The sequence below is a fragment of the Methylotenera sp. genome, from assembly GCF_036401095.1.
Taxonomy (GTDB): domain Bacteria; phylum Pseudomonadota; class Gammaproteobacteria; order Burkholderiales; family Methylophilaceae; genus Methylotenera.
This window is the reverse complement of sequence record NZ_DASWWA010000003.1, coordinates 230686-346028: the sequence shown is the minus strand read 5'-3', so window position 1 is coordinate 346028 and position 115343 is coordinate 230686. Positions and strand designations below refer to the sequence as shown.

Below are 115343 nucleotides of genomic sequence, written 5' to 3'. Positions count from 1 at the left end.
GGTCACTTAAACAGCATGTGTCCGGGATGGCTGAAGAAATTTTATATGCCGCAGGCTACCCGATTGCAAGAATAGGTGTGATGTTAAGCATAGGCCAGTACAAGCTACTGGTTGCAGACGCCTGCTCAGGGCTTAACTCAATGTTTAGCCTAAGCGCACTAGGCTTAATCTATCTTTACCTGATGAGGTACCGTAGCTGGCTACACAACGGAATGCTATTGCTCGCGATTCTTCCCATTGCTTTTGCTGCTAATGTCATTCGTGTGATGGCACTGGTGCTTATTACTTATTACTTTGGTGATGAGGCTGGTCAAGGGTTTGCACATATGGCTGCTGGCATATTGCTGTTTGTAGCTGCACTCATGCTGTTGATGGCTTTTGATGTAATTTTAAGGCTGGTGTTCTTTCGTGAACGGAGCGCATCATGAATCGTCATCACTTTATTACGCCAGTTGTCATCTGCCTGCTCATGATTAGTGCGATGGCTTTAGGTTTTGTACTAAAACCACACCAGCGCATGGCAGATGAACTACCACCACTTAGCTTAACTATGGCAATTCCAGAGCGGTTTTCTGGCTGGAGCATAGACAAAAACATTGTACCGGTAAGCCAAAGTGCAGATGTACAAGCCAAGCTTGATGAGATTTATAGCCAAACATTGGCGCGTACTTATATCAACACCCAAGGTCAGCGCATCATGCTCTCAATTGCTTATGGAGCAGACCAAAGCGGTGACGGCAATCAAGTACATCGTCCTGAGTTTTGCTATACAGCACAAGGCTTTCAACTACTCAGCAATATTATCGGCAACCTCAAAACCCAATACGGCACCCTACCAGTAAGACGTTTGCTTGCAGTACAAGGCCCACGTAACGAACCCATCACCTACTGGGTTACCGTTGGCGACAAAGCCACCCTACCCGGCATTAGCCGCAAACTCAAGCAACTTGCCTATGGGCTAACCGGCACAGTACCAGATGGCATGCTAGTGCGGGTTTCATCAATAGATAGCGACAGTGCTAATGCCTACAAACTGCAAGAAAAATTCATTCAAGACTTATTACAAGCTATGCCGACTCAAGACCGCGCAAGAGTGGCTGGTCGATTTGGCGCTTAATTTTAATTTTTAACTCATCAAAGGTATTCATCATGTTCAAAGTAGCACTTATTACCGGCATTACCGGCCAAGATGGTTCTTACCTAGCCGAGTTGTTATTAGCTAAGGGCTACGAAGTGCATGGGATAAAACGCCGCGCATCCAGCTTTAATACAGAGCGTATCGACCATATCTACCAAGATCCGCATCATGATGACCAGCATTTCTTTCTGCATTACGGTGACATGTCAGACTCTACAGTTCTAATGCGGATTATCCAGCAGGTGCAACCTGATGAAATATACAACTTAGCGGCACAGTCTCATGTGGCAGTCTCGTTTGAAGAGCCTGAGTACACAGCAAATACGGATGCAGTGGGCGCGCTGCGCATACTGGAAGCAATGCGTATTTTAGGCCTACAAAATAAAACCAGATTCTACCAAGCCTCTACTTCTGAACTATATGGCTTGGTGCAAGAAGTACCACAGAAAGAAACCACACCGTTTTACCCACGCAGCCCTTACGCAGTGGCAAAAATGTACGCCTATTGGATCACCATCAACTACCGTGAGGCTTATGGCATGTATGCCTGCAACGGTATTTTGTTTAATCACGAGTCACCTAGACGCGGCGAAACTTTTGTAACGAGAAAAATCACCAGGGCTCTAGCGCGTATCAAGCTTGGCTTACAAGAATGTCTGTATTTAGGAAACATGAATGCTCTGCGCGACTGGGGGCACGCTAAAGATTACGTCGAGATGCAATGGCTGATGTTGCAGCAGGAAACGCCTGAAGACTATGTCATCGCTACCGGCAAACAGTATAGCGTGCGAGATTTCGTTTACATCGCCGCTGCTGAACTTGGCATTCACATTAGCTGGAGAGGACGAGGTGTTGATGAAAAAGGCTACGACGAACTGGGTAGGTGCATTGTAGCAGTTGACCCTCGTTACTTTAGGCCGACTGAAGTGGAAAGCCTGCTTGGCGACCCAAGTAAAGCAAAGGCTAAGCTTGGTTGGGTACCAAAAATTACTTTCTCTGAAATGGTCTCAGAAATGGTGCTAGAAGACCTGAAAGCTGCCGAACGTGACCATTTAGTCAATCAACATGGCTACAAAACTATGGCGTACAACGAATGAACACCATGAACATCTCATCGCAACCACAACCACTCCCACCAACTGCCAAAATTTATGTTTCCGGACACTCGGGCATGGTTGGCTCGGCTATTGTCAGGCGACTAATAAAAAGTGGGTACAAAAATATAATAACGCGTAGCCACGCTGAGCTTGACCTGCTGGATCAGCGTGCAGTGCTGGACTTCATGCAGCGCGAACAACCTGACTACATTTTCTGCGCAGCGGCAAAAGTCGGCGGCATTGTTGCAAACAATCGCTACCGAGCTGATTTTATTTACCAGAACCTCATGATTCAGGCCAATATTATCCATAGCGCTTACCTTAGCGATGTGCACCGCTTACTTTTCCTCGGGTCGTCTTGTGTGTACCCACGTGACTGCCCACAGCCGATACGTGAGGAGTATCTGCTCACAAGCCAGCTGGAAGCCACCAACGAACCTTATGCCGTTGCCAAAATTACCGGTATAAAAATGTGTGAGGCATACAACGCACAGTATGGCACGCAATACGTTAGCGTAATGCCAACCAACCTTTACGGCCCTTATGACAATTATGATCTAGATAACAGCCATGTGCTGCCTGCGCTATTACGCAAAACGCACGAGGCAATGATACGGGGCGACAAAACTATCACCGTGTGGGGCTCAGGCAAGCCAATGCGTGAGTTTCTGCATGTGTCGGATATGGCCGATGCCTGTGTGTTTTTGATGGAAAAAAATATTAGCAATGGTATCTACAACATAGGGTCAGGCAAAGACATCAGCATCAAACACCTGACAGATGTCATCATGAAAACTGTGGGTTATCGCGGCAACGTTGTGTTTGATAGCAGCAAACCAGACGGAACACCACGAAAATGGCTAGACGTGAGTCGCATGGCAGATTTAGGTTGGCTGTCTAAAGTCAGCTTAGAAGTTGGTGTCAAAGCAACCTATCACGACTATGTGAAATATGTGATTGAACATAGAAACTTCCATCGTGAAGTATCCACTCAAGAAGATAAGGACTAACTGATGCCTTCTTTCAATCATTTGCATGGGTTATTGATATGAAGCGCTTATTTAACCTTATTAAGCGACACCAACATGTCAACTGGACACTGGCTGACCAAGCGATTGTTAGCGGCAGTAATTTCATTACAGGCATTCTGCTAGCGCGCTTTCTTGGACCAGAGTCGTTTGGGATGTTCGTGCTACTGCAATCTATCGTGTTCTATTTCAACTCATTCCAAAGTGCTCTGATTTTTCAGCCCATGATGAGTGCTGCGCCACAAATGGCAGAAGTGCAACGTGCTAATTATCTGCATGGTGTTTTTGCCTTGCAACTCATGCTATGCGTTGTATTAGTTGCACTTGTTGCCACCATCTCCATTGTGGTGCATGCATTAGACCTTCACATTCAACTGGGCATTAATAGCAACATTATTACAGCTGCAATTGCCGCGCTATTGGCTTTTCAATTACAAGATTGGCAACGACGTTATTACTTTGTGCAAGAAAAGCCTAGCTCTGCTCTCTTGATTGATGTAATTAGTTATGGCGCTCAGGTAACCCTACTGGCAGTCTGTTATTTTAATAACTCACTCAATGTTGCCACTGCTTTCTGGATTATTGCCGGCGCATCATTTACCGCATTCACAGTAGGATTTGCACGCGATAGCCTGTTACCCATTTTTTTACATGCGCAGACCGTATTAAAACAAGGATGGCGCACTGGGCGCGACTATCTGGTGGCATGGCAACTGCAATGGCTAGGCACGCAAGGGGTATTGATGTTTAGTGCAGGTGCAATTGGCGCTGAACCAGTAGGCGGCATACGCGCTGCACAAAACATTGTGGGCCCAATTAATATCATATTTCTCGCCATGGAAAATGTAGTTCCCGTCATGGCAGCAAAACGTTTTAGCCACAAAGGCGTCACCGGCCTACTAGAATACCTGGGTCGTGTCACAGCCTTTGGTTCTGCCTTACTGATCCCGGTATTAATCATATTGGCAGTATTTTCAAGTCAGATTATTAAATTTCTATATGGCGGTCCTTATGTTGCTTATGCCACTTTAGTCATGTGGCAGGTAGTCACTATTTTTATGCAGTTCTATTTACGACAGGCTTTTTTCTTTTTGCGTACTGTCGCAGCGACGGGCGCCATTATCCGCTCTGGTGCAGTTATGTCGATCACCTCGGTGTTAATCGCACTCTTTACGGTCGAGCAATACCAGGAGACTGCTGTGATGGCAGCACTATTATCCGGTACAGCGGCAGGACTGATATACGCACTGGCTGCTGCCTACAAAATCGTGCAGAAACTAGAACATAACATAAAGCCATTAGCTGACAGTGGAATGGATACAGGCAGCTTAATTGGCATGGAAACAAAATCATGACCAGAACAGCCGCACTATTTTTCTATTACGCCTTTGCCCGGCACTTCCCTACCCAGCCAGTACCAGGTTGGCGCTTTGGCTACTGGTTACGTCGCCACGTAGTAAAAAAAATATTCAAACGCTGCGGAGATGATGTATTGATTAAGCATGCCGCCTACTTTGGCTCTGGAAAAAACATTGAAATCGGTGATCGCTCTCAAATCGGCCATGGGGCAAGAATCGGCCATGGTGCAATCATCGGTAACGACGTCATCATGGGGCCATACATAGAAATCATGACCAACGCTCATGCATATGATGACCCATCTCGCCCAATCAATCAGCAGGGGAAACTGCCTTTAAAGCCTGTCACTATCGGTAATGACGTATGGCTGGGAACGCGTGTGATTGTGATGCCAGGCGTACATATCCATGATGGCGCCGTCATCGGTGCATGTGCTGTTGTGACGCATGATATTCCTGCTTATGCCATTGCAGTGGGCATCCCGGCCAAAGTGATCCGCTACCGGGGAGATAAATCGTGAGTGAGCGGACTGATCTTGTAAGGTGGATATTGTTTAGACGTAGGCAGTTAGCATCACGCCTGCCTGGATTTTGGGCTAGTGCAAGAAGTTACGCCACACCTGACTGTGTATTCTCAGCTAATAACCGCATTTACCGCCGCGCATTTTTGCGTAGCTGTAGCTTAGGCAACATGAGCTATATCGCTGAGGGCACGAGTGTAGGGTTCACTGAGATAGGTGCATTTTGTAGCATTGGCCCTAATGTGTCGCTAGGTGGCCTCGGCTGGCACCCGACTGACCGCTTAAGCACGCATCCGGCATTCTATTCATCGCGCTTACAAGCTGGCACTACGTTTGTTGAGTACAGCAATAGCTTAGATAACGAAACTGAACTGCCACACACAACAGTGGGTAACGATGTGTGGATAGGCGCCGGCAGCATCGTGCTGGATGGCCTGATTATTGGCGATGGCGCAATCATCGCTGCAGGTGCAGTTGTCACCAAAAACGTGCCGCCTTACGCCATTGTTGGTGGGGTACCTGCACAAATCATTCGTTACCGTTTTGATATCAACACCATCACTGCCTTATTGAAATGGCGCTGGTGGGAGCTTAGTAATGATGAAATACACCAGATGGCGCCTCAATTTATGGGGCAAACACAGTGGAATACTAAAACAATAGATGAGTTGTCCAGTAATACTGATGTGGCAGATAACCCTCCAGCCGCATTTGAGCCGACGAAGGAACTGGCATGAACGTTATCGACAACAGCCGCAACCCTTCTTCAACGGCATTACTGCTATTTTTTTGCCGCTACCATGTGCCGCTACTCAGCAAGCTTTATCGTTTGCTACACAACAGCGATATCTATTGCAACCTCAAAGGCCGTGATATTCACATGCCGCACCCTTACGGCATCATTATCCATTCACATACTGTCATCGGGCACCATGTCACCATCATGCAACAAGTGACTTTGGGTGGAAGCAAGCTCGGCATTAACGAAGCACCAGTGATAGAAGATTACGTTTATATCGGCGCTGGCGCAAAAGTACTGGGCAAAATCCGCATAGGGCACCATGCAATTGTAGGAGCTAATGCAGTGGTGACGCGTGACGTCCCTGCAGGTGCTACCGTTGTTGGCGCTAATCGCATTATCAAAACTGCAGCTAGGAGCGAGCGATGAGCGGCACTTACCACACTTTAGGTGCATCTACTTTAGCAGGTAGCGGAAATAGACCTGACCAGACCAACCACCTGGCAAAACGCCACAACGCAAAGTCTATCAGTCAATCCCCTAGCCTTTTGATGTCAGATTACTGGTTTTTGGCAGGTTTGATACTTGCGCTTTTCTATGTGGCAGATCCATTTTTCTGGCGGCTAGATAAGATTGGCCCCACCAAACATTTACCACTCATTATTTCCATCTTAGGTGTTCTGCTAGCTAACGTTGGCAGTCAGGTATTTGATTCAACCAAATCATCGTTAAAACACAACTGGCAGATATTACAAGCTGGACTCCCCTTAGTCCTGCTAGGACTATGGATTGTAGTAGGTAGCCTGTATACGCGGAAATTTAATGATATTAACAACACTTTTATCACCGTAGGTCTGTACATGCTATTTGCCTTTTTAGCGGCACGCATCGTACTTATTTCACCCGCGCGTGCAAGTATCGTACGTGCCTACCTTATATCTGCCGCAACCCTAGGCATATTCATGGTGATGCGCATGGCAACCAATTATGACGGCATGAGCGTCAATTATCATGAGTTGGAAGCGCTTATTATTCCTCTAGCAGTATATTTTGCATTACGCCCGTCTGGTTTAAATAGTCCATTGAACCTACAAAACAACGATAAACGCTACTCACAAGTGTTGTTTACTTTGTTCTTCTTAGGTGCTGGTTTGGTGTTCCGAAAAAACACGGGTTTTCTGGTGCTGCTGCTGACCTTGCTTTATATATGGATAGCCGAATGGCGATTCCGTTTTCGTGAAAATATCGCCTTCCGCTTCTGGACAATGTTCTGGGTATTAATTGTACTGGTAGGTGGTGTCGTTGCTGCAGGCTATTTTGCCCAGCAACAAGAGCTGTTGCCAAGTGGTAACCCTGAATATCGCATGCTGACCTACGATGTTGCTTGGCACAAGTTCATGAGCTCTCCCATTTGGGGAACAAGCTTTACTGGTCAGGCAACCGAGAAATTTACTGCTTACACCATCAGTTCAGCACATGGCAATCTTGCAACACACAGTGACATTTTAGACATTGCCGCCCAGGGTGGCATCATCGCCCTTTCTTTATGGTTATGGGGCTATCTACGTGTTGCCCGTCTCAGTTTACGTCATGCACTCAAAGGCGATAGGCCGCGAGAAGATATGCAGGCGGCGGCCCACACCTTAGCTTGTATGAGTATTGCCAGCATTATTGTCTACGCCTTTAACCCTATTTTACTACAGCCAGCAAAATCGCTACTCATGTGGGGGCAGTTTGGCATGTTATTGGGCATCTCACTGCACCTTGCCAATCAAAACGCTGAAGCCAAAACCAAAGCAGCTGGCAGTGATGCCGCAAATACTCATTTATCTACCGTAGAGCTTAGCCATGCATAAACAATCAAACAAATTACCTGACATAAGTATCGTCACCTGTTCGTACCAGCAAGGTCTATTTTTAGATGCCACCATGCGCTCTGTACTGGATCAACGCTATGTCAACGTTGAATACATTGTGATTGATGGTGGCTCTACTGACGGTAGCGCAGAGATTATTCGGCGCCATGCGGAGCAACTGTCTTACTGGGTTTCAGAGCCAGATAAAGGACAGACAGCAGCTCTAATTAAAGGATTTGAGCACAGTACAGCTGAAATTCAAGGCTGGCTGTGTTCAGACGACCTATTATTGCCAGGCGCATTAAAAACAGTATCGCTATTCTTTGCAAGCCACCCAGAGGTTGATGCAGTGTATGGTGACTCACTGTGGATAGACAGCGCCGGACGTTACCTAAGGCCAAAAAAGGAAATAGACTTTAACCGATTTACCTTTTTGTTTGATCATAACTATATTTCGCAGCCATCTATGTTCTGGCGCAAAAAACTGTATGACAAGGTCAATGGTTTAGACGCAAGTTTCAATCTGGCAATGGACGCTGACCTGTGGGAGCGGTTTTCAAGACACACCAAGATTGCGCATATACCTCAATACTTGTCCTGTATGCGCTATTACCCTGAGCAAAAAACGCGTGCATTAAGGCCTAAAGGTATTATAGAAGATAGAAAAATTCGCCAGCGCTCAGGTTATGCCCTTGCTAAATTGTATCCAATTCTGGCGCCGATTGCTAAGCTCCAACGCGTATTAATGAAAATGCTGGCTGGTGGCTATCATGCCAAACCCTCTGCCAAACAACTTTCTTCACTTAAAACATACTTTATCCTCGGAGAGGTATCATGAGCTTTTCCGAGTTATGGGTACACCTATCTAACCTGAGCGCAGAGGCTACGGATGGTAATCAATTACCTTTAAAAGTGCTTTACAGTCAACGCAATCAGCCTTTACTCGTACCATTAGATAAGCAACAGGCGCATTACGCGGTTAATTTTTTCATACAAAATCGGATACTTAAATACTGGGGTCATTTATTAATCCGTCTAGACCACCATTTGCCATGGTTGCAATTGTTACCTATAGCAGAGTTTGATCATTTTCCACTACATGCATTATTTGGAGAGATTGATTCTGATAGTGCTAAAAAACTCCAAGGTATTGCCATATTTTGCGGCTCGCCAGGTGCATTGCAAAAACTCACCATCTACTGCCCTAACCCCTTAGGTGGTTTAGGCATGGTCGCTAAAGTTGCAGTGTATGCAACAGCGAATAACGCCATCAAGAAAGAGTCACATTGGTTAGCAAAGCTCAGCCAATCAAGCGTCACTGCCAGATTTCTACCACAGTTACTGCAGCATAGTTGGCTCAAGTACGAGCGCTATTGTTTAACCATGATGTCCTTACCCCAAGGCATTTCACCAAAAAACTTTGGCATTGCACACCACGCTTTTTTAAGATCGCTCGCCCAACAAGATCCTGTATTCAGTGAATGGAAATACTCAGTTGCGCACATGCGCTTAAAACAGAGAATCGATGGTTTATCTGCAATGGTTGATGCTGAGATACGGCTATTTTGGCAAGAGGTAATCACAGAGATAGAACAAATAACAGCGTGGTCTGTATTGCCAAATTTGATGATACATGGTGATTTTGCACATTGGAATTTAAGGCAGATTAACACTGAACTTTTTGTTTTTGATTGGGAATACGCTGAAATACATGGCAACCCTTTACAAGATTTTCTGCATTTTCACTTAATCCCACAAGCGCTAACGCACCGGTCATTGAATAACAAAACAATGTCAGCGCTGCTGAAAAAAACGGCTATTTATGTCGACAAACAATTTGGGCGAGAACTCGGCATAGGCAAAGCATGTGGCGCGCTTACCCTGCATTACTTATTAGATACCATCACATTTTATGCTGAAGCCTCTGGTTACTTGGATGAAAAACACCCGGTATTACGTAGCTATATGCAAATGCTGCGGCAGCGTAATCAGTGGTTACCAAAAATAACCGCCCTACCTGCCACTAAAAGTCTTGAGCATCATAGTTACGACAATGAGTTGGAGAGCACTTAATGTCGCTAAAACAAAACTTAGCCCCAACTAGCAACCAAGCAATATTCGAGCACATGATTCGTGGATTCGAGGCTGTAGGCATGCCTTATTGCCTGCTGGCTGGTTACGATGGATTTCCGCAACATATTCCGTCAGATGTTGATTTTATGGTAGCCACAAAATCTAATGCACAATTACCTGCATTGATTGCAAGCATTGCAGAGGTTTCTGGCACCAAGCTAATACAGCATATTCAACATGAAACCACTGCCAGTTATTTTATATTAGCCAAATTGCAAGGCAGCCATATTACTTATTTACACCCAGACTCCAGTAGTGATTATAGGCGAAATGGTAAGCGCTGGCTGCTGGCGGAAAGCGTATTAGAGAATCGCAGGCGTCATCCACATGGATTTTGGATACCATCGGCGGCAGATGCATTTATCTACTATCTGATTAAAAAATTAGACAAGGGTCATCTTAGCGCATTGCAAGCCAGTGAACTGACGCATCGCTATCATGAGGATAGTGCATCATGCCGTGAAAGACTTTACAAGTTATTGCCTATCAATGAGGCAATCCTGTTAGAAGCAGCCTTAAATGAAAATAAAATATTTGCAGACCAGGCATGGAAAAGCGTAGAAATTAATTTAACTGGTATTAAGCAGGCTATGCACGCAAAAGCACAAACTATTGCTTGGCGCGCAAGCTGGTTAGATTGGTTGGCAGAGGCACAGCGTGTATGGTTGCGCCTACGAGCACCAACCGGTTTACGTATTGCCTTTCTTGGACCAGACGGCAGTGGCAAGAGTACCGTTATTTCAGCTGTGACAGAGCAGCTATCACAAAGCTTCCGTCAAGTTGAATACCGGCATTTACGGCCTGGCAGACTACCTAAAAAATCAAACGCTGAGCCTGTGACCAACCCGCATGCAAAGCCATTACGTAGCAAACTTGGTTCTCATCTCAAGCTGTTATATTTCTGGAGCCAGTACATGCTAGGTAACTTAACATGGCTATACCCACGTTACGTTCGCTCTACGCTGGTAATTTTTGATCGTTATTTTCATGATCTACTGGCAGACCCTGTGCGCTATCGCTACGGAGGTTCACTTAATCTCGCCAGACTACTCGGGCGCACCTTAACACAGCCAGATCTGGTGTTTATTTTAGATGCGCCAGCTGAGGTTTTACAAAGCCGTAAACAAGAGGTGTCGTTCGCAGAAAGTGCCCGTCAGCGCACAGCTTATCAATCCCTAGCGGCTGAATTTAATAATTCCCACATCATTAATACCAATCAGCCGGTAGAGCAAGTCATTCACGATGTGCTATCACAAGTGCTGGATTTTCTAGAAACACGCACGCATCGTCGTTTACACATAACACCAATCAATAAAGGACTCAAACTATGCAAGCCATAAAAATTCTCATGTCTGCTTATGCATGCGAACCAGGTAAAGGTTCAGAGCCCGGTGTCGGTTGGCGTTGGGCGATTGAGGCAGCTGCTCTTAACCATGAAGTTTGGGTCATCACACGTACTAACAATCAATCTGCAATTGTGACTGGCGTTGCCCAATACGGAAAACCTAAAAACCTGCATTTTGTCTATTACGACTTGCCGACTTGGGCAAGTTGGTGGAAACGCGGGCGTCAGGGTATTCATCTTTATTACGTATTGTGGCAGTTAGGTGCGTACCGATGTGCTCGTAAATTGCATGCAGCGCAGAAGTTTGATGCTGTGCATCACATCACATTCGGTGTCACGCGGCATCCTAGCTTTATGGGTAGATTGGGCATTCCCTTTATCGTTGGCCCACTTGGTGGTGGCGAGCGTGCCCCCCTCATCCTTAGAAAATATTACTCCTTAAGCAGCAAATTTAGCGATGCATTAAGAGACCTGATAAATGTGGTATCAAAATATGACCCATGGCTACGCCAGATGTACACACAAGCATCACACATCTACCTGAAAACACCGCAATCTTTAGATTGGCTGCCGCAAATATATCAACATAAGGCAAGCTGTATGTTGGAAATTGGCATTGATCAAAGAAACATCACCATTACAGAAAAATCAGCACTGACTAATCGCCAGCAATCTTTGCATGTGGTTTATGTTGGAAGGTTTATTGACATTAAGGGCATGGATTTAGGCTTACGTGCGATAGCTAAAATGCGTGCAAACGGAATACCGGTTCGCATCACCATGATAGGCCAAGGGCCAGCACAAAAAGATTGGCAACAATTAATTGCTCGTTTCAAGCTTGTCGATGCCATCACTTGGATACCTTGGATGAAACAACAGGACTTGCTTGCAGCCTACCAAACTTTCGACCTTCTTCTATTCCCAAGTATGCATGACTCCAGTGGAAACGTAGTGCTTGAGGCAATGGCAAGTGGCTTACCTGTCGTTTGCCTGGATCTAGGTGGGCCAGCGCAGATTGTCAATCAAAGCTGTGGGCGCGTTGTATTGGTAGCAGGGCTAGATGCAGATCAAGTGATTGACGGGCTAGCGATCGCATTAACGGAAATTGCAAAGAGCCCATCCATAGCCAATGCCCTACGCACTGGCGCTTTGAAGCGTGCCAGTGAATTTAGCTGGAAAAATGTGGTGGGACAAGTATGGGGGCAACATGGTAATGGCTATCAAATGGCCATCAAATCGTCTACTCAGGATAGCGATTATGTTTCAGCATAAACTTATCCTGCCAATGCTGCTTGCGCTGCAATTTTTATGCAACACACCACTGATGGCAGCAGAACGGATTGTGGCAATCAATGACCCTAATGCGCAGGATATTGGTGCAGGTACTGCGGCAGTGCCTTATAAGACTTTATCTTACGCCATGTCGCAATTAAGGCCGGGCGACCATCTGACAATAGCGGCTGGAACCTATCGCGATGCTTTGGTGTTTCCTGCTGCCATCTGGACACGTATTGACGCCAAGTTAATCAACAACGGTGAAGTTAACAAGCTTGATTTAATCAAAGCCAGTCAAACCATTATCGAAGGCAAAGGCGAAGTACTGATTAAAGGTTCAAACCTTATCACTGAATGGAGAAACTTAGGTAATGGCCGTTTTGTGAAGCCGTGGCCAGAAGAAACGCAACAGGTATTTATTGATGACAAGCCGCTATTGCAAGTTGGCGGAACAATATTTGACGGGTTCCCCAATAAAGCCAATCACCCACTAGCTACACTACATCAATCACAAAATGGTATCTGGCCCGGGCGACGTGAAGGCAGCGAGAACGCAATGCCGGAAAATAGTTTCTACTATCACCATGCAACTAAGACGCTCTATCTACAAACCAACTTAACCACACTTAACGGCCATAACGTAGAAGTCAGCGTACGCCCTGCTCTGCTCAGCGGACAAGGCGTGACGGATATCAGCGTTAAAAACCTAAATTTTCAGCACGCCAACACTTCAACCAAACTGCGTAGTGGCTTGATATCAATGACAGGGCTACGCCTGACACTTGATGACGTGCAGGTGAATCAAGGCGACAGTATCGGAATTGTCCTTATTGGCAATGACATTACCTTACGTAACTCCAGTGCTAATCGATGCGGCCAACTTGGGCTCATGGCACGAGGTGAGCGTATACAACTGATCAATAACGAAACTAACGATAACAATACGCGCGGCTTCAATAAATGGTGGGAAGCCGGTGGCGCAAAATTCGTGGGTAATGGCGGCCTGCAAAACTCGCTGCTAATTGAGCATAAAGCATTGCGTAACTTGGGCGACGGTATCTGGTTCGACTGGAAGAACCGCAACAATACGGTGCAAAACTCGTTGGCTGCCTATAACTCCGGTTTCGGTATTCATTATGAAGCAAGCGACCTAGGTCGCATCATCAATAACGTTGTCGTAGCTAACTTACAGCGTGGCATCTATCTTTCGCATTCATCCAGAACGCTGGTGGCATTTAATCTGGTAGCCAGCAACCAGATGCAAGGCATTGCAATCATAGAAGAAAACCGTCGCGACCCTAAAGGCGAGTTTGATTTCAGTGCCAAAGGTAACAAAGTGCTAGGCAATGTCGTTGCCTGGAATGCTGGCTCTATCGTGCTACCTACCAATAACGCTGACAACATCTCCGATAGCAACGTATTTATTGGCGATGACGCACAGACTCGCTCAGGCTTGGGCTGGATCAATATGTTTATGGCGACACTTGAAGATTGGTCTAAACGCACGCAACAGGATAAGCATTCGCAACGTCTAGACATGTCAATAGATAGCGCTTTTAAGCAATCCATCGTCAATCAAGCAAGTTTAAATCTTGAATGGTACCAAGTGTTGCGCCAAGACTTTAAGCCCATTGCCTTGAATCCGGAATGGCAGAAACTGACGACAGGCATCACCGATTTACGCGCTGGGCCTACGCTAACGCCACGTCTCGTTAAAGTCAGCAAACAACTATAAAAGGTCAAGCCCATGCGCGTACTTATTGCCCACAATTACTACCAACAGGCAGGCGGCGAAGATGCTGTGGTGGCCGAAGAGGCTTCATTATTAGAAAGTCACGATATTGCTGTTGAGATTTATGCAAAGCATAACGACAGCATCAAATTCATGCCACGAGCTCAGTTAGCATTAGAAACATTATGGTCTAAAAAAAGTGCAGATGAAGTTTCAGCTGTGATTAAGCGCTTTAAGCCTGATGTAATACACTCCCACAACACCTTTCCGCTGATTTCACCTTCTTTGTATTACGCTGCTGCGCGTCAAAACATTCCTGTGGTGCAAACCTTACACAATTTCCGTCTATTCTGCGCACAAGCCATGTTCATGCGTGATGGCAAGGTATGCGAAGACTGCCTGGGAAAGCTTGCCTGGCGCGGCGTGATACGTGGCTGCTATCGTGGCTCAAAGTTACAATCTGCCGCAGTGGTCAGCATGCAGGGTTTGCACCGCATGCTAGGCACTTATCAGCATAAAGTCACGCGTTACATTGCATTAAACCAGTTTTGCAGTGATAAGTTTATTGAAGCTGGCTTGCCAAAATCTCGCATGTCAATAAAACCTAACTTCATCGACTTACCGCTGTTAACGAACGACAGTACACAATTACGTCAAGGCGGCTTGTTCGTAGGTCGCCTATCTATAGAAAAAGGCCTTGTCACGCTTGCTGAGGCGGCATCCATTTACACACAAGCAAAGCTTGAAATCATTGGTGTAGGGCCCGAAGAGCGGATGCTGAAAACCCATGCCAATATAAGTCTGCAAGGTTGGAAAGCGCCTATAGACATCTATGCCAGCATGAGAAGCGCCTCTTATCTGGTGATGCCTAGTATCTGGTATGAGAACTTTCCGCGCACGCTGGTAGAGGCATTCGCCTGCGGATTACCCGTTATTGCCAGCCGTCTTGGTGCTATGGCAGAACTGATTGATGATGGGTTTACCGGGCTACTTTTTGAGCCTGGAAACGCCAAAGACCTTGCGGAAAAAATGCAATGGGCAGACAGCCACCCTGAGGAAATGCTAAAAATGGGTAGAGAAGCACGCTGGGAATACGAGACAAAATACACTTCAGCCATCAACTTTAAACAATTGATGGCAATTTATAAGGATGCGATTGATGCACATCGTTAAACGCTCAATCAAGGCTAGCCAAGTTACCAATCCACACTCTAACGAACAATCCTAGTTAAGCATAAATTTAAGGAAATCATCAATGAACTCCAGAACGTACCAGCCTATATCAGCGCAAACCAAGGGACATGGTAAGTTTATTCTAGGCTGCTTTATCAACGCAGGTTCTTGGTACAACACGATTAATCGTATCCACCGCTGGACTGCAACTCGTGAATCCCGTTACGTGTGCATTTGCAATGTACACTCACTGGTTACTGCACGCCAAGATGAAGCGTTTCGTAAAGCCTTAATGGATGCTGACATGGCAACCCCTGATGGTATGCCAATTGCGTGGATGTTGCGCCAAATGGGCTTTCCAAACCAACAGCGCATCAACGGCCCTGACCTGATGTGGAACTATTGCCAGCTCGCTGAGAGAATAAACGAACCTATATTTCTCTATGGCAGCACACAGAAAACACTAGACATCTTGCAACAAAAATTACTAGCTTTTTTTCCAAAACTGCTGATCGCTGGCACCTGCTCCCCACCCTTCCGCAAATTGACCAATCAAGAGGATACTGAAATCGTTAACCTCATTAACCAGTCAGGCGCGCGCGTAGTATTTGTAAGCCTGGGATGCCCTAAGCAAGAATTATGGATGGCAGAGCAACGTGGCAAAATCAATGCAGTCATGGTTGGTGTAGGTGCTGCCTTTGATTATCACGCAGGCAGCATAAAGCGTGCGCCGCTGTGGATGCAACATCACGGCTTGGAATGGCTACATCGCTTGTATTCTGAACCACGCCGGCTATGGAAGCGCTACATAGTAACTAATAGTATTTTTATACTAGCGGCTGGGTGGCAGCTCATTGTTTATAAATGGAAAATGTAAATTAAACCTTAGCCACTTATGTATGCTAGCGCACAGTTAAATAATTAGCTGCAAACGACAATCATCTTATCGCACTCACCACAGCATCAAGCTGTTGATGTACATTTAATAAGAGAATATAAGATGATATTAGTAACTGGCGGCACGGGTTATATAGGATCACATACGGTAGTGGAATTGATGGAAGCAGGACATGACGTTTTTATTGTCGACAATTACTGTAACAGCAAACCATCGGTACTTGATCGCATTGAACAAATCGTCGGTCGGCGCCCAGGTTTCCAAGAGCTGGACATACGCAATCAGGAGGCTCTACACGCTCTATTCCTGAAACATAACTTCCATACAGTCATCCATTTTGCTGGCCTTAAAGCGGTAGGCGAATCTGTCAGCAATCCACTCAAATACTACGATAACAACGTTGCCGGCAGCTTGGTGCTGTTTGACACCATGATTGAGTTTGGCGTTTACAACTTGGTGTTTTCATCTTCTGCTACTGTATATGGTGACCCGCATACGGTGCCGATACAGGAAGACTTCCCGTTGTCAGCGACCAATCCATATGGTCGCTCAAAACTCATGATTGAAGATATTCTTAGAGACGCAGAAAAGTCTGATCCGCGTTGGCATATTGCACTTTTACGTTACTTCAACCCAGTCGGCGCGCATGAATCCGGATTGATTGGTGAAGACCCTAACGGCATCCCTAACAATCTCATGCCCTACCTCACGCAGGTAGCGGCGCGCAGATTATCAGAGCTTTCTATTTATGGTGATGATTATTTGACGCCTGACGGTACCGGTGTGCGCGATTATATTCATGTAGTCGATCTTGCCTTGGGGCATGTAGCAGCAATGGACTATTTAGTGTCAAATGCTGGCGTATTGACTGTCAATCTAGGTACAGGTACTGGTTACAGTGTTCTGGAAATGGTGAATACTTTTGCCAAGGTGAGCGGTCAACCGGTACCTTATAAAGTGGTGGCGAGGCGTCCAGGAGACATTGCCCAATGCTATGCAGATACAAATCTGGCACGCGATTTAATAGGCTGGGAAGCTAAACGTAGCATTGCCGAGATGTGTGCAGACGCATGGTACTGGCAAGAAAAAACGAGCGAAGCGATATAACAAAGTATTACCGTGGTATATCACTTCTTATCGTCTAAAATCAGCAAAAATAGCTAATTAGCTAGCTATATTGGAGCTTGGCTGAGCTAACCGAAGCACTTGTTTTTTCTGAAACTACAAAGCGCAAGGTCTAGCAACACATACAAGCACATGCTTAGGGCACAAATAATGTGCATAATGCAGCTCTAAATGCACCTTCACTAGCCGCTTCCTGAATTACGCAACCTTCTTCGACAATTGACTGCTCACGCCACTTAGCATCGCCATTGCGGCAATACTGATGTCAGCAACGAGTATTGATTCCAGCCCCCCTACCTGATTTAGAATAGGCAACGATACTGTCAAACAAAAATCTTCAGTCGCTGTTGATAGATAAATGTTAGAGATATATGGCTTAAGTGCGTCATGCGCTTCGTGGTAATAAGCTTGCGGGCTACGATCAACCCCTGCCCCACCCGCTTTAATTTTGCCGTACATGTTTGGATTAATCCAATTTGGATATCTCTGAATCCCGTTAGCGTTAAGCTCAAACACCACCTCAAAGAACGGATAGTCAGTGAAACAGCTATCCATACAATGCGAATCTTCCGAACGACGATATTGAAGTAAAGATTCCAACGCCTCTAGTGCACGAGCCTGCCAATCGGAATGTACCTCATGTTCAGGCACTACAAGTCTAGGCGTTACATCCTCCACAACAATGATGCTACCTATGTTGGATTTACCTATCTTTTTCAGGTAAGCCGCACGCTCTGCAGCAGCTACACTATTTGATAGTGCGCCTTGGCTACCATTAACGACGGCGATTGAGATGCTTGCAACTGGATGCTCGCTACCATCCTCAGTAGTAAAAAATCCACGCTCCAGGTCAGATGTGTCATATAAATGGCTGGCCAGGTCTTGGAAGTGGTAGATCACATCCAGCAACTTGTCTTCAAGTTTTGTGTTGATATGATCGAGAATCAACACAAAGTCATCACCACCAATATGACCGACCAACGTCCCGGTAGCACCAAGGAACTCCTGCCGCACAATTTCTGACAATAGGCGAATCATGGCATCGCCACGTATGAACCCATACCTGTCGTTGTAGGCTTTAAAGTGATCAAGATCAATATAGACTAATACTGTGTTGGGATTATTGCGTATGCTGACATCCAGCGATTGCCGTAATGTTGGCCCAGTGGTTAGCTGACTAAGTGGGTGCAGACTGCCAGTGCTCATCTTACGACTGATCAACTGCGCCATAATTTCTAGCGGTCGTAGAATGCCAATGTAGATACCATCATCGCCCACCATAATCCAGGGCTCAGCATCTCCGCGCTCTAGGTAGAGTCCTCGCGCTAATAATGATGAAGGAGTACGACTGGTAATCATTTTTGGTAATGCATCGCAATAAGCACCCAATGAGCTACTACGCTGGGTGAATACTTTACCTCTCTTTAGCAAACCGATAGGCCTCAAGTTATCCAACACCACAGCAATTTCAGTATCAGGATTTTCGCGGAAAATTTCTCGCGCCTTTTCAATAGAAGTGTTGACCTCTATAGTTAACCCGCGCATCACAAACTCGCCAATCCTGAATTCATCTGGAATATGAGAACGATGTGCGTCATCCTGCTTAGGCAAGGCTGCCACTGACTGGGTAGGTTTACTTTCTGGTTTTGCAAAATAGTAACCCTGCGCATAAGCAAGCCCAAGGTCTAAGCAAAAGTTGATGTCTTCTACGCGCTCTAACCCCTCTGCCACAACGGTACAGCCTAGCCTTTGCGCCATTGAGATAATGGCCTCCAACAACACTGTACGCACACGGCTGCCTTGTGCTTCATGAACAATCGCCCTGTCAATTTTGATATAGTCTGCACGAACAGCGGCCAGTGTACGCAAACCATTAAAGCCTGAGCCCATGTCATCAAGTGCGATACGTAGGCCGTGAGCACGAATCTCATCACAACACTCGGATAAAAGCTCGGGGGATACTTTTTCACTTTCAACAATTTCAATCACAATTTCACGCTGCTCAATGCCATATTTGCTTAGCGCTTCCATCATTAATGTCAGCCAGCGCTTTTTCATAATGGTTTGTGGCAGTACATTAATGAAAATAGGTGTACCTGGTGCAATTAAATTTGCTTTACCAACCAATGCATTTTGCTGGCAGGCAATATCCAGCTCTTCGCTACATTTAAGCTGGCTCGCCAACTTAAATGACTCCTCACCATTCAACAGCTCCCCAGAGGGGTTCTTTATACGACATAGCGCCTCGTAGGCAAAAATTTTCCCGTTCTGGGTGAAATCAACAATAGGCTGAAAATATATTTGCACATGCAAGCTAATATCATCTAGTAACCATGAGTGCAGACGTCTAGTATAAAAAATATTGAATGGGACTATGCTTGACATCGTTTCTGCAGGATCTGTCGGATTAGCATCTTTTGCGATCATCACGTAGGAGTTTTCAAGCAACTCTTCTGGTAGCTTCTCTGCAAGCTGATTGAGTGTATACGTCAATGACCTCTCATCATCAAAGTCAAAAGTAAAAACAGATTTTTCTGGATTGTGTGTATGAGTTAAATCAAGATTGGCAAAATCAAAAGTCTGATCTGATGTATTCAAATATAATTTCATATGCTGTTTTTTCTTCTCTATTATTAAATAGCCCAAGAATACCCAAGCAATAAATATGCCGACATTAGCAACGTTCAGATCAAAAAATTAGTCAACAAAGCTAACGGTTTATTCAAATAATCTAAGAAAATCGGCAAGCGTTATTTTGAACGCTCACCGAATTAATGCATCAACGCACCATTAAATGATGTGGTTAAGACTTTCTGGACCAAACACTTCTCTATGGATCATATTGGGCGCAACGCCTAGCTCTAGCAAAGCGTCGCGCTGATCATCCATAAATGACTGCGGCCCACAGATGTAATAGATACCATCTTTGAACTCCGGTGAGATATGTCCTGATAAATCCATACGCCCTTCTAGTTCATCTGCATGTTGTTTTTTTGATTCATTCAAAAAGAAAACAGTCTTCAGCTCAGTTAACACATGCCTAGCATGCTGAATATCTTCTATGTGCGAGATATTGGCTCGGCTTCTGGCGGCATGTGCAAATAATACTTTTCTAGTAGGATTATTGATAGAAATCTCTTTCACCATTGAAATCATCGGGGTAATACCAACGCCGGCAGAAATTAAACCTATTGGCTGCTGGCCTAGTACATCAGGGGTAAAGTTGCCACATGGGTAACTGATGTCAACCACGCTACCAACACGCAAATGCTGGTGCAGCCAGTTAGAGACATTGCCACGTGGCTTATATTCATCCCCTTTTTCGCGTTTCACGGTAATTCTGTAAGTGTTATCTTGATTAGCATCAGATAAGCTATATTGCCTTATCTGCCTTAAATTAAGCTCTTCAATATGCACTGCCACGCTGATATATTGGCCCGGCTTAAACTTAGGTAAGCCTTGCCCGCCATCCCTTTGAAAGGTAAAAGTCACCACATCATCTGATTGATGCTGCTTTTCAACCACCTTCACTTTAAGCCATTCATCCGGCTGCTGATTATTCTGTTGGTATAACCTAGCCTCTGCATCAATCAGTGCATCTGCCAATAAACCATACGCCTCTTCCCAAGCAGCTAATAGCTCAGGGGTAGCTGCTTCACCAAGCACACCTTTAATGGCTCCAATCAAATTACTACCTACAATTGGATAATGCTCAGCTTTAATACCTACTGACACATGCTTATGCACGATACGCTCAATCACTGGCGCCAAGGCTGCGCTGTTATCAATATTGGCAGCATAGGCAAATACAGCCGCTGCTAACGATTGCTGCTGTGAGCCATTGGCTTGGTTACCCATGTTAAATAGATTTTTAAGCTCAGGATGTGACTCAAACATGTTTTTATAAAACAGTGTAGTAATGGCAAGCCCATGTTGCCTAAGTACCGGTACACTGGCATCGATATATGGTTTTGCTGCTCTTGATAACATGACATCTCCTTATTTAAGTTGCATTTTAAATGCTACATTTAAAATCTAAAAAAACACTCGTGAGAGTGCTTGATAAAAATTACCTTCAATTAAAACTAGTCAATCAACGTTGGCTTGTTGATATTGATTTGATTAAGTGACCTATTAGGCTACAAAACGCTGATGTAATTTAATCACCGCCTGCTGCGTTTTAGCGTCCACGATACCTTGCAAAGTGTATTTGTTCATCTCCTCATAAAAGCTATTTAGACCGTGGTCTAAAATTTCTTTTAAATTACACTGGCCGCTCAAAACACAGGGCGGCTCGCTGCAATTAATTAATGAGGTTTTATTTTCCAGCTCTCTTAATATATTACCCAGTCTTAGTTCAGATGCTTGCACGCCTAGCCTTAAGCCTCCACTGCGCCCGCGTGTGGCAGTAACCCACTTTAACTTGTTTAATCTTGTTACGACTTTAATCAGATGATTTCTTGGTACATTAAACTGTTGAGCAATCTCATTGATAGTAACAATAGAGCTACCCACCTCTTGCGTGAGATACATTAATACTCTTAAGCTAAGATCTGTGAATTTGGTAATTTGCATAGTTGAGATTCATTTTATATATGTTGCATATAATATGCAACATATAATTGATTGAAGATAAGCGTATAAAAAGTTTATAAAAACGCACAACAGGAGCAAACCTAATGATAATTAATTGCCACTTGCTGAAAATAATATCTTTTTACTAATTGATATGCATCAATTTATATTCAAAGTAAATTAACTAACATGGTATGACATGCAGAGTATATTCATTCATTTATTCCGCTCATATGTTTTTAATTGAATGCAGTAAATACTGGGAGAAAGAGAAAATCATGAAAAAGATACCACTTTTAGTACTGGGCGCTGCACTTTGTATAGCTAACCTAACTGAAGCAGCAACTGCCGCTAAATCCAACAGCGATAAAGTGATTGGTCAGGAAACTGCCGTGCTGACTGATGCACCCGTCGTACCTCCACGCATCACCAGAAAACATGCAACTAAAGTTATCGTTAATCTTGAAGTTAAAGAACTGGAGGGCCGCCTTGCAGATGGCGTATCCTATACGTTCTGGACTTTTGGCGGGAAAGTGCCCGGTAAGTTTATCCGCATTCGCGAGGGGGATGATGTTGAGTTCCACCTGAACAATCACCCAGATAATAAAATGCCGCACAACATTGACCTACACGCGGTAACCGGCCCTGGTGGCGGTGCGGCAGCGTCATTGACAGCGCCTGGACACAGCTCCGTGTTTTCTTTTAAGGCGCTGAACCCTGGTCTTTATGTGTACCACTGCGCTACTGCGCCTGTCGCTATGCACGTTGCGAACGGTATGTATGGTCTTATATTGGTAGAGTCTAAAGCAGGTATGACTAAAGTTGACCATGAGTTTTATGTGATGCAGGGTGATTTTTACACTCAAGGAAAAAATGGTGAACAAGGCTTGCAGGCGTTCAGCATGGCTAAAGCGATTGATGAAAAACCTGAATATGTGGTGTTTAACGGCGCAGCCGGCGCACTCACTGGCGACAATGCATTGAAAGCGAAAAAAGGCGACACCGTACGCCTATTTGTCGGTGTTGGCGGCCCTAACCTGACATCATCCTTTCACGTTATCGGTGAGATATTTGATAAAGTTAACCATGAAGGCAACACTGCCAGCCCTGCAAAAAACATACAGACTACGATGATTCCAGCAGGCGGTGCCGCTTACATGGAATTTAAGGTGAATGTTCCAGGCACTTACATCATGGTGGATCACTCACTCACCAGGGCATTTAACAAAGGTGCGCTAGGCATGCTGAAAGTATCTGGCGATGAAGACAAAACCATCTACTCAGGCAAAATGACTGACGAGGTTTACCTGCCTGAAGGCACCAGCATGAGAAATGCAGAAAGAACCCAAGCACAGGCGCCTACTGCTAAAACCAAGGCTGATCGCATCAAACTGGGTGAATCAATCTACAACAACAACTGCGCAGCTTGTCACCAAACAAGTGGTGTAGGCGTACCGCAGGCCTTCCCTCCTTTAGCAAAATCAGATTACTTGCTAAGTGGCAAGGCACCTACCATCAAGGCTGTCACTGGCGGCTTGCAGGGCAAACTGGTGGTTAACGGCAATGAGTACAATGGCGTTATGCCTGCATGGACGCTTAGCGATGAGGAAGTCGCTAATGTGCTGACTTACATTTACAGTAGCTGGGGCAATAACGGTGATGAAGTCACACCAGAAGAGGTAAAACAGCACCGTGTCGCACCTGTAAAACATGTCGAGTAACAAACTAAAACTTATCTCCCTGCTAGCACTCCCTGCCGCCCTTATTTACGGGGCGGCAGTATCAGCAGAAGAGATGGTGATGATTCCGCAAGGCAGCGTCACCCCTTTCTTTTTGAAGAAAGATTCGGTGGATAGCAATGCAGCAAGCAAAGTAAAAGTAGATGCATTCTGGATAGATGCCGCCCCTGTTACCAATCGCGAGTTTCAGGCATTTGTGAGCCAACATCCGGACTGGCATCCAACCAATATCAAAAAGATATTTTCTGACGCCCACTATCTGGACCACTGGAAAAACACTCAAGGTGCAGACGGTACGGCAAGCCTAGATACACCCAACCCAGATGCCCCAGTCGTGAACGTGTCATGGTTTGCGGCAGCGTCATATTGCGAGGCGCAAGATAAGCGCCTGCCATCGACCGATGAGTGGGAATACACCCTCAACGACAATGAGCGGGATAAAGAAAACCTGCAAAAACAGATTATTAGCTGGTACTCCGTTCCCAACAGAGCACCGTTGGCTGTTAAAGGCCAGCCAGCCAACGGGTTTGGCGTGTTTGATCTGGCAGGCTTAATCTGGGAGTGGACCGCAGACTTTAACAGTTATATGGCACCACCTGACTCTAGAAACTCTGGCGACAAGACACAGTTTTGCGGCAGTGGCAGCCTGAGTGCTAGCAATCTTGATGATTATGCTGCGTTTATGCGCTACTCGTACCGTGAAAGCCTGAAAGGCAGCTTTACAGGTAAAAACTTAGGATTCCGTTGTGCAAAGGATGCAAAATGAAAACAACACTAAAGCATAAACTCCTGCTGTCACTTATACTGGCTTGCAGCTACCCTGCATTCGCTGACAATCACGAGCACCACCACCACCCACAGCAAGCAGCCGTGGCGGCCCCTAGTACTGACTCAGTATTCAATATTACCGATAACTGGACAGCAGCCAATGGCAGCTCTTTTCAGCTGAGCGCCCTGGGAGGCAAACCAACCGTGATAGCCATGGTTTATACCTCATGCCAGTACGTGTGCCCACTCACCGTGCAGAATATCAAACGCATAGAACGCTCATTAAGCGTAGCACAGGCTGCCAACACTAACTTTGCTTTATTCTCGCTAGACCCAGAACGCGCCCCCCCAGCAAAACTCGCAGAGTTTGCCAAGCTACATAACATCACCAATCCATCCTGGACCTTAGCTCAAGGCAATGCTGGCCCCATACGCAAACTAGCGGTTACGCTTGGCGTTAAATACAAAAAAGTAGAATCTGGCGATTATGAGCATGACGCCACTATTTTTATTCTGGATAAGGACGGCGTGGTTAAATATCAGGCAGATGCCATGAGTAAAAATATGAATGGTGCATCCGATGCACTTAAAGCACTATTAAAGTAAACACTGATGACTCTGAATTCTAAGCAATTTAGCTTTAAGCAACTGAACTTTCAGCAATTGAACGTGGATGAGCAGCGCATCTACACCGCACTGCAATCGGTAATAGACCCAGAAATCGGCGAAAACCTGATTGACCTCGGCCTGATTTATGGCATTCAAATCCAGAACAATATTGCCAAAGTCACCTTCAGCATGACCTCTCAAGCATGCCCAATGTCAGAAATGGTGATTGAAAATATTCATGACGCCGTGAGCCAAGCGCTGACCAATAACAACGAACTGGAGCTAGACTTGGTCTGGGAGCCAGCTTGGGAACCTACAATGATGAGCGAACAGGCAAAACAGCGGCTGGGCTGGGGCTAAACGGCTTTACTACAACAGCTGCAACACGTCTGCTGATAATATCTCTTTATGAAAACCAACCTCGCCGTGCGTTATCGCATCCCCATGTTGATTGCAGGATTCATCAGCCTGCTATGCGGCATGTATCTCGGGCTTATCCGCTTAGGCTGGGGCCTACCGTTACCAGCCCACACATCATTAACACTGCATGCACCGCTTATGGTATGCGGTTTTTTAGGTACAGTTATCTGCCTGGAGCGTGCCGTAGCAATCGGTAAACGCTGGGCTTACCTTGCACCGTTAGCTGCCGCTGCCGGTGCAGTGCTGCTAATCACAGACGCAGGCTCTTCAATAGCGCTTATACTGATTTTTATCGCCAGTGCGCTGCTATGCACAGTCTCTATCAACATATTTCTTAAACAGCATGAGCTATTCACCTTTACATTGCTGCTCGCCGCCATATGCTGGTGTGCAGGCTGCTTGCTTTGGCTGACTGGGTTTAGCCTTGCCCGTATTATGCCGTGTTGGATGGGCTTTCTAATTATTACCATCGTCGGTGAGCGACTGGAGCTATCTCGATTTTTGCGCCCTACTCAAGGCAGCAAGTTACTGTTTGTATTTGCACTGCTACTATTTTTTGCAGGTGCGATAAGCGCTACACGCAGCGCATGGCCTAACTTTCAATTACTGTCAGCGGCGCTGATTGTGATAACACTGTGGCTGATGCGTCATGACATTGTACGACACACTATCCGGCAACAAGGACTGACACGCTATATTGCAATCGCCTTGTGCAGTGGCTATGGTTGGCTGTTAACTGCTGGCATTATCGGCCTTATCTTTCCTGAGCTGAGCCCGGGCACTAGCTACGATGCATTTAGCCATAGCATTTTTCTAGGTTTTGTATTTTCCATGATATTCGGCCATGCGCCGATTATCTTCCCTGCCATCACCAAACTAAAAATCCCTTACCACCCAAGCTTCTATCTACCACTGGCTATACTGCATATTTCATTGCTCACTAGATTAACTGGTGACTTTCTATTTATATCCAGCCTGCGTAAAGTTGGCGGGCTAATGCATATTTTAGCAATCACCCTGTTTATAGTCACTTTAGCCGCCGCGGCGCTATACAGTAGAGAGGGCAATAAAGCGGGCAATACACAGCGCAATAAAAAGTAGTCGTATCTGCAAAATCACTGCATAATCCAGACCCATCAGTTAAAAAGGTTCGCAGATGAATAAACTGTTCATTTCCCAAGCTTTGTCAGAGTTTTTTATGTTTAAAGAACTCAATGCTGAACAAATCACCCAAATTGCAGAGCATTCGCAGCTGATTGACTTCCCTAAAGGCACTTCCGTTTTTAACCGTGGGGAAGCCGCTGTCGGCTTGTATATCTTACTGAACGGCCAGTTAAAGCTAGGCGTCACCTCACCGCAAGGCAGTGAAAAAATCATCAGTATCGTGTCCCCGGGCGACAGCTTTGGTGAAGCTATTTTATTCTTAGAACGTCAGTTCCCGGTATATGCGCAAGCGATATTGGATTCACAAGTGCTGCTAGTCCCCAAAAGCCTGATATTTTCTATGCTGGATAACGACACCATGTTCGCTCGTAAAATGCTGGCGGGGCTATCCGTCAGGATGCACCAACTGGTGCAAGATATTGAAATGCTATCGTTGCAATCATGTACACAACGCTTTATCGGTTACTTACTGCAGATGAGTGCTGACGCCTCCGATGCCAGCAACATTACGCTACCGGCGAGCAAAACCACCATCGCATCACTGCTCAACCTGACCCCGGAAACCTTATCGCGCACCATGGCAAAGCTACAGCAGCTAGGTTTGATTGAGGTTAACGGTAAAGACGTGATGATTATTGATGTTAAAAAACTCCGCAGTTACGACTTAGGCAGTTAACGCGTCATTTGCGCATAAAGCTGCGGTAACTCTTTAGGCAGGTCTTCAGGGTTGCGTATGACCACATAGCCGCCAGCACCAAACAAATGCGGTAGATAATCACTGGCTTCGGTATCTATCGTGACACAAAACGGCCGCAGCCCTAGCCTTCTCGCCTCTATCAGCGCCATACGCGTATCTTCAATACCGTAACGACCTTCATATTGATCCAGATCATTAGGTTTGCCATCGGTCAGTATTAATAGCAAGCGCTGCCGTTTTTTCTGCTGTACTAATAAGCTGGATGCCTGCCGAATGGCCGCCCCCATGCGGGTGTAATAGCCAGGTTTGATTGCAGTAATGCGACCGCGCACATGGCCGCTATATTTCTCGTCAAAACCTTTGATGTAATGAAAGCGCACATTGCTACGCTTCAGGGAAGAAAACCCATATAGTGCAAAACTATCTCCGGTTGCAGTCAGTGCCTCTGAAAACAGTAGCAAACTATCGCGGATAACATCAATCACACGCGCATGGTTAGAAACATAAGCATCGGTAGACAGTGACAAATCAGCCAGTAGCAAGCACGCTAAGTCACGCTCTTGATTCACCTGCGCACGGTAAAGCCCATGCTCAGAGGTCGGAATTGTGCTGTTTCTTTCAGAAGCAAGTTGCACCCAGGCATCTAAATCAAGTTCCTCACCATCCTGCTGGCCTTTTAGCCAGTGTCTGGTTGGTGTTAGCGCTTGGAACTGGCGCCTTAGATGATTGGCTGTATTTTTTAAAGTATGCGGTAGCTCACACGGTTTAACATCAGTGGCAATTAGTTGCTGTAGGTTGCAGTAGTCAGGCTGCAACACTTGCTTTTTCCAGTTCCATTCTGGCAATAAAACACCCTCACCTAGCGGTGTATCATCCGCGGCACCGGCAGGCAAATCCAAATCAAACCGCACATTGGCCGCACTGGCTTTGCCATCACGGGCGATGGTGAGGTGATCCATATCCTCAGCCGCTAGTTGCGAGGTTTCCGTATCATCCTCTTCATCCTGCGGGCGGTTCACCTTAACGAACTCAGACCATGAAAACAGGCTCTCAGCGCGGAACATCATGAGAAAACCGTTTTTATCTTCTTTAACATCGGTACGTTGTGCCAGATGTTTACGCCGGTTTTTTTTCTGCGCAGTGCCACCTGTCTGCTCGGGGGAGCCGGCACCAGCAGCACCTGACTCACCATTAACTGGCGGATTAGGATGCGGCCACAATGGCACTGGTTGAAACGGACGTTTGGCTAGCTTAATGCTATCTACGCTACCTGGCTGCTGTAATGCCTGACGGATAGTATGCTCCTGCGCAGCTTCATCCTCGGGCATTTTGTGCGGTGGAATACGCATTGCAAGCAAGGCATCTACCAAACGATTGTAGCGAACCTGCAAGCCAGGAAAGCGCTGCAAGGTGGCTAGCGTTGCCTGCTGGTTTCTAACTACCCAAGACCAATGGCTATTGGTCTCTACTGCGGCCAGTGCCACCAACCAGAAATACAAGTCGCGATTGAGCGCATACTCAGCAAACAAGTCTATCTGTGATGGCAGTCTGAGCACTTCACCATCGCGCCAGCTTAGCTCTACTTTTTCACCGCTGCCTGCCATGCGCTGTAACAAACGTCTGCGTGCGCCATGACGCACAGCCGGCGCCGCTGAAATACCTAATCCTGGGTCACCGCCTAATGCCCTGAAAAATATCGCAGCTGATTTAGCAATATCATCCAGCTTTACGATAGCCGCAGCATGACGCTTCTCTGCCGCTCCGGTAATCAGGCGATCCCACAGCTCTCCTACATATTCCTCCATTAACGCCCAAAGGTGGCGCTGACCACCTCGCTCAAAGCGACTGCTGTTTCTGCGTCATCAGTTAAAGTTTCCACCAATGCCGCCTGACAAGCTCGCACCGGGTCATACCCATCTTTAATCAAGGTTGCCGCATACACCAGCAAACGCGTACTGGCCACTTCTTCTAAATCGTGATCACGCAAGGCACGGAATGCGCCGGCGATAGAAACCAGCCGTTTGGCAGTCATACTATCAATACCGGTTTCACCCAGCAGAATCGCCTCTTCCTGCGCTGCGCTTGGGAAATCAAACGTCAGCGAAACAAAACGCTGCCGGGTTGAAGGCTTCATGCCTTTTAAAAAGTTCTGATAACCCGGGTTATAAGAAACCACCAGCATGAACGCAGGTGGCGCTTGTAGCAGCTCACCAGTGCGGTCAATCGGCAGCATGCGCCTGTCATCAGCCAAAGGGTGCAATACCACAGTAGTATCTTTACGCGCCTCTACCACCTCATCCAGATAGCAAATGCCGCCTTCGCGCACTGCTCTAGTCAGTGGGCCATCATTCCAGATGGTTTCGCCGTCGCCAATCAGATGCCGCCCTACTAAATCCGCCGCTGTCAAATCATCATGGCAGGCCACAGTATGCAGCGGCAAACCAAGGCGTGCTGCCATATGTGCAACAAAGCGTGTTTTTCCGCAACCCGTTGGGCCTTTTATGAGTAACGGCAGGCGATTTTTCCACGCACGTTCAAACAGATCACACTCATCGCCGCTAGGTTCATAAAACGGGGTAGTATTTGTTTGTGTTTCCATAAAGTCTTTCAGTAATCAGTTTGCTTTAACGAACGCTATTGAATAAGCCCCGCGCTACAATAAATAAGCAATGGCAACCATGCCGCCCACTACCACAAAATAACCCATAATGATGCCGCGCCAAAGCCAGCTTACGTGGCGCAACCCCATAAAATAATTAGCAATCAGCTGGCCTTTGATAAAGGCAATTGCCAGCACACTCAGCATCACTGCGCGGCCTTGTGCCACTTCTTCGCCGATGACAAAAGTCAGTATGGTGAGCGCAACCAGCACTAGCCAGATGCGTGTAGGAAAATGGTTAATTAGCTTGTTCATGATTAGTGGATGATATAAACCAGCGGGAAAAGTACGATCCATAGCAAATCCACCATGTGCCAAAACGAGGCACCGGTCTCCACACCAAAATACTCAGCCGCAGTATAGTCACCATGTTTCAACTTAAATACGATACACCCTAGAATAATCATGCCCATCAGCACATGCATCAGGTGAAATGACGTTAGCGTCAGGTAATACATATAAAAATCATTGGTTTCTAGCGTAATACCTGCAGAGAATTTTTCGTTAAACTCCCATAGCTTGACTACAATAAACATAGCACCCAGTGCCATCGCTCCAAGTAGCCAGCCCGCAGATTGCCTAGCATCGTTCACTTTAATAGCAGCGACAGAACGTACAACAAAGTAACTGCTGGTAATCAGGATAATGGTATTCAAGGTACCCAAGCCACGGTTCAACGTAAGCTGGGACGCATTAAACACCTCCAACTGATGGGCGCGCGCAAATGCGTATACGATAAACATAACGCCAAACACTAGCATTTCTGCAAGTATAAATATCCAGATAGCAAAATCGCCGGGCAAATCTTCAGCCGGCAAACTTCCGTCCTCATTTATCAATGCTGTATTTGTATTCATGCGATGACCCAAACTGCCAGATTTACCAGCTTAACCAAAAGAAGGAGGCAAGCCTCCTTCTTTTGCCCTACACTGTTGTAACAATAATGCTGTTAAAAATTAGCGTATTAGCTCGCTTTAGTTTCACCTTTAATCAAGAAGCTAGTGATGTAAGCAATCAAGCCAATCAGGAACACTACACCCGCTACTTCACGCATCCAGTAGAAAATCGCCACTGAATCCTGCGTTGCCATAAAGCTCATTGGTGTTGTTGAGATACGTTGCAGCCATGTTTGTAATACACCTGCCGCAGTCAGGAACAAGGTGATAAACACCATCGCCACTGTCATTAGCCAGAAAGACCACATCTCTACCACCTGTGCCTTGTTACTGTTGGCAGCTCGGCCGCGCAGTATAGGCATTGCGTATGAAATAATGGTCAGCACAACCATTGCATAAGCCCCGTAAAATGCCATGTGGCCATGCGCTGCCGTGAGCTGCGTACCGTGGGTATAGTAGTTAACTGGCGCGAGTGTATGCATAAAGCCCCATACGCCTGCCCCCAAGAATGACATCACGCCGGTACCAAGTGCCCATAAAATTGCAGCCTGGTTAGGGTGCTCGCGGCGACGCTTATTCACCATATTGAAAGCAAAGATAGTCAACATAAAGAACGGTATCGGCTCCAATGCAGAGAACACACTACCCCACACTTGCCAGTAGGCAGGTGCACCTATCCAGTAGTAATGGTGACCAGTACCGATAATGCCGGTAATCAGTGTCATGGTGATAATCACATATAGCCATTTCTCAACCACTTCGCGGTCAACACCGGTTACTTTAATCAATACAAATGCCAGAATCGCACCAAGGATAAGCTCCCATACGCCCTCTACCCATAAATGCACTACCCACCACCAGTAATATTTATCTTTCACCAGATTGTGGGGGTTGTAGAACGAGAACAGGAAAAACACTGCCAAACCCACCAAACCCAATACCAGCACTAGGCTGATTGCAGTTTTACGGCCTTTTAGCATGGTCATGATGACGTTAAAGATAAATGACAGAACCACAATCACGATACCTACCTTGGTTGGCAGCGGCTGCTCCAAGAACTCACGCCCCATGGTTGCCAACAAATCATTACCAGTGAATTTTGCCAATGAGGCATAAGGCACTAGCAGGTAGCCAAGTATAGTTGCCGCACCTGCCGCTAAAAACACCCAAAACGTGATGATTGCCAGCTTGGGACTGAATAACTCAGTCTCGGACTCTTCCGGTATCAGGTAATAAGTTGCGCCCATAAAGCCAAACAGCAGCCATACGATAAGCAAGTTGGTATGCACCATACGTGCAACGTTGAAAGGAATCGCAGGAAACAGAAAATCTCCCACTACGTACTGCATGCCCATAATCAGGCCAAATATAATCTGGCCAAGAAATAGCGCAATTGCGGCGATAAAATAAGGCTTCGCCACTGCCTGAGATTGATATTGCATAATAACTCCTGGTAATGGTGACGGTTAACCTTCGATGTTTGGAGGCCAGTTATTGGTGTTGATTTCTGAGGTATATTTCAGAAAATCTACCAAGTCATCCAGCTCTTTATCCGTGAAATTAAACTGTGGCATTTGTCTTCTACCAGGAATGCCAGTAGGCTGACCTTTAATCCATGCTTTAATAAAATCAGGCCCGCGGCGTTTGTACACATTGCCCAGTTCCGGTGCAAAATAAGCACCCTCACCTAGCAAGGTATGGCAACCGATACAGTTATTGGTCTCCCACAACTTTTTACCATGAATAACCGACGCTGTTAGGTTCTGGCTGTTATCACGTTTGGGTAATTTCTGATTAGTATCAAACGTAAGTGCAAGAAAAAGCAGGAAAAAAAACAGCGCCCCCCCCATAAAAATATTACGCGCCATGGATTTAGTGAATCTTGTTGCCATTGCGTCCTCCCCCATTAATGTAAATGACGTTAAGAATGTACAGCATTGAAACTCATATATCCTTGACTTGGGTCAAGTTCAAATTTTGCTTAGGATAAACCTGCCTATGCAATATACACCAAAGATACTTATATAAGATATAACACACAGGTAATGACAATCATTAGTTCAATGCCAATAAAAAATGCATTACACCTGCAATCTGTTTCATGTAAACTTGACCTAGAATAATCAATTGGTAGTTAATCATTTAAATGCAAATTAACACTAAACCAACTAGCCAGACTCTGCACAAAACTATTTTGTGGCTATTTACCGGCACTATATTATTAGTTGGTTCTGTCATTACGTATCAGCTTTGGTCAAACGCGAGAAATGACAATTTACAAAAACTAAGCTCAGCCCTAGAAGACTCAGCAGACGTCACCGTTAGCAATCTTCAAGCCCGTTTTAATGCAATTTTAGTCATTATGCGCGGTGTTAAAGGTTTTATTGACGGCTCAGATATAGTGAAGCCTAATGAATTCCACACTTACATAAAATCACTTAATTTAGGGGATAGATTCGGTGTACGAGGCGTAGCGCTCGTAGAACTGGTCGATAACATCAATAAAGAAGCTCATATCACCCATGTCATAAATCGCGGGCTGACTAACTATCAAATCAAACCTGCGGGAGAGCGGCAGCGTTATGCGCCAATCACCTTGATTGAGCCTCTAGATCCACCCAATGCTAAAGTGTTAGGACTAGACGTACTAACCTTACCTACGGCCTTAAATGCGCTGGAGCAAGCAAGGGATGCAAACGATGCTCGCATCTCTCAACGCATGACGCTGGGTCAGGATGCAGGTCAAAACAACCAGCATTCATTTGTCATGTATTTGCCCATCTATAAGAAAAACGCCATCTTAAACAGCTTGGAAGCCAGGCGTAATGCCATCATAGGCTGGGTAGACGTTCCCTTCCGCATGAATGATTTAATGAGTGGGTTTAAAGGTGAAATTGATGAAGACGTCAGCATCAATATTTATCAGGGAAACGACACTAGTGAACAATCGTTTTTATACAAGTCCACACAGGATCAAAATGTGTCGCAACACTCTCACCAGAGAGTGCTGACTCAGGCCGTATCAAGGGTCCTAGATGTGGGCGGCACCAAATGGACACTTTTATTCCAGACGACACCAGCTTTTGAAGCGCGCATATTACCTTATGGCAAACCAACCCTGGTCGCACTATTAGGCTCTACACTCACTATTTTATCTGCCTTTTTAGCGTGGTTTTTATTAAGCAGCAGACAGCGCGCAGAAAATCGCTATCAAAAACTTTTCGATCAGGCCGGCGATGGCGTTTTGGTACTCAATCATCAGCACCAATTTATTTCGGTCAATTTAGCTGCAGTCAACATGTTAGGTTATCAACATAGCGCATTGCTCAACATGCGGCTGCCCGATGTATTAGTCAGCAACGTAATTGAGCATCCAGAGTTTACCTCCAACCTCATGTCAGACCAACCTACCAAGGGTGAATGGCAATATCGGCGCGGTGATGGCTCGCAATTTATCGCTGAAGTTAATTGCAGGAAATTAGACAAAAACTACTACTTTGCCATCATTAGAGATTTAACCGAACGCAAGCTAGCTGAAAACAGAATTTCACATCTGACTCAACTTTACCAAGCCCTCAGTGAGGTTAACCAGGCGATTGTACGCATGGGCGATGATCAAGAACTGTTCTCGATTGTTTGCCGTTGCTCAGTCAATTTTGGTGGCATGAAAATGGCTTGGGTCGGGCAGCTAGACCAAGAAAGTCAGCAGATTTTGCCGGTAGCAGTGCATGGCGAAGGCATCGAGTATACGGACGGCCTGATTATTTCAGCCAACGGCAACCTGCCTGAAGGTCAAGGCCCCACAGGTACTGCATTAAGAAATAATCAAATCATGATTATTAACGATTTCTTAACTAATCCCCAAACCAGCCTCTGGCATGAAAAAGCTAAACGCTACGGATTGGGCTCATCTGCTTGCTTCCCAATTCAGCGCGACCAAAAAGCGTTTGCTATACTTAATGTGTATCACGAAAGCGCCAATGCTTTTGACGATGAAGCCATCGCCCTGCTGCAAGAAATGGCAAGTGACATTAGTTTTGCTCTTGATAATTTTGACAGAGAGCAGAAAAAACAAAAACTAATGGCAGACCTTGATTACGCGCATAAGCATATTAATCAAATAGTAAATCTTAGCCCTGCCGTGATTTACACATTAAAACCAAATGTAGATAGTGTTTTCAGCGTTGATTTCATGAGTGAAAACATTTACAAGATTACCGGATACGCAAAAGATAAGTGGTTTAAAAATGACTTCTGGATGAAGCATGTACACACGGAAGACTTAACCTCGGTTTTAGAGTCTCAGAAAATCTTATTTGAAACTGGGGTACTCAACCATCAATATCGGTTCAAACATGCGAACGGTGGCTACATTTGGATAGAAGACCACTTGATGTTAGTACGTGATACTAACGGCAAGCCACTAGAAATTGTAGGTGCATGGCTTGATATCACTGAGCGTTTGTCTGCGGAAGAAAAATTACGCATCAATGCCAAGGTGTTTGAGTCCAGCCGTGACGGCATTGTAATTACAGACCAAGACAATAAAATTGTTTCCGTCAACAATGCATTTACTAAAATTACAGGTTACGAGCCTGAAGAAGCAATCGGCAACAACCCCCGCATGCTCGCTTCAGGCAACTTAGCGGAGTCTTTTTATCATGCAATGTGGGAAAGTGTTCACACAAAGGGTTATTGGCAAGGCGAAGTCATTAACCATCGTAAAAATGGCGACGTTTACACCCAATGGCTTTCTATCAGCACAATTAAAGATGCAGATGGCAAAGTCTCACAACATATTGGCATTATCACTGACATTTCAGACCGAAAAATGGCTGAAGAGCGTATACAGTTCTTAAGCAATTTTGATCTACTCACTAACCTGCCTAATAAGAGTTTACTAAACGATAGAGTAACCCTTGCCCTCGCTGCTGCCAAGCGCCAAAAATCGGCAGTGACGCTAATGTTTATGGATCTTGACCGCTTTAAGTTGATTAACGAATCACTCGGCCCGACTGTAGGTGACAAAGTCGTTAAAGAGCTTGCTCAGCGCTTGGTAAGCTATATGCGCCCTGAAGACACGGTATGCCGGCAAGGTGGCGATGAGTTTATCCTACTGCTACCAAACACCGATGCAGAAGGCGCTGCCCATGTCGCAAAAAAATTACTGGATATTGTTGCCCAGCCTTTTAATTTTAACAGCCAAAAAATCGTACTTACGGCTAGTATAGGTATTGCAGCTTACCCGCAAGATGGGGAAAATTTTGAACAGCTATCCCAGTCAGCTGATGCCGCACTGTATCGCGCAAAATACGAAGGCCGCAATAATTTCCAATTCTTTGCGCTCCAGATGCATGAGCAGGCGCACGATATTTTGCTGCTCGAAAGTGAATTACGTAACGCAATAGAACATAAAGAGTTTTTACTGTATTACCAACCGCAGTACGATAGCAAAACCTCGGAGATTGTTGGTTTAGAAGCACTCATCCGCTGGCAGCACCCAGAGCGGGGCATGGTCTCCCCTGCGCTGTTTATACCGATTGCAGAAGAAAGCGGTTTAATTACCGAAATTGGCGACTGGGTGCTACGTACTGCCGTGAAGCAGCTTGCCACTTGGCAAGAGGCTGGTTTGCAAGCTGTGCCAGTTGCGGTTAATCTATCGGTTGTCCAGTTCCAGCAAGACACGCTCTATGGCAGCGTGTGCCAGATTTTAAGGGATACCAAGGTTGACCCTAGCATGCTGGAGCTAGAACTGACTGAAGGTATCGCCATGGAGGATTCAGAACGCACATTAAATGTTCTAAACCAACTCAATACCCTAGGCGTCAGACTTTCTATCGATGATTTTGGTACCGGTTATTCTTCACTCAGCTACTTGAAAAAATTCAAAATTGATAAACTCAAGATTGATCAATCATTTGTACGCGGCATAGGTAGCCACCCTCAAGATGCAGCAATTATTACTGCAATTATCAGCATGGCAAAAAGCCTGAGCTTTAAAACCATTGCAGAAGGCGTAGAAACACTAGAACAACTTAACTTCTTAATCCAACATGGCTGCGATGAAATTCAAGGGTATTATTTCAGCAAGCCAATTCCTAGCGATGAAGTGACTAAACTATTAGCCCATAAATAACGAAACTCCCCTAGCTTAAAACATACTGCATACTCATGAACTTTGATCTGATTTTAACTTTTTTGGCACTAGGTGCCTTTGTTGGTTTAGCTGCTGGCCTATTGGGTATTGGCGGTGGCGGCGTGATGGTACCAATGCTGACTGCTATATTTTTAAGCCAAAACGTGCCTACCGATCAAGTCGTACACTTAGCCTTGGGCACATCAATGGCATGCATCATGGTGACCTCTTTATCAAGCCTGCGTGCTCATCATGCCAATGGTGCCGTGGTTTGGCCGCTGGTTAAGCTCATGGTATTAGGGGTAGTGTTAGGTACTTTCTCAGCCACTTTTATTGCATCAATGATTAGCTCAAAAGCATTAGCCATATTTTTCGCCTGCTTCATGGGCTACGTAGCCATTCAAATGTTCTCTAATTCAAAATCAGGCCAACACACCAGCACCAGTACACACCACGCAATCAACAGAGTTGAGCTTGTGCTGGCATCTATCGGTATTGGCTCTATCTCTGCGATTGTTTCTATCGGTGGTGGCTCAATTACCGTACCCTACCTTACTTGGCGCAAGGTTGATATCAAAAAAGCCATTGGCACATCAGCGGCCATTGGCTTCCCGTTATCCATTGCAGGCAGCGTTGGTTATCTCTTAAGCGGATGGTCTCATGCAGCACCAATTCCGTTTACTTACGGTTTTATTAATTTGCCTGCGGTTTTGGTTATTTCCATCACTAGTTTCTTTACTGCACCCATCGGCGCTAACCTGACGCAAAAATTGCCAGTTACTACGCTTAAAAAGATCTTTGCATTACTACTGGCAACATTAAGCCTGAAAATGCTTTGGAACTTGCAATTATTGCCGTGTTGCAATTTTTAACGCCAATCCTGCCGCCTGTTTTGGCATATAATCTATATCTCATATTATTGCTTTTGCTAACGTTTTCATGCGCAATCACTTTGACGTCATTATTATCGGTGCGGGCCCCAGTGGCCTATCTGCAGCGGCACGTGCGGCTGAGCAAAAGCTTTCCTATCTGCTATTAGAAGCAACCGAAGCAGCCGCTAATACCATACGTAATTACCAGCGCCGTAAATTAGTGATGGCGGAGCCACGCGGCTTGCCGTTACGTAGCCCACTACCATTTGCGGCGTCACTGCGTGAGTCTGTACTCAACTCATGGGAAAACGTGATTGCCGACTACCAAATCAATATTCGCTACAACTCAAAGGTTGTTGCAATTACACGTGATGTAGCTGGCAAAAAACCAGAGGCTTTAAAGGTTGAACTTGGTGACGGTAGCCTATTTACTGCCGACCATGTCATCTTAGCCATTGGCGTACAAGGCAACTTACGTAAACTGGAAATCCCCGGTGGCGACCTACCGCAGGTACAGTACCAGTTAGATGACCCAGAAGCCTACCAAAATGAAACAATCGTTGTTATTGGTGGTGGTGATACCGGTGTAGAAAATGCGCTAGCGTTGACCGGGCGCAATCAAGTGATTGTATTAAACCGTGCCGAAGACTTTAGTAATTGTAAGGAAAGCAACCTTACACAACTTACAGAAGCAAGACAAAGAGGCGCCCTAGACTGGTTATTAGAAACCCGGCCGCAATCAATTGAAGCTAATACTAAAGGCGAGTTCCCCGTTACATTGTTTGCGGAGACACCCAAGGGGATAGAACGCATCCCCTGCCATCGGATTATTGCACGTCTTGGTGCACTCCCATCCAGACCTTTGCTGGAGAGCTTTGGCGTCGCGTTCCCTACCGCAGACTTAGCCGCCCTGCCCGTATTGACACCACGTTACGAATCTAATGTGCCTGGCTTATACATCATAGGTGCGCTTGCCGGTTACCCATTAATTAAACAGGGCATTAACCAAGGCTACGAAGTCATTGAGCACATTATAGGCAACCCGGTTGAAGCAGCGGATACAGCGCTACTGCGTGAAAAGTTTGCCAGCTTTTGCTCTGACCGCGGTATTGAAGATGTGCTGGATAAAATTCAACGAAGCGTGCCTTTATTGCGCCTACTCAACTCTTTGCAATTAAGAGAGCTGATTCTGGAAAGCAATATTTTACTGCCGGCACCCGGCGATATTATCTTTGAGCGTAACGACTACAGCACCTCCTTCTTTTTTGTCATCGAAGGTGAACTTGAAATGTTCATCGATGAAGATGATATTGCAGATGACTCGTTCAAAAGCGGTGAGTTTTTTGGTGAAATGGGACTTTTATCTGGGCGGCGTAGAATTGCCACAGTGAGGGCAACAACCTCGTGCGCGCTGATTGAAACGCCGCGCCGTGTTATCTTGAAGCTTATCAACTCAGTGCAGGCAATGCGCAGAACGCTGGATGAAGTCGCAATCAAGCGTATCGTACATGCATGCATTGGCCTATCGTTAAGTGAAGATGATCTCAACGACTTAGCAACACATGCGGTGATTAAACAATACGCTGCAGGTGAAGAGTTGTTTCATGAAGGCGATGAAGCAGACGGACTGTACCTGATTCGACGTGGCTCCGTCACAGTTTCACGCATGATGACAGGCCGCGAGGTAGTTTTATTCTATGTAGCAGCTGGCAATTATGTGGGTGAAATGTCACTGATCTCCGGTGAACCCCGTTATGCTACAGTGCGAGCAGCTATTGCAACTGAGGCAATTTTGATTGATGTAGGACGCATGCAAGGCATCATCGCACGCAATCCTGAAGTGCGTTCATCATTAGATGCTCGTTACTTACAACATCTGCAAGAGCAGGAAAAAAGGCAGCAATTAGAAACTTCTTCAGATAGCAGCAGTGGTTTTTCAAATCAATCTGCGCAGTCCAGCCTCATCTCATTTTTGATCCAGCAAGGTGTGGGTGAAGCAACGGACGTTTTATTGATTGATGAATCACTCTGCGTGCGCTGCAACCATTGCGAGCAGGCATGTGCAGACACGCATGGCGGCGCAACACGGTTAGACCGCGACACAGGCCCTATTTACGCCAACATTCGCGTCCCTACCTCTTGCCGCCATTGTGAACACCCCCATTGCATGAAGGATTGCCCGCCAGACGCTATCCATCGTGCACCGCATGGCGAAGTTTATATCGATGATAGCTGCATTGGCTGCGGCAACTGCCAGCAAAACTGCCCATACGATGTGATTCAAATGGCAGTGATTCAAGACCAGCCAGAGCAGAGTTTATGGCAAATGCTATTAGGGATTCAACCTAAGCAGGTTGCCTCTACAAACAATACCAAAGTCGCAGTTAAGTGTGACATGTGTAAAGATATTGCCGATGGGCCGGTATGCGTGCGCGCCTGTCCGGTTGGCGCTGCCTTGCGGGTAAACCCAGAGCAGCTTTTAGGCTATGCAAGTAACAACGTCGCGGACGAACACCACATACTAGGGTTTGATGATGCATAGAGGGAACGCTTAATGCAACAAAGCAATATGTTTGACTATAAAAACTATCGCTACTTCAAAATAGCGGTCGTAGTTATCTTAATTGCATTAGCTGCTTTTTTGTTTTTTGAACCCGCGGTCGGTCATTACGGCGGTAGCTGGTTAGGTTATACATTAGGCACCATCTCTGCATGCATGGTGTTATGGATGACATGGTATGGCATCAGAAAACGACGCTACCGCGGTACTGGGGCCACTCAAGGCTGGCTATCCGCCCATATCTACCTAGGCACTGCACTCACCTTTATTGTCACCCTGCACAGCGGCTTTAATTTTGGGCTAGATGTTCACACCCTAGCTTATACCCTGCTGCTCATCGTAGTTGCCAGTGGTTTTTTTGGTAATTACACCTACATGATTTACCCACGCAAGATGACAGAAAACATGGGAGAGGACAGCTTAGATGGCCTGCTATTAAGAATTGCAGAGGCTGATAAGCTAGCACGTAAGATTGCACTGCTGATGCCGGATGAAATTAACAACACTGTACTGCGTGCATGCCGTGAAACCTCCATTGGCCTGAGCTTAATTGATCAACTGAGCGGCTTTCAGCCCAACTGCCCTTCTGCAAAAGCCGTGCAAGAGCTCACGGCATTAGGAAAGGATTTAGCAGTAGACCAACGTAAACTATACCGCGAACTATATTCAATTATGGTACGCCGTGAATCATTAGTAAGACGCGCACGCCAAGACCTTATGTACCGCGCCAGACTTGGTATATGGCTATACTTGCATGTGCCGTTTACCGTAGGTTTATTAGTCGCCATGCTCGCACATATTGTTGCAGTATTTGTTTACTGGTAATGGCAAACTTAACACTACCCATCTAAATGCATTTGAAATAACAAAAATAATGCCGGGCAAAGCAAAAACAGATGAATAGAACTCTTTATGATTAATTGTTTGTTAATAAAAATCACCACTAACTCGCGCGGGCTACCGGTACGCAATTATCGTACTATCCATGCAACAGAGTTAATGATTGGCCGTGGCGCAGAGTGCACAGTTCACCTTGCGGACCCGCGCATTGCCATGCATCACGCCGTGATTAAAGAGTTAGAAGATGGCCACATTTACATTGTCAGCCTGAATGGTGAAGTTGAGGTTGAGGGTGCGATGCTGCAAAACGTCAAGCTCACTCCCGGCAAAAAGATCATGATAGGCCCATATCAGCTCAATGTAGAACCTGCGCCTCCTGATGTTAATTTATCAATATCCCTCACGCTCACACAACCGCTGCCTGATGATTACCAAGACCTGAAAGCACGCACGCATGACCCTTTGCCTAATGCTTTTAAATTCAAATGGCGTTTATCCATGTGGCTGGCAGCACTGATTGCCTTAACATTTTTGCTATTACCTCTCGCGCAAAACTTAATACCACCGCTGCAAACGTCCATGTCCACACTCCCCTTCGGCTTTGACCGTATATGGAGCCCTGGCCGCATCTCAACTGCGCATCGTCACTTTGGCTCACAATGCTTTAACTGCCATCAGGCACCGCTCAAAAAAGTATCAGATCAAGCCTGTGTCCACTGCCATCAGGACACGGCACCTCACATTGCAGACCCTGAACTGCAAAAACGTTCACTCAAAGCCGCACACCGCTTTGTTGGCAGCATGCGCTGCGCAGAGTGTCACCAAGAGCACAAAGCACCGCATCCACTAGCGCGTCAAGATAACAATATGTGCATTAAATGTCATGGTGCAATCAGAACCATAGACCGAGAGACCAAACTCCCGAATATCCGTGACTTTGAGAAACAGCACCCTGATTTTAAGCTGAGCTTTAAAACCGGACCAAACGTCAAAGATGTAGTGCGCATACCGCAATCAGACAAGGCTAAACTCATAGAGAACTCAGGGTTAAAATTCCCGCATAATCAACATGTTGGAAAAGTACAAGGCCCTAATGGGATTTGGGATGTACGTGAGCTTGCCTGCACCAGCTGCCATCAGGCCGAAGGTAAAGAAATGCGCTTTAAAGCGCTCTCTTACAAAAACAACTGTAGCACCTGCCATACAGGTGAGCTGCAAATTGGCCCTAAAGACAACAAGCTGACCTTACCACATGGCGATGAGCAAAACATGTTCAACTCACTCAAGCTATACGCACCAAAAGAGTTTGACCGCTATTCAGATCAGCTCAAAAACAGTGGCTGCGCATATTGTCATGAAGTACAGAAAACCCAACAAGGCGATAAAATGCCTTGGAAAACTGCCCCCTTGCATCTGAACAATGACTGGCTCAGCAAGGCCCAGTTTAACCATGCGGCACATAGAACACAGCAATGCAACACCTGTCATAAGGTGGAAGACTCAATGACTAGCGCAGATGTTGCGATCCCCGACCGGCAGTCTTGTTTACTCTGCCATTCAGGCAACACACAAAAACATAAGCGGATTGCAAGTAGTTGCATGTCTTGCCATACCTTCCATAATGCACACCAAGGTTATGATCTCATTACCGGCGCTAAAGTTGATTCCAAAGATATAGATCACTTAAACGCATTACCTAACGGCAGCAAATAGCCGTAGGTATTAACACAAAATTTAAACTTATTATTCTTAAATAATTATGACTGTAGAAAAAGTAGATGTACTTCTGGTAGGTGGCGGCGTCATGAGTGCGACTTTAGCCACATTACTCAATGAGCTAGACCCATCAATGCACATGATGATGGTAGAACGCCTGCCTTCGATTGCAACTGAAAGTACAGATGCCTGGAACAACGCCGGTACGGGCCATGCTGGCTATTGCGAGTTAAACTACACGCCAATAGATGATGCTGGCAATATCAGCATTAATCGTGCACTGGCAATCAATGCCTCTTTTGAAGTCTCATTACAGTTATGGGCAAGCTTGGTAGAAAAAAATGCACTGCCAGAACCTGCCAAGTTTATTAATAAAACACCCCACCTTAGTTTTGTCTGGGGCGAAGAAAATGTAGCGTTTTTACGCAAACGCCACCGCCAGTTGCAGGAGCATCCGTTATTTAAGGACATGGAGTTCAGTGATAACGTAGCACAACTCACAGAGTGGATGCCACTGATGATGCAACAACGTACAGACGATGAAAAAGTCGCGGCAACCCGCGTCAGCTATGGTTCAGATGTTGATTTTGGCTCACTCACACGTGAGCTGGTTAAACACTTACAGCAAGCACCCAACTTCCAATTAAATGTCAGCACTGAAGTAACGGGCCTTAAACAGTTAGATAACGGCCGCTGGCTAGTCAACATCAAAGACCTCAGCACCAAGAAACACAAAAAAATTGAAGCAGGCTTTGTGTTTCTAGGTGCTGGTGGCGGTGCATTAAAGCTACTGCAAAAATCAGGCATCCCAGAAAGCCAAGGTTACGGCGGTTTTCCAGTAAGTGGCCAATGGCTAGTATGCAACAATCCTGAAATCATTAAGCAACATAACAGCAAGGTATACGGCAAAGCCGCAATTGGCGCGCCACCGATGTCAGTCCCACATTTAGACACACGCATTATCAACGGTAAACCAGCCTTACTATTTGGGCCATATGCAGGGTTTACCACCAAGTTTTTGAAAAAAGGCTCTTATCTAGATTTATTCAAGTCTGTTAAACCTAACAATTTAAAGTCTTTACTAGGTGCTGGCAGACACAATATGGATTTGACGCGTTATTTGATTGGTGAAGCGCTGCAAAAGCATTCATCACGCGTCACTACCCTGCGCGAGTTTTACCCGCTAGCCGCTGATGCAGATTGGCACTTAGAAAGCGCAGGCAAGCGTGTACAAATTATCAAGCAATGTGATGAAAAAGGCGGGAAACTAGAGTTCGGTACAGAAATCGTTGCCGCAAAAGATGGCAGCATTGCTGGGCTATTAGGTGCTTCACCAGGGGCTTCAGTCTCGGTTCAGGCAATGATTAATGTCATCGAACGCTGCTTTTCAGAAAAAATTAAAACCGAGCAATGGCACAGCAGAATTAAAGCATTAATCCCCAGCTATGGTGAGTCATTAATCGATGATAGTCAGTTGTTAGCACAAGTACGTAACCGTACCTTACAAGTGCTGGATTTACGCTAACCTAAGCGCAAATCGAAGGTTTTTACAAAATACTTAACAAAAAAAAGCAACAGGGCTGTGATTACCTAATCACAGCCCTGTTGCTTTATGTCATGCGCTATACAAGGTATAGCAATCTAGTGTTAGCCGGCTAAACTTCTTTGGCGCCTTACTTCATACAGGCAAATACCGCTCGCCACGCTCACGTTCAAGCTCTGCACAGAACCAAACATTGGAATCGTCATCAGCGCATCGCATGTTTCTGCAGTCAAACGACGCATGCCGTCACCCTCTGCACCTAAAACAACAGCAATTGGGCCATTCAACTTAGTGTTTAATAGAGTGCTAGGCGCATCCATTGTAGTACCAACCACAAACACACCAGCCTCTTTTAATTCACGAATCGTTCTAGCAAGATTGGTTACTGCAATAAAAGGCACCGTTTCAGCTGCGCCACAGGCCACTTTACGCACGGTAGCATTAAGCCCTGCCGCTCTATCTTTAGGCGCAATTACCGCATGTACACCCATGGCATCAGCCACACGTAAACAAGCACCTAAGTTATGCGGGTCTTCTACGCCATCTAAAATCAAAAAGAATGCAGGTTCAGATAAATCTGATTCTAAAATATCATGAATATCTTTGTATGGGATTGGTGTATCCACAACGCGAGCAATCACACCCTGATGGCGACCGTTCAGCCCTGCCATACCATCCAGACGGCTGCGCTCAACTTGCATTGTGCGCACGCCAGATGCTTCTGCCATGCTCAGCAAGTCTTTCATACGTGCATCAATACGGTCACGGTCAATTAAAATCTCTTGTACGCTAGCACTGTGCTGGCGCAATCGGCTTAATACTGCATGAAAGCCAAATAAAATACGGGCGTCACTCATTTTTTTACCTTACGTTTTGTAGCTGCTTTACTTGCCACTTTTTTGGGTTTACTGGTTTTAGTTTTATTTTTTGGTTTAGGTGTGGCTTTAGATGCACTCTCAGGTTTATCCGAAAAACCTACTTTAGGACCACGCTTAGGCTTTTTACCAAACGGATCGCCAAATTTCACATTATCAGCTTTTGGGCTTTGTGCACCTGCCCCTTCAAATTTAGGACTGGATTTTACAGCAGATTGCGTACGAGCACTTGATTTATTCACGCCAACGCTTACTTTTGAAGAAACATTAGATTCACCATCTAATTCGTTGTTTTTATTCACTAAAGTAAAATCTATCTTCGTAGTTTCTAAATCCACGCGCACAACTTTAATGGTTAACCGATCACCCAAACGATAACGCACACCAGTACGCTCGCCAGCCATCTCATGGCGCGCTTTGTCATAGATAAAATAATCATTACCTAACTCTGTTACGTGTAACAAACCTTCAACATATACGCCATCTAATGCCACAAATAAGCCAAAGCTAGTCACACCGGCAACAGTGCCTTCAAACACTTCACCAATCTTGTCTTGCATATAAAAGCATTTCAGCCAATTAGTCACATCACGTGTAGCGTCATCTGCACGGCGCTCAGTCATTGAGCACTGTTCACCCAAGCTATTCCAATCTCCAGCTTTGTAGCGCTCTCCATTCAGCACCGCTTTAATTGCACGATGAATCAATAAATCCGGATAACGACGAATCGGAGAGGTAAAGTGCGCATACGCCTCATAAGCCAAACCAAAGTGACCAACATTGTCTGGGCTGTACACCGCCTGCTGCATTGAGCGCAATAGTACTGTTTGCAACAGCTGAGCATCTGGGCGGTCTTTAATACGCGCTAACAGCTTGCCATAGTCTTTAGCATGCGGAGAATCACCACCACCCACGCCAAAACCAAACTCGCCCATAAATGTACGCAAAAGCTCTAGTTTTTCAGGGGTTGGGCCTTCGTGTATGCGGTACAACGCAGGATGTTCATGTTTCTTCAGGAACTCAGCAGCACACACATTTGCTGCAAGCATGCACTCCTCAATCAGCTTATGTGCTTCATTACGTGTACTAGGTTCAATACGTTCAATCTTGCCTTGATCATTAAAGATCATAATGGTCTCAGAAGACTCAAATTCAATCGCGCCACGTTTTTCGCGCTGCGCCTGTAATAACTGATACACACTATTCAAATGCTGTAAATGTGGCATTAACCAAGTGTATTCCTGCGCCAGCTCCCCTTCCGGGTTTTGCAGTATTTCAAACACTTTGTTGTAAGTCATGCGTGCTTTTGATCGCATCACAGATGGGTAAAACTTATACTGTTTTACAATACCTGCACCATCCAACTGCATATCGCAAATCATACATAGGCGTTCTACATCCGGATTAAGTGAGCACAAGCCATTCGACAAGGCTTCAGGCAGCATAGGAATTACACGACGTGGGAAGTAAACTGAATTGCCACGCTCCAGCGCACCTTTATCTAATGCATCATGCGGCTTTACATAGAAGCTAACATCCGCAATTGCCACTACTAAACGCCAGCCCTTACCATGAGGCTCGGCATAAACCGCATCATCGAAGTCACGTGCTGTTTCGCCATCAATCGTAATCAATGGCATTTCTCGGCAATCAATACGGCCTTTGTAATCTTCTGGCTGCACTAGCTTAGGGTAAGACTCGGCTAAGCTGATAGCCTCTGCGGTAAACTGATACGGCAGATTATGCTTACGTAATGCAATTTCAATCTCCATGCCACTATCAGCATAATTACCCAAAATTTCAACTACCTTACCCATAGGCTGCGCATGAGACGAAGGCTGCTCTGTGAGCTCTACCATCACTACTTGACCAGGCTTAGCCTGCATATCTAAATGATAGGGAATCAAGATATCCAAGTTAATGCGCTTATCTTCCGCAGCTACAATTGTCACACCAGCTGTGCGAATTACACGTCCGACTAAGCGTTGTGTTCTACGTTCCAGCACCTCTACAATTTTGCCTTCAGGACGACCCCTTCTATCCAAGCCACTCATGCGCACCATGGCACGGTCACCATGCATTACTTGCGACATCTCTTTAGGGCTTAAGAATAAATCTTCGCTCTTGGTTTTATCATCTGGAATCAAAAAACCAAAACCATCAGGGTGACCTTGAATAACACCGGCGATTAAATCCAACTTATCGGCAATACAAAGCGCACCTTTTCTATTTTTAATAATCTGACCTTCACGCTCCATCGCATTTAGTCGTCTATTAAAAACTTCGCGCTCAGCATCACTGATGTCCAGCAGCAAGTACAATTGCTCCACACTTAATGGCACACCTTGATCGCTCATTGTGCTAAGAATCAGTTCACGGCTAGGGAGCGGAGTTTCGTAGCGGCTGGCCTCACGCGCTGCATGAGGGTCATTACTTCTTTTACTTTTGTGAGTATTTTTATGGTTTGTCATTGACAAAGCTTACCTTTAATATAAAATTCAACGCCTTGATTTGCTAAGTATTTATGGTAGCAAATGCCCAGATGGCGGAATTGGTAGACGCGCTAGTTTCAGGTACTAGTATCGAAAGATGTGGAGATTCGAGTTCTCTTCTGGGCACCATCGTATTTATCCAACCACAAGCCGCTGTTGGGCTTGCAATCTAATCATTACAATCATGCCACATTGTAACGCTAACAATGATGATTGGGGCGTGAAATCAACAAAGAATCAAAAGATTCAATCAATCACGCCGGTCAAGTAGACTTTTAGTTGTAAGCCGAATGCGCACCCTGCTGCACTTGCAGTTGCTTCAGTTTAGTTGCAGGCACATTTGCCAACAACGCCACAGCCTGTGCCCTGCGCCCAATATTTAACTTCTGAAAAATTCTTTTCAGGTGGCTTTTTACTGTATTTTGGCTAATGCTCAGTATCATGCCAATTTCTTGGTTAGTTTTACCCGCTTTAATCCAAGTTATCACCTCAATCTCGCGTTCACTCAAACTCGATAAACTGACGCCATCAGTCGTTGCCAGCGCATCTAACTGCTCAAGTGGTTTAATTTTACGCAAAATATAATCAATATGCGGCATGATGAAATCCATCATCTGCACACTGATTTCTAGCTTATATTCTTTACTAAAGAATACGTATAAACATTCCTCACCGCTTCTTTGGTCTTTAACGGCATATACAAGTAGAGAGTTAATCTCATGCAATTGATCAGGGAATACTGTTTTAATTTTCTGGAAGATTGCGTTTTGACCCACTGCATCAATAACAAAACAATCACTGCCGGATGCAATCCAATATGTGTATACATCACCTAAAAATTCACCTACGCGATCTGATGCATCAATAATGCCCGATGTTCTAAGATCTTTTAGGTTAGAGGCCGCATCATAGTGTAACTGGCCATCTTGCTGCTGCCTGAGATCACCCCAAGCAGTAAGTAGCATGTCGTGTGGAATAAGCTCTGCAACACTATTTTGTAACCATACAAAATAATCTAAGTGAGTTTTAATCTGATGCGAACGCTGTATAACAGCCGTCGCTACGTTTACATATTGATTGATAGATTCTTTTTTCATGATTTGGCACCTATTCATGAGCATTTTGCTCATGTAAATAAGATTGCAAATTAGATGCCAAGAATCAAACCATTAAAAATCAATGAGTTATATAGATTATATCTTTAAAAGTAGTAAGTGTTGTTATGATGCCAACTGTAGTGTCAAAATCACAACACATTTAGCACAAAAAGGGTGAACGCGGGTGAATGATAGGGATGTCTAAAATATGACACTACATTTGCAATGCATAAATTGCCGGTAAGTTGCGCCACCAACCATAAACATCCATACCATAGCCAAAAACATACTCATTTGGCACCTCAAGACCTACAAAATCTGCCTTAATTGGTTTTTCATGATCAAGTTTTTTCTCAATCAACACAGCGGTAAGCACCTTGCTGGCTCCCAGCATCATGCATTTATCTTGAATGGCCTTTAGAGTGATACCCTCATCTAGAATATCGTCCAACAAAAGTACAGTGCGGCCAGACAAGTCCAACTTAGGTAGCGCTTTCCATTCCAGCATTTTTCCCACCGTTTTATTTTGATATCTGCTGGCATGCACATAATCAAGCTCTAATGGAAAGCTCAGCTGGGTAAGTAACTGCCCAGAAAACACAACCCCACCACCCATGACACAAATCACTACAGGGCTTGTGGATGCCAATGTGTTTGTAATGTCATTCGCCATCGTAACAATTGCAGCTTGCACAGCTTCTTTTGTATGAATGATATTTGATTTCTCTAAAAGCTTTTGGGGATGCATTGTTTCCAATTGTCGATTAACCCATAAAAAAATTACAAAAAGAAAAGGTTTAAAGCTGTAAATCTATTGAATGCAGCTCACATTAAGTCAATCATTTAAGGCACTTAAAGTGTAAATGGATATTCAAAACCATGCATAACGTTAATGCACAGTAACATGCCGTGCAGATACTGGCATGTGCGCATCAATACTGCTTAACACTTGCGGGCTGTACTCTTCTACCCAGCCAGATAGCTCAAGCTTCATTTGAGCCTCATGGGCACCGTGCAAACCTTCAATCCATACCAGTAAATTATTTACCCAGCTCAGGTTTGCAGTACGTGCTTGCGCAATTCTCAGCTTCTCATGTGGCGTTGGCATTGTCTGCTCGTCATCAGCTAGCAACTCCTCATACAGTTTCTCGCCTGGCCGCAAGCCAACATACTCGATTTTAATTTCATCTGCACTAAAGCCAGATAGCCTGATCATATCCAAAGCTAAATCCGCAATCTTTACCGGCTCCCCCATATCTAATACAAAAATCTCTCCACCTTTACCCATTAACCCAGCTTGCATCACTAGCTGCGCAGCCTCTGGTATCGACATAAAGTAACGGGTAATTTCAGGATGCGTAATCGTAATTGGGCCACCCTTAGCAATCTGCTCACGAAACTTGGGGATAACACTACCGCTACTACCTAATACATTACCAAACCGCACAATCACAAAACGAGTGCCAGTCTCACCCTGCAAGCCCTGACACACCATTTCAGCCAAACGCTTACTTGCGCCCATCACGTTGGTTGGGTTTACCGCTTTATCGGTAGAAATCAATACGAACTTAGCAACGTCATTGTCTTTACAAGCTTTGGCAATAGTATGCGTGCCAATTACATTGTTAGATAATGCCTCCCAAACGTTACCATTCTCCATCATCGGCACATGCTTGTAAGCTGCTGCATGGAACACAACCGATGGCTTATACTGCACTAATATATGGTTCATTTGAGCGCTATTTTTTATATCACTAGTCAGATAAATCAATTTAGTGGGTAAGTTTAATGCACTCAACTCCTGCTCGAGCTGATAGAGCGAGAACTCGGAAATATCTAAACAAACCAAAATATTAGGTTGATATTTTACAATCTGACGGCATAATTCAGAGCCAATAGAACCGCCTGCACCACTCACCATGACGACCTTCTGGTCAATCAGCATCTGCAAGCCTGAGCTATCAAGCTTCACAGCATCACGACCAAGCAAGTCCTCCACGTCCACCTTGCGGATTTGTGACACGCTGACCTTACCGCTCATCAAGTCATCAATCGCAGGTACGGTCATGACCTCTAGCTCAAGCGCATTTGCTAACTCAATGGCCTCTCTGCGCTTTTGGTGATGTACTGACGGCATTGCAACGATGACATACTTAACACTTAAGTACCTGCTTACCGATGCCAATTGCTCTATTGTGCCTCTAACTTTTACACCAAATATTTCACGCCCCTGCATGGTTAAATCATCATCCAGCAACGCTACCACTCTCCATTGCGTGCTACGAGCCAAGTCTTTAACCAATGCGATGGCAGCCTCACCTGCCCCCAACACAATCACTGGTTCCCCCTGCCTCAAGGTCGTGCCATATAGCACATGCTCTTTCCAAGCACGATAAGCAAAGCGGCTCCCACCCATCAGCAATATTAACAATAGCGGATCTAGCACCAACACCGAACGAGGAATCACAACATCAGTCTTGAGCATAAAAAAGAATGCAGCCAACAGCACAGCAGCAGAACTTACTGCCAAGAAAATACGCTTTAAGTCAGAAACACTGGCAAAACGCCAAACACCACGATACAAGCCAAAGCTAACAAATACGCTAACTTGCAACATCACCACCCAGCCTAGTGTGGCTAACATCTCAGATGCAAAATCAGGAGGAATTGAAAAATTAAAACGCAACAAATAAGCAACAGCCCACGCGAATGCAGCTGCAACAATATCGTGAAATATCGCTAAAATAGTACGCGGATTGGTCATTGTTCTTTTCATTTAGTAATTAATTTATCGCACATGTTAGTGTGCTCCGCCATTCTAATGCTGAATGCCATCTCTTCTTAAAACTTTTACAAAAGTTAAAACAATAATTTGCAGATCAAACCACAAAGATTGACGCTGCAAATAAGCGACATCCAAGCTTACTTTATCAGGAATTGGCAACTCATCCCGCCCGTTTATTTGGGCCCAGCCTGTTAAGCCAGGCACAAGTGAGTCCACCCCATACTGAGTACGTAAAGCAATTAAATCATCCTGATTAAATAATGCCGGGCGCGGCCCCACAAAACTCATATCCCCTTTAATAATGCTCAATAGCTGAGGCAATTCATCCAAACTAGATTTTCTTAAAAAAGAGCCAATAGGCGTCAAAAACTGCTGGGGATTGCTGAGCAAATGTGTAGCAACCGCTGGCGTATCTACTCGCATAGAGCGGAACTTAGGCATTTTAAAAATAACATTGTGACGCCCTACACGATCAGACCAATATAACGCAGGGCCTTTTGAGGTAACACGCACCATCAGCCAAACTATTGCAAACGGTAAAACAAGAGTTAATGCGGCGATCAACGCTAAACATAAATCAAATAAACGTTTCATTATTCATCAGTCACATCATTACAACACTATAAATTAGAGAGTTTAGATCAAGTGCACATTTATCATAAACACCTCACAACCCCATGCCTAAAGTTGCTACAGAGCAAAAGCCAGTTAACTATGCAAAGCAACGGCTACATCTTTAAGACCATCCTCAACACTAAACTGTGGCTCCCAATCTAGCAATTGACAGGTTTTAGTAATATCTACTTGTAAATTACCGCACAATCGTTGTGCCAAGCTTTCTTTACCTAGTATCTTTGCAGCAACTTCTAGAAAACGCTGAGGTACCGGCAGCAGCCTAGGACTTACGTCTAGGGATTGTGCACATACTTTTAATAGCTCTGTAGTGGAAAGGTCATGTCCATCAGAAACCAAAAAAACTTGATTTGCGGCTGATGGGTGGTCAATACACTTCAAAATTAAACTAATCAAGTTGCCAACATATACAAAGCTACGCTTGTTATTAATCGCACCCAAAGGCAATGGAAAACCACGTTTTACAGCCTTCATCATACTGGCAAAATTTGCTTTCACCCCACCACCATAAATCAACGGCGGCCTGATAATCACTACTTCCAATCCTGTTTCTTTAGCCAGCTTTAACAGCCCCTGCTCGGCCTCATATTTTGAAATACCGTAAGCATCCTGCGGACAGGGTATATCTGAGGCTGCAAAAGGTTTATCTACTTGCGTAAGCTCACCGTTAACCTTGATTGAACTCACAAAAATAAAACGCCTTACGCCTGCTTTCACTGCCTGACGCGCCAAGTTAAGCGTACCATCCACATTCACTTTACGAAACTCGGCCAATGGGTCTGATGCCTGATCATTCATCACATGTACACGGGCAGCCAAATGCACAATCACATCAATAGCATTAAGTGCTGTCGACCAGTCAGTAACGGCGGTTATTTCACCAATTGCAGCCATCTTAACATCTGCTTGATTATCATGTTGGCTTCGTAAGACGCCAACCACATCATACTGCTTCTTTAGCAAATCACTAACAAGCAACTTACCAACAAAACCATTTGCACCCGTTACAAGAATACTCATCGTTTTAAAGGCAATAATAAAAATAAAGCCAAGGCAACTCTATCACGCAAGCGCCTACGTAGCTTAGTTACATTTAGAATTAACCAAAGCCTGTCCACAAAGTTGTATCGCATCAATTTCTGCATAGGCAAGGAGTTGCTATATCCCAAAATACTAGCAATCAATAAAGCTTGTTCAACCAACCATCCATCACGTAACTTTTTCCAGCGTGCCAATTTTGCTTTTAATCCCACATTAGCGCCAACCACATTTTCAGCATGCTGACGGTATAACATATGTGGTGTAGGGTCTATAAACCATTTATATCCATTAGACCTAGCATAGGCGTAAATAAACCAGTCATGTAATGCTAACGATTTACATTGCACTTGGTTTGCAATTAGAAAATTTTGTATTTCTAATGCTAGTTTCTTTGTTAATACAAACGTACAGCCAGGACCTGCTGATTCAAACATATAATCATATTGTTGTTGATATTGAGCCTTATTAATTAACTTATCTCGTCCATTTGGCCAAAAAGCAACAACATTACTAGAGTAAGCATCGACATGCTGCTGATTAATTAACGTAATAGCATGATTTAACTTATCTTTAAACCAAATATCATCCTGATCACATAGCGCCACATAATCTACTTGCGAAAAATTAGCATCACGCACCAATCTAAAGAAATTAGCTGAAGCAGAACCAAATCGACCATTATTTGGCAACAAAACCACATTGAGATGACTTTTGTATGCATTTATGACATTGACGGTTCCATCAATTGATAAGTCATCAGATATATATATGTCAAAATCAACATCAACTTGGGCTAATATGGAGCTCAATTGGCGCTCTAACCAAGCCTCACCATTATAAGTGGCAAGTAATACGGCTACTCGCTTCATTTAGAATCAATTAATGTCGCAGGAATGTCACGACATGAAGAACTGACGACATCAAGCTTGCCACGAACATTCTTTAGGCCATGATAAAGACCTAAACTCATTTTTGATAAACGTTCCCATCTTGAAGGGGTAAATGTTAAAAAATACCCTGCAAACTGCACCAAACGCCAAATAAAATGTAATCTCCAGACAAATGGGATCGACACATCTCTTAACATCAAGAGAGTATTTCTAAACATGTAATAATCCCTTAAAGGAGAATGATACGAAACTTGTCGTTTGCCAAAAAACCATATTGCCTTAACTTCATCACCTAAAGAATGCTCCATGACTGCAGAAGGAACTCCAACCATGCGATAACCCATTTGCTTTGCTCTAAATGACCACTCTGTATCTACATGATCTATAAAATAATCATTGCGCATGCCACCCAATGCTTTTATTACTTCTACTGGTACCAATGTACCGGAAGATATTAAAAACATAACATCCACAACCTCAGTATCCAAGGAGGCGTTATCAGGAAACCAGCGATTAGGTACATGATTTTCTTCAATAACAAAGAAGGATTTTTTATTGCTTCGGCTATCTACATATGAAGGCCCCACCGCGGCTAAAAGAGGTGTATCCGTAGACTTTTCTTGATTTGCTTCCAATGCCGACTTCAGTTTACTTACCATGTTAGGCAAAGGAATGCTATCTTGATCCATAAGCAGCACGTGAGTAGCACCGAACCCCTCTGCCCATTGAATGCCAATATTTTGTGCGTATGCAATACCGTAGTTTTCGGCCAATTGAATATACTCAGCACTCCGTGAAATGACATTTTCCTCTAGGTTATTGCTAGAGCAGTTATCAACCACAACAATCTTATTTACTTGAGGAAGTAACGCATCAAGAAGTGCGTTAAGACAATCAACATCGGGCTCAAAAGTTATCACAACGCCTACAATATTCATTTAATTCCTGATCAACTTTACTAAATTTATTCTTGATATCAATCTAAATGCAAGTCTTAAACACCGCGTCTTTAAAACGCTTAGCATCATCAACTAAGCTCTATTTTTAAAAAAAACACTCGAATCTTCAACAAACCTTCTGACCATGTTCAACTCATCATTTTGTGTTTTTAACACAGAGTTCAAAACTTTACCTTTAGTGCTTCTTGCGAAATCAAGATTTTCAAGTCCGTAAGCTAGACCATACCTGTTTTCAGCATTGGGATGCCAGTCATTTTCTGAAACACTGCTCTCGGGAATAATGATGGAATCTGCGCCACAAAGTGCAGCGTATTGTGAGTAATTTGTGTAAATATCATATGAATAGAAAGATTTAACTCTCTTGAAAATTTGAGCAACCTCCACATGTGATTTACCGTCGATAAGAACTGAGTCGGACAAATCGTGCACAATTTTCCTGTGCTTTCCCTTCCTTAAACAGTACGCAGAGCCAGATCTGCTTTCATATGGTAATGCATCATGTAGATTATAAATCTCTAATGGCGAATGCGTTATATTAAGCCTGTTTTGAGAGACAACAGACCCTGGGTAATTAAAACCATCTGCAAAGTTATTATAATCGACATAAAATTCACCTGATCCAAAAAAAATATTACTGTTATGAAAGCCCGGTTTGTGTAAAAACCACCTAACTACATTTTTTGCTTTTAGCGGGTTTCCAAAAACTATTTCAGGATAAATCACTACATAATCATCACCCTTGATATCACTTAAAGCGCTATTAAATAAAGGGGTTTTAAAGTTTTTATTTGTTTTATAAACGACTAACTTAGATTTTATAAATGACTTTAATAAAGTGTAGATTACATCTAATACATTAAACTTATTCGCTTGTAAGTTTTCGAAGTAAGGATATAAATAACATTCATAACCTAGTTGATTTATAACTGAACAAAGCTTATGTAAAAGAATGGCTCCCCCAGAATTTTCATCATAAGATGGCGCAAAAACAATAAATTTCATTAAATTACTCTCTTTTAATACTTGTAAGAATAAATGCTTTTAAATCACTAAAAGCATTTAACTTCAGATAGTACGCAAAAACTAAATAGGATACAGCGCCTAAAGTCGCAAATAAAATGACTTCTATCAGATAGTGCCAATGCAACAAGCTTTGAAAAAAATAGATAACTAGAGCGATTAGAACAGCAAGTATAAAACTAGGAGCAAAATCTAGAAACTGCTCAACCAATGAATAGTTAATAAGCTGAATAGAATAGTAACTGTTACAGAAGTATGCAATGAAAGATGACAGCACTTGCCCGAGCAGAATCGCCTCTACCCCCAGATTTAGTGTAATGGCAAGAATTGATATGGAGATTGAAACTTTTATGACTTCTAGCTTCAAAAACAAATCTGACCTTCCTCTAACCTTTAAAATATTAAGATTTATTGCATGTAGTGGGTAAAAAACAAAACCTAAACACATAATCTGGAAATAACTGGAGGCAGCCCACCACTTTTCAGAAAAAATCAATTTAAACAATGGTTCTGCTAATGCAGCTGTAACAAGAACAGTAGGGAAAATAATAAAAACAGATACTCCTAAAATTCTTCTATATGCTAGCTTTAGCCGAGAAGTATCATCTTGGATAGAAGACAATACAGGATATGTAACATTTTGAATGGCATAAACAAGCTGCCCCATTAAAACATCAAGCATCCTCTCAGACAAATAATATAATCCTGCCGTTGTTGTACTATAAAGCTTTGCAATTACAGCTGAAAAAATATTTTTTGCTAATATTGATAACACGCCAGAAATAAATAATTTGTATCCAAAATTAAGTATCTCTAAAAAAAACAAATAATTAACAGAAAATTTTGGTCGCCAAGTAGACTTATTCCAAAAGAAAATAGTAATTAATACTGACGATGAAATCATTTGCCCAATTAAAGCCCAGACTCCCAACCCCAAATAACCCATTGCAATTGCTATTAATCCAGAAACCATGGAAGCAGGCAGCGTAATTTTGACTTGAGATTTGAAATCTAAATTTCGTGTCATGATTACAATTTGAATCACTTGGAAAGCATTAATCACAACAACCAAACCAGACACTTGAAGTAGCGCTGTTAACCTGGGCTCATGATAAAAATCAGCAATCCATGGCGCTGCAAAACATAAAGCTATATATGCAATAAAACCTAAACTTAGATTCAGAAAAAATGCAGAACTTAGATCTGAATCCGAAACGTCTGGAAGCCTTACAAGCGCCTCTTTAACCCCAGAGTCCATCATATTTGTGGCTAATGCTAAAAATAACGCCATCATTGCTAATAGCCCAAAGTCTTCGGGAGCTAAAAAGTAAGCAAGTAATAATGTGATTAGTAAAGAAATTGCACGCCGGCCAAGTTGCTCGGAAAAGTTCCAGATGACACCGGTTGTTGTTTTTTTAGATAAAGACACTTTTAGCCTGCATATTCTCAATCAAGTTAATCATGAGATGGGTTTTTATGAAAAATAAGGACTTTCAGGCATTTATGAAAATGTAGTCGCGTTTACATCTAAAATTTCTATTTAGAGTAATTTAGTAAAAACTTTACTATCAATCTCACAGCCAATTATTAAATATTAATCCAGCTTCCTATCTGAGCTGACTCACTAACTTTCTCTAGAAATCTGATACCTTCCGCCGCAACAACTGTACCGTGAACATATTTATTACTTCTCGTTTTATTCTTTTTGAAAGACCTCAAGTCATCAGCTATGTCTGCATATAAATTAGCAAATGCTTCAATAAATCCAGAAGGGTGCCCCGCTTTAAAACGGTTGTACCTTGGCTCTTGAGCCGTCTTTGCTTCGCTTGAACCCCTGTCCAACACGTAATAATGTCCATCATTATCAGCCCATCGAAGATCCTCAGGCTGCATTTGATACCACTCAGCACTGGCTATACTACCAAAGACACGTATGCGTAACCCGTTGCGCTGTCCTAATGCTGTTTTTCCCCACCAAGCCTGTACTCTCAACTCATCTTGATATTGTGCCAGGCAATAAACATTGTCTACCAGACCATTAAACTGACCATAACTAGATTGGTCACCAACTACTTTTTGTGGCTTATTACCACCAGTTAGAAAATCTACTAAATGATGGATGTGCACGCCCAAATCCAGTGAAACAGTTGGAACTAAAGCATCACTTCGACGCCAGTCTTGTGGATTTGCACCTAAACGCAAGAAACCTTCCTGAGGCATTTCAATATGAATTTGCTGGATTTTTCCAAAACGACCTTCTGAAATCATGGTTTGCAACTCACGAACCATAGGGTAGCCGGAATAATTATAAGTTACAGCTAAGTAACCATTATTTTTACTTACCGCGGCATCTATCAAAAGACATTCTTCACTTGATGTACCAAGTGCCTTTTCACAAATCACGGGGTAACCAGCCTCTAAAGCAGCAACTGCAATTTCAGCATGACTAGGCGTCGGTGTTAAAATAACTATCGCATCCAGATTTGACTTTTCAGCATCAAATAGCTGTTGCCAGTTATCATAGATACGATTGGCTGCAACCCCGTAGGTTTGGGCAGTTAGCTCGTTGTGTTTAGTATTACGACTGAAGCAGCCAGCCTCAACACGAAAGTGGCCATCTAACCGACTTGCATTAAAGTGTGTATACCCTACTGCGGAATTAAGTGCCCCACCAACAAATCCGACACGCAATGGCTCAATCGATTCAAATGTCATAACAAAGAGACCTCAATTACATTTACTCACTAAAAAGTGAGTGAATATGAAAACTATATGTATAGCTTCTTAAATAAAATACATTACTGATTCAGACCAACCTTGAGTGTAATGGCGGAAGTAAATTTTATAGTCTGGGTTCAGCGACAAGATATAACGTGGCACATCTCTAAAATCAGATGCGCCATGATAAACAGAAATTGCAAGCTTAGGCCTATCTTTCACAATATGTTGCTCACACCCAGCTAGCGCTTTCATTTCCCAACCTTCGAGATCCATCTTAATAAAAGAGACAGGCTCATTTACTGCATTATCAAGTGTAGTCACATCAATAGACTCACTGCCTGCCTGACTTACGGCAGAAGCAGACCCTGCATCTGGATTAAAATATAAGCGCCCAACACTATCAGATAATCCAACCTCTAAAAACTCTATATTCTGCAGTTTAGCCAATCTAACTTTCGCTGCCTGCATATTTCGAATTGAAGGCTCGAACAGAAATACTTTTTTATAGTCTGGATATCTACTACAGAATTCTTCAGTAGTGTCGCCATCAAACCCACCAGCATCAACAAACACCTCATTCTGATACATCATGAAGTCTTCAAGGTATTGATCTTTCAGCCGAACCTGATACTCATGCATGTAAATTGGATTAGGATTTAACCTATATCTAAGTACATCTATAAACACTTCTCTAGACTCTTCATCAGACATTAATTGATAAAGATTGAACCACTCATTTTTAAATTTTAGGTAGTCTTCACGTTGCTGTTCTACAAACCAAGGCAATGAAACTTTTGCATTTGGATCATTTAAAAGCTCACTTATTGCAATTACATTATTCAATCCAGCTTTTTTTAAGTTGTTTTGTACCGAAACAGGACTAATTGAAGTCGAACAATTTACAACTATTGACTCTGATGGGACATCTGAAGTTTTAATAATAGGTACCCCGTGCCAACTATTACTATGGGTATCGTAATCATCAATTAAACCATCAATGCTCATGAGCTTGATTAGCTCTTCTGACTGTTTATTCTTACCAATAACATAACGAGCAACTTTAGTATTGCTCATGAATGAATTTATAAGCGCCTGATTACTGCTTTCGAAGTTAATTGCAGAATCTACAGTTGAAAAAAATTCCTCTTTACTAAGTTTCAATTTATTCATAATTACTCATTAATGATGTATTTGATAAAGCGTGCGTTTTAGCGTGCTCGAATAACAGTCATCAAAATCCTCTTGTGACTGCTCTTGTAAAAATAAGATTCCAATTCTGCCAAATGGACTCGCTTTAACATAATCCCCAGCGAGGCTAATTGGAAATAATTTTTCAATATTTACGGCACGATTAAACTTAATCGACCCAAAAAAACCATCTACAGGCTGAGAGATTGTATGCCTCATTACCAATGACTTCTTATTTTGATAATTAGTTAATGGTGATATTTTATTGATAAATGGTGAAACATAAGACTCAACATAGTTAAACGATGTTGAAAACTCAATTAGTTGACTATACAAATCACCAGGGCAGCGTCGAGTAACTTCAATCAGCCAATATTTTTGGCCTTTTCTTATAAACTGAGTATGAATCAGACCATCAATAAGGCCAAGTTTGGCAGCCATCACCTCTATTGAATGACGAATATGAGTAAGCATTTCTTGTGGGAAGTTGTAATCAACCTTACTGGTGTCCACAACAAATGGGTTTGCCGTACCATGCTCCTCTACGATAAAGTCAACGGCTATTTTTCCATCCACAATGAAAGCCGAATGACTGTACAACTGTCCTTCAACGTACTCTTCAATAATATATTTCTCTAATTTGGAGAAGCTTTTTGCGTGATTAATATAATCATCCAGGTTAGCTTGCTCAGACGCATGAACCACTGTTACACCACGTCCACTAAAAGCATCAACAGGCTTTACAATCATTGGCCAATTATTACCTACACTTTCCCTAGTAAAGGTTTTAGGCACCGGCAATCCAGCTTCAATTGCGAACGCCCTAAACTCTTCTTTATTATTGATTGTTTGAGTGTTTTTTAATGTCTCTATTCCAAAAAAACCAATCTCTTCGCTCAGCTTAGCACTAATTAAATAAGAGAGGTCATTACATCCCGGCACTATAAAACTGATATCTAAATCAGATATTAATTCACGAACTAAGTGAATCTGTGAATAATCAACATTTATGTAGTTTTTAGCCTTTTTTGCTAAATAGTCATTTGGGTTTCCCCCAACCACATACACTTCATAGCCTTTATCAATCAAGTAGTCATATATAGGAGCCGACGACAAATTTGTATCAATTAACAGGACTCTACTCATCGTTAAACAACCAACCTTATAACATTGCAAATTTCATCTACGTCTGAAAAGTCGAGATCAGGATATATAGGCAAACAAAGTACTTTGGATGCTAAGTCATTAGCTAACGGTAAATTGTTTACATGTGCAGAGGCCATATCTTGATACATAGGAAAATTAGTAATTAACGGATAAAAATATCTGCGCGAATAAATTCCATGATCCTTAAGTATCTGATAAAGAGCATCTCTACTTTGTGGATAATCGGCTTGAATTAATATTGGAAAATATGAATAATTTAAAACAACATCCTTATCAGCATCCAAGAAATGGATACCCTTAACATTTGCCAATTGCTTCCGATACCTGCTATCAATTTCCTTGCGCTTCTCAATCATGGCATTTACATTCTTGAGCTGTAATAATCCAACCGCAGCATTATACTCACTCATTTTTCCGTTAATACCAGGTTCAGTCACTGTTACTTCATCAACAAACCCAAAATTCTTCAATTGATCAATTCGTAATTTAGTCTCTGCATCCGGACATACAATTGCACCACCCTCAAAAGTATTAAACACCTTTGTTGCATGAAAGCTTAGTACTGAAAGGTCACCATGCCTAAGAACACTACCACCGGCATCCTTCACACCAAAAGCATGAGCAGCATCATAAATAACTTTGAGCTGGTATTTATCAGCAATTTTGCGAATTGCCTCCACATCACAAGGATGCCCGTAGCAATGAACAGGCATAATGGCGGTAGTTTGAGAGGTTATAGCCTCTTCAATTTTAGAAGGGTCAAGATTTAACGTATCAGGATCAATATCAACGAATACAGGTTTTATACCGTTCCACAGTAAAGAATGTGAAGTTGCAACGAATGAATAAGGTGTAGTAATTACCTCACCTTTAATGTTCAAAGCTTGCAATGCAGTTACTAAAGCTATAGTACCGTTAGTGAATAGAGAAAGATGCTCAACACCTAAATACTCACAAAGCTCTTTCTCTAAACGTTGGTGAAGAGGGCCACCGTTAGTTAGTATTTTATTCGCCCATATTTCTTCCAAAAAAGGAATAAGGTCTTGCAACGGTGGCAAGTTAGGCTGAGTAACATAAATAGGTTTGCTTATTTTATCCATTATTATCAATCAGATTTTTTTGATTCGATTGTGCAACTTCGTTCACCAGTGCATCAATCTCTAACTTAAGAAGTTCATATTCATGCATTTTATTACGCAAAAACCTAACAGTTACTTTGGCTTTCTCTTCAACGCCTTTGGGGGTTAACAAGTACATATAAGCCAATTTATTTTTGCTGTTACGGAAGTTGCTTACTTTTAACACGCCAACAGCCATTAAGGCTTGAAGGCAGAAGTTTGCTTTACCCAAGCTAATCCCTAGCACTTCAGCTAGTTCACGTTGAGTTATTTCCGGCCTTAGCTCAACCAGTTTAAGTATTTTGTAGCGGTACTCATCTGTTAGCATAATGTTAAACAGCAACCCCACGTTCATCGATTGAACAATATATGGAGTATATATTATGCCCCAATAAAAACATACGTGTTTATAGCTTGTAGCCCATTGCTTTATAAATCATCACTCATTAAGAGCCTTTACGCTTTAACTTGTACATAAAATATTAAGAAAGATTAATACTTCTAATAAGCACTGCCTGTAAATTTCTTAATGTCCCTTAACTGCCTTTTGGTTGGACGCCCTGCACCCCTATCTCGCTGGGCGAAATCATGCTCTCCCGTGAGTTTTGCATTTTCGCGTTTGGCAATGCTTTCAGTAGTTTCGTTATATAGCAACGCTGCTTCTGGCGCTCCTCTGCGCACGTTAGATAGCGCCTGAACATTGACTTCAATTTCAAAGTCTCGATTACGAATGTGAATCACTTGGCCAATGTGCACTTCTTTTGCTGGTTTTACGCGATCCCCATCTACATGGACTTTGCCTGTGTCGATAGCCGCTGTGGCAAGGCTGCGTGTTTTAAAAAAACGCGCAGCCCATAGCCATTTATCTAGTCTGCATTTGTCTTCTGCTTCGTTTGCCATTTTCAATCAACTTAATGCATGCCTAAGCGGGCCGTTTAGGCGAGTTAGTTTCTAGGATTGTTTTAAAGTCTTTAAGCACGACTTCTGCCATGACATTCACAGATTGCAGTTGATGCCCTGTCAGGTAGAGAATACCGTCAGCGACATTATTCATGGTGGCAATATGAAACTGGCCTTGCTCAACGGCTTGAATCACTTCATCACTGAGTACGAGGTGGCGCATATTACGCTCTGGCATCAACACCCCTTGTTTGCCATCCAAGCCTATTTCTTTACAAACTCTATAGTAGCCTTCAATTTTTTCATTTAGGCCGCCAACAGGTAATACTTCTCCGTGTTGATTTAACGCGCCGGTCACCGCAATACCTTGCTTAATTGGCACTTGTGCAAGTGATGACAACAACGCAAACAACTCCGCACAGGAGGCTGAATCACCATCCACGCCGCTGTACTCTTGCTCAAACACCAGTGAGGCCGTGAGGTTGAGCGGGTTTAAATGTGCAAAATTAGTATGCAGCCAACTTTGTAAAATCATCACACCTTTATCGTGGGTAGGCCCGCTCATTTTTACTTCACGGTCTATGGTGAGCACCCCCCTGCTACCAGGGTAGCAATTTGCTGAGATACGCACTGGTGAGCCAAAGCTTGCCTCAGATAAATCGATATGTGTCAGGCCGTTAATTTGGCCGATACATTCACCATGCACACTGATGATAAGTTCTTTATCTACGATAGAGTCGCGCATGTGCGCTTCAATATAGCTGTGGCGCGCATATTTGCGGGCAATGGCTGATTTAACATCTTCAACCGTCACAAGTTCAGCACCGCGCAGGCTGGCTGCTGCGGCACTCTCTAAAAGCAACTTTTCCAGCACTGCAAACTTGGTGCTCAACCTCGTCTGATCCTCAATCAAGCGATGCATGGCCTGCAACAATGCCGCGACAGCATCCGCAGTCACATGACGGCAGTGATGTTGCTGGCATTTATGTGCAATAAAGGACGCATATGCAGCATAATTTTCAGGGCTAGCTTTAACCTGATCGGCAAACTCAATCTTAATGGGGAAGTAATCAAAGAAATCAGGCTTAACACCCAGCAACTCATAATAATCTTCACGTGTAGCAATCAACACGATTTTTACTGATACCGGTATTGCCGCCTGCGCATTAATCAAGCTACTGCCCTGATTGCTACTGCTGCTTAAATCTTCAATCTGCAAAGTGCCGTTACGGAGGAAGCGATGCAACTTTTCAAGGATATGTGTACCATTTTGCTCATCGGCAAGAATGTCGCGTAAATGTAGTAACAGCGTGCCGCCATCTGCGCGCATTAAATTACCTGCGCGTAAACGCATAAAGTCGGGAGTATTACTGGCTTCGCTGGCGCCTTCTATGCCGCCAAACAAAGATTGCAAGCTAGGGTCATTATCGTAAACCACTGGCGCATGCTGTGTGGCGTGGTGCTCGACTAGCACATTGGCACGGTAGCGGCCAAAAAAGCTCTCAGACATTAACGCCTCGAGGTTACTTTCACCCTCTGGGCTTGTAGTAGGTTGCCAGTTTTCCAGCGTTTCTAATATATCTTTCTGCAGAGTACTAAAATAATGCGCTGGAATTTTATCTTGCTCTATCAGCGTCAGGCTAGCTTTAACTGTGTTTAACTGCGCCTCAACAAATGTTTGTAATGGAGCGATAGAATTTTGCTGCACTTTAGCATCTAACAAACTGGAGATATCTTTGGCAAATACACGTACAAAACTATCTAGCGCTTGTTTAAGCTGCGTACCTGCACCAGCTGGTAATTTAATAAACAAAGGCTTGCCGCTGGTTTCAAACTGATACAAGGCGACTAAATCACTGGCTGCCGGCCACTTTTTTGCAGCCTCATGCATTACGCCTAACATTAACGTAGTACGGCCTGAGCCCGGCTCACCTAACGCGAGCAAATTAAAACCGGTCTGCTGAATGCTAAGTCCGAATTCGGCAGCTTTTTTCGCCTCGGCTTGTGCCACCCAGGCCTGATATTGTGCACTATCGTGTGCTTCAGCACTGAGTTCAGATGTATCGGCAAAGTTGAATTGCTCTAATGCTACATTAATCGTTAGCGCTTGAGGTGTTAGTATTTTTTGCATATTATTTTTCTATACTCCAGCGATCACGCGCCGTATCGTCTGCTGATTTAGCCTCTATCCAGTGCTCACCTGTTGAGTTTGCTTCTTTTTTCCAGAATGGCGCTTCTGTTTTAAGATAATCCATCATAAATTCACAGGCAGAGAATGCGTCACCACGATGCGCACTCGTCACGATGACCAGCACAATTTGATCGCTAGGCTGCAGCGTACCAACACGGTGCACGATTAGAGCGTCCATGATATTCCAGCGGCTTTTTGCTTGCTGAATAATAGCCGTAAGCGACTTTTCCGTCATACCGGGATAATGTTCAAGCGTAAGCTGTGAAACAGTATCACCATCGTTTAAGTCACGCACCAAACCAACAAAGCTCACCACTGCGCCAATATCTTTGCGTGCTTGGCGTAACTGATTGATCTCAGCGCCGATATCAAAATCCGCTGTTTGCACTCTTACTGTCATAGTTTTATCACATCAGTGTAAAGCAAGCGCATTAACCACCTGTCACTGGTGGGAAAAAGGCTACTTCATCGCCATCATTAATAACAGCTTTGTCATCCACAAGCTCATGATTAATAGCTGCGCGCACTTTCAGTTTACCCATGAGCATTTGCCCCCAAACATCACCACGTTTAGCGAGCACTGATTTCAACTTTAAAATTGTCAGCGCATCATCCGGTAGCTCTAAGTCTTCTGTTGAATATTTAAGCGTTTCTTTTAATCTTGCAAAATAAAATAATTTAATTTTCATTGGGTTACTTAGTTTAATTAATCCGTTTTATCATCTACAACATCGAGCAAATCTAGTGTGCTATTAGTTAATTCTACACGTTCAATTTGTGCAAATCTCTGTGAAATTTTCTGGCTAGAAATATGCACATCTTGTGCGTTCTCATGCGCTTGACGAATATTGTCTGCCAGCTTTTTCATGCGCAGGTCAAAACGTCCAAAATCTTTACTGAGTTTACCTAACTCTTCTTTAATAACGTGCACTTGTTTACGTGTTTCCACATCTTTTAAGACAGCTCTCGCGGTATTTAGTACGGCCATTAACGTTGTAGGTGAAACCACCCAAACACGTTTATTCATGGCATAGGTAATCACATCAGCATGGTATGCATGCAACTCAGCAAACACAGCCTCAGCCGGAATAAACATAACAGCGCCATCGGAAGTCACATTGGAAATAATGTACTTGGTCGCAATGTCATCCACATGTTTTTTAACATCTAATTTAAACTGTTTTTCTGCAATCAGTTTTTCTGCTTCACTGAGTTTGTTGTCCAGCATGCGGTGGTAATTTTCCAGCGGGAATTTACTATCAACTGCCACCACGCCTGTTGGCTCAGGTAAAAACAATGCGCAGTCGGCACGCGTGCCGTTTTCAAACGTATGCTGCATTGCAAAAGAGTTGACGGGCAATACATTGCGTACCAAGGCCTCCAATTGCACTTCGCCAAAAGCACCGCGTGAACGTTTATCACCGAGCAATTCCTGCAAGCTAACCACATTGGTGGTTAAGCCATCAATTTTCTTTTGCGCTTCATCAATGGTCGCTAAACGCGCCATCACATCCATAAAGGTTTGATTGGTCTTTTTAAAGCCTTCATCCAAGCGTTCAGAAACCTTGCCGCCGATAAGCTCTAACCGTCCATCCACTGACTTGGTTAGCGCTTCAATACTTGCGGTTAATTGCAAAGTGGCATTGCGCATGGTTGACTGAATCAACTCCTGCTCTGCTTTACCCTGCTCAGCTAATGTGGTGTGCAGTTTTTCCAGCACAGTTTCGCGGGTTTGGGAGAGGCTATTGTTTTGCGCTAATTGCAAAGCCTGCATTGCATCTCGCGTTGCTTGCAGCTCAGTTGCCACACTGGCGCGCAAGCGCTCGCTGGTTTCATTGGTAGCGCTGCTTAACCTGTCACCTAGTTTATTGAGGCCATCGTTAAAATCCAGCAACATGGCGCGATGCTTTTCTTCTAGCTGTTGCAGTATAAGCGCGTTGTGATCAACCTTGCTTCCTCGCCACATCTGCAATAGAAGTAACACAAGAACAGCAAAGACAGTAATTAATATAATGATTTGTAACATAGGCTAAATTATACCCGATGCTTGTTTAGCTTCTGTATAAATTCGCGGCTTTAACATAGATTACGACATAAACTTACTGCTTATGATTCTGCATACAAACAGCTATCTGCAAAAAATTTAAAAAGAGCGTTTTTAAAATGCGCAGGATTATGCCAAACTTAACTTTATTACCACTCTCGTTAGGCTTATCGTGCTTAAACTCAAATTACTGCTAAACCAGCAACTAGCCAATATTACGCGCAGGCTACATAACAATTTTTATTTGTATTTGAGTGCACTGCTCACAGTGCTAGTTTTATTAGATGCCAGCGTGTTTCATGTGGGTGAAAACATGCGCGACCGGGCGTTTGACATGATGGTAAAAAACCGCATCATGGTACCCAAACCAGACTCGGATATTGTCATTGTAGACATCAACGAGGCATCGTTAAGCGCAATGTCTGCAGAGTACGGCCGCTGGCCTTGGCCTAGGCAGGTACTTGGCGAGTTCTTAGAAAACATCGAAGCACAGCAACCTAAAGCCGTTGTGTTTGATATTCTGTTTAGCGACCCTGACATCTACAACCCAGACAGCGATGCCTATTTTAACGAGGTGATTGCCAGCACAAAAAACACCTTCTTCCCCATGCTGCGTTTGGCAGAGGCAAGTGATAATTTAAGCCAAGTCACTCCTAATATGATTCCTGGCATTAAACGTGCTGGGCCAGACCAAACAGGAACAACACAACCGATTGCCATCGTGCTGCCACACTTAGCAGCAGCGCTTAACTCTAGACATTTAGGGACACACAATATTTACCCAGACAAAGACGGCATCGTGCGCGAGTACAGGCTCTGGCATGATGAAAGTGGCTGGATCTTGCCATCTTTACCACTTGCGGTAGCCAACTTCACACAAGCCAATTCAGCCACCCTGCCGCAAAACATGCTGATTAACTGGCGTGGCAAACCATTTACTTACCAATTTGTCACGTTTAGTGATGTGTATGCCGACATGGCAAGCAAAGTGAAAAAGCGCCCGGCGAATGAGTTTAAAGACAAAATAGTGATTATCGGCTCTACCGCACCATCGCTATTTGACCTAAAAGCTACCGCGATGGCGAAAGCTCACCCCGGGGTGGAGATACTGGCAACCGCTATTGATAACGTTAAACATGATGACTACCTAAAAGTATGGCGCGGAAAAACACCATACATCCTGATGAGCCTAGCGCTCGTTTGGCTCACTGCATTAGCATTTTTCCACAACGTAGATCGCGATAAAGTCACCAGAATTTTTAGTAGCAGCCAAATCATACTGATTACGTTATCTTACTTGGCGATTAACTTCACAGATACTTATCTAGACTTAACTGGCCCTATTACATGGGCAATTTTGTATTTCAGTGTGGCTAAAATATATGCATTGGCTAACGACAGGGCAATGCAGCGCTTACTCGCCAACGATGTAGAATCAGGTAAAAAAGGCGCAGCAATTTTACTTATGCCGATTATGTTTGAAACACGAGAACCATTGAGCGATAGCTTGCTCAAAAAGTTACAGTACAAAATTGAGCAGCGCCTCCAGCACCGCGCCACTGTGGAAATTTTAAAAGGGACACAAAGTGGCATATGGGGGCTATTTAGCGACATGATTATTGTGAGCTGGGCTTATGCGCATGACAGCGAAGCCGAAGCAAGCCAAGCCATGCAGGATGCAACAAAACTTGGCACGCAATTGGCTCAACTATTACAAGGCACAGGTATTCCGGAAGACACGACTGCGCGTTATACCCTGCACAATGGAACATTAAACACAGAAAAACCAATGGCAAATCAATGGCGCGGCCTGTTTGCTCAAGCTATTATCAAGTTAGATATATTAGAAAGTGGAGCCCAATGAAACATTACTTAAAACATGCACTCATTCTGAGTAGTTTAGTGCCCCTGCTTTATGCAGGCATGTGCGTAGCTGCCGAAAAAGGCAGCGCTCTTAAGAACGACAGCTTGCGTAGCGAGCCGTTTGTAGATGCCAAAGTCACTGGCAGCTTTGCACGCGGTGAAAATTTGGAAATCATCAAAAAACAAGGCGCATGGCTACAAGTAAAGTCGGCAAAAGGTTCTGGCTGGGTACGTTTACTATCAGTCAAACGCGGCGCTGCAAGTGCAGGTAACCAAGCAGCTGGAGTACTTGCGGTGGCTAGCGGCAGAGCTGGAACTGGGCAAGTGGTATCCACCACAGGTGTTCGCGGCTTGAGTGAACAAGAATTAAAAGCAGCTAAATTTAATGAAGAAGAAGTTAAAACATTAGAAAGCTATACTTTAAGTGCAGATAAAGGCCGCGCTTTCGCCAAAGCAGGTAAATTGAATAGCATCGCATTTAAGAACTTAAAAGAAGCGAAAGGCGGTACTGAATGAACGCTAAACCAAGAGTGACCAGTATTATGTCCACCCATAAACGCAACCTAATCTCCACCCTACTTGCATCTCTGCTGGGGCTAGTTAGCCTGCAAAGTGCAGCCTTTGATTTCAAAGGCGCGCTAAAAGATGCTGTAGAGAAAGAAATCGGCCAAAAGACTGACAGCCAAACTAACCCAGCCGAGGCAGCGAGCAGCACAGATAGTGCAAAAGCTAACAGCACCACAGCCAGCCAAGAAGCAGCTTTTAACTGGAAAAACCCGAGCACCACAGAAGAAATCAGCCTTGGGCGGGAAATTGCAGGAAATCTATTAGGTGCAGCGCCGTTAGTCAAAGACGCGGCGCTACAAAAATACGTTAACTCAGTGGGTCGTTGGGTTGCCTCACAATCTGAGCGCCCAGAACTGCCTTGGCGTTTTGGCGTGATTGAGAGTGAAGACTTAAATGCGTTTGCCGCGCCTGGTGGTTACATCATGCTGACCAAAGGTTTATATCGCAAGCTTCAAAATGAAGCACAACTAGCCGGTGTTTTAGGGCACGAGATTGCTCATGTCGTTAAAAAACACCAGCTCAAAGTGCTGCAAAAACAACAACTGCTAAGCATGGGTGCGGGATTATTAAGTGACAAATACGCAAAAGACAACGCCCTTATTAGCAAAGCAATTGGCAGTGGCGCCGAAATCAGCGCACGTAGTCTAGATAAATCAGCAGAATATGAAGCCGATCGCTTAGGTTTAAGTTACGCAACACGTGCTGGTTACGAGCCCTATGGTTTAGCTGAAGTATTGCAGACACTTGGGCAATCCAGCAGCAATGATGCCAGTGTTGCTTTATTATTTAAAACCCACCCTCACCCAGATGAGAGACTCACTGCGCTAAGTGAATCTGTAGGCTCACAGTTAGATAAAATAACTGGCAAAACGCTGGAAAATAGATTTTATCTACTGAAGTAATGAGTGATGTATTGAGGTAAATGCTAGCCATGCATACAGTAAACAATTTTTCTTGTTGAATGGTTAGCGTGACAAAGTCACCAAAAAATTAAGTGAATTTTGGTGATGCATTAGCGCTTTGTTTGATCCTGCTCAAACAAAGCGCTAATTGCAGATTGAGTTGTTTGACATCTCAATGCACAAGGATAAAAATGTCCTTATACATTGCAGGAGATTGTTTTATGGCTACGAAACAAAAAGAGAGTAAACCTGGCAGCACCTTAAAAGACACCATCGCCAAGCCTACTAGCAACACCTCAAAAAAACGCAAAGTATCCTCAGGCGACATTGCGCCAGATGCCACCGCAAGCGGAATTGAAAACTTTGCAGTGAGTGAAAAAATCGCTGCTGCGCAGAGCTCTAAATTGGAAGCTGTGCAGGATATTATTCAACGCATTTCACGCAACGACTTATCAACTTTGCCTGATGCATTGCATACCATACTCAAAGGCGCCTCCCCCGATGATGCCGCAGCGCTAAGTAAAGCGCTCACCGTGATTAGAGACTCTAAAACCATTAAATCACGCTTACGTAATGACCAAGCACTAGCTAAAGATTGGCGGGATGGTGGCTATCCATATCAAAACCTGCTCTCACGCAAATCTTACGAAAAACAGAAATATCGCTTGCAAGTAGAGTTGTTAAAACTGCAAGCTTGGGTAAAAGAAACTGGTCAGCGTGTAGTCATCTTATTTGAGGGACGAGATGCAGCAGGCAAAGGCGGTACCATCCGACGCTTTATGGAGCACCTTAATCCGCGCGGTGCACGTGTAGTGGCACTTGAAAAGCCGAGTGAGGTCGAGCGTGGTCAATGGTACTTCCAGAGATACGTTTCCCAATTGCCAACCGCTGGGGAAATCGTACTGTTTGACCGCTCATGGTACAACCGTGCTGGCGTTGAGCGCGTGATGGGCTTTTGCAACAATGATGAGTATCTTGAGTTTATGCGTCAAGCACCGGATTTTGAGCGCAACCTTACAAGGTGTGGCATCCATGTCATTAAGTTCTGGTTCTCTGTGAGCCGATCAGAACAACGCAGACGTTTCAAAGAGCGTGAAATGCACCCACTCAAACAATGGAAACTTAGCCCGATTGATTTGGCATCGCTAGACAAATGGGATGAATATACCAAAGCCAAAGAAGCCATGTTTTTTCATACAGACACGGCTGACTCACCTTGGACTGTCATCAAGTCTGACTGCAAAAAACGGGCACGCCTGAACGCGATGCGCTATGTATTACACAAACTCCCCTACACCAATAAAGACATAGACGCGATTGGCAACCTAGACCCACTATTGGTAGGACGAGCACATATTGTGTATGAACGTGGTGAGCATAATCACATTATCCTTTAGCATTGCGCACAACTGGCTAAAGGAAGTTTTAGAGCATTAAGGCTAGACAATGTATTATAAGAGCTAGCCTTAATAGCGTTTCAGCAAGCTGAGCACCCGTTATATCAAATCACGCACACGCAACTCGGCTTTGATATAGGCATAATAGATAGGTGCTGCCACAATACCTATCAGCCCAAATGCAGCCTCCATGCACAACATGGCAATCAGCAACTCCCATGCGTTAGCGCGAATTTGGCCACCAACAATACGTGCATTTAAAAAATACTCAAATTTATGAATAATCACTAAATAGAGCAAAGAGCCTAATGCCACAGCTAGGGTTTGACTTAAACTTACCACGACAATCACGGCATTTGAAATAAGGTTGCCAATCACCGGAATCAATCCAACTACAAAGGTAATCGCAATCATGGTTTTCACCAACGGCAAATGAATCCCCATCAGAGGCAACACCACTGCCAGATAAATTGCAGTAAAAAAGGTATTAATAGCAGAGATGCGAATTTGCGCAAAAACCACGCGCTTGAACGCATCGCTTAACAATGCGCAGCGCATGTAAAGCGCCCCGGCAAATGGTTTGAAATGCTCAACCGTCACAGCCTCACGTAGCGCCAGCATGCCACCTACAATCATGCCAATCAAAATATGTGCAGTAACGCGCCCAGCCTCTTTGCCCACCACCTGCAACTCGCCGGCATGTGTGCGCAGCCATGTAGTTAACATCTCTTTAAATGTCAGTGCATCCGCTGGCAAATGCGTTAATAACCAGCTCGGTAATATTTTTCTGGAGTCTTCTAAAATTTGTGCCATTTTGGCCAAAAGCACGGTTAAGCTACCAGCGTCTGAGCGTAAAAATGCTGTTAAACCAGCGCCGGCGAGTGATAGCAAACTAACAACGATAAACACCAGAATGCCGACTGCCCAAATCTTAGAATAATTACTAGGACGCTTACTAGGAAATCTGCGTGAGATATAAGGGGTAATCATGTGCACTAGCTGATACACCAGCAAACCAGCTAGCAATGCGGGTAACAAGCTAAACTTAAGCACAAAAAATAATGCAATCCCTGTAATTAGCCAAGCCGCAATGTCATATCCTGTTGCTTTGGCAACGAGTGATTCCTGTGTAATCTTAGCCATATCTACCTTAAATCAAACACTTCAATTCACTGATTAAGAAAAAAACCAGCTGTTTATTAATAGTTTTTAATCGCAAATCTATTGACGAAATCAGCAACATCAGCTGCCGGGATTGAAACGATCAACTCAATATGCTCATTAAAAGCCTTATCCAAGATACCACCGTTACATTTTGATAATGCTTTTGTTAAATAATCCATTTGATTATAGGCGATGGTCAGCCTAACGCTCTTCATTTCCACATAATCTGCAACTTTAGTCGCATCCAACGCCAACTTAGCTGTGCCGCCATACGCACGCGCCAAACCACCTGTGCCCAGATTAATGCCACCGTAGTATCTAATAACACCAACACAGGCATTAATTAGATTGCGCCCTTCTAGCAACTTTAACACCGGCATCCCAGCGGTGCCAGAAGGCTCACCGGCATCTGAAAAGCGCTGCACTATCCCGTCTTCAGTCTTTAATCTAAATGCATAAGCTAAATGGTGCGCGGTTGGATGCTTCGCGGCAAAGGCACGCAAAGCAGAACCAACTTCTCGTTCAGAGGTACACGGCACCGCCATGGCAATAAAACGTGATTTAGTAATGGTCTGCTCAGCAAACCCTGTATCTATTAATATTTGCAACTACTTACGCCCACCCAGAATGCTACCTAAAATACCACGAATAATTTGCCTACCCAATTGCGAACCAATAGCACGTGCTGCACTTTTGGCGGCAGCCTCTAAAATACTATCACCACGGCTGGCAGGCTCTTTCTTACTGGAAGCTGCTGCGTCTTCATCCTCACTATCAGCAGGTGGCGTAACTTGTGCTTTTAAAATCTCGTAGGCAGATTCACGGTCCACTTGTTTTTCATAAACATTATTGAGAATGGATGTTCTGATTGTTTCAACACGCTCAGCATCTGTAGCGGGGCCAATCCGGCTGCCTGGCGGACATACAAAAGCACGCTCCACCGGTGTCGGAATCCCTTTTTCATCCAAGAATGAAACCAGCGCCTCACCTACTCCAAGCTCAGTAATCACACTTTCCACATCAAGTTTAGGGTTTACTCTAAAGGTCGTTGCGGCAGATTTCACTGCTTTTTGGTCGCGCGGTGTAAAAGCACGCAAGGCATGCTGCACACGGTTACCCAATTGCCCCAAAACTGCATCAGGGATATCAAGCGGGTTCTGGCTCACAAAGTACACACCCACCCCTTTTGAACGAATCAGGCGAACAACTTGCTCGATTTTTTCCAGCAACACGGCTGGCGCGTCATTAAACAGTAAATGTGCTTCATCGAAAAAGAACACCAATTTGGGTTTATCTAAATCGCCAGCTTCCGGCAGTTTTTCAAACAATTCAGACAATAGCCACAACAGCAAGGTCGCATAGATACGCGGTGAGTTAAATAACTTGTCACTCATCAGGATATTAACAACGCCATGGCCTTGTTCATCGGTCTGCATCAAGTCATCCAAGTTAAGTGCAGGCTCACCAAACAACATGTCAGCACCTTGTGTTTCAAGCTGCAATAATGCACGCTGCACTGCACCCACACTAGCCGCAGAAATGTTGCCATATTCTGCTTGGTACTGCGCAGAATTCTCAGAAGCGTGCTGCATCATTGCGCGCAAATCTTTCAAGTCTAGCAACAGCCAGCCTTTGTCATCGGCAATTTTAAATACAGCATTAAGCACACCAGCCTGCACATCGTTCAAATTTAGTAGGCGTGCGAGTAGCAAAGGCCCCATTTCTGCAATTGTGGTGCGGACAGGATGCCCTTTTTCACCAAACATATCCCAAAATGTAACTGGGCACTTAGCATAGCTAAAATCAGAAAGCGCCAACTGCTGCACCCTAGCCTCAACTCTGGGGTTAGCGCCACCTTGCTGAGACATGCCAGAAAGATCGCCTTTCACATCCGCCATGAACACGGGCACACCATTTTTTGAGAAACCCTCAGCTAGCGTCTGTAGCGTGACTGTTTTGCCAGTGCCAGTTGCGCCTGCAATCAAGCCATGACGGTTAGCCATTCGCGGCAAGATTACACTGGAAGTTTCATTATTTTTTGCAATTAAAATGGGGTTAGCCATGAAGTGATTACCTAAACTTTAGTAATTAACGTTAATAAATTGGGGGCAATGCTATAGATATGCTTTATAAAGCCGGGAATATTTAAAAGTCACCTTTACGCGCTCTATCCATAATTTCAAGCAGCTTGGTTTCTAATTCTTGTGCGGATTTTTTTGCACGCTCAGTTGGATGCTTAATGCTTTTTAAATCAAAAGTAGGACGATCCATCGCGATGTAAAGTTTAGGTTTGTTATTACCATCCAGCTTTTCATAAATCGCCACCCTGCAAGGCGCAAAAACTAGAAACTCAGGGTGATCTAAAATAATCTCTGTGCCCATACTTAAGTTGCAAAACGAGCGCACCTCTTTGACACCTTGCGGATCAACACCACGTAGCTTCATGTGCTCACCAATCGGAAAGTTGGCGGGATTCACAAAATTCATGCCTTCAGAAATGCTTTTCAAGCTTTCCACTACATCTTTATAACTCACGTTAGCATTAACCGGCAGCTCATAAATCGCACTGGCAGGGTCGATTGCCGGCATACCTGGCCGCACTTGGCCAATCAGCGCATTATCTTTGTGCGCTATGTTCGGTTGCTTGAAACAACAAGCAACCATGCCTAAACTCAAGCTTAGTAAAAGCACAGCGTAGTAGCTTGTGTGCGGGGTACGTCTCGCGCTTATCTTCAGCATGGTGACCACCTACTCTAAATTAATCAGCAATCTTGAGTGCCTGATTTACCGCCGCACGGTTAAAATGCGGCGCAATCAGTTCAATAAATCCATACATATATCCACGTAAAAATGCATCTTTACGCACGCCTAAGTAAGTAGTGCTATCCGCAAATAAATGATCAACGTCAATTTTCGCTAAATGTGTATCGCGCTCGTTGTCATAAGCCATATTGGCAAGTAAACCGACACCCAAACCCAAGGTGACATAGGTTTTAATCACGTCGGCATCAATCGCGGTTAGTACTACATTCGGCGTTAACCCTGCATCAGCAAAAGTCTTAGATACAAGCGTACCACCAGTAAATGCAAAGTCATAGGTAATGAGCGGGTAATTTGCTAGCTTTTCGAGGGTCAAAGGCCCACCTTGTAACAAAGGGTGATCATGTGGCACGACAACACAGCGGTTCCAGTGATAACAAGGCAAGCATAACAAGCTCTCACGTTCACTAATAGACTCAGTCGCTATCCCAATATCCGCCTCACCACTTTCCACCTGTTCAGCCACTTGGCTAGGGTTACCTTGATGGATATTTAGCTTAACACGCGGATAATTAGTCATAAAAGCTTTAACTGCCGCAGGCAGTTTGTAGCGTGCCTGTGTATGCGTGGTAGCAATGGTTAAGGTGCCAGTTTCCACATCGCTAAACTCCTCACCTACACGCTTAATATTTTCAATATCGCGCATCACTTTGTCCGCAAGCATCACAATCTGCTGACCGGGCACAGTTAGGCCGGTTAACCGTTTGCCATTGCGTTTAAATATCTGCAGGCCAAGCTCTTCTTCAATCAACTGAATTTGCTTACTCACGCCAGGTTGTGATGTATACAAAGCATCGGCAGCACTGGTAATATTTAACCCTTGCTTCACTACCTCATGTAAATAACGTAACTGATGTAATTTCATTGGATTAGCTTCTTTTAAACAACCTATTAATAAGATACTTCAAGCGCACCGCTAACTTTATCAACGCGTAAAAAACACGCACACCTTATATAACTAAACGATATATCCATAGAATAACATATTCTTAAAAAAAACAAGAACGCACTGCTATAGTACGCGCCTAAATTTAGTTAATAACGGATACTCCACATGGAATTTGGTTATATAATCTCAGGCTTTGCAGTAGGTTTACTTGTTGGCGTCACAGGCGTAGGCGGTGGTTCATTAATGACACCCCTGCTCGTTTTTTTATTCGGTTTTAAAGCTGCGGTAGCGGTAGGTACAGACTTGCTATACGCCGCCATCACTAAAACAGGTGGTGTATTTGTGCATCACAATACGCATAAATCTGTAGATTGGCGAGTGGTTGCTTTGATGTCGGCTGGTAGCTTACCTTCTGCAATCGTCACAATTTTTGTGATTAAACACCTTATCCAAATAGAAAAAGATATTTCCGGCATTATTACCCATACATTAGGCGTTGCGCTGATTTTAACGGCGATAGCTTTAATAATCCGCAGCTATTTAACACGCAAGAAAATACGCGAAATTGAAGATAGTGTCATTAGTAGTGGTCGTTTTAATAAAATTCAGGTCCCAGCAACCATATTTACTGGCATAATACTGGGTGCGCTAGTTACAATTTCCTCAGTAGGTGCAGGTGCGCTTGGCACACTGGCGATACTCTTCCTTTATCCTAAGATGAGCACGCTCAAAGTAGTAGGTACTGATTTAGCGCATGCAATCCCGTTAACGGCGGTTGCTGGCTTCGGTCATTGGACGCTTGGACATGTCAACTTTGAACTGTTAGGCACATTACTCATTGGATCTCTACCTGGAATCTGGGTCGGCAGCCATTTGAGTGTAAAAATTCCAGAAAAAATACTACGCCTAATTTTAGCCACGCTACTACTTGTGATTGGTTTGAAATTCGTTTTAGTTTAATTTTAAAGTTAGTTTAAAAAGCACTGTATATATGTATAAATATGATGAAATAGATCAACAGATTGTTGATGAACGCGTTGCCCAATATCGCGACCAGACTCGCCGCTACTTAGCTGGCGAGCTATCGGAAGATGAGTTCCGCCCGCTACGCCTTCAAAATGGCTTATATATCCAACGCCAGGCACCAATGCTTCGCATTGCGGTGCCTTATGGCATGTTATCTAGCGCACAATTGCGCAAACTTGGCGATATTTCAAAAAAATACGACAAAGGTTACGGTCACTTCAGTACACGTCAGAACTTGCAGTTAAACTGGCCTAAACTGGAAGATGTACCTGAAATCCTAGCGGATTTAGCTACAGTTGAAATGCACGCCATTCAAACTTCAGGTAACTGCATCCGTAACATCACTACCGATCAATTTGTAGGCGTTGCACCGGATGAAGTGATAGACCCACGCGCGATTGCTGAAATCATGCGCCAATGGAGCACATTCCACCCTGAGTTCGCTCTATTGCCACGTAAATTCAAAATTGCAGTTTCCGGTACTAAAAATGACCGTGCGCTGGTACAAGCTCACGACATCGGCTTAGAGTTCTACCGTGATAGCAACAACCAAGTGGCGATCAAGGTATGGGTTGGCGGTGGCTTAGGCCGCACACCTATCTTGGGCACTGTGATACGCGAGCATCTGGAGTGGCAACATGCTCTTACCTATTGCGAAGCGATTATCCGTGTTTATAACTTACATGGCCGTCGCGACAACATCTATAAAGCTCGTATCAAGATCTTAGTTAAGGCCTTGGGTATTGATGAGTTCCGCAAACAAGTGGACGCAGAATGGGCACATATTAAAGATACAGAAAACACCATTAGCGAAGCTGAGTTAGCACGCGTGGCGCAGCACTTTGACGTAATGCCGTATGAAAACGTGCCAGCACATGACGCAGGTTTTGATACTGCAGTTGCTAGCAACCCTGCATTTGCCGCATGGGTTAAACGTTGCGTGCATCCACACAAACAAACTGGTTATCGCGCAGTTACGCTTTCGCTCAAACCGCATGGTCAAGCACCTGGTGACATTAGCTCTGAGCAAATGTGGACAGTGGCTGACCTTGCTGACCAATACAGCTTTGGTGAGCTACGCTCATCTCATGAGCAAAATCTGATATTGGCCGATGTTAAATTAAGCGATCTATTTGCCTTGTGGGAAAAAGCACGTGCTAATGGTTTAGCAAGCCCGAATATTGGTTTACTGACAGACATCATTTGCTGCCCAGGCGGTGACTTCTGCTCACTTGCTAACGCAAAGAGCATTCCTATCGCTAAAGCGATTCAAATGCAATTTGACAACCTTGACTACCTGCACGACATTGGTGAGATGGAACTCAACATTTCAGGTTGTATGAACGCCTGCGGGCACCACCATGTAGGTCACATTGGTATTCTTGGTGTAGATAAAGATGGCTCCGAGTGGTATCAAGTGTCTATCGGTGGCAAACAAGGTAACGACGCCAGCCTAGGCACTGTAATTGGCCCTTCATTCTCTGCGGAAGAAATGCCTGGCGTGGTGCAAAAACTAATTGAGGTTTACCTCAAAGAACGTACGCCTGAAGAAAGATTTATTGATACTGTGCGTCGCTTGGGCGTTGCCCCATTCAAAGCACATGTCTATGCAAAAGATGAGGTTGCAGCATGAGTAATTTAATCAAACTGAACAATGGCGTTGCTAGCTTGGTAGAAGATGATTGGACACTAATCCAGTTGCCAGCCACCCAAGCGGAAGAACGTAAACAAGCAGGTAAAGTGGTTTTATTCAAACTGACTGGTGAAGAAACCGTTACTGAAGCACAAATTGCCGGCACAGTGATTCCAGCTACAGGCAAAATTATTTTGCCTTTAAGCGTATTTATTGCACGCAACAGCGAAATTAAAGACCGCATTGCACAAGGTGAAATCGGCGTTTGGTTAGCCACACACGAGCTGCTTGAGAATCTGATGCAGCAACAAGCAGACTTAAATGCGCTGCCTATCATCGCAATCTTTGTAGAGCGCTTTGCTGATGGCCGTATTTTCTCACTAGGCAATTTGCTACGTACACGCTTTGGCTTTAAAAATGAACTACGTGCGTTTGGCGATGTGTTACGTGACCAATTGTTTTTCCTGAAACGTAGCGGTTTTACCAGCTATTTAGTGCGTGCAGACCGCTCAGCACAAGAAGCGATTGCCAGCCTAAGTGACTTTACTAAACCATACCAAGGTGCGGTTGATGAGCCTCGCCCTGTATTCAAGCGTTACAACAGAGGCGCATAAATGACTACGGATGTATATTTAGGCCAGGTTGTGATGCTGAAACCTAGCGCGAACAACCCGGCTACTAAACCAGCACTGACAGATGAATTGGTAGCAAGCGTTAAGCAAAAAGCAGACGAAGTGCTGGCATTATTGAGCAGCGCAGCAAACGAGTTTGGCGCGAATGAAGTCACTTTCGCCAATAGCTTTGGCGCAGAAGACATGGTGTTAACAGACATCATTCAGCGCCAAAAAATTGCGATTGAGATTTTTTCACTAGATACTGGCCGCCTGCCTGTTGAAACCTACGATTTAATTGCCAAAACAGAGCAAACCTACAATACCAAGCTTAAAATCTTTTTTCCGCAGTCTGATGCGGTGGAAAGCTACGTAAGAACCAATGGTATCAATGCATTCTACGAATCTATAGATTTGCGTAAAGCCTGCTGTTTTATGCGTAAAGTAGAACCATTGCAACGCGCCTTAAAAGGCAAGAAAGCATGGGTCACCGGCATGCGCGCAGAGCAATCTACTACGCGCGTTAACCTGCCATTCCGCGAGTTTGACAGTGGCAATAATTTAGAAAAATTCAACCCGCTAAGTAACTGGACTGAAAAAGAAGTCTGGGCCTACATCCGCATGTTTGATGTGCCATACAACAAACTGCATGACCAGTTTTACCCTAGCATCGGCTGCGCACCATGTACGCGTGCGATTGCCATGGGTGAAGATGTGCGAGCTGGCCGCTGGTGGTGGGAAGACCCCAACAGCAAAGAGTGCGGATTACACGTAAAGAAATGATTTTATAAAATTCTGCTACGTACTAAGTAGTAATTTTGATTTTTGAAACCTAAGAATATGACAACGACTAAACAACCTTTATCTCATTTAGACTGGCTAGAGTCAGAGGCCATTTACATTCTGCGCGAAGTTGCAGGCCAATGTAGTAACCCTGTACTACTATTCTCAGGTGGCAAAGATTCACTATGTATTTTACGTTTAGCTGAAAAAGCATTCCGCCCAGGTAAATTCCCGTTTCCACTCATGCATATTGACACTGGCCACAACTATCAGGAAGTATTGGATTTCCGTGACCAACGTGCTGCAGAATTAGGTGAGCGCCTGATCGTGCGCTCAGTTGAAGATTCAATGAAACGTGGTACCGTGGTATTAAAATCACCTGATGAGCCGCGCAACAAACATCAGTCTGTGACCCTGCTGGAAGCGATTGAAGAGTTTGGCTTTGACTGCTGTATCGGTGGCGCACGCCGCGATGAAGAAAAAGCCCGCGCTAAAGAGCGTATCATGAGTTTCCGTGATGAATTCGGCCAATGGGATCCGAAAAACCAACGTCCTGAATTATGGAACCTGTATAACGCACGTTCACATAAGGGTGAAAACATCCGTGCCTTCCCTATTTCTAACTGGACAGAAATGGACGTATGGCAATACATCGAGCGTGAAAACTTAGGCTTACCAAGCATTTACTTCTCGCACAAACGCGACATTATTATGCGTGGTGGCGCTATGATGCCTGCCAACGTTCCGCTAGCTAATGGCGAGGTGATCAACCAGCCTAAAGCAGGTGAAGAAGTCATTAATATGCAAGTTCGTTTTAGAACTGTAGGTGATATCACATGTACAGCACCAGTACTATCTGATGCAGATGATGTGAGCAAAATTGTCATTGAAACTGCGACCACCACCATTACTGAACGTGGTGCTACCCGCCTAGATGACCAAACCTCAGATGCTTCAATGGAACAACGCAAAAAAGAGGGATATTTCTAAAAAATACTATCAAGATATGCTGATTAAGCCGGTTGCCCCTCATGCAACCACTTAATCAAGCATCTTATCTAGCATTTTTGATATTTTGAAAATTTAATTATGACAAATACAACGCACAACGACTCACTATTACGCTTTATGACATGCGGTAGCGTAGATGACGGCAAAAGTACCCTAATTGGCCGCTTGCTATACGACACCAAAACCATTTTGGCCGATACGCTGACACAAATTTCAAACACCTCTAAAAAACGCGGTATGGAAGCTGTGGATTTATCACTGCTGACCGACGGTTTACAAGCTGAGCGTGAACAAGGCATCACCATTGACGTTGCTTACCGCTATTTCAGCACTGGCACACGTAAATATATTATTGCCGATGCACCAGGCCATGAGCAGTACACACGTAACATGGTAACTGCGGCATCAACCGCCAACCTTGCCATTATTTTGATTGATGCGCGTAGAGGCGTACTTACGCAAACACGCCGTCATAGCTATTTAGCACACCTTGTAGGCATCCCACACATTGTGGTGGCTGTTAACAAGATGGACTTGGTTAATTACGACCAAGCTGTTTACGACAAAATCTGTGCAGACTATGCTGCCTTCGCGGCAGAAATTGGCTTGGCTGCAGCTAGAGACATTCGCTTTATTCCAATCTCTGCATTAAATGGCGACATGTTGGTTGACCGTTTGGAAAATATGCCTTGGTACACAGGCGAGACATTGATTGAGATGTTAGAAAAAGCGCCAGCTGCGCATACAGAGCAATCTGAAGCATTCCGCTTCCCAGTGCAGTTCGTATGCCGCCCACACGCATCTGACAACCCAGACTTACATGACTTCCGTGGCTTTATGGGCCGTATTGAGTCCGGTGAAATTGCCGTGGGTGACGCAGTGACTGTACTGCCTAATGGCTACCAATCAAAAGTAAAAGCGATTCAACTCGGTGCAGAGCAATTGCAATCTGCATCAACAGAACAAAGCGTTACCTTGCTGTTAGAAGATGAAATCGACACATCACGTGGTGACATGATTGTAAAAAGTGCTGAAGCCATTGAGCCTGTGAAACAAGTAGAAGCCTTTGTATGCTGGCTATCAGAAACACCAATGTCTACAGCGCGCACTTATATCGTTCGGCACACCACACGTGAGTCTAAAGCTAAAGTAGGCACTATTAGCTACAAAATGGATGTCAATACACTAGAACAACAAGCAACTACTGACTTAAAAATGAATGACATTGCGCGTATTAGCTTCAAGCTGGCGCAACCACTGATGATAGACAGCTATAAAAACAACCGTGCTACTGGCGCGTTCATTATCATTGATGAATCAACCAATAATACCGTTGGCGCTGGCATGATTGTATAAGTTCTACTAAGTCGCCATATTCAACCATGGTGACTAGATAGAATTAGTCATCGCAAACTAATGGAATTTCTAATAAAATAACGTTTTAGCTTTTAAGCTGTAAAGGACTATAAAAATGACTTACGTCGTTACCGAAAACTGCATTCAATGTAAATTCACTGACTGCGTAGATGTTTGCCCAGTTGATTGCTTTGTAGAAGGCCCTAACTTCCTTGCAATTAACCCAGACGAATGTATTGACTGCACACTATGCGTTGCAGAATGCCCGGCTGAAGCCATCTTTGCCGAAGATGATGTCCCTGCAGACCAGCAAGAGTATATTGCGTTGAACGCTCGCTTTGCACAAGTTTGGCCAGTGATTACTGCGCGTAAAGAAGCACTTGAAAATGCCGAAGCAATGAACGGCGCGCCAGGTAAGCGTAACTTGTTAGTTGAATAATCTAGGCCGCATAAAGAGCAAAAAGGAGGCGCATGCCTCCTTTTGTCTATCTACTAGCACCTATCACTTACATACAAGCTTAAAAGCCTAAGCTGCTGTGATGACTAAACCACTAAGATTTCTCCAACACTACTCGCCTACCCTGCAAGATAAGATTAGGCAATTGCAAACGCAGGGGCTTCTTGGCGACTATATTACACAGCGCTACCCACAACATCACACCGTACAAACAGACAAAGCCCTGTACCAATACAGCAATGAGATTAAGCAAGCCTTCTTACGTAACGCACCTCAGCTCGATAAAGTGTATTACGATAGTAAATTAGGCATAGAGCACCATGCGCTTGGCCTCAATACCGCCATTTCTCGTGTGCAAGGCGGCAAGCTCAAAGCTAAAAAAGAAATCAGAATTTCATCCTTTTTTAAAGAATCCCCTGCCGACTTCCTACGTATGATAGTGGTGCATGAGCTGGCACACTTAAAAGAACGTGATCACGACAAAGCCTTCTACCAGCTTTGCCAGCATATGGAGCCTAACTACCACCAGCTGGAATTTGATTGCCGCGTTTATTTAACCTGGAAATCTAACTAGGATGAGTGAAAAGTAAGCAATGCATCTTAACGACGCCAAATATTAGCGCGTTGAATCATCAACCAGCTAAACACTAGGTAAAGTGCCATAGCAATCGCCAGCCCTGATGGTGCATACCAAACCAGAGGAACAACCAAACCTGCGGACACTGTAGATATCAACATTTGGATGAAGGCCTGCCCGGATGCTGCCGTACCACGAATTTTAGGATGTCGGTCTAAGGCGGCGAGAGAAAGTATCGGCATTGCTAAAGCCATGCCGATATTAAATAGCGCGATTGGCACAATGTTGTAAATAACATTTGTGGGGAGATATATGCAAACGCCGATGTTGAGCAAAGCCATTGCTGACATCCACACATACGCCAGCTTAATCACTTTGCCCTGTGCGTATCGGCCAGCAGCGCGTTTAGCCAGATAAGAGCCCAACACCATGCCACAGACCGTGGGAATAAACATGTAAGCAAATTGGTGCTCGGTCAGGCCTAAATGTTTAACTAAAAATACAGGGCTTGCCAGCACATAAAGAAAAAATCCCGCAAAGTTTGCGCCAAGTGCAAACACCACATAGTTAAATTCTTTATCGCTAAAAATTGCGCGATAGTCTTTGATGACCTGTTTTGCAGATAGCGGCAAACGCTTCTGCTTAGGCATGGTTTCAGGCAGATATTTCACTGCCGCCCATAAGCTAAATGCAGCATATAGCGCCAAAAAGATAAAGATAGCCTGCCAATGAATACCTAACAGCAGTCCACCGATAATAGGTGCGACTGCTGGTGCAATACCAAATAGCATTTGCACAGTTGCCATTACGCGCTGTGCCTGCGGCCCTTCAAACAAATCACGCACCATTGCACGTGCCACCACATTGCCAGCACCACCAGACAAGCCTTGCAACGCACGGAAGAGCCATAATGTTTCCACATTAGGCGCGAAGGCACAGCCAATAGAGGCTGCAACAAAAACACCCAAGCCCCATTTAATCGTCGTGATACGGCCGATAGAATCGGATATCGCGCCGTGCCATAGCGTCATTAATGCATATGGCAATAGGTAAAATGTAAGGCTTTGCTGCAGCTCTAGCGAAGTACCATGTAACGCACGCTCTAGTGACGGAAATGCCGGCAGATAAGTATCAATTGCAAATGGTGCAAGCGCAGCCAAGCTTGCAAGCACAAAAGACAATACCAATAGGGATGATTGATGCTTCAAACTAAAACTTTCAATAAAAGATTTTACTGGCGATAAAAAAGCGCGCTACTGATTATTACAGTAGCGCGCTAGATTAAATCACAATAACGCTATTAATGCACCTTTGCGAGAGCCAAAGCCAGCATTAGCCTCAACAATTATGGCAAAGCATGAAGCTCGCCAATCCGATCCTTAAGCTCACCAGCAATAATTCTCTTTGAGTTTTTGTCGTTTCTAAACACAATAGGCTGTGCCGCAATGGCAGGGTTCCTTGAGTCCAGTATCGCCTGCTCTATGAGATGATGATGCGGTGACTTACTGCAAACTGGGTCAGCAGCTTCAGCATCACCAGTGAGCAAGAATGTTTGGCAACGACAGCCGCCCAAATCTTTTTCCTTCTCGTCACAGGTACGGCATGGCTCTTTCATCCAGCTATCACCGCGATACTTGTTAAATGCCGGTGAGTCTTTCCAGCTCCAGCCTAAATCCGTATCTTTAACATTTGGGAACTGCATGTTCGGCAATACGCGTGCTGAGTGGCATGGCAACACATCACCATTAGCTGTCACGATCATAAATACCTCACCCCAGCCGTTCATACATTTTTTAGGGCGGTCTGAGAAGTAATCTGGCACCACAAAGAAAATCTTCATCTTGCTGCCTGATTTTTCTCTAAATTCGTTAGTGATTCTTTCCGCCTCTTCCACCTGCTCTTTGGTAGGCATTAATTGGCTACGATTCACTAAAGACCAGCCATAATATTGCGTGTTAGCTAACTCGATGTATTCTGCACCCAGTGCATCCGCCATCTCTAAAATTTCTTTCATGTGGCCAATGTTATAGCGATGAATCACCACATTGAGCACCATCGGGTAGCCATGACTTTTAATCATCGCCGCGACTTTTTTCTTCAACTCGAAAGTTTTAGTGTTGGTAATAAAGTTGTTAATTTCTTCAGTAATATCATGCATAGATAACTGAATATGGTCTAAGCCGCCTTCTTTAAATGCTTGAATGCGTTTTTCTGTCAGCCCAACACCTGATGTAATCAGATTACTGTAATAACCAAGCTTTCTGGCTTCAACCACTATCTCTTCGATATCGTCACGTAATAATGGCTCGCCGCCTGATATACCCAACTGTATCGCGCCTAATTTACGCGCATCGCGCAGTGCCTGTATCCACTGCTCAGTTGTTAATTCATTTTGCGTATGCTTGTCGTAATCAGTAGGGTTATAGCAAAATGCACAATGCAACGGGCAACGGTACGTCACCTCGGCCAACAGCCATAATGGCTGGGTTTGTGTAACACTGGCTGCAACACCATTATTTTGAGTTTGAGTGGCATGGATGGTCTTTTGAACCACTGACTCACCTAAAGACGCTTGTGTCATTTTGCTACTCCTAAATTTATCTAAGCTTTACGTATCCAAGCTTTACTTAACGCAAGCTCAAACATGCCAATAATATCTTTTTCGATGTTTTCAGCATCGGGAAATGTGGCTTTTAAATCAGCGACTACATCGCCTACGGTTGCTTTACCATCTAAACGTTTAATCACTTCACCAGCACCACCATGTAGTTTGACCATACCTTCGGGGAAAAGTATCACATAGCTATTTTGTGCTTCTTCCCACTGAAAACGATGGTGCATTGAAAGTGTGTAAATGTCGCTGTCTTGTATCGTGTTATCCATCATTTACCTTCTTAGCTTACGTTCATCACCGGCTGGCGCAGGTAATCACGACCATCAACCTTAATGTCGGCAGATTGCAACATAATCGCATCAGCCATGACCCATAACACATCTAATTTAAATTGCAGTATCTCTAATGCGCGCATTTGTAGTTCACGGCTTTGGCTGAAGTAGTCCAAGGTTACTTGTAAACCTTGCTCAACGTCGCGGCGGGCTTGGGTCAATCTATTCTTGAAGTATTGCATGCCTTCTGCATTAATCCATGGGTACATCTCAGGCCAGGAGTCTATACGTTGTTGGTGAATATGCGGTGCGAATAGTTCAGTCAAGCTCGAGCAAACAGACTCTTGCCATGGGCGCTGTTTTGCAAAGTTAATGTATGCATCCACAGCAAACTTAGTGCCAGGAGCAACCAGTTTCAACGAGGTTACATCGTCACGGCTTAAACCCACGGCTGCGCCTAGGTGAATCCAAGCTTCAATACCACCCTCACCGCCTTCTGCAATTTGGCCGCTGCCATCATGGTCGAAAATACGTTGAATCCAGCCACGACGCAATTCACGATCTGGACAGTTTGATAGAATTGCTGCGTCTTTCATTGGAATCGCAATTTGATAGTAATAGCGATTTGCAACCCATGCCTGCATCTGTTGCTGCGTCAGTTTTCCCTCATACATCAACACGTGAATCGGATGATAGATATGATAGCCTTTACCCTTCTCGCGTAATTTAGCTTCAAACTCTTCTTTAGACCAGGGTGCCAACTTTTCAGCCATTTTTCTCTCCAAATATTTAAAGTGATTTATCCAATAAAGACGCTTTTACTTTAGGCTTTTATCAGCAAAGGCTGCTGCAAAACCCATTTCCTTATGCATAAAAGCATCTAAGCACTTTGTATTCTTACAAAATAATATCCATGCCGTCATAAGCCACTTCAATTTTGTGTTCGTTCAACACAGCGCGCTCGGCAGAATCTTCACGTAAAATCGGGTTGGTGTTGTTGATATGAATCAACACTTTTCTTACATCACCAAATTTATCCAGCTCTTCAATCATGCCACCAGGCCCAGATTGGGGGTTATGGCCGATGCTGCGTGCAGTTTTAGTCATTAAGCCTAAATCCAACATTTCTGTATCGGTCCAGAACGTGCCATCCACCATGATGCAATCGGCTTGATTCATTAATTCTGGCAAGTGCGGCTCAATTTCACCCAAACCTGGCGAGTACCAGCATTTTTTGCCTGAGCTAATTTCTTCAATCAACACACCTATCGTATCGCCAGGATGTGGGTCATTACGATGTGGTGAATATGGAGGCGCCGCACTCTTCAGTGCAACTGCTGTGAATTTCAAGTTAGGTACATTAGGAATAGTGAAGCTGGTTTTACCATCAATTGGTACATTGTGATGATTAACGCCACAATAATGGTTTAATATATTTAGAATCTGATTGCCTGAAGTTAAGTCCTCATACACCATATCGGTACAGTAAATCTCACGTTTAACTTTACCCTCACGCAACATAAACAGGCCTGTAGTATGGTCAATTTGCGCATCAATCAGCACAATCGCCTGAATGCCACTATCCCTTACAGCACGCCCTGGCTGCAATGGTGCAAAGTCTTGGATCTGCTGCAATACATCTGGAGAAGCATTAAACAAAACCCAATTTACACCATCACCACTTACGCAGATTGATGACTGTGTACGCTTGGTGGCTTTGATAGTGCCTTTACGTAAACCATCACAGTTAAAACAATTACAATTCCACTGTGGAAAACCACCCCCAGCACCAGCTCCTAATACATGTATATGCATGAATCTCTACATTTCTATTTATAAATTAAACTTTAATCATTAAAAAGTGTGCTTTTAAAACACCACAATTCTTTTGTAAAAAAACGATGGATAGCTTTATAAAAAATCATTTTTTTACAAAAAAAGGCTGTCTCTCGGCAGCCTTTTTTAATATTACGTGATCAATAATTACTTGTTCATTACGTACATTGTAACTTCAAAGCCAAAACGCATTTCAGTAGCTGCTGGTGTTGTCCACATAATCATATCCTTTTAAATTTAGTTGATTTCGCTACGCGGTTATTGCTGTAACGTGAGAAGCATTCTGCGCCCTATTTCATACGTACAACACTGCAAACTTACCCAATATCTACTAAGTAAATTCATGATGAGTAGGCGCTTATTTGCTTAGGGCTTGATTATGCTGGTCAATACCTCTAAAAATTTTGCATTCTCAGAGAATAGACCGATGCTCACTCGCAGATACTCAGGCATTTCATAGTTGGCTACAGGCCTTACAATCACGCCCCGCTGTAACAGTTTTTGATTAATAGCAGCAGCATCACCTACTTTGACACTAATAAAATTGGCAAATGATGGAATATAAGTTAACCCTAGCTGATCAAAGCCATGCTTTAGCTGCGCCATACCTGCTTGATTCAATGCATAACTGCGCTCAACAAAATCGTCATCCGCCAACGAAGCAACCGCTGCAGCTTGCGCGATGCTATTCACATTAAAAGGCTGACGCACTCGATTCATCATATCTGCAATCTGTGCATGACATAAACCAAAACCTATACGTAAACCAGCCAAACCATAAGCTTTAGAGAACGTACGCGAAATCACTAAGTTTTCAAACTCTTTTAGCCAGCCAATGGCTTGTGATTTATATTCCGCCGGTAGATATTCGTCGTATGCTTCATCCAGCACCACAAGCACATGCTGCGGCACTTGTTTCAAGAATGCATATAAAGCATCTTTAGCTAACAAAGTGCCCGTTGGGTTATTAGGGTTTGCTATAAAAATCAAACTAGTTTTATTGGTAATCGCAGCCAGCATTGCTGATAAGTCATGACCAAAATCTTTAGCTGGCACCACTACACCTTTGGCGCCCATTGCTTGGGTAACTAATGGATAAACCGCAAAAGCATGTTGCGAGTAAATCACTTCACCATCGCTACTCAAATAAGCACGCGCCACTAACTCTAAAATATCATTAGAGCCATTGCCAAACACAATTTGCTCAGGCGTAACGCTAAACTTATTGCTTACTGCTTCACGTAAGGCAAAGCTATTACCATCCGGGTACCTTGCGATATCTAGAATTGCCTCTTGAATCGCATAATCAGCTTTAGGGCTAATACCTAAAGGATTTTCATTGGAAGCCAGTTTAACGATATCTTCAACGTTTAAATTCATTTCGCGAGCAAGCTCAGTGATCGGCTTTCCACCCTGATATGGTGCGATTTTTTGGATATGTTGAGGTGCTTGTATGGTCATGGTGTGATTGGATATAGAAAGTTAAAAATCAAGTAGGTAAGAAAAACAAAGTTATCAACAAGTTGCAAGTAGTAACCTGCAACTTATCATTTAATTAGTACAGCAAATTAGGCTTACCCATTAAAAAGTACTATCTTGCATGCATCGTGCTGCTTCTACATTGATCAGCTAGAAAAAGACGCTAAACAATCAACCAGCGAGGCTATACAACTGCAAGTGGGTAAGAGCCTAATAGCTTAAGATAAGATGCTCTAGATGTGACTTCCTGTATTGCAGAAGCGACATTGGCATCTTGCACATGCCCTTCGATATCAACATAAAACACATATTCCCACATGCCGCCTTTAGCCGGTCTGGACTCCAGCTTGGTCATGCTGACATTGTGCTTAGCCAATGGCTCTAATAGCCCTAAAATTGCACCAGGCTGATTCTTGGTTGCAGTCACAAAAGAAGTTTTATCCTGGCCTGACGGCGCTACATCATGCGCTGACAACACTAAAAAGCGCGTAGTGTTTTTAGGGTCATCTTCAATATTTTCAGCCAGAATATTTAAATTAAACAACTCAGCCGCGCGTTTACTTGCAATTGCTGCAGCAAAAGTACCATCTGCCGCAATTAAATCATGAATCATCTGCGCTGCACGTGCATTGCTGGTGACCGGTTCGCGCTCTGCCTTTGGCAGCATTTTATTGAGCCACTCATGGCACTGCGCAAGCGACTGGGAATGTGAAAACACATGCGAAATTTGCTGTATATCCGCCTGTTTTGACAGCAAACAGTGATGAATTGGGATAGTAACCTCACCACAAATTCTAAGCGGACTGCTTAATAGCAAATCCAAGGTTAAACCAACAGCACCTTCATTTGAGTTTTCTACAGGCACCACACCATAATCAGCTTGGCCAGACTCCACGGTACGAAAAACCTCATCAATTGAGCCGCAGACAACAGCATGCTTTCCTTCACCAAACTGCTTGAGTGCTGCCTCTTCACTGTAAGTGCCCAATGGGCCCAAAAACGCCACGGTAAGCTCTTTTTCCAAAGCACGGCAGTTAGACATAATGCTACGGAAAATATTGGTGACAGCTTCAGCCGGCAATGGGCCAGCATTTAACTCCATTAAACGTCTTAAGACCTGCGCCTCGCGTTCTGGACGGTAGATTACCCCATCATCTTTGAGCTCGCCGATATGTCGTGCGTGGCTCGCACGTTCGTTTGCAAGCTTAAGGATTTGTTCATCAATCGCATCAATTTGGTCACGATGCTGCTTTAGCAGGTTTGATAATTGTTCTTTAGACATAATTAATGCGCTTTTTCAAATTCCTGCATATAACTCACCAATGCCTGCACACCTTCAATTGGCATCGCGTTGTAAATTGACGCACGCATACCACCCACCATGCGATGTCCTTTCAACTGTAGCAAGCCTTTAGCTTCTGCGCCTTTTAAGAAAGCATCATTTAATGACTCATCAGCCAAGAAGAATGGAATATTCATACGCGAACGATTCTGCACAGCCACATTATTGATGTAAAAATCAGTGCTATCGATGTAATCATAAAGCAGATTGGCTTTTTGAATATTCACCTGCTCTATCGCGCTCACACCACCTTGCGCTAACAACCATTCAAACACCAAACCTGCGATATAAATACTATAGGTTGGCGGTGTATTAATCATTGATTGATTTTCAGACTGCGTTTTCCAGTTAAATACCGCAGGTGTTAGTGATGATGCGCGGTCTAATAGGTCTTCACGTACAATCACGATACACAGCCCTGCTGGGCCGATATTTTTTTGTGCGCCACCGTAAATCACACCGTATTTAGTCACATCAATCGGACGTGACAGAATATGTGAAGACATATCAGCCACAATCGGTACATCGCCGGCATCCGGCAAGCCATCGAACTCTACGCCGTTGATGGTTTCATTGGTACAGATATGCAAATATGCTGCATTTTTATTGAGCGTCCAAGTTGAAAACTCAGGCACATTGGTAAAACTATCAGCTTCACTGCTGGCGACCACATTGATTTTGCCGTAAGCATTAGCATCTTCCACGCTACGCTTGGACCATGCACCGGTCACCACGTAATCTGCCTCACCACCATTGAGCAAGTTCATAGGGATAATTGCATTTTCAGCAATGGCACCGCCTTGTAAAAACAGCACTTTATAGTTTTGTGGCACATCCAGCAGTTTACGTAAATCTGCTTCGGTTTTAGCCAAAATGCTAGTGAACTCTCTACCGCGATGTGACATCTCCATCACACTCATGCCTGAGCCGTGCCAATCCAACATCTCAGCTTGCGCACGTTCTAATACTGGCTTAGGTAATACTGCAGGGCCTGCAGAAAAGTTATAAATTTTAGTCATTAATAAGTTATAAATCAAAAAAATTATTTAAAATTAGTTAGTTAAAACAACCAAGCACTTGCATCAGATGCTGAGGTTAACCCAGCATCTGAGCGCTATTCAGTTTCACCGCCAACTTCGATATCAGTCTCAGCTTCAGCTTCACCATCTTCGTCATCATCGGTTTCTACAATTTTTTCTATGCCTGAGAGTTTTTCACCCTCACCCAGGTTAATTAAGGTAACTCCTTGCGTTGCACGACCTAGCTCACGAATCTCACTCACACGGGTGCGAATCAACACACCACCAGTGGTAATCAGCATAATTTCATCTTCATCGTTCACCAGCTTGGCTGCAACCACTAGACCGTTACGCTCACTCACAGCAATGGCTTTCACGCCTTGCGTGCCGCGGCCTGAACGGCGGAAGTCTGCCAGCACGGTACGTTTACCGTAACCATTTTCAGTCGCCACCATCACAGTTTGCTGATCATCTGAAGCAATTAATAATGATAAAACTTGCTGACCTTCAGCAAGCTTCATACCGCGAACACCACGTGTTGCGCGGCCCATTTCACGCACTTCATCTTCATCAAACCACACAGCTTTACCGCCGTTAGATACAAGTACGACGTCATTGCTGCCATTGGTGATTTCTGCACCGATTAAGTAATCACCTTCATCCAGATTAATCGCAATAATGCCTGATTTACGTGGGTTAGAAAATTCTGTTAAAGCTGTTTTCTTCACTGTACCTAGTGATGTTGCCATGAAAATAAAGTGATTTTCATCAAAGCTCTTCACAGAAAGAATCGCGTTGATCTTTTCGTTCTCTTCCAGCGGGAATAAGTTAACAATAGGCTTACCGCGGCTGGTACGGCTACCTTGCGGTACTTCATACACTTTTAGCCAATACACACGGCCTCGGTTAGAGAAGCATAAAATGTAATCGTGAGTGTTCGCGACGAACATTTTATCGATAAAGTCATCCTCTTTCGTCGCAGCTGCCTGCTTACCACGGCCACCACGTTTTTGCGCACGATACTCATCCAAAGGCTGAGATTTGATATAGCCGGTATGGGATAAAGTCACCACTACGTCTTGCGGTGCAATCAAGTCTTCTAACGATAAGTCTTGTGCATTCTCAATGATTTCACTGCGGCGCTTATCACCAAACTGCCTTCTTATTTCATTCAATTCATCTGTGATAATTGCAGTAACGCGAGCAGCTGTTGCTAGAATATCAAGCAAGTCCGCAATCACGTCCATCACTTCTTTGTATTCATTAACGATTTTGTCTTGCTCAAGGCCAGTCAAACGTTGCAGACGCATTTGCAGGATTTCCTGCGCTTGTACATCGCTTAGTTTATAGCCATCTGGAGTCAGGCCAAAATTCACAGCCAAACCTTCTGGACGCGCAGCTTCCATCGCCGCTCGCCTTAGCATTTCCTCAACCACAGGAGACTGCCAAGATTTTGCCATCAAGTCTTTTTTGGCCTCTGGTGGTGTTGGCGCAGCTTTAATGATGGCAATCATTTCGTCTACGTTTGCCAAAGCAACCGCCAAACCTTCTAACACATGGCCGCGCTCGCGTGCTTTACGCAACTCAAACACTGTTCTACGTGTAACCACCTCGCGACGATGGCGCAAGAATGCTTCTAGCATCTGTTTTAAGTTCAGCAAACGTGGCTGACCATCCAACAATGCCACCATGTTCATACCAAAGGTGTCTTGCAGTTGTGTCTGTTTATACAGGTTATTCAGCACGACATCAGGAATCTCGCCACGCTTCAGCTCAATTACTACACGCATGCCTGATTTATCAGACTCGTCACGCAAGTCAGAAATACCTTCGATTTTTTTCTCGTTCACAAGCTCAGCGATTTTCTCAATCAGCGTCTTCTTGTTCACTTGGTAAGGTAACTCATCAATAATAATGGATTGACGACCACCCTTGTCCATATCCTCAAAGTGAGTGCGGCCACGCATCACCACACGACCACGGCCAGTGCGGTAACCCTCTTTAACGCCAACCGTACCGTAAATAATACCCGCCGTTGGGAAGTCAGGCGCCGGCACTAACTCGATTAACTCTTCAACCGTTGTTTCTGGGTTTTTAAGCAATGCAAAACAGGCATCTAACACTTCATTCAGATTGTGTGGCGGAATATTTGTTGCCATACCCACTGCAATACCCGAGCTACCGTTAATCAGCAGGTTAGGAATACGGGCAGGCATAATTAATGGCTCATGTTCAGAACCATCGTAGTTAGGGCCAAAATCTACAGTTTCTTTGTCAATATCAGCTAACAACTCATGTGCAATTTTCGCCATGCGGATTTCCGTATAACGCATCGCCGCCGCGTTATCACCATCCACAGAACCAAAGTTACCCTGGCCATCTACCAGCATGTAGCGCAATGAGAAATCCTGCGCCATACGAACGATAGTGTCATAAACCGCTGTATCACCATGTGGGTGGTACTTACCGATTACATCACCAACGATACGTGCTGATTTTTTGTATGGCTTATTGTAGTCGTTAGATAGCTCATGCATCGCGTATAAAACGCGTCTATGCACAGGCTTCAAACCATCCCGAACATCAGGCAAAGCACGCCCAACGATTACGCTCATTGCGTAATCTAGGTAAGAGCGGCGCATCTCATCTTCTAGACTAATGGGTAGGGTTTCTTTAGCGAATTGATCCATATTTTTAATGTCTTATAATGGTTTTTATATGGGGCAAATTTTAACATGATTAGCGCGCAAAATAACGCTTACAACCATACTTTTAACATAGTTTTTCAGCACTAAAAACATTAGCCAAATATGACTCAAAGTAAACACGCAAACAAGCTTGTAATCAGTGAGTTTTTCTTATGTTAAGCGCTAGAGTATGACGAAAAAATACTGGTAGTCAGCACCCTATTCACACTATAGTGCTTTGGTAGGATTTAATGATTGTCACGGCTTCATCACAAACGAGTATTGAGGCACAACTGAAGTGTGCCCTGAAAGTAATCCAGAAGTTAAGCTATTTAGCGAACCATGCAATTTAGGGTACGGTATAGTTGTCCTGTGTCATTAAATCTATACCGCACTCCAGGTTCTCAACCCAGTCAATAAAGCGATTAACCATCACTTTACCCACAAATGAGCGCCCATGCTGAGGCACGATGGATTCAATTTCCAATTTACGCACCATTGTTGCCCATAAACGACAAGCTTTATTAGATGTCATGTAGCGGCGGTGAAACGGCAGCATGGTAGGTAGATGTCTATCAAAATCAGTAACAGGCTCAACGGCAAGATCATGATGCACTAAAGACGCGCCTAAATCGCCTGAAAACAAAATCTTACTAGTCACATCATAAAACTGAAAATTACCTTCAGAATGAAGAAAGTGTGCAGGGATTGCCTTAATAGCGGCGTCACCCAAAGTGATATTCATGCCACGATCAGGAATACCTACAATACGGTTCTTGGTATTACCCACGCTGCAAAAGTGTGGTAAGAATCGCTCCCAAATTGCAGGCGCCAGCACCTTACATTCCGTACCTACCAGCCACTTATTGATGGATGCTACGATATCCGGATCCTGATGAGAGGCAAATATATAATCCAGCTTGCGAAAGTGAAAATACTTACCCATCCCCATCACCAGTGCGCTGTAGGTCATATTACCGCCTGGGTCAATTAGCGCACCGTGTCCGTTATTCACAATCAAAAATTGGTTGGATTGAACTGCCTCGTCTGACGAGTCTGTGTCCGACAAGTCGCTGAATTTCACACAAATGTGTTTACCGTTATTAAATAGTTCTGACGCCACGTTCTGCTAACCTTTTGACCACAAATCAAAACTGCGCATCACTCAATAAAATCGTAATGGGCAGAATGCTAATAAAAAAAGACAACTCTAGGGTTGTCTTTTTACCTCAATCAAACATTGCAGCTAATGACCTACATCAAACAGGCAAGCATTTAGCTTGTTAATAGCGCCAAATCTGCTTTTAAATCCTCAATATGCTCTAAGCCCACTGCAATACGTACCAGACCATCACTAATGCCTGCAGTAGCGCGAGCTTCAGGCGTTACACGGCTATGCGTAGTGGTGGCTGGGTGCGTAATCGTACTTTTTGCATCTCCCAAGTTCGCGGTAATTGATATCAATTGCGTAGAGTCAATTAATGCCCATGCCGACTCTTGTGCAGTTTTGCCCGCACGTGGCTTCACCTCAAAGGTCACAATACCCGCACCGCTCAACTGCTGGCTCATGGCTAACGCATGCTGCGGATGTGATTTTAACCCAGGGTAATGTACACGACTCACCTGTGGCTGTGCCTCTAGCCATGTAGCCAATGCCAAAGCATTTTTGGCATGCGCTTCCATACGTACATGCAATGTTTCCAAACCTTTTAAAAACACCCATGCATTAAACGCACTCATGGTCACTCCAGCTGTACGCAAGAACGCATACACAGGCTCCATCAACGTTTTAGGGCCTAATACCGCACCACCTAAGCACCTACCCTGCCCGTCAATATATTTGGTCGCAGAGTGAATCACGATATCAGCGCCCAATGCTAGCGGGCGCTGAATTGCCGGGGTGCAAAAACAATTATCCACCACTAGATGTGCCCCTGCTTTATGTGCAATGTCAGCCAACAAGCGAATATCGCACACCTCAGTTAATGGGTTAGAAGGCGTTTCCACAAAAAAAAGTTTGGTTTTTGCCGTTGCTGCAGCCTCCCATTCGCTGGCTTCAGTCAGTGAAACAAAAGTAACATCCAGCCCCCAGCGTTTTAGGATATTGCCAAACAACTGAACGCTAGTACCAAAGATGCTGCGCGAAGCCACAACATGATCACCAGCAGAACACAAACCCATGACGCACGCCAAAATCGCAGACATACCGCTAGAAGTTGCTACGCACTGCTCCGCACCTTCCAAGGCAGCCAGCTTATTTTGGAACATAGTAACGGTAGGATTAGTGAAGCGCGAATAAATGTTACCGGGTTCAGTGCCGCCAAATCTGGCAGCAGCTTGTGCCGCGCTTTCAAACCTGAAGCTAGAGTTCAGGAACAAAGCCTCGGAATTTTCTCCATAAGGAGTTGATTCGCTACCGGCACGCACGCTAAGTGTTTCTGGGTGAAATTGTAAATTATTATTCATCATTACCTCTAAGTTCTTGATTACCGCTAAGTTCTCGGGATATAAAAAAACCCGTTTAAGCATTGCGCTAAAACGGGTTCTTTTTTTACTCGCTTTAGCTGTGTTTATAATGCGCCCGCAAGCTGAGTGTGGCCTTGATTAATGTTGGCAAACTCAAATCAGCGCAATTTCATGTTAGCCCTAAGTTTAAGCACAGTCAAGCTTAAACTTGGGTAACGATACATGTCAGATGGCCTAGATTAAACGCCTTCCTCTACTTCAATACCGTTTGCGTTGATTAAATTTAAATCTAACTGTGTGCTTGAATTGGCTGGTTTAGCGTTTTTCTGGCCATCGCCACGCGCAGATTCAATTCTTGACAAATACGCCTCACTGATATCACCAGTGACATACTTACCATCAAAGCACGAACAATCAAAATCTTTGATTTTAGGATTACTTAGCTTGATATCATCCACTAAAGCGTCAAGATCTTGGTAAATTAGCGCATCTGCACCAATTTCTTTACAGATCTCTTCATCGCTACGACCTGTGGCTAACAACTCATCACGACTAGGCATATCAATACCATACACGTTAGGGAAACGTACAGGAGGCGCTGCTGAAGCAAAGTACACTTTGGTTGCGCCAGCATCACGTGCCATCTGCACAATTTGTTGTGAGGTTGTGCCACGTACGATAGAGTCATCTACCAGCAATACATTCTTGCCTTTAAACTCAATGCCAATTGGGTTGAGTTTCTGACGCACTGATTTTTTACGTAAGGCTTGGCCTGGCATAATAAATGTACGACCAATATAACGATTTTTAATAAAGCCTTCGCGGTAGTCTAACCCTAATGCCAAACCAACCTGCAATGCACTAGGACGACTGGTATCAGGAATTGGAATCACCACATCAATCTTTTTGTCTGCCCATTCACGCTTGATTTTTTCAGCCAGGCTTTTACCCATATCTAAACGAGTTTGATACACAGACACGCCATCAATCACTGAATCTGGGCGCGCCAAATATACATACTCAAAAATACAAGGGTTTAACTTCGCTTCATCAGAACATTGGCGTGAATAGAAGTTACCTTCCATATCAATAAATACAGCTTCACCAGGCTCTACGTCACGCACAACCTCAAAGCCCAACACATCCAAAGCCACGCTTTCAGATGCTACGATGTACTCAGTACCTTTATCTGTTTCACTCTTACCAATGACTAACGGACGAATACCATTAGGGTCACGGAATGCAAGTAAACCGAAGTTAGCAATCATCGCCACTACTGCATATGCACCTTTACAGCGCTTATGTACGCCAGCAACTGCATCAAACGCCATATCAGTATTTAATACTGCATTACGTGATGTTTTTTCAATTTCATGTGCAAGTACATTAAGCAATACTTCAGAGTCAGAGCTAGTATTGATATGACGTAAATCCTGACGGAACATCTCAGATTTCAACTGTTCAGAATTAGTAAGGTTGCCGTTATGACCCAGCACAATACCGAATGGAGAGTTAACATAAAATGGCTGAGCTTCAGCAGCATTAGATGAACCAGCTGTTGGGTAACGTACATGAGCAATACCAGCATTACCAACTAGGCTGCGCATATGACGAGTTTGAAACACGTCTTTGACTAGCCCGTTATTTTTATGCATAAAGAAAGTATTACCATCACAGGTCACAATGCCTGCGGCATCTTGCCCTCTATGCTGAAGCACCAGTAACCCATCATATAGCAACTGGTTAACCGGGTTCTTACCAACAATCCCTAAAATTCCACACATGTGTCGAGCCTTCTATATAAATAATAATTCTAGTCGTATTTAACGTGCTTCGCGATGCTCTCCGGCATCCAAGGCAACAAGTTAACTACCAGCGCCTCTATGGGTGCGCTAAACATTGCATTGCGCCATCTTGAGTCTTTAGGGATATCCGTCAACCCGGCCAGAAAGACAATGACACATACAATGAGTAATCCTCGGGCTATACCGAACAAAGCCCCTAAAAACCGATTCAACCAGCCTAAACCGGCTTTTTTAAAAATTGCAGATAACGCAATACCAAGCAATGTAGCAAGAAGCAGAGTTGCCAAGAACAGTACTAAAAAGGCTGCTAGCACTCGCAGCGCATCGTTAGGAATATCCACAGGCATCATCGGAAGCAATTGGTTGGTGTAAGTAACACCAACATAAAATGCTGCGACCAAGCCAACAATTGCGAGTACTTCTCTAATCATGCCACGCATGACACTTAATATTACTGATAAGCCTATTATGATTAATACAATGTAGTCAAAAATCGTCATTTCAAGTCTCTACCAAACACATTGTTGTTACTTAGGGAACGCTGCGTCAGATTAATCATTACTGATAACGATGCCAGACAGCCCGATCTCTTTAATCTTTACTAATGCGTTCATCGCGTCCTGACGAGATGTAAATTTACCCGCTTTAAGACGAAGCGCCTCCCCTTTGGGCGTTGTCGCCTTCTCGGTTGTGGTTGCAAATCCAGCCTGTTTAAGCTGCTCTTGCAAGCGCTTCACATTCGCAGCATCTGAGTACACACCAACCTGTACAGTAAAATTAGATGTTGATTTAGGTGCTGATTTCTCTTCAACAGCTTTAGGCGAAACCATATTAGTTTCAGCCGCTACTTTTTCCACAGGCTTCGCAACTTTTAATGGCTCTGGTTTCTTAATCTCAGGTTTAACCGCTGCCACAGGCTCAGGTTTAATCTCAGCAGCTTTGGCTAAAGATTTTCTACGCTCAAGCTCTTTTGCTTCCGCCTCTTTTATCGCGGCAATATTTTCTACATTAGGTGTATCAATCAGCTCAGTTTCTGCCGCATTTTGCGGCTCAGTTACTGATTGATTAATCACTGGTTGAACGGGTACTTGAGGTTCATTTGGCTCAGAAGTTTGCTCATGCTTAACTTCAGGCATTGTAATTTTGATAGGCTCAGGCTTGGTAAGCGCAGAACGGTCTTGAAGTATCTGCGGCAAGATGATAATCATCAACAGCACGAGTGCAACCGCACCCACTAAGCGCCTACGCGCTCTCTTTTTAAGTATTAACGCTTGATCCACTTGTAAATCTACGGACATCACTGCTTCCTTAAGGGGGTGTTTACATGTTCGTTTAAATATTGCATGACACTAGAAACCGTGAAAAACGAACCGAACGCCACGATTTTATCATTTCCACGCTGTTCTATACAGCTTTCTCTATCCAGATAAGATTGAGCATACGCATCAGCCAAACTAGCAAAAATTTTGACCGATGCATCTGGGATAACCGCTTTAATTGCTTCTACTAATGCAGCAACACTAGCTCCCCTGACGTGCTCTATCGGAGCCACATACCAAGTATCAATTTCATGCTTTAACGCTTCAATCACACCTTTTACATCTTTATCAGCCAGCATAGAGAATACGGAAAGTATATTGATCGGCTCGCCCGTATTATTACTGGCTGTTGATTTAAGTGCTTTTAAGTTTTCTGCTAAAGCTACTGCCGCATGCGGGTTGTGCGCAACATCTAATATCAACCATGGAAAGCGTGCATCTGTATAGAATCTCCCCATCAGTTTAATCTCTTGCATGGCTTTTACAATAGATTCTACTGTAACCGGCAATACCGATTGCAACGTTGTAACCGCTGCTACTGCACATGCTGCATTATTTAACTGATATTTGCCTTTTAAGGCCGGGAGAGGTAAATGATACACGCGCTGCTGATTGCTTAAATAATACCAGCCAGAATCAGCCAACTCGTATCCAAACTCATGCTGTATATACTTAAAATCAGCATTCACGTCTTTCGCATAGGCGATTAAAGTACTGGGAGGATTAATATCACCGCAAATAGCAGGGATTAACGGGCGATAAACACCGGCCTTTTCATAGCCAATCAGCTCACGCGTATCACCCAAAAGATCTTGATGATCTAAATCTACATTAGTCACTACTGTGCAATCTGGCTCAAAAGCATTGACCGCATCCAGCCTGCCGCCCAGCCCAATTTCTAGCACTGCAACATCAATACCTGCCTGCACAAAATGCCACACAGCAGCGAGCGTTCCAATTTCAAAATAGGTGAGTGATATCGCGCCACCCTGCTCTGTTGAACCCTGTCTTGCAGCCTCCACAGCGGCAAATGCAGCACATAAAGCCGCATCATTCACCTCTTGGCCATTGACCTGGACGCGTTCGTTATAACGTAGGATATGCGGAGATGTATAGCAACCTACACGATATCCTGCATGCTGGTAAATTTGAGACAACATAGTGCATGTTGACCCCTTACCATTAGTACCAGCTACAGTGATAATCTTGAATGTTGGCTTTAGCGCTAATCTATCAGCAACTTTCTTAATACGCCCTAGGCCCATTTCGATGGCACTAGGGTGTAATTGCTCAATATACTTTAGCCAAGCTGATAAATCTTTGGGTGATGCCGCCTGTAAAAAGCCATTAGACATGCAAAAAGCCTTTATGCATTTAAAGTCAGCCCCGAAAAATTAAGCTCTAAATATATAGAAGAATCAAATACTAAGCTACTGCTGGCAAACGCATCAAATTAGCCAAAAGCGAAGCTAATCGATTGCGCATTTCACGGCGATCAATAATCAAATCGATTGCTCCATGCTCGAGCAAGAACTCGGCACGCTGGAAACCGTCCGGCAATGTTTCACGCACAGTCTGCTCAATCACACGCGGACCAGCAAAACCAATCAGTGCCTGTGGCTCAGCCACAATCACGTCACCTAACATAGCAAAACTGGCAGAAACACCACCCATTGTTGGGTCGGTTAATACAGAGATATATGGCAAACCGGCTTTACTTAATTGTGTCAATGCGGCGCTGGTCTTAGCCATTTGCATTAGCGACAACAAACCTTCTTGCATACGCGCACCACCGCTGGCAGAAATACAGATAAATGCCATTTTGTTATCAATTGCAGTTTGTACGCCACGTGCGAAGCGTTCGCCAACGACAGAACCCATTGAGCCACCCATGAACTTAAACTCAAAAACCGCAACGACAGCTGGCACAGACTTAATACTGCCCTGCATCACAATTAATGCGTCTTTTTCATTGACAGACTTTTGTGATTCTTTGATACGCTCAGCGTAGCTTTTGCTGTCTTTAAACTTTAATGGGTCAATTGGCTGCACATTGGCACCAATTTCAAACTGCCCCTCAGCGTCTAGCAACTGTGCTAAACGTGCGCGAGCACCAATACGGTTGTGATAGCCACACTTAGGGCAAACCTCTGCATTGTCTTCTAAATCTTTACGGTAGAGTACAGACTGGCAAGATGAGCACTTGCTCCAAAGCCCCTCTGGGACTGTTTTCTTATCAGCACCAACTACTCGTTGAATCTTTTGCGGTAATTTATTTAACCAACCCATTGCATATTCCTTTTAACAATTACGCAGCATCAACTGCGGCTTTTAACTCTTGCATCAATGCAGCAACATTGCCTAACAAATTATCATCGTTAGAAGCTTCAATCTCCAGCACCATGCGACTACCTACAACAACTGCATCAGCAATGGCGGCAGTGGCTTTAGCGGTAGCTGCGTCACGAATACCAAAACCGACACCAACTGGCAGTTTAGTTTGTTCGCGAATAGAGGCTACACGTGCTGAAACTTCTACAATATCTAAATTTGCGGCGCCGGTAACACCTTTAAGTGACACATAATAAACAAACCCACTCGCCTGGTTAACGATTAACTCCACACGTTTTGGCTCGGTTGTTGGCGACAATAGAAAAACAGGATCGATATCGCGTGTGCGTAACTCTTTAACAAAATCACCGCACTCTTCAGGTGGATAATCTACAGTGATTACACCATCCACATCCGCAGCCTTAGCTCTATCAGCAAATACAGTAGCTCCAATCGCTTCAATTGGGTTCGCATATCCCATCAAAATAATCGGTGTTGTTTGGTTTGTTTGGCGAAACTCTTTCACCATATCTAACACAGCAGTCAAACCAACTTTATGCACTAAGGCACGTTCACTCGCACGCTGAATCACAGGGCCATCCGCCATCGGGTCTGAAAAAGGCACACCCAACTCAATCATATCTGCACCATTTTTAACTAAAGTGTGCATTAAATTAACAGTGTGCTTAGGGTGCGGGTCTCCTGCAGTAATGTAAGGGATCAAGGCAGTTTTACCTTGCTGTTTCAATGTAGCAAAAGTTGTTTGAATTCGTGACATATTGAGCTTAATGTTGTACTAGTTAGTTAATCTTAAGTCAGGGCTCAGTGAGTGCTGGATAAATTGCAATATAGCCCAGCATGTGCGATCTATAGCAAAATACTTACTAAAACCCGTGATCTTAACGTTATATTTATAAAGTAATATTTGCCAGCTTAGCAACGGTATTAATATCCTTATCACCACGGCCAGACAAGTTCACTAAAACAATCTGATCTTTATCCATGGTTTTAGCCAGCTTTTGCCCATAGGCTAGCGCGTGGCTAGACTCCAATGCAGGAATAATACCTTCAGTACGGCATAGATTATGGAATGCCGCCATTGCTTCATCATCCGTAATCGCCACATACTCTGCACGCTTAATGTCTTTTAACCAAGCATGCTCAGGGCCAACACCAGGGTAATCCAAACCAGCAGAAATAGAGTGAGTTTCGATAATCTGACCGTCAGCATCCTGCATCAAGTAAGTACGATTACCGTGCAAAACACCTACCGGGCTATTGGCAGTAAGTGGCGCAGCATGCATGCCGGTCTCAATACCGTGTCCTGCTGCTTCAACACCAATTAGTCTTACATTAGGCACATCAATATACGGGTAGAAAATACCCATGGCATTTGAACCACCGCCCACACAGGCAACCACAGCATCAGGCTGACGGCCTGCCATTTCCAGCATTTGCTCTTTAGCTTCTACACCAATCACGGCCTGGAAGTCACGTACCATCATTGGATATGGATGCGGCCCAGCCACAGTGCCGATAATATAAAAAGTATTGTGTACGTTAGTCACCCAATCACGCATCGCCTCATTCAGCGCATCTTTAAGCGTTTTAGAGCCGCTTTCAACAGGCACAACGGTAGCGCCTAATAACTTCATTCTGAATACGTTTGGTGCTTGACGTTTAACGTCTTCGCTTCCCATATACACCACGCACTCCAAGCCCAAGCGCGCAGCGATAGTTGCCGTAGCAACACCATGCTGGCCTGCGCCAGTTTCCGCAATAACTCTGGGTTTGCCCATGCGTTTAGCTAACAGCGCCTGACCAATCGTATTATTAATCTTGTGCGCACCAGTATGGTTTAAATCTTCACGCTTTAAGTAAATTTGCGCGCCGCCGATTTGGTCAGACAAACGCTTTGCATGATAAATCGGGCTTGGACGACCTACAAAATGTTTTAAATCATATGCATACTCAGCTAAAAACTCAGGATCATGACGATATTTCTCGTACATCACACGCAACTCTTCAAGCGCTTCCACTAAAGTTTCTGCGACAAAAGTACCACCGAACTGACCAAAATGCCCACGTGCATCCGGCATATCATAAAGCTGCATATTCAATCTCCACTTAAACTTACTGCGTTCTATCTAAATTAAAAATAGGTTTAAATTACAAATAGACTTGTTGCATAAATGCAGCAATTTTTGCTGCATCTTTAATTCCTTTAGATGCTTCTACACCACCGCTAACATCAACCGCATAAGGTTTGACTTGTGCAATTGCTAAAGCCACATTTTCTGCGGTTAAGCCGCCTGCTAATATAACCGGCTTATTTAAATTAGGCGGGATTAAACCCCAATCAAACACATGGCCAGTTCCGCCAGCCACACCTTCGGTATAGGTGTCTAACAACAATGCTCTAGATGCAGAATAATCTTTCGCACATTGTACCAAATTTGTGTCTGACTTAACGCGAACTGCCTTGATAAAAGGTAAGTCATACTGCGCGCACTGTTCTGGCGTTTCATCACCGTGAAATTGAAGCAGATCTAGCTGCACCTGTGAGGTTACTTCTTTAACAAAACCCTCTTCAGCATTTACAAACAAACCCACTACACTTACAAAAGCAGGCATTTGCCTTGCAATAGCAGCGGCCTGCTCTATGGAGACCGCACGAGGACTAGGTGCATAAAAAACCAAGCCAATGGCGTCAGCCCCCTGTGCCACCGCAGCTAAAGCATCTTCCATTCTGGTAATACCACAGATTTTCACTCTGACTCTCAAAACCATATCCTTGAATTGCTTGACTAAAAGCTTCTGCGCTTTATTTCAGCATAAAATAGACGTACAGCATTGTAACGCTAAACCAACAATTTCAAACCAGGCTGCATATTTTTTGGTAGCCCCCATTTGGCATCATAGCCAACATCAGTTAAATACAAGCCATTAGGCGAAAATGTAGGCGGCGATAAAGTGCGATCTTTATTTTGCAATAGCTCTTGCATGTAAGCTGGCGGATACTTGCCCTTACCAATATAAATTAAAGCACCCACCATATTACGCACCTGATGCTGCAAAAAAGCATTGGCTGAGAAATTAAACAAAAAATACTGCCCTGATATGACCACCTCAGCTTGGGATAAGTGCCTGACAGCAGTTTTAGCCTGACACTCTGAGGCACGAAAAGCAGTAAAGTCATGCTCACCTACCAGATAATTAGCCGCTTCAGCCATTGCCGCATAATCTAAGGGCAGATGGAACCAGCCAGCTTTATTGGCCATAAGCGCAGATGCTACTGGTGCGTTGTACAGCAAGTATTGGTAACTCCTGCTAAAAGCAGAAAATCTGGCATGAAAGTCATCATCTACTGCATGCGCCCACTCCACACGCACGGTTACAGGCAGGTGTGCATTAACGCCTCTAACCCAAGCGGATAATGGGCGCTTGGCATCAGTTTCAAAATGCACCACTTGACCCAGACCGTGCACACCGGTATCTGTTCTACCAGCAGCATGAACCCTCACAGTATGCTGGGCGACATTTTGCAGCGCAGATTCTAGCGCATCCTGCACCCCACAAGCGGACGGCTGGCTCTGCCAACCACAAAACGGTGAGCCATCATAAGATACTCCCAAGGCTATTTTCACACAAACCTCATTGCAATCATTACCATCAAAATAAATAACATCAGCACCATAGCAATTTTATCTGCCAAATTAAACGGCCTTTGCTCTAAAACCACAACATCCTGAGTAGGAATTGCCTCTAACTCACGGCGAATATCATCAATATGATGAAAACTAAAACTGGCTTTAGGGTTACTTGCAAACTCATCCACATAATTAAGCGTTAGCAACAAACGCACTGAGAATCGCTCAACATCAAGACCAAAATAGCATAGCGGTTTTAACAGCACGTGCAAGGCTATCATTAACTCAGCCTTGGATGAGGTGGCAAGCATTACAGTGAGTGTAGCCAACGCAATCGTCAATCTTGAAATTTGCAACAAACCCAGTTGCAAGCCCTCATAGCTTGGGGCGACACTTAACGGAAATTGCGGAACCAACTCTCCCGGTGTGCCCAAAGCATAAATCAGAAAAATTGAGAGAAAAAACCAGCGCATACGTTGCAGCGTAGTCAAAAAGCCTTTACATTGCAGCTTAAGTGCCAATGCACAAACTACAAACAAGAGCGCTATTAATTGCAAAGCACCTATCGCACCAGCTACCAATAGTAGAAAAAAGAACAACAATAACTTAACGAAGGGATGCATATTCAATAAATATCAGTTCAAGCCTGAATTTCCAGCAGTTAATATCAACTCAAAAATACCCCTGCTATGACTAATACAAGTGGCTTCAACGAACAAAAAGGCCGAGCAAATGCTCGGCCTTTTTGTTCAAACGACAATTACAAGCCAGCCAACAACTGCTCAGCACGCAGTTTTTGCTGAGGTCCACCCTCTTTTAATACCTCTTCCAACAACTCACGTGCGCCCTCTTTATCGTCCATATCAATATAAGCTGCAACTAAATCCAACTTAATATCAACATCTTGATTCTCAGACGCCCCAGATGCCAGCGCTGTTAACGTCAAATTATCATCTGCATTTTCGGTCAGCAGTTGCGCATCATCACCTAAATCTAAACTAATGGCTGAGAAATCGAAATCATTTGACGCAAGCTCTTCTGATGGTTCTTTCGTATCGACTGCTATAGCTGTGTCTAATTCGTTATCTAATGAGAAATCAAAGCTGATATCTTCAACCAAAGACTCAGGACTAGCGCCATTGACTGTTGAACTCTCAGCTTGCAATAGATTGCTGAAATCAACATCGCCAGCTTTATCTAAATCTAATGAAGTGTTAAATGAGACATCCATCGGCGTATCAGGTATCTCAATAGCAACAGGCTCCTCGATTGCAAAATCGAAACCAGCATTATCAGCCACACTTGGCGCAGTTGGTAACGTTAAATCATCATTGGATACAACGTCGTTTGAAAACTCAATATTAGGTGCTGTATCTAAGAATGATGGCACTTCAAAAGAAGATGTATCGGCTGATGAAGCTTCCAGCTCAGCATTTACTGGCTCTGCAATAGTCAATGCAGGGCTCTCATCTGAACTCATCGTAAACTCTAAAATATTGTCATCAGGACTAGCTGCCGCATCACTTTCATCCGCAACAACAAACTCCTCAGCAAGACTAGGCTCCGCCACTTCGACCGACTCGGGCTCAGCAACACCTAAATCAAATTCAAGGCTATTGTCAGTCTCTTGCACCGAAGCAAAGCTTTCCATTACAGCAGAGTTCGGGCTCAGCTCACTATCAAGCATGCTAGATGTGAAAGTTTCAGCTAAAGGCGCATCGGCTTTAACTTCAGCTACAGTGTCGGATGCATCATCTAAAGAGAAGTCCAAACCAACATCTTGCGATGAGAACAACTCACTCTCTGCCGAAGCGTTATCACTTAGCGAAGCGGAAATCACAGCAGCGCTCGCTGCAGTAGCGCCTGCAACTGCAACAGCTGGCGCAATAACACCAGTAAGTTGGTAAAGTGGATTATCTGGCTCTAGCTTACCACCCATTTCAGCGATTTTTGCCCAGGTCGGATCATCTGCACCCAATGTGGTATATAACTCACCAGCCACCGCCTCAAACGCAGAAACATCGTTACGGCCTGCATACATTTCCAACAGTTTCAGATGTAGCTCATAACGTTTAGGCTCTTTAACAATAGCGTCTTTGAGAATTTCTTCAGCCTGCGCATCGCGGCCATAAGCCATATAGACTTCAGCCTCGGCAATTGGGTCAACATCATTCGTATCAATCATGCTGCCATCAGCACTTTGTGCGAAGTCAGTGAGAAAAGAAGTGTCAGAAGTGCTTGAATTGCCTGTAGTGTTACCAAATACAGTATTGGCACGCAAACCACCAGAAGTCAGAATGCCGCGTTCAAAACTATCCAACTCTCTTCTACGTTTGTTACGCAAAAATAACCAGCCAGCACCCAACACCACCAAAGCAGATGTTCCGCCTAATAACTTAATATCAAGCCCATCAATCAGACTTTCAAAGAAAGATGGCTCTGGTGCAGGGTTCACTACAGGTGGTGGTGCTTTAATTGCAGGTTTAGCTGGCGGTTGTTTTGCAGGTTCAACTTTTGCAACAGGCTTCGCCTCAACTGGAGCTGGTGCAGCTTCTGCATTTTTCTGCAATTCAGTCATGGTCTGATTTTTCAGCGCCAACAACTTTTGCATATCTTCAATTTGTTTTTCTAATGCAGCAGCTCGGGATAATGACTCTTTTAGTGCGTTCTCACGTGCAATAGCCTCTTCCTGTAAAGCCGCTACTTTTGCTTCAGCTTCAGCAGCACCTGCTTTTTGGCTATTCACAGCGTTTTTATCGCCGGCTGAAAGCTTGACCACATCTTGCACACCTGGCTTAACAGCTGCGGATTTATCTTCTGCTGAAGCAATTTTGCCTGATGCTGATTGTTTTGGCTCGCTCTCTTCTGAGGCTGCTGCAGTTTTCACATTACCAGCAAGAGAGTTACGGTACGCGTTCCAGTTAGAAGCATGTACTTTTAAGGCTTGCTTCGCTTGTTTTGTGTCTATCGCCGTGAGCGTTTCAACAGAAGGCGCTTTAATGATTTGTCCAACTTTAAGCTGGTTCATATTGGCATTAGCAAAGGCAGACTTATTATTTTCAAACAAGCCTACCAGCATTTGATCCAGGCTGACGCCTTCAACCTGCATTTTCTGCGCTATCGCAGCCAAGGTATCGCCACGTTTGGTGGTTAACTCGCCAACGCCAGCCTCTTTTGGGCTAACTTCTTCCGGCTTGGCTGCACTGGCATTTCTCTTTTGTGATTTTTTAGCACTGCTTGCTACGGGCTTTGTTGTAGTTGTATCTCTGGACACGCTGCCAGCATTAGGCTTAACCACTGGTGCGAAATCAGAAGCGGCATTTGTTGCCTGCTTGTATTCAGGTGGATCAAGTAAAACTGTGTACTCTCGTAACAACCGGCCTGAAGCCCAGTCCACTTGGATCAACATATCTAGATAGGGGTCATTGATGGGCGTGTTGGAGCGAATTCTTAAAATTGGTGCGCCAAGGTCACTTTTCGCCACATCAACTCTGATATTGCTGTGGATGCCTAAACGCGTAATCCCCTGCACGTTATAAGCTTCTTCTGAGGCGATAGCAGCAGTCAAGGTAGAAAGTTCTTCTGGTGTAACTGATAAAAGCTCAACCTCTGCTTTTAATGGTTCACCCAGACCTGAATTAACATTTAGCTTCCCCAAGCCTGCTGTGTAGCCAACGATTGGCATAAACGCCATGCAGACCGCTAACGAAATTTGCTTTATTTTTGATTTACGCACATCGCTACCTTTAAACGTACTAAATATTTGCAATATGAAAATAACATCAAATAGTTAGGTATGCAAGCTCATAATGCACATTATATTTAGCCACAATCTGGCAACGATATTTCGTCAGGTATTTTTACAATCCAGATTTGCAATGGATTGATTTATTTTTCTATTAAAATCCGCAACATACGACGCAATGGTTCAGCAGCACCCCATAGCAACTGATCACCTACGGTAAACGCTGATAGATAATCATTACCCATATTCAGCTTGCGCAATCTACCCACTGGGGTGGTTAGCGTACCAGTTACCGCCGCTGGCGTCAGCTCGCGAATGCTTACTTCACGCTCGTTAGGAATCACTTTTGCCCACTGATTAGCCTCTGCCAACATTTGGCTGATTTCATCCAATGGCACGTCTTTTTTAAGCTTAATGGTTAGCGCTTGGCTATGGCAACGCATTGCACCAATACGCACACACAAACCATCAATCAGCACCGGGTTAGCTTCGCGACCTAGAATCTTATTAGTCTCTACGCCACCTTTCCACTCTTCTTTACTTTGACCATTGCCCAAGTCTTTATCAATCCAAGGGATTAAACTACCAGCTAAAGGCACGCCGAACTGTGCAGTAGGGAAACGTTCATCACGCAATGTACCGGCAACTTCTCTATCGATATCTAAAATGGCAGAAGCTGGGTCTTTTAAAAAGCCACTAGCTACACGGTGCGCTTCACCCATTTGATTCAGCAGCTCACGCATATTCTGCGCACCAGCACCAGAAGCGGCTTGATACGTCATAGAAGTTGCCCACTCGACTAAATCTGCTTTAAATAAGCCATTTAGCGCCATCAGCATCAATGAAACTGTACAGTTACCGCCCACCCAGTTTTTAGTACCTTGTGCATAAGCGTCTTGGATAACATTCATATTGACTGGATCCAGCACGATTACCGCATCTTTTTCCATACGTAGTGTAGATGCCGCATCAATCCAGTGGCCATTCCAGCCAGCTGCACGTAGCTGCGGAAACACTTCAGTGGTGTAGTCGCCGCCTTGGCAAGACACGATTGCATCCATTGCCTTTAGCGCGTTAATGTCTTTAGCGTCCAGCAATGCTGGCGTGTCTTTACCTACATTCGGGCCTTTGCCACCCACTTGTGAGGTTGTGAAAAATTGCGGCTCAATGAGTGCAAAGTCATTTTCTTCTAACATGCGTTGCATCAAAACAGACCCAACCATGCCACGCCAGCCTACAAAACCTACTTTAAGCATTTTATTTTCCACTTTTAATAATTAACTGTTGCTGAAAAATCAGCAGGTTATCAAATAATAAACCCTAATTACTGCGAACGCTAAGCCGACTAAACCTGCAGATTAAAGCGCTGCAACCACCGCATCACCCATTGCATTACAGCCCACTTTATTTGAACCTTCAGTCCAAATATCAGCAGTTCTGTAACCTTGTGCCAGTGCTTTTTTCACTGCATTTTCTACGCGTTGCGCATTTGCCTCATCGTTAAACGTGTAGCGCAGCATCATTGCAACTGAAAGTATCGTCGCCAATGGGTTGGCAATATCTTTGCCTGCGATATCAGGTGCTGAACCGTGGCTAGGTTCGTACATACCTTTGTTATTTTCATCTAAAGAGGCAGACGGCAACATACCGATAGAACCTGTAAGCATAGAAGCTTCGTCTGATAGGATGTCGCCAAAAATGTTACCGGTAACCATCACGTCAAACTGTTTAGGTGCGCGAATCAATTGCATCGCTGCGTTATCTACGTACATATGGCTTAATTCAACTTCAGGATACTCTGCTGACAATTCAATCATCACCTGACGCCATAACTCTGTCGTTTCCAGCACGTTAGCTTTATCTACAGAACAGACCTTTTTGTTGCGTTTCATCGCGATATCAAACGCCACACGACCAATGCGACGAATCTCTGATTCGTTATAACGCATGGTGTTAATGCCCTCGCGCTCGCCATTTTCTAAGGTACTGATACCACGTGGTTGACCGAAATAAATATCCCCTGTCAGTTCACGAATAATCATTAAGTCCAAACCAGAAACCACTTCCGGTTTCAAAGTAGAGGCTCCTGCCAACTCCGGATACAGCAAAGCTGGGCGCAGGTTTGCGAATAAATTCAGCTCTTTACGGATACGCAACAAACCGCGCTCTGGACGCAAATGACGCTCCAATTTGTCGTATTTCCAATCACCAACAGCACCTAACAACACCGCATCAGCCTCTTTAGCTAATTTTAGTGTTGCATCAGGCAATGGATCACCAGCCGCTTCGTAACCGGCACCACCAATTGGTGCTTCAGTCATGCTGATATCTAAATCAAGCGCCTTTAAAACCTTAACGGCTTGTGCAACGATTTCTGGACCAATACCATCGCCTGGCAATACTGCTATTTTCATGAAAAGACTTTCTTAAACTTAATGTTAACTATACTAAATTTGAATTAAACCGATTGGGGCTGAATTAAAGTAGCTGCATACACTGCAACTTTAGCTACAAACAATCTCTATACCCAACAATCCTAGCTACTAACCCCGCCTTAATTAAAAAGCCAAGGTTGAGATTGTTGATGCTTAAGTTCAAACGCTTTAATTTTATCCTGATGCTGCATGGTTAAACCAATATCATCCAGGCCGTTTAACAAGCAGTGCTTACGGAAAGCATCTACTTCAAACGCATATGATTCACCGCTAGGCGTTGTAATGGTTTGCGCTTCTAAATTCACATCAAGCTTATAACCTGGATTGGCGGCCACCTGATTAAATAGCACGTCGATAATCTCTGCACTTAACACAATGGGTAACATGCCATTTTTGAAGCAGTTATTAAAGAAAATATCGGCAAAGCTTGAAGCGATAATGACTTTAAAACCGTAGTCTTCCAACGCCCACGGTGCGTGCTCTCGACTAGAGCCACAGCCAAAGTTCTCACGCGTCAATAACACGCTAGCACCCTGAAAGCGCGCTTGATTCAGCACAAAATCAGGGTTCAATGGACGCTTGCTATTATCCATACCTGGCTCGCCTTGGTCTAAATAACGCCATTCATCAAATGCGTTTGGACCAAAACCGCTACGTTTGATCGATTTCAAAAACTGCTTAGGAATAATCGCATCCGTATCCACATTAGCGCGGTCTAAAGGTGCTACCAATCCATTCAATTGCGTAAAAGCTTGCATGATATTTTCTTAAATTTTAGTTAATAATCCGGCCAACTATTTAAGGTGCTATTTACAAAAACAGCACCCATAGTTAACCAGGTATTGCTTAATTTTCTGACGCTTAGTTTGCTAATGCTTAGTTTGCTGACTTCTGAATAGCTTCGCCGCCTTTTTCCAGATCTTTACCAATACCAGCTACGGTATTACAAGCTGACAACACGGCTGCAATCATGACAAGAAACAAGAACTTTTTCATTTATATATCCCTTTAAAAATTTAACTTAAATCTCTTACGTCAACAAAATGGCCGGCAACAGCTGCTGCCGCTGCCATTTCAGGACTCACCAAATGCGTACGACCGCCCTGCCCTTGGCGCCCCTCAAAATTACGATTGCTTGTTGATGCGCAGCGCTCACCTGGTGCTAAACGATCAGCATTCATCGCTAAACACATTGAACAACCTGGCTCACGCCACTCAAAACCAGCTTCAGTAAAAATCTTATCTAAGCCTTCTTGCTCAGCCTGTGCTTTTACCAAGCCAGAACCAGGCACAACTAATGCCAGTTTCACATTAGGTGCAATGTGCTTGCCTTTAGCAATTGCCGCAGCTGCGCGTAGATCTTCAATACGGGAGTTGGTGCAAGAGCCAATAAACACTTTATCAATGCTAATTTCATTAATTGGCGTGTTAGGTGTTAACCCCATGTAAGCATAGGCACGCTCCCAATCACCGCGTTGCACATCATTTTTAGCTAAGTCTAAACTTGGCACTTTACCGTCGACACCCACCACCATCTCCGGTGAGGTACCCCAA

General features: G+C 44.2%; 104 protein-coding genes and 1 tRNA gene (2 of these 105 only partly in view). 42 read left to right on the top strand and 63 right to left on the bottom strand.

All coding sequences use genetic code 11. From position 1 onward, the window contains the following. From xrtB to galE, 17 genes are all read left to right on the top strand, one after another. On the top strand, positions 1–428 hold the 3' portion of the coding sequence (gene xrtB / locus VGD82_RS03400; RefSeq protein ID WP_331019052.1) for an exosortase B. Its footprint begins 451 nt before the window's first position; the window shows 428 of its 879 coding nt (coding positions 452–879); its start codon lies off the left edge, out of view; the stop codon is at positions 426–428. After that, a complete protein-coding gene (gene epsI, locus VGD82_RS03395) occupies positions 425–1117 on the top strand; it encodes an exosortase-associated protein EpsI, B-type (protein ID WP_331019051.1) in 693 nt (230 codons plus the stop codon). The genes xrtB and epsI overlap by 4 nt, the downstream gene beginning before the upstream one ends. Before the next feature lie 32 nt (positions 1118–1149). Continuing rightward, on the top strand, positions 1150–2235 hold the full coding sequence (gene gmd / locus VGD82_RS03390; RefSeq protein ID WP_331019050.1) for a GDP-mannose 4,6-dehydratase: 1086 nt from the start codon (positions 1150–1152) through the stop codon (positions 2233–2235). A 5-nt stretch (positions 2236–2240) separates the two neighbouring features. Further along, a complete protein-coding gene (locus tag VGD82_RS03385; RefSeq protein ID WP_331019049.1) occupies positions 2241–3245 on the top strand; it encodes a GDP-L-fucose synthase in 1005 nt (334 codons plus the stop codon). A 38-nt stretch (positions 3246–3283) separates the two neighbouring features. After that, complete coding sequence (locus VGD82_RS03380; RefSeq protein WP_331019048.1) at positions 3284–4618, top strand: hypothetical protein; 1335 nt, start codon at positions 3284–3286, stop codon at positions 4616–4618. Further along, on the top strand, positions 4615–5142 hold the full coding sequence (locus VGD82_RS03375; RefSeq protein WP_331019047.1) for an acyltransferase: 528 nt from the start codon (positions 4615–4617) through the stop codon (positions 5140–5142). The genes VGD82_RS03380 and VGD82_RS03375 overlap by 4 nt, the downstream gene beginning before the upstream one ends. Continuing rightward, complete coding sequence (locus tag VGD82_RS03370) at positions 5139–5879, top strand: CatB-related O-acetyltransferase (RefSeq protein WP_331019046.1); 741 nt, start codon at positions 5139–5141, stop codon at positions 5877–5879. The genes VGD82_RS03375 and VGD82_RS03370 overlap by 4 nt, the downstream gene beginning before the upstream one ends. Beyond that, a complete protein-coding gene (locus VGD82_RS03365) occupies positions 5876–6310 on the top strand; it encodes a serine acetyltransferase (protein WP_331019045.1) in 435 nt (144 codons plus the stop codon). The genes VGD82_RS03370 and VGD82_RS03365 overlap by 4 nt, the downstream gene beginning before the upstream one ends. Further along, complete coding sequence (locus VGD82_RS03360) at positions 6307–7737, top strand: O-antigen ligase family protein (RefSeq protein ID WP_331019044.1); 1431 nt, start codon at positions 6307–6309, stop codon at positions 7735–7737. The genes VGD82_RS03365 and VGD82_RS03360 overlap by 4 nt, the downstream gene beginning before the upstream one ends. Then, a complete protein-coding gene (locus VGD82_RS03355; RefSeq protein ID WP_331019043.1) occupies positions 7730–8575 on the top strand; it encodes a glycosyltransferase family 2 protein in 846 nt (281 codons plus the stop codon). Before VGD82_RS03360 ends, VGD82_RS03355 begins: the two co-directional genes overlap by 8 nt. Beyond that, positions 8572–9810, top strand: coding sequence for a hypothetical protein (locus tag VGD82_RS03350; RefSeq protein ID WP_331019042.1), 1239 nt, complete (start codon positions 8572–8574; stop codon positions 9808–9810). Before VGD82_RS03355 ends, VGD82_RS03350 begins: the two co-directional genes overlap by 4 nt. Continuing rightward, positions 9810–11210, top strand: coding sequence for a hypothetical protein (locus tag VGD82_RS03345; RefSeq protein WP_331019041.1), 1401 nt, complete (start codon positions 9810–9812; stop codon positions 11208–11210). The genes VGD82_RS03350 and VGD82_RS03345 overlap by 1 nt, the downstream gene beginning before the upstream one ends. Continuing rightward, positions 11198–12487, top strand: coding sequence for a glycosyltransferase family 4 protein (locus VGD82_RS03340; protein WP_331019040.1), 1290 nt, complete (start codon positions 11198–11200; stop codon positions 12485–12487). The genes VGD82_RS03345 and VGD82_RS03340 overlap by 13 nt, the downstream gene beginning before the upstream one ends. Next, entirely contained in the window at positions 12474–14225 is a 1752-nt protein-coding gene (locus VGD82_RS03335; protein WP_331019039.1) for a right-handed parallel beta-helix repeat-containing protein, read from the top strand. Before VGD82_RS03340 ends, VGD82_RS03335 begins: the two co-directional genes overlap by 14 nt. A gap of 12 nt (positions 14226–14237) precedes the next feature. Beyond that, positions 14238–15395 (top strand): glycosyltransferase, encoded by a 1158-nt coding sequence (locus tag VGD82_RS03330; RefSeq protein WP_331019038.1) that lies wholly within the window; start codon positions 14238–14240, stop codon positions 15393–15395. Between the two features lie 82 nt (positions 15396–15477). Then, positions 15478–16272, top strand: a complete 795-nt coding sequence (locus tag VGD82_RS03325; RefSeq protein ID WP_331019037.1) for a WecB/TagA/CpsF family glycosyltransferase — start codon at positions 15478–15480, stop codon at positions 16270–16272. A gap of 123 nt (positions 16273–16395) precedes the next feature. Further along, entirely contained in the window at positions 16396–17400 is a 1005-nt protein-coding gene (gene galE / locus VGD82_RS03320; RefSeq protein ID WP_331019036.1) for a UDP-glucose 4-epimerase GalE, read from the top strand. 216 nt (positions 17401–17616) lie between these two features. Here the strand turns inward: galE and VGD82_RS03315 are convergent, their stop codons facing one another. The 3 genes from VGD82_RS03315 to VGD82_RS03305 form a co-directional block, all read right to left on the bottom strand. After that, a complete protein-coding gene (locus VGD82_RS03315; protein ID WP_331019035.1) occupies positions 17617–20028 on the bottom strand; it encodes an EAL domain-containing protein in 2412 nt (803 codons plus the stop codon). Between the two features lie 180 nt (positions 20029–20208). Next, positions 20209–21408 carry an NO-inducible flavohemoprotein gene (gene hmpA / locus VGD82_RS03310; RefSeq protein WP_331019034.1) on the bottom strand — a complete coding sequence of 400 codons (1200 nt, stop codon included), beginning with the start codon at positions 21406–21408 and terminating at the stop codon, positions 20209–20211. A 144-nt stretch (positions 21409–21552) separates the two neighbouring features. Then, positions 21553–21993, bottom strand: coding sequence for an Rrf2 family transcriptional regulator (locus tag VGD82_RS03305; RefSeq protein ID WP_331019033.1), 441 nt, complete (start codon positions 21991–21993; stop codon positions 21553–21555). Positions 21994–22271: 278 nt separating this feature from the next. On the opposite strand from VGD82_RS03305, the gene nirK reads away from it, so the two are divergent. The 6 genes from nirK to VGD82_RS03275 are packed head-to-tail and all read left to right on the top strand — an operon-like array spanning position 22272 to position 27369. Beyond that, positions 22272–23714 (top strand): copper-containing nitrite reductase, encoded by a 1443-nt coding sequence (nirK, locus tag VGD82_RS03300; RefSeq protein WP_331019032.1) that lies wholly within the window; start codon positions 22272–22274, stop codon positions 23712–23714. After that, positions 23704–24498 (top strand): formylglycine-generating enzyme family protein, encoded by a 795-nt coding sequence (locus VGD82_RS03295; RefSeq protein WP_331019031.1) that lies wholly within the window; start codon positions 23704–23706, stop codon positions 24496–24498. Before nirK ends, VGD82_RS03295 begins: the two co-directional genes overlap by 11 nt. Beyond that, positions 24495–25106 carry an SCO family protein gene (locus VGD82_RS03290; RefSeq protein WP_331019030.1) on the top strand — a complete coding sequence of 204 codons (612 nt, stop codon included), beginning with the start codon at positions 24495–24497 and terminating at the stop codon, positions 25104–25106. The genes VGD82_RS03295 and VGD82_RS03290 overlap by 4 nt, the downstream gene beginning before the upstream one ends. Before the next feature lie 6 nt (positions 25107–25112). After that, a complete protein-coding gene (locus VGD82_RS03285; RefSeq protein ID WP_331019029.1) occupies positions 25113–25469 on the top strand; it encodes a metal-sulfur cluster assembly factor in 357 nt (118 codons plus the stop codon). Between the two features lie 48 nt (positions 25470–25517). After that, positions 25518–26630, top strand: coding sequence for a hypothetical protein (locus VGD82_RS03280; protein ID WP_331019028.1), 1113 nt, complete (start codon positions 25518–25520; stop codon positions 26628–26630). A 55-nt stretch (positions 26631–26685) separates the two neighbouring features. After that, the gene (locus VGD82_RS03275) at positions 26686–27369 is read left to right on the top strand and encodes a Crp/Fnr family transcriptional regulator (RefSeq protein ID WP_331019027.1); all 684 of its coding nucleotides are present in this window, start codon (positions 26686–26688) and stop codon (positions 27367–27369) included. On the opposite strand, the gene VGD82_RS03270 is transcribed toward VGD82_RS03275, so the two are convergent. The 6 genes from VGD82_RS03270 to VGD82_RS03245 form a co-directional block, all read right to left on the bottom strand. Next, entirely contained in the window at positions 27366–29195 is a 1830-nt protein-coding gene (locus tag VGD82_RS03270) for a nitric oxide reductase activation protein NorD (protein ID WP_331019026.1), read from the bottom strand. The genes VGD82_RS03275 and VGD82_RS03270 overlap by 4 nt on opposite strands. Beyond that, entirely contained in the window at positions 29195–29989 is a 795-nt protein-coding gene (locus tag VGD82_RS03265; protein WP_331019025.1) for a CbbQ/NirQ/NorQ/GpvN family protein, read from the bottom strand. Before VGD82_RS03265 ends, VGD82_RS03270 begins: the two co-directional genes overlap by 1 nt. A 54-nt stretch (positions 29990–30043) precedes the next feature. Beyond that, positions 30044–30304 (bottom strand): cytochrome C oxidase subunit IV family protein, encoded by a 261-nt coding sequence (locus VGD82_RS03260; protein WP_331019024.1) that lies wholly within the window; start codon positions 30302–30304, stop codon positions 30044–30046. Between the two features lie 2 nt (positions 30305–30306). After that, positions 30307–30906 carry a cytochrome c oxidase subunit 3 family protein gene (locus VGD82_RS03255; protein ID WP_331019023.1) on the bottom strand — a complete coding sequence of 200 codons (600 nt, stop codon included), beginning with the start codon at positions 30904–30906 and terminating at the stop codon, positions 30307–30309. Positions 30907–31013: 107 nt separating this feature from the next. Beyond that, on the bottom strand, positions 31014–32387 hold the full coding sequence (locus tag VGD82_RS03250; protein WP_331019022.1) for a cbb3-type cytochrome c oxidase subunit I: 1374 nt from the start codon (positions 32385–32387) through the stop codon (positions 31014–31016). A 24-nt stretch (positions 32388–32411) separates the two neighbouring features. Beyond that, positions 32412–32837: a cytochrome c gene (locus VGD82_RS03245; RefSeq protein WP_331019021.1), complete on the bottom strand. Its 426-nt coding sequence runs from the start codon at positions 32835–32837 to the stop codon at positions 32412–32414. A gap of 254 nt (positions 32838–33091) precedes the next feature. On the opposite strand from VGD82_RS03245, the gene VGD82_RS03240 reads away from it, so the two are divergent. From VGD82_RS03240 to mqo, 6 genes are all read left to right on the top strand, one after another. Next, positions 33092–37081 (top strand): EAL domain-containing protein, encoded by a 3990-nt coding sequence (locus tag VGD82_RS03240; RefSeq protein WP_331019020.1) that lies wholly within the window; start codon positions 33092–33094, stop codon positions 37079–37081. Between the two features lie 35 nt (positions 37082–37116). Further along, positions 37117–37953, top strand: a complete 837-nt coding sequence (locus VGD82_RS03235; RefSeq protein WP_331019019.1) for a sulfite exporter TauE/SafE family protein — start codon at positions 37117–37119, stop codon at positions 37951–37953. 67 nt (positions 37954–38020) lie between these two features. Then, entirely contained in the window at positions 38021–40495 is a 2475-nt protein-coding gene (locus VGD82_RS03230) for a cyclic nucleotide-binding domain-containing protein (protein ID WP_331019018.1), read from the top strand. 12 nt (positions 40496–40507) lie between these two features. Next, positions 40508–41338, top strand: a complete 831-nt coding sequence (locus tag VGD82_RS03225; RefSeq protein WP_331019017.1) for a hypothetical protein — start codon at positions 40508–40510, stop codon at positions 41336–41338. An 87-nt stretch (positions 41339–41425) separates the two neighbouring features. Then, positions 41426–43066, top strand: coding sequence for a cytochrome c3 family protein (locus tag VGD82_RS03220; protein ID WP_331019016.1), 1641 nt, complete (start codon positions 41426–41428; stop codon positions 43064–43066). A gap of 46 nt (positions 43067–43112) precedes the next feature. Then, positions 43113–44594 (top strand): malate dehydrogenase (quinone), encoded by a 1482-nt coding sequence (gene mqo, locus VGD82_RS03215; RefSeq protein WP_331019015.1) that lies wholly within the window; start codon positions 43113–43115, stop codon positions 44592–44594. Positions 44595–44716: 122 nt separating this feature from the next. Here mqo and rlmB read toward each other — a convergent pair whose 3' ends face one another. Together rlmB and rnr are read right to left on the bottom strand one after the other, a co-directional pair. Then, a complete protein-coding gene (gene rlmB, locus VGD82_RS03210) occupies positions 44717–45469 on the bottom strand; it encodes a 23S rRNA (guanosine(2251)-2'-O)-methyltransferase RlmB (RefSeq protein ID WP_331019014.1) in 753 nt (250 codons plus the stop codon). Next, positions 45466–47958: a ribonuclease R gene (gene rnr, locus VGD82_RS03205; RefSeq protein WP_331019013.1), complete on the bottom strand. Its 2493-nt coding sequence runs from the start codon at positions 47956–47958 to the stop codon at positions 45466–45468. The genes rlmB and rnr overlap by 4 nt, the downstream gene beginning before the upstream one ends. 65 nt (positions 47959–48023) lie before the next feature. Between rnr and VGD82_RS03200 the strand changes: the two genes are divergently transcribed. Continuing rightward, positions 48024–48108, top strand: a tRNA-Leu gene (locus tag VGD82_RS03200). Positions 48109–48254: 146 nt separating this feature from the next. Here the strand turns inward: VGD82_RS03200 and epsA are convergent. The 19 genes from epsA to VGD82_RS03105 all read right to left on the bottom strand — a co-directional run bounded on the left by epsA (position 48255) and on the right by VGD82_RS03105 (position 67715). Beyond that, the gene (epsA, locus tag VGD82_RS03195; protein ID WP_331019012.1) at positions 48255–49076 is read right to left on the bottom strand and encodes an XrtB/PEP-CTERM-associated transcriptional regulator EpsA; all 822 of its coding nucleotides are present in this window, start codon (positions 49074–49076) and stop codon (positions 48255–48257) included. A 214-nt stretch (positions 49077–49290) separates the two neighbouring features. Then, positions 49291–49833, bottom strand: coding sequence for a hypoxanthine-guanine phosphoribosyltransferase (locus VGD82_RS03190; protein WP_331019011.1), 543 nt, complete (start codon positions 49831–49833; stop codon positions 49291–49293). 132 nt (positions 49834–49965) lie between these two features. Continuing rightward, entirely contained in the window at positions 49966–51852 is a 1887-nt protein-coding gene (locus tag VGD82_RS03185; protein WP_331019010.1) for a nucleoside-diphosphate sugar epimerase/dehydratase, read from the bottom strand. A 42-nt stretch (positions 51853–51894) separates the two neighbouring features. Next, entirely contained in the window at positions 51895–52455 is a 561-nt protein-coding gene (locus VGD82_RS03180; RefSeq protein WP_331019009.1) for a sugar transferase, read from the bottom strand. 114 nt (positions 52456–52569) lie between these two features. Continuing rightward, a complete protein-coding gene (locus VGD82_RS03175) occupies positions 52570–53514 on the bottom strand; it encodes an SDR family oxidoreductase (protein WP_331019008.1) in 945 nt (314 codons plus the stop codon). Next, positions 53511–54404, bottom strand: coding sequence for a glycosyltransferase (locus VGD82_RS03170; protein WP_331019007.1), 894 nt, complete (start codon positions 54402–54404; stop codon positions 53511–53513). The genes VGD82_RS03175 and VGD82_RS03170 overlap by 4 nt, the downstream gene beginning before the upstream one ends. After that, entirely contained in the window at positions 54401–55363 is a 963-nt protein-coding gene (locus VGD82_RS03165) for a glycosyltransferase family 2 protein (protein ID WP_331019006.1), read from the bottom strand. The genes VGD82_RS03170 and VGD82_RS03165 overlap by 4 nt, the downstream gene beginning before the upstream one ends. Before the next feature lie 93 nt (positions 55364–55456). Further along, positions 55457–56386: a hypothetical protein gene (locus VGD82_RS03160; protein WP_331019005.1), complete on the bottom strand. Its 930-nt coding sequence runs from the start codon at positions 56384–56386 to the stop codon at positions 55457–55459. Positions 56387–56390: 4 nt separating this feature from the next. Next, complete coding sequence (locus VGD82_RS03155) at positions 56391–57833, bottom strand: lipopolysaccharide biosynthesis protein (RefSeq protein WP_331019004.1); 1443 nt, start codon at positions 57831–57833, stop codon at positions 56391–56393. Between the two features lie 158 nt (positions 57834–57991). Then, on the bottom strand, positions 57992–59119 hold the full coding sequence (locus VGD82_RS03150; RefSeq protein WP_331019003.1) for a Gfo/Idh/MocA family oxidoreductase: 1128 nt from the start codon (positions 59117–59119) through the stop codon (positions 57992–57994). Between the two features lie 69 nt (positions 59120–59188). Beyond that, positions 59189–60295 (bottom strand): FkbM family methyltransferase, encoded by a 1107-nt coding sequence (locus tag VGD82_RS03145; RefSeq protein ID WP_331019002.1) that lies wholly within the window; start codon positions 60293–60295, stop codon positions 59189–59191. Positions 60296–60304: 9 nt separating this feature from the next. Next, a complete protein-coding gene (locus VGD82_RS03140) occupies positions 60305–61459 on the bottom strand; it encodes an ATP-grasp domain-containing protein (RefSeq protein ID WP_331019001.1) in 1155 nt (384 codons plus the stop codon). Positions 61460–61461: 2 nt separating this feature from the next. Further along, a complete protein-coding gene (locus VGD82_RS03135) occupies positions 61462–62580 on the bottom strand; it encodes a DegT/DnrJ/EryC1/StrS family aminotransferase (RefSeq protein WP_331019000.1) in 1119 nt (372 codons plus the stop codon). Then, positions 62573–62926 carry a MarR family EPS-associated transcriptional regulator gene (locus VGD82_RS03130; protein ID WP_331018999.1) on the bottom strand — a complete coding sequence of 118 codons (354 nt, stop codon included), beginning with the start codon at positions 62924–62926 and terminating at the stop codon, positions 62573–62575. The genes VGD82_RS03135 and VGD82_RS03130 overlap by 8 nt, the downstream gene beginning before the upstream one ends. A gap of 173 nt (positions 62927–63099) precedes the next feature. After that, entirely contained in the window at positions 63100–63498 is a 399-nt protein-coding gene (locus tag VGD82_RS03125) for an RNA-binding S4 domain-containing protein (RefSeq protein WP_331018998.1), read from the bottom strand. A 22-nt stretch (positions 63499–63520) separates the two neighbouring features. Continuing rightward, the gene (locus VGD82_RS03120; protein ID WP_331018997.1) at positions 63521–65629 is read right to left on the bottom strand and encodes a Lon protease family protein; all 2109 of its coding nucleotides are present in this window, start codon (positions 65627–65629) and stop codon (positions 63521–63523) included. A gap of 1 nt (position 65630) precedes the next feature. Next, positions 65631–66089: a molybdopterin synthase catalytic subunit MoaE gene (moaE, locus tag VGD82_RS03115; protein WP_331018996.1), complete on the bottom strand. Its 459-nt coding sequence runs from the start codon at positions 66087–66089 to the stop codon at positions 65631–65633. Positions 66090–66120: 31 nt separating this feature from the next. Beyond that, positions 66121–66378 carry a molybdopterin converting factor subunit 1 gene (gene moaD, locus VGD82_RS03110; RefSeq protein ID WP_331018995.1) on the bottom strand — a complete coding sequence of 86 codons (258 nt, stop codon included), beginning with the start codon at positions 66376–66378 and terminating at the stop codon, positions 66121–66123. Between the two features lie 17 nt (positions 66379–66395). Continuing rightward, a complete protein-coding gene (locus tag VGD82_RS03105) occupies positions 66396–67715 on the bottom strand; it encodes a DNA recombination protein RmuC (protein WP_331018994.1) in 1320 nt (439 codons plus the stop codon). 190 nt (positions 67716–67905) lie between these two features. On the opposite strand from VGD82_RS03105, the gene VGD82_RS03100 reads away from it, so the two are divergent. The 4 genes from VGD82_RS03100 to ppk2 all read left to right on the top strand — a co-directional run bounded on the left by VGD82_RS03100 (position 67906) and on the right by ppk2 (position 72462). Next, a complete protein-coding gene (locus VGD82_RS03100; protein WP_331018993.1) occupies positions 67906–69597 on the top strand; it encodes a CHASE2 domain-containing protein in 1692 nt (563 codons plus the stop codon). Then, positions 69594–70112 (top strand): SH3 domain-containing protein, encoded by a 519-nt coding sequence (locus VGD82_RS03095; protein ID WP_331018992.1) that lies wholly within the window; start codon positions 69594–69596, stop codon positions 70110–70112. Before VGD82_RS03100 ends, VGD82_RS03095 begins: the two co-directional genes overlap by 4 nt. Continuing rightward, on the top strand, positions 70109–71065 hold the full coding sequence (locus tag VGD82_RS03090) for a M48 family metallopeptidase (protein ID WP_331018991.1): 957 nt from the start codon (positions 70109–70111) through the stop codon (positions 71063–71065). The genes VGD82_RS03095 and VGD82_RS03090 overlap by 4 nt, the downstream gene beginning before the upstream one ends. Before the next feature lie 221 nt (positions 71066–71286). Continuing rightward, entirely contained in the window at positions 71287–72462 is a 1176-nt protein-coding gene (gene ppk2, locus VGD82_RS03085) for a polyphosphate kinase 2 (RefSeq protein WP_331018990.1), read from the top strand. Positions 72463–72561: 99 nt separating this feature from the next. Here the strand turns inward: ppk2 and VGD82_RS03080 are convergent, their stop codons facing one another. The 5 genes from VGD82_RS03080 to cysB form a co-directional block, all read right to left on the bottom strand. Continuing rightward, positions 72562–73605: an AI-2E family transporter gene (locus VGD82_RS03080; protein WP_331018989.1), complete on the bottom strand. Its 1044-nt coding sequence runs from the start codon at positions 73603–73605 to the stop codon at positions 72562–72564. A 56-nt stretch (positions 73606–73661) separates the two neighbouring features. Continuing rightward, a complete protein-coding gene (locus tag VGD82_RS03075) occupies positions 73662–74234 on the bottom strand; it encodes an IMPACT family protein (protein WP_331018988.1) in 573 nt (190 codons plus the stop codon). Continuing rightward, positions 74235–75689, bottom strand: a complete 1455-nt coding sequence (locus VGD82_RS03070) for a helicase HerA-like domain-containing protein (RefSeq protein ID WP_331018987.1) — start codon at positions 75687–75689, stop codon at positions 74235–74237. 82 nt (positions 75690–75771) lie between these two features. Next, entirely contained in the window at positions 75772–76365 is a 594-nt protein-coding gene (locus VGD82_RS03065; RefSeq protein ID WP_414684453.1) for a DUF302 domain-containing protein, read from the bottom strand. Positions 76366–76384: 19 nt separating this feature from the next. Beyond that, complete coding sequence (gene cysB / locus VGD82_RS03060) at positions 76385–77311, bottom strand: HTH-type transcriptional regulator CysB (protein ID WP_331018986.1); 927 nt, start codon at positions 77309–77311, stop codon at positions 76385–76387. 189 nt (positions 77312–77500) lie between these two features. Between cysB and VGD82_RS03055 the strand changes: the two genes are divergently transcribed. From VGD82_RS03055 to VGD82_RS03020, 8 genes are all read left to right on the top strand, one after another. After that, complete coding sequence (locus VGD82_RS03055; protein WP_331018985.1) at positions 77501–78295, top strand: sulfite exporter TauE/SafE family protein; 795 nt, start codon at positions 77501–77503, stop codon at positions 78293–78295. A gap of 31 nt (positions 78296–78326) precedes the next feature. Further along, complete coding sequence (locus tag VGD82_RS03050) at positions 78327–79994, top strand: nitrite/sulfite reductase (RefSeq protein ID WP_331018984.1); 1668 nt, start codon at positions 78327–78329, stop codon at positions 79992–79994. Next, on the top strand, positions 79991–80608 hold the full coding sequence (locus tag VGD82_RS03045) for a DUF934 domain-containing protein (RefSeq protein WP_331018983.1): 618 nt from the start codon (positions 79991–79993) through the stop codon (positions 80606–80608). The genes VGD82_RS03050 and VGD82_RS03045 overlap by 4 nt, the downstream gene beginning before the upstream one ends. Then, complete coding sequence (locus VGD82_RS03040; RefSeq protein WP_331018982.1) at positions 80609–81388, top strand: phosphoadenylyl-sulfate reductase; 780 nt, start codon at positions 80609–80611, stop codon at positions 81386–81388. 57 nt (positions 81389–81445) lie between these two features. Further along, entirely contained in the window at positions 81446–82378 is a 933-nt protein-coding gene (cysD, locus tag VGD82_RS03035; RefSeq protein WP_331018981.1) for a sulfate adenylyltransferase subunit CysD, read from the top strand. 99 nt (positions 82379–82477) lie between these two features. After that, on the top strand, positions 82478–83755 hold the full coding sequence (locus VGD82_RS03030) for a sulfate adenylyltransferase subunit 1 (RefSeq protein WP_331018980.1): 1278 nt from the start codon (positions 82478–82480) through the stop codon (positions 83753–83755). A 115-nt stretch (positions 83756–83870) separates the two neighbouring features. After that, positions 83871–84194: a ferredoxin FdxA gene (fdxA, locus tag VGD82_RS03025; protein ID WP_331018979.1), complete on the top strand. Its 324-nt coding sequence runs from the start codon at positions 83871–83873 to the stop codon at positions 84192–84194. Between the two features lie 100 nt (positions 84195–84294). Then, a complete protein-coding gene (locus tag VGD82_RS03020) occupies positions 84295–84786 on the top strand; it encodes a M48 family metallopeptidase (protein WP_331018978.1) in 492 nt (163 codons plus the stop codon). A gap of 26 nt (positions 84787–84812) precedes the next feature. Here the strand turns inward: VGD82_RS03020 and VGD82_RS03015 are convergent, their stop codons facing one another. The 28 genes from VGD82_RS03015 to leuC form a co-directional block, all read right to left on the bottom strand. After that, complete coding sequence (locus tag VGD82_RS03015; protein WP_331018977.1) at positions 84813–85997, bottom strand: multidrug effflux MFS transporter; 1185 nt, start codon at positions 85995–85997, stop codon at positions 84813–84815. A 137-nt stretch (positions 85998–86134) separates the two neighbouring features. Continuing rightward, entirely contained in the window at positions 86135–87370 is a 1236-nt protein-coding gene (gene pqqE / locus VGD82_RS03010; protein ID WP_331018976.1) for a pyrroloquinoline quinone biosynthesis protein PqqE, read from the bottom strand. A gap of 20 nt (positions 87371–87390) precedes the next feature. Continuing rightward, positions 87391–87672: a pyrroloquinoline quinone biosynthesis peptide chaperone PqqD gene (pqqD, locus tag VGD82_RS03005; protein WP_331019277.1), complete on the bottom strand. Its 282-nt coding sequence runs from the start codon at positions 87670–87672 to the stop codon at positions 87391–87393. Positions 87673–87683: 11 nt separating this feature from the next. Next, the gene (gene pqqC / locus VGD82_RS03000) at positions 87684–88448 is read right to left on the bottom strand and encodes a pyrroloquinoline-quinone synthase PqqC (RefSeq protein WP_331018975.1); all 765 of its coding nucleotides are present in this window, start codon (positions 88446–88448) and stop codon (positions 87684–87686) included. A gap of 124 nt (positions 88449–88572) precedes the next feature. Continuing rightward, positions 88573–89490, bottom strand: coding sequence for a pyrroloquinoline quinone biosynthesis protein PqqB (pqqB, locus tag VGD82_RS02995; protein WP_331018974.1), 918 nt, complete (start codon positions 89488–89490; stop codon positions 88573–88575). A 168-nt stretch (positions 89491–89658) separates the two neighbouring features. Next, positions 89659–89730: a pyrroloquinoline quinone precursor peptide PqqA gene (gene pqqA, locus VGD82_RS02990; RefSeq protein WP_012777389.1), complete on the bottom strand. Its 72-nt coding sequence runs from the start codon at positions 89728–89730 to the stop codon at positions 89659–89661. A gap of 147 nt (positions 89731–89877) precedes the next feature. Next, positions 89878–90972: a histidinol-phosphate transaminase gene (gene hisC / locus VGD82_RS02985; protein ID WP_331018973.1), complete on the bottom strand. Its 1095-nt coding sequence runs from the start codon at positions 90970–90972 to the stop codon at positions 89878–89880. 202 nt (positions 90973–91174) lie between these two features. Beyond that, on the bottom strand, positions 91175–92272 hold the full coding sequence (gene pheA, locus VGD82_RS02980) for a prephenate dehydratase (protein ID WP_331018972.1): 1098 nt from the start codon (positions 92270–92272) through the stop codon (positions 91175–91177). Between the two features lie 2 nt (positions 92273–92274). After that, entirely contained in the window at positions 92275–93351 is a 1077-nt protein-coding gene (gene serC, locus VGD82_RS02975; protein WP_331018971.1) for a 3-phosphoserine/phosphohydroxythreonine transaminase, read from the bottom strand. A gap of 95 nt (positions 93352–93446) precedes the next feature. Continuing rightward, positions 93447–96041, bottom strand: coding sequence for a DNA gyrase subunit A (gene gyrA, locus VGD82_RS02970; RefSeq protein WP_331018970.1), 2595 nt, complete (start codon positions 96039–96041; stop codon positions 93447–93449). A 346-nt stretch (positions 96042–96387) separates the two neighbouring features. Beyond that, a complete protein-coding gene (locus tag VGD82_RS02965) occupies positions 96388–97161 on the bottom strand; it encodes an MBL fold metallo-hydrolase (RefSeq protein ID WP_331018969.1) in 774 nt (257 codons plus the stop codon). Between the two features lie 152 nt (positions 97162–97313). Beyond that, complete coding sequence (locus tag VGD82_RS02960) at positions 97314–98504, bottom strand: O-succinylhomoserine sulfhydrylase (protein ID WP_331019276.1); 1191 nt, start codon at positions 98502–98504, stop codon at positions 97314–97316. Positions 98505–98743: 239 nt separating this feature from the next. Further along, positions 98744–100288 carry an amidophosphoribosyltransferase gene (gene purF, locus VGD82_RS02955; RefSeq protein WP_331018968.1) on the bottom strand — a complete coding sequence of 515 codons (1545 nt, stop codon included), beginning with the start codon at positions 100286–100288 and terminating at the stop codon, positions 98744–98746. A gap of 29 nt (positions 100289–100317) precedes the next feature. After that, on the bottom strand, positions 100318–100809 hold the full coding sequence (locus tag VGD82_RS02950; protein ID WP_331018967.1) for a CvpA family protein: 492 nt from the start codon (positions 100807–100809) through the stop codon (positions 100318–100320). 51 nt (positions 100810–100860) lie between these two features. Then, on the bottom strand, positions 100861–101607 hold the full coding sequence (locus VGD82_RS02945; protein WP_331018966.1) for an SPOR domain-containing protein: 747 nt from the start codon (positions 101605–101607) through the stop codon (positions 100861–100863). Beyond that, positions 101607–102983: a bifunctional tetrahydrofolate synthase/dihydrofolate synthase gene (folC, locus tag VGD82_RS02940; RefSeq protein ID WP_331018965.1), complete on the bottom strand. Its 1377-nt coding sequence runs from the start codon at positions 102981–102983 to the stop codon at positions 101607–101609. The genes VGD82_RS02945 and folC overlap by 1 nt, the downstream gene beginning before the upstream one ends. Before the next feature lie 70 nt (positions 102984–103053). After that, positions 103054–103917 (bottom strand): acetyl-CoA carboxylase, carboxyltransferase subunit beta, encoded by an 864-nt coding sequence (gene accD / locus VGD82_RS02935; protein WP_135277321.1) that lies wholly within the window; start codon positions 103915–103917, stop codon positions 103054–103056. A 19-nt stretch (positions 103918–103936) separates the two neighbouring features. Next, entirely contained in the window at positions 103937–104737 is an 801-nt protein-coding gene (trpA, locus tag VGD82_RS02930; protein WP_331018964.1) for a tryptophan synthase subunit alpha, read from the bottom strand. Positions 104738–104870: 133 nt separating this feature from the next. Continuing rightward, entirely contained in the window at positions 104871–106073 is a 1203-nt protein-coding gene (gene trpB, locus VGD82_RS02925; RefSeq protein WP_135277325.1) for a tryptophan synthase subunit beta, read from the bottom strand. A 55-nt stretch (positions 106074–106128) separates the two neighbouring features. Next, positions 106129–106749, bottom strand: a complete 621-nt coding sequence (locus tag VGD82_RS02920; protein ID WP_331018963.1) for a phosphoribosylanthranilate isomerase — start codon at positions 106747–106749, stop codon at positions 106129–106131. Between the two features lie 71 nt (positions 106750–106820). After that, a complete protein-coding gene (truA, locus tag VGD82_RS02915) occupies positions 106821–107606 on the bottom strand; it encodes a tRNA pseudouridine(38-40) synthase TruA (protein WP_331018962.1) in 786 nt (261 codons plus the stop codon). Beyond that, positions 107603–108232: a hypothetical protein gene (locus tag VGD82_RS02910; RefSeq protein ID WP_331018961.1), complete on the bottom strand. Its 630-nt coding sequence runs from the start codon at positions 108230–108232 to the stop codon at positions 107603–107605. The genes truA and VGD82_RS02910 overlap by 4 nt, the downstream gene beginning before the upstream one ends. A gap of 137 nt (positions 108233–108369) precedes the next feature. Then, complete coding sequence (locus VGD82_RS02905; RefSeq protein WP_331018960.1) at positions 108370–111303, bottom strand: FimV/HubP family polar landmark protein; 2934 nt, start codon at positions 111301–111303, stop codon at positions 108370–108372. Between the two features lie 194 nt (positions 111304–111497). Beyond that, entirely contained in the window at positions 111498–112610 is a 1113-nt protein-coding gene (asd, locus tag VGD82_RS02900) for an aspartate-semialdehyde dehydrogenase (RefSeq protein ID WP_331018959.1), read from the bottom strand. 102 nt (positions 112611–112712) lie between these two features. Then, positions 112713–113768, bottom strand: coding sequence for a 3-isopropylmalate dehydrogenase (leuB, locus tag VGD82_RS02895; protein WP_331018958.1), 1056 nt, complete (start codon positions 113766–113768; stop codon positions 112713–112715). Positions 113769–113908: 140 nt separating this feature from the next. Continuing rightward, positions 113909–114547 carry a 3-isopropylmalate dehydratase small subunit gene (gene leuD, locus VGD82_RS02890; protein WP_331018957.1) on the bottom strand — a complete coding sequence of 213 codons (639 nt, stop codon included), beginning with the start codon at positions 114545–114547 and terminating at the stop codon, positions 113909–113911. Positions 114548–114665: 118 nt separating this feature from the next. Beyond that, positions 114666–114785 carry an entericidin A/B family lipoprotein gene (locus tag VGD82_RS02885; protein WP_331018956.1) on the bottom strand — a complete coding sequence of 40 codons (120 nt, stop codon included), beginning with the start codon at positions 114783–114785 and terminating at the stop codon, positions 114666–114668. A gap of 20 nt (positions 114786–114805) precedes the next feature. After that, on the bottom strand, positions 114806–115343 hold the 3' end of the coding sequence (gene leuC / locus VGD82_RS02880) for a 3-isopropylmalate dehydratase large subunit (protein WP_331018955.1). 875 nt of this gene lie beyond the right edge of the window; only the last 538 of its 1413 coding nucleotides appear in the window; its start codon lies off the right edge, out of view — the gene reads right to left on this strand; the stop codon is at positions 114806–114808.

Bases quoted from the DNA above. Each gene is read 5' to 3' on its own strand.
- epsI (WP_331019051.1), top strand. From the start codon at position 425: ATGAATCGTCATCACTTTATTACGCCAGTTGTCATCTGCCTGCTCATG.
- gmd (WP_331019050.1), top strand. From the start codon at position 1,150: ATGTTCAAAGTAGCACTTATTACCGGCATTACCGGCCAAGATGGTTCT.
- VGD82_RS03385 (WP_331019049.1), top strand. From the start codon at position 2,241: ATGAACATCTCATCGCAACCACAACCACTCCCACCAACTGCCAAAATT.
- VGD82_RS03380 (WP_331019048.1), top strand. From the start codon at position 3,284: ATGAAGCGCTTATTTAACCTTATTAAGCGACACCAACATGTCAACTGG.
- VGD82_RS03375 (WP_331019047.1), top strand. From the start codon at position 4,615: ATGACCAGAACAGCCGCACTATTTTTCTATTACGCCTTTGCCCGGCAC.
- VGD82_RS03365 (WP_331019045.1), top strand. From the start codon at position 5,876: ATGAACGTTATCGACAACAGCCGCAACCCTTCTTCAACGGCATTACTG.
- VGD82_RS03360 (WP_331019044.1), top strand. From the start codon at position 6,307: ATGAGCGGCACTTACCACACTTTAGGTGCATCTACTTTAGCAGGTAGC.
- VGD82_RS03355 (WP_331019043.1), top strand. From the start codon at position 7,730: ATGCATAAACAATCAAACAAATTACCTGACATAAGTATCGTCACCTGT.
- VGD82_RS03350 (WP_331019042.1), top strand. From the start codon at position 8,572: ATGAGCTTTTCCGAGTTATGGGTACACCTATCTAACCTGAGCGCAGAG.
- VGD82_RS03345 (WP_331019041.1), top strand. From the start codon at position 9,810: ATGTCGCTAAAACAAAACTTAGCCCCAACTAGCAACCAAGCAATATTC.
- VGD82_RS03340 (WP_331019040.1), top strand. From the start codon at position 11,198: ATGCAAGCCATAAAAATTCTCATGTCTGCTTATGCATGCGAACCAGGT.
- VGD82_RS03335 (WP_331019039.1), top strand. From the start codon at position 12,474: ATGTTTCAGCATAAACTTATCCTGCCAATGCTGCTTGCGCTGCAATTT.
- VGD82_RS03330 (WP_331019038.1), top strand. From the start codon at position 14,238: ATGCGCGTACTTATTGCCCACAATTACTACCAACAGGCAGGCGGCGAA.
- VGD82_RS03325 (WP_331019037.1), top strand. From the start codon at position 15,478: ATGAACTCCAGAACGTACCAGCCTATATCAGCGCAAACCAAGGGACAT.
- galE (WP_331019036.1), top strand. From the start codon at position 16,396: ATGATATTAGTAACTGGCGGCACGGGTTATATAGGATCACATACGGTA.
- VGD82_RS03315 (WP_331019035.1), bottom strand. From the start codon at position 20,028: ATGAAATTATATTTGAATACATCAGATCAGACTTTTGATTTTGCCAAT.
- hmpA (WP_331019034.1), bottom strand. From the start codon at position 21,408: ATGTTATCAAGAGCAGCAAAACCATATATCGATGCCAGTGTACCGGTA.
- VGD82_RS03305 (WP_331019033.1), bottom strand. From the start codon at position 21,993: ATGCAAATTACCAAATTCACAGATCTTAGCTTAAGAGTATTAATGTAT.
- nirK (WP_331019032.1), top strand. From the start codon at position 22,272: ATGAAAAAGATACCACTTTTAGTACTGGGCGCTGCACTTTGTATAGCT.
- VGD82_RS03295 (WP_331019031.1), top strand. From the start codon at position 23,704: ATGTCGAGTAACAAACTAAAACTTATCTCCCTGCTAGCACTCCCTGCC.
- VGD82_RS03290 (WP_331019030.1), top strand. From the start codon at position 24,495: ATGAAAACAACACTAAAGCATAAACTCCTGCTGTCACTTATACTGGCT.
- VGD82_RS03285 (WP_331019029.1), top strand. From the start codon at position 25,113: ATGACTCTGAATTCTAAGCAATTTAGCTTTAAGCAACTGAACTTTCAG.
- VGD82_RS03280 (WP_331019028.1), top strand. From the start codon at position 25,518: ATGAAAACCAACCTCGCCGTGCGTTATCGCATCCCCATGTTGATTGCA.
- VGD82_RS03275 (WP_331019027.1), top strand. From the start codon at position 26,686: ATGAATAAACTGTTCATTTCCCAAGCTTTGTCAGAGTTTTTTATGTTT.
- VGD82_RS03270 (WP_331019026.1), bottom strand. From the start codon at position 29,195: ATGGAGGAATATGTAGGAGAGCTGTGGGATCGCCTGATTACCGGAGCG.
- VGD82_RS03265 (WP_331019025.1), bottom strand. From the start codon at position 29,989: ATGGAAACACAAACAAATACTACCCCGTTTTATGAACCTAGCGGCGAT.
- VGD82_RS03260 (WP_331019024.1), bottom strand. From the start codon at position 30,304: ATGAACAAGCTAATTAACCATTTTCCTACACGCATCTGGCTAGTGCTG.
- VGD82_RS03255 (WP_331019023.1), bottom strand. From the start codon at position 30,906: ATGAATACAAATACAGCATTGATAAATGAGGACGGAAGTTTGCCGGCT.
- VGD82_RS03250 (WP_331019022.1), bottom strand. From the start codon at position 32,387: ATGCAATATCAATCTCAGGCAGTGGCGAAGCCTTATTTTATCGCCGCA.
- VGD82_RS03245 (WP_331019021.1), bottom strand. From the start codon at position 32,837: ATGGCAACAAGATTCACTAAATCCATGGCGCGTAATATTTTTATGGGG.
- VGD82_RS03240 (WP_331019020.1), top strand. From the start codon at position 33,092: ATGCAAATTAACACTAAACCAACTAGCCAGACTCTGCACAAAACTATT.
- VGD82_RS03235 (WP_331019019.1), top strand. From the start codon at position 37,117: ATGAACTTTGATCTGATTTTAACTTTTTTGGCACTAGGTGCCTTTGTT.
- VGD82_RS03230 (WP_331019018.1), top strand. From the start codon at position 38,021: ATGCGCAATCACTTTGACGTCATTATTATCGGTGCGGGCCCCAGTGGC.
- VGD82_RS03225 (WP_331019017.1), top strand. From the start codon at position 40,508: ATGCAACAAAGCAATATGTTTGACTATAAAAACTATCGCTACTTCAAA.
- VGD82_RS03220 (WP_331019016.1), top strand. From the start codon at position 41,426: ATGATTAATTGTTTGTTAATAAAAATCACCACTAACTCGCGCGGGCTA.
- mqo (WP_331019015.1), top strand. From the start codon at position 43,113: ATGACTGTAGAAAAAGTAGATGTACTTCTGGTAGGTGGCGGCGTCATG.
- rlmB (WP_331019014.1), bottom strand. From the start codon at position 45,469: ATGAGTGACGCCCGTATTTTATTTGGCTTTCATGCAGTATTAAGCCGA.
- rnr (WP_331019013.1), bottom strand. From the start codon at position 47,958: ATGACAAACCATAAAAATACTCACAAAAGTAAAAGAAGTAATGACCCT.
- epsA (WP_331019012.1), bottom strand. From the start codon at position 49,076: ATGAAAAAAGAATCTATCAATCAATATGTAAACGTAGCGACGGCTGTT.
- VGD82_RS03185 (WP_331019010.1), bottom strand. From the start codon at position 51,852: ATGAAAAGAACAATGACCAATCCGCGTACTATTTTAGCGATATTTCAC.
- VGD82_RS03180 (WP_331019009.1), bottom strand. From the start codon at position 52,455: ATGAAACGTTTATTTGATTTATGTTTAGCGTTGATCGCCGCATTAACT.
- VGD82_RS03175 (WP_331019008.1), bottom strand. From the start codon at position 53,514: ATGAGTATTCTTGTAACGGGTGCAAATGGTTTTGTTGGTAAGTTGCTT.
- VGD82_RS03170 (WP_331019007.1), bottom strand. From the start codon at position 54,404: ATGAAGCGAGTAGCCGTATTACTTGCCACTTATAATGGTGAGGCTTGG.
- VGD82_RS03165 (WP_331019006.1), bottom strand. From the start codon at position 55,363: ATGAATATTGTAGGCGTTGTGATAACTTTTGAGCCCGATGTTGATTGT.
- VGD82_RS03160 (WP_331019005.1), bottom strand. From the start codon at position 56,386: ATGAAATTTATTGTTTTTGCGCCATCTTATGATGAAAATTCTGGGGGA.
- VGD82_RS03150 (WP_331019003.1), bottom strand. From the start codon at position 59,119: ATGACATTTGAATCGATTGAGCCATTGCGTGTCGGATTTGTTGGTGGG.
- VGD82_RS03145 (WP_331019002.1), bottom strand. From the start codon at position 60,295: ATGAATAAATTGAAACTTAGTAAAGAGGAATTTTTTTCAACTGTAGAT.
- VGD82_RS03140 (WP_331019001.1), bottom strand. From the start codon at position 61,459: ATGAGTAGAGTCCTGTTAATTGATACAAATTTGTCGTCGGCTCCTATA.
- VGD82_RS03135 (WP_331019000.1), bottom strand. From the start codon at position 62,580: ATGGATAAAATAAGCAAACCTATTTATGTTACTCAGCCTAACTTGCCA.
- VGD82_RS03130 (WP_331018999.1), bottom strand. From the start codon at position 62,926: ATGCTAACAGATGAGTACCGCTACAAAATACTTAAACTGGTTGAGCTA.
- VGD82_RS03125 (WP_331018998.1), bottom strand. From the start codon at position 63,498: ATGGCAAACGAAGCAGAAGACAAATGCAGACTAGATAAATGGCTATGG.
- VGD82_RS03120 (WP_331018997.1), bottom strand. From the start codon at position 65,629: ATGCAAAAAATACTAACACCTCAAGCGCTAACGATTAATGTAGCATTA.
- moaE (WP_331018996.1), bottom strand. From the start codon at position 66,089: ATGACAGTAAGAGTGCAAACAGCGGATTTTGATATCGGCGCTGAGATC.
- moaD (WP_331018995.1), bottom strand. From the start codon at position 66,378: ATGAAAATTAAATTATTTTATTTTGCAAGATTAAAAGAAACGCTTAAA.
- VGD82_RS03105 (WP_331018994.1), bottom strand. From the start codon at position 67,715: ATGTTACAAATCATTATATTAATTACTGTCTTTGCTGTTCTTGTGTTA.
- VGD82_RS03095 (WP_331018992.1), top strand. From the start codon at position 69,594: ATGAAACATTACTTAAAACATGCACTCATTCTGAGTAGTTTAGTGCCC.
- VGD82_RS03090 (WP_331018991.1), top strand. From the start codon at position 70,109: ATGAACGCTAAACCAAGAGTGACCAGTATTATGTCCACCCATAAACGC.
- ppk2 (WP_331018990.1), top strand. From the start codon at position 71,287: ATGGCTACGAAACAAAAAGAGAGTAAACCTGGCAGCACCTTAAAAGAC.
- VGD82_RS03080 (WP_331018989.1), bottom strand. From the start codon at position 73,605: ATGGCTAAGATTACACAGGAATCACTCGTTGCCAAAGCAACAGGATAT.
- VGD82_RS03070 (WP_331018987.1), bottom strand. From the start codon at position 75,689: ATGGCTAACCCCATTTTAATTGCAAAAAATAATGAAACTTCCAGTGTA.
- VGD82_RS03065 (WP_414684453.1), bottom strand. From the start codon at position 76,365: ATGCTGAAGATAAGCGCGAGACGTACCCCGCACACAAGCTACTACGCT.
- cysB (WP_331018986.1), bottom strand. From the start codon at position 77,311: ATGAAATTACATCAGTTACGTTATTTACATGAGGTAGTGAAGCAAGGG.
- VGD82_RS03055 (WP_331018985.1), top strand. From the start codon at position 77,501: ATGGAATTTGGTTATATAATCTCAGGCTTTGCAGTAGGTTTACTTGTT.
- VGD82_RS03050 (WP_331018984.1), top strand. From the start codon at position 78,327: ATGTATAAATATGATGAAATAGATCAACAGATTGTTGATGAACGCGTT.
- VGD82_RS03045 (WP_331018983.1), top strand. From the start codon at position 79,991: ATGAGTAATTTAATCAAACTGAACAATGGCGTTGCTAGCTTGGTAGAA.
- VGD82_RS03040 (WP_331018982.1), top strand. From the start codon at position 80,609: ATGACTACGGATGTATATTTAGGCCAGGTTGTGATGCTGAAACCTAGC.
- cysD (WP_331018981.1), top strand. From the start codon at position 81,446: ATGACAACGACTAAACAACCTTTATCTCATTTAGACTGGCTAGAGTCA.
- VGD82_RS03030 (WP_331018980.1), top strand. From the start codon at position 82,478: ATGACAAATACAACGCACAACGACTCACTATTACGCTTTATGACATGC.
- fdxA (WP_331018979.1), top strand. From the start codon at position 83,871: ATGACTTACGTCGTTACCGAAAACTGCATTCAATGTAAATTCACTGAC.
- VGD82_RS03020 (WP_331018978.1), top strand. From the start codon at position 84,295: ATGACTAAACCACTAAGATTTCTCCAACACTACTCGCCTACCCTGCAA.
- pqqE (WP_331018976.1), bottom strand. From the start codon at position 87,370: ATGACACAAGCGTCTTTAGGTGAGTCAGTGGTTCAAAAGACCATCCAT.
- pqqD (WP_331019277.1), bottom strand. From the start codon at position 87,672: ATGGATAACACGATACAAGACAGCGACATTTACACACTTTCAATGCAC.
- pqqC (WP_331018975.1), bottom strand. From the start codon at position 88,448: ATGGCTGAAAAGTTGGCACCCTGGTCTAAAGAAGAGTTTGAAGCTAAA.
- pqqB (WP_331018974.1), bottom strand. From the start codon at position 89,490: ATGCATATACATGTATTAGGAGCTGGTGCTGGGGGTGGTTTTCCACAG.
- hisC (WP_331018973.1), bottom strand. From the start codon at position 90,972: ATGACCATACAAGCACCTCAACATATCCAAAAAATCGCACCATATCAG.
- pheA (WP_331018972.1), bottom strand. From the start codon at position 92,272: ATGTCTAAAGAACAATTATCAAACCTGCTAAAGCAGCATCGTGACCAA.
- serC (WP_331018971.1), bottom strand. From the start codon at position 93,351: ATGACTAAAATTTATAACTTTTCTGCAGGCCCTGCAGTATTACCTAAG.
- gyrA (WP_331018970.1), bottom strand. From the start codon at position 96,041: ATGGATCAATTCGCTAAAGAAACCCTACCCATTAGTCTAGAAGATGAG.
- VGD82_RS02960 (WP_331019276.1), bottom strand. From the start codon at position 98,504: ATGAATAATAATTTACAATTTCACCCAGAAACACTTAGCGTGCGTGCC.
- purF (WP_331018968.1), bottom strand. From the start codon at position 100,288: ATGTGTGGAATTTTAGGGATTGTTGGTAAGAACCCGGTTAACCAGTTG.
- VGD82_RS02950 (WP_331018967.1), bottom strand. From the start codon at position 100,809: ATGACGATTTTTGACTACATTGTATTAATCATAATAGGCTTATCAGTA.
- VGD82_RS02945 (WP_331018966.1), bottom strand. From the start codon at position 101,607: ATGTCCGTAGATTTACAAGTGGATCAAGCGTTAATACTTAAAAAGAGA.
- folC (WP_331018965.1), bottom strand. From the start codon at position 102,983: ATGTCTAATGGCTTTTTACAGGCGGCATCACCCAAAGATTTATCAGCT.
- accD (WP_135277321.1), bottom strand. From the start codon at position 103,917: ATGGGTTGGTTAAATAAATTACCGCAAAAGATTCAACGAGTAGTTGGT.
- trpA (WP_331018964.1), bottom strand. From the start codon at position 104,737: ATGTCACGAATTCAAACAACTTTTGCTACATTGAAACAGCAAGGTAAA.
- trpB (WP_135277325.1), bottom strand. From the start codon at position 106,073: ATGCAGCTTTATGATATGCCGGATGCACGTGGGCATTTTGGTCAGTTC.
- VGD82_RS02920 (WP_331018963.1), bottom strand. From the start codon at position 106,749: ATGGTTTTGAGAGTCAGAGTGAAAATCTGTGGTATTACCAGAATGGAA.
- VGD82_RS02910 (WP_331018961.1), bottom strand. From the start codon at position 108,232: ATGCATCCCTTCGTTAAGTTATTGTTGTTCTTTTTTCTACTATTGGTA.
- VGD82_RS02905 (WP_331018960.1), bottom strand. From the start codon at position 111,303: ATGGCGTTTATGCCAATCGTTGGCTACACAGCAGGCTTGGGGAAGCTA.
- asd (WP_331018959.1), bottom strand. From the start codon at position 112,610: ATGCTTAAAGTAGGTTTTGTAGGCTGGCGTGGCATGGTTGGGTCTGTT.
- leuB (WP_331018958.1), bottom strand. From the start codon at position 113,768: ATGAAAATAGCAGTATTGCCAGGCGATGGTATTGGTCCAGAAATCGTT.
- leuD (WP_331018957.1), bottom strand. From the start codon at position 114,547: ATGCAAGCTTTTACGCAATTGAATGGATTGGTAGCACCTTTAGACCGC.
- VGD82_RS02885 (WP_331018956.1), bottom strand. From the start codon at position 114,785: ATGAAAAAGTTCTTGTTTCTTGTCATGATTGCAGCCGTGTTGTCAGCT.